At 44.3% G+C, this 115,343-nt stretch carries 108 protein-coding genes and 2 pseudogenes (1 of these 110 cut by a window edge); 16 read left to right on the top strand and 94 right to left on the bottom strand.

Going from position 1 to position 115,343, the window contains the following annotated elements:
• The 13 genes from ppdK to tsaD all read right to left on the bottom strand — a co-directional run.
• Positions 1–135, bottom strand: the beginning of a protein-coding gene (gene ppdK / locus SRRS_RS08435; RefSeq protein ID WP_371367955.1) for a pyruvate, phosphate dikinase. It extends 2,523 nt beyond the left edge of the window; the window shows 135 of its 2,658 coding nt (coding positions 1–135); its start codon is at positions 133–135; its stop codon lies beyond the left edge, outside the window.
• 295 nt (positions 136–430) lie between these two features.
• Entirely contained in the window at positions 431–1,972 is a 1,542-nt protein-coding gene (guaA, locus tag SRRS_RS08430; protein WP_371367953.1) for a glutamine-hydrolyzing GMP synthase, read from the bottom strand.
• 161 nt (positions 1,973–2,133) lie between these two features.
• Positions 2,134–2,961: an MTAP family purine nucleoside phosphorylase gene (locus SRRS_RS08425; protein ID WP_371367951.1), complete on the bottom strand. Its 828-nt coding sequence runs from the start codon at positions 2,959–2,961 to the stop codon at positions 2,134–2,136.
• Positions 2,942–3,997, bottom strand: coding sequence for a cyclic dehypoxanthinyl futalosine synthase (gene mqnC, locus SRRS_RS08420; RefSeq protein WP_371367949.1), 1,056 nt, complete (start codon positions 3,995–3,997; stop codon positions 2,942–2,944). Before mqnC ends, SRRS_RS08425 begins: the two co-directional genes overlap by 20 nt.
• The gene (locus SRRS_RS08415) at positions 3,997–4,839 is read right to left on the bottom strand and encodes a menaquinone biosynthetic enzyme MqnA/MqnD family protein (protein WP_371367947.1); all 843 of its coding nucleotides are present in this window, start codon (positions 4,837–4,839) and stop codon (positions 3,997–3,999) included. Before SRRS_RS08415 ends, mqnC begins: the two co-directional genes overlap by 1 nt.
• Positions 4,836–5,945 (bottom strand): aminofutalosine synthase MqnE, encoded by a 1,110-nt coding sequence (gene mqnE, locus SRRS_RS08410; protein ID WP_371367945.1) that lies wholly within the window; start codon positions 5,943–5,945, stop codon positions 4,836–4,838. Before mqnE ends, SRRS_RS08415 begins: the two co-directional genes overlap by 4 nt.
• A 268-nt stretch (positions 5,946–6,213) precedes the next feature.
• Positions 6,214–6,954, bottom strand: coding sequence for a polysaccharide deacetylase family sporulation protein PdaB (pdaB, locus tag SRRS_RS08405; protein WP_371367944.1), 741 nt, complete (start codon positions 6,952–6,954; stop codon positions 6,214–6,216).
• 146 nt (positions 6,955–7,100) lie between these two features.
• Positions 7,101–8,483 carry a group II intron reverse transcriptase/maturase gene (ltrA, locus tag SRRS_RS08400; protein WP_371367942.1) on the bottom strand — a complete coding sequence of 461 codons (1,383 nt, stop codon included), beginning with the start codon at positions 8,481–8,483 and terminating at the stop codon, positions 7,101–7,103.
• A gap of 563 nt (positions 8,484–9,046) precedes the next feature.
• The gene (gene groL / locus SRRS_RS08395) at positions 9,047–10,693 is read right to left on the bottom strand and encodes a chaperonin GroEL (protein ID WP_371367940.1); all 1,647 of its coding nucleotides are present in this window, start codon (positions 10,691–10,693) and stop codon (positions 9,047–9,049) included.
• A gap of 43 nt (positions 10,694–10,736) precedes the next feature.
• Positions 10,737–11,021 (bottom strand): co-chaperone GroES, encoded by a 285-nt coding sequence (groES, locus tag SRRS_RS08390; protein ID WP_371367938.1) that lies wholly within the window; start codon positions 11,019–11,021, stop codon positions 10,737–10,739.
• A gap of 209 nt (positions 11,022–11,230) precedes the next feature.
• Positions 11,231–11,812 (bottom strand): ANTAR domain-containing response regulator, encoded by a 582-nt coding sequence (locus SRRS_RS08385; protein ID WP_371367936.1) that lies wholly within the window; start codon positions 11,810–11,812, stop codon positions 11,231–11,233.
• 1 nt (position 11,813) lies between these two features.
• Complete coding sequence (locus tag SRRS_RS08380; protein ID WP_371367934.1) at positions 11,814–13,262, bottom strand: sensor histidine kinase; 1,449 nt, start codon at positions 13,260–13,262, stop codon at positions 11,814–11,816.
• A 272-nt stretch (positions 13,263–13,534) separates the two neighbouring features.
• A complete protein-coding gene (gene tsaD / locus SRRS_RS08375; RefSeq protein WP_371367932.1) occupies positions 13,535–14,563 on the bottom strand; it encodes a tRNA (adenosine(37)-N6)-threonylcarbamoyltransferase complex transferase subunit TsaD in 1,029 nt (342 codons plus the stop codon).
• 125 nt (positions 14,564–14,688) lie between these two features.
• Here tsaD and SRRS_RS08370 point away from each other — a divergent pair, with 125 nt between their 5' ends.
• Positions 14,689–14,889, top strand: a complete 201-nt coding sequence (locus tag SRRS_RS08370; RefSeq protein WP_371367930.1) for a small, acid-soluble spore protein, alpha/beta type — start codon at positions 14,689–14,691, stop codon at positions 14,887–14,889.
• A 312-nt stretch (positions 14,890–15,201) separates the two neighbouring features.
• Here the strand turns inward: SRRS_RS08370 and rimI are convergent, their stop codons facing one another.
• Genes rimI through thiL form a run of 4 tightly spaced genes read right to left on the bottom strand, consistent with a single transcriptional unit; the run spans position 15,202 to position 17,831 of the window.
• A complete protein-coding gene (gene rimI, locus SRRS_RS08365) occupies positions 15,202–15,651 on the bottom strand; it encodes a ribosomal protein S18-alanine N-acetyltransferase (protein ID WP_371367929.1) in 450 nt (149 codons plus the stop codon).
• Positions 15,651–16,343 carry a tRNA (adenosine(37)-N6)-threonylcarbamoyltransferase complex dimerization subunit type 1 TsaB gene (gene tsaB / locus SRRS_RS08360; protein WP_371367927.1) on the bottom strand — a complete coding sequence of 231 codons (693 nt, stop codon included), beginning with the start codon at positions 16,341–16,343 and terminating at the stop codon, positions 15,651–15,653. The genes rimI and tsaB overlap by 1 nt, the downstream gene beginning before the upstream one ends.
• A complete protein-coding gene (gene tsaE / locus SRRS_RS08355; RefSeq protein ID WP_371367925.1) occupies positions 16,303–16,818 on the bottom strand; it encodes a tRNA (adenosine(37)-N6)-threonylcarbamoyltransferase complex ATPase subunit type 1 TsaE in 516 nt (171 codons plus the stop codon). The genes tsaB and tsaE overlap by 41 nt, the downstream gene beginning before the upstream one ends.
• A 5-nt stretch (positions 16,819–16,823) precedes the next feature.
• Entirely contained in the window at positions 16,824–17,831 is a 1,008-nt protein-coding gene (gene thiL / locus SRRS_RS08350) for a thiamine-phosphate kinase (protein WP_371367923.1), read from the bottom strand.
• Between the two features lie 301 nt (positions 17,832–18,132).
• On the opposite strand from thiL, the gene SRRS_RS08345 reads away from it, so the two are divergent.
• A complete protein-coding gene (locus tag SRRS_RS08345; protein ID WP_371367921.1) occupies positions 18,133–19,725 on the top strand; it encodes a sigma 54-interacting transcriptional regulator in 1,593 nt (530 codons plus the stop codon).
• A gap of 69 nt (positions 19,726–19,794) precedes the next feature.
• Here the strand turns inward: SRRS_RS08345 and ltrA (SRRS_RS08340) are convergent, their stop codons facing one another.
• From ltrA (SRRS_RS08340) to SRRS_RS08235, 22 genes are all read right to left on the bottom strand, one after another.
• Complete coding sequence (gene ltrA, locus SRRS_RS08340; protein WP_371361643.1) at positions 19,795–21,177, bottom strand: group II intron reverse transcriptase/maturase; 1,383 nt, start codon at positions 21,175–21,177, stop codon at positions 19,795–19,797.
• 457 nt (positions 21,178–21,634) lie between these two features.
• The gene (locus SRRS_RS08335; RefSeq protein WP_371367919.1) at positions 21,635–22,213 is read right to left on the bottom strand and encodes a GerMN domain-containing protein; all 579 of its coding nucleotides are present in this window, start codon (positions 22,211–22,213) and stop codon (positions 21,635–21,637) included.
• A gap of 14 nt (positions 22,214–22,227) precedes the next feature.
• Positions 22,228–23,370 (bottom strand): N-acetylmuramoyl-L-alanine amidase, encoded by a 1,143-nt coding sequence (locus tag SRRS_RS08330; RefSeq protein WP_371369762.1) that lies wholly within the window; start codon positions 23,368–23,370, stop codon positions 22,228–22,230.
• A 109-nt stretch (positions 23,371–23,479) separates the two neighbouring features.
• A complete protein-coding gene (locus SRRS_RS08325; protein ID WP_371367917.1) occupies positions 23,480–23,722 on the bottom strand; it encodes a DUF3006 domain-containing protein in 243 nt (80 codons plus the stop codon).
• A 3-nt stretch (positions 23,723–23,725) separates the two neighbouring features.
• Entirely contained in the window at positions 23,726–24,631 is a 906-nt protein-coding gene (locus SRRS_RS08320) for a ComEC/Rec2 family competence protein (RefSeq protein ID WP_371367915.1), read from the bottom strand.
• Positions 24,632–24,746: 115 nt separating this feature from the next.
• Positions 24,747–25,097: a type II toxin-antitoxin system PemK/MazF family toxin gene (locus tag SRRS_RS08315; protein WP_371367914.1), complete on the bottom strand. Its 351-nt coding sequence runs from the start codon at positions 25,095–25,097 to the stop codon at positions 24,747–24,749.
• Positions 25,098–25,099: 2 nt separating this feature from the next.
• A complete protein-coding gene (locus tag SRRS_RS08310) occupies positions 25,100–25,375 on the bottom strand; it encodes a CopG family ribbon-helix-helix protein (RefSeq protein WP_371367912.1) in 276 nt (91 codons plus the stop codon).
• An 88-nt stretch (positions 25,376–25,463) separates the two neighbouring features.
• A complete protein-coding gene (locus SRRS_RS08305; protein ID WP_371367910.1) occupies positions 25,464–27,014 on the bottom strand; it encodes an NAD(P)H-hydrate dehydratase in 1,551 nt (516 codons plus the stop codon).
• The gene (gene acpS, locus SRRS_RS08300) at positions 27,014–27,394 is read right to left on the bottom strand and encodes a holo-ACP synthase (RefSeq protein WP_371369760.1); all 381 of its coding nucleotides are present in this window, start codon (positions 27,392–27,394) and stop codon (positions 27,014–27,016) included. Before acpS ends, SRRS_RS08305 begins: the two co-directional genes overlap by 1 nt.
• A 142-nt stretch (positions 27,395–27,536) precedes the next feature.
• Entirely contained in the window at positions 27,537–28,616 is a 1,080-nt protein-coding gene (locus SRRS_RS08295) for an LptF/LptG family permease (protein WP_371367908.1), read from the bottom strand.
• Positions 28,613–29,206, bottom strand: coding sequence for a phosphatase PAP2 family protein (locus SRRS_RS08290; protein ID WP_371367906.1), 594 nt, complete (start codon positions 29,204–29,206; stop codon positions 28,613–28,615). The genes SRRS_RS08295 and SRRS_RS08290 overlap by 4 nt, the downstream gene beginning before the upstream one ends.
• Positions 29,207–29,220: 14 nt before the next feature.
• Positions 29,221–30,777, bottom strand: a complete 1,557-nt coding sequence (locus tag SRRS_RS08285) for a glycosyltransferase family 39 protein (RefSeq protein WP_371367904.1) — start codon at positions 30,775–30,777, stop codon at positions 29,221–29,223.
• A 13-nt stretch (positions 30,778–30,790) separates the two neighbouring features.
• Entirely contained in the window at positions 30,791–31,531 is a 741-nt protein-coding gene (locus SRRS_RS08280) for a polyprenol monophosphomannose synthase (protein ID WP_371367902.1), read from the bottom strand.
• Positions 31,503–31,943, bottom strand: a complete 441-nt coding sequence (locus SRRS_RS08275) for a GtrA family protein (RefSeq protein ID WP_371367900.1) — start codon at positions 31,941–31,943, stop codon at positions 31,503–31,505. Before SRRS_RS08275 ends, SRRS_RS08280 begins: the two co-directional genes overlap by 29 nt.
• A 343-nt stretch (positions 31,944–32,286) precedes the next feature.
• Positions 32,287–33,057: a flagellar motor protein MotB gene (locus SRRS_RS08270; protein ID WP_371367898.1), complete on the bottom strand. Its 771-nt coding sequence runs from the start codon at positions 33,055–33,057 to the stop codon at positions 32,287–32,289.
• Positions 33,057–33,842: a flagellar motor stator protein MotA gene (motA, locus tag SRRS_RS08265; RefSeq protein ID WP_371367896.1), complete on the bottom strand. Its 786-nt coding sequence runs from the start codon at positions 33,840–33,842 to the stop codon at positions 33,057–33,059. Before motA ends, SRRS_RS08270 begins: the two co-directional genes overlap by 1 nt.
• Before the next feature lie 154 nt (positions 33,843–33,996).
• The gene (splB, locus tag SRRS_RS08260; RefSeq protein ID WP_371367894.1) at positions 33,997–35,022 is read right to left on the bottom strand and encodes a spore photoproduct lyase; all 1,026 of its coding nucleotides are present in this window, start codon (positions 35,020–35,022) and stop codon (positions 33,997–33,999) included.
• Between the two features lie 61 nt (positions 35,023–35,083).
• Positions 35,084–36,766, bottom strand: a complete 1,683-nt coding sequence (locus tag SRRS_RS08255) for an FAD-dependent oxidoreductase (RefSeq protein WP_371367892.1) — start codon at positions 36,764–36,766, stop codon at positions 35,084–35,086.
• Positions 36,767–36,844: 78 nt separating this feature from the next.
• Complete coding sequence (locus SRRS_RS08250; RefSeq protein WP_371367890.1) at positions 36,845–37,357, bottom strand: ferritin; 513 nt, start codon at positions 37,355–37,357, stop codon at positions 36,845–36,847.
• Between the two features lie 110 nt (positions 37,358–37,467).
• Positions 37,468–39,384: a thioredoxin domain-containing protein gene (locus SRRS_RS08245; RefSeq protein WP_371367888.1), complete on the bottom strand. Its 1,917-nt coding sequence runs from the start codon at positions 39,382–39,384 to the stop codon at positions 37,468–37,470.
• A 37-nt stretch (positions 39,385–39,421) separates the two neighbouring features.
• Positions 39,422–39,586 carry a DUF255 domain-containing protein gene (locus SRRS_RS08240; protein WP_371367886.1) on the bottom strand — a complete coding sequence of 55 codons (165 nt, stop codon included), beginning with the start codon at positions 39,584–39,586 and terminating at the stop codon, positions 39,422–39,424.
• A gap of 14 nt (positions 39,587–39,600) precedes the next feature.
• Positions 39,601–41,118: a recombinase family protein gene (locus SRRS_RS08235; protein ID WP_371367884.1), complete on the bottom strand. Its 1,518-nt coding sequence runs from the start codon at positions 41,116–41,118 to the stop codon at positions 39,601–39,603.
• A 154-nt stretch (positions 41,119–41,272) separates the two neighbouring features.
• Here SRRS_RS08235 and SRRS_RS08230 point away from each other — a divergent pair, with 154 nt between their 5' ends.
• Positions 41,273–41,458, top strand: coding sequence for a CopG family ribbon-helix-helix protein (locus SRRS_RS08230; RefSeq protein ID WP_371367882.1), 186 nt, complete (start codon positions 41,273–41,275; stop codon positions 41,456–41,458).
• A gap of 3 nt (positions 41,459–41,461) precedes the next feature.
• Here SRRS_RS08230 and SRRS_RS08225 read toward each other — a convergent pair whose 3' ends face one another.
• From SRRS_RS08225 to SRRS_RS08200, 6 genes are all read right to left on the bottom strand, one after another.
• Positions 41,462–41,599 (bottom strand): hypothetical protein, encoded by a 138-nt coding sequence (locus tag SRRS_RS08225; protein ID WP_371367880.1) that lies wholly within the window; start codon positions 41,597–41,599, stop codon positions 41,462–41,464.
• 209 nt (positions 41,600–41,808) lie between these two features.
• The gene (locus tag SRRS_RS08220; protein WP_371367878.1) at positions 41,809–42,072 is read right to left on the bottom strand and encodes a helix-turn-helix domain-containing protein; all 264 of its coding nucleotides are present in this window, start codon (positions 42,070–42,072) and stop codon (positions 41,809–41,811) included.
• Complete coding sequence (locus SRRS_RS08215; protein ID WP_371367876.1) at positions 42,050–42,472, bottom strand: RNA polymerase sigma factor; 423 nt, start codon at positions 42,470–42,472, stop codon at positions 42,050–42,052. The genes SRRS_RS08220 and SRRS_RS08215 overlap by 23 nt, the downstream gene beginning before the upstream one ends.
• A 201-nt stretch (positions 42,473–42,673) precedes the next feature.
• A complete protein-coding gene (locus SRRS_RS08210; protein ID WP_371367875.1) occupies positions 42,674–44,659 on the bottom strand; it encodes a DNA topoisomerase 3 in 1,986 nt (661 codons plus the stop codon).
• Positions 44,656–45,006, bottom strand: a complete 351-nt coding sequence (locus SRRS_RS08205) for a hypothetical protein (protein ID WP_371367873.1) — start codon at positions 45,004–45,006, stop codon at positions 44,656–44,658. Before SRRS_RS08205 ends, SRRS_RS08210 begins: the two co-directional genes overlap by 4 nt.
• Positions 45,006–45,293, bottom strand: coding sequence for a hypothetical protein (locus tag SRRS_RS08200; RefSeq protein ID WP_371367871.1), 288 nt, complete (start codon positions 45,291–45,293; stop codon positions 45,006–45,008). Before SRRS_RS08200 ends, SRRS_RS08205 begins: the two co-directional genes overlap by 1 nt.
• 257 nt (positions 45,294–45,550) lie before the next feature.
• Here SRRS_RS08200 and SRRS_RS08195 point away from each other — a divergent pair, with 257 nt between their 5' ends.
• Positions 45,551–48,457, top strand: coding sequence for a MobA/MobL family protein (locus SRRS_RS08195; protein ID WP_371367870.1), 2,907 nt, complete (start codon positions 45,551–45,553; stop codon positions 48,455–48,457).
• Positions 48,458–48,544: 87 nt separating this feature from the next.
• Here the strand turns inward: SRRS_RS08195 and SRRS_RS08190 are convergent.
• From SRRS_RS08190 to SRRS_RS08075, 24 genes and pseudogenes are all read right to left on the bottom strand, one after another.
• Positions 48,545–48,670 (bottom strand): annotated as a pseudogene (locus SRRS_RS08190) (IS3 family transposase); the annotation flags it as partial.
• 352 nt (positions 48,671–49,022) lie between these two features.
• A pseudogene (locus SRRS_RS08185) lies at positions 49,023–49,211 on the bottom strand (IS3 family transposase); the annotation flags it as partial.
• A 203-nt stretch (positions 49,212–49,414) separates the two neighbouring features.
• Complete coding sequence (locus tag SRRS_RS08180) at positions 49,415–49,873, bottom strand: RidA family protein (protein ID WP_371367868.1); 459 nt, start codon at positions 49,871–49,873, stop codon at positions 49,415–49,417.
• Positions 49,874–50,040: 167 nt separating this feature from the next.
• Positions 50,041–50,820, bottom strand: coding sequence for a PhzF family phenazine biosynthesis protein (locus SRRS_RS08175; RefSeq protein WP_371367866.1), 780 nt, complete (start codon positions 50,818–50,820; stop codon positions 50,041–50,043).
• A gap of 136 nt (positions 50,821–50,956) precedes the next feature.
• Entirely contained in the window at positions 50,957–51,736 is a 780-nt protein-coding gene (locus SRRS_RS08170; RefSeq protein ID WP_371367864.1) for a PhzF family phenazine biosynthesis protein, read from the bottom strand.
• Positions 51,737–51,969: 233 nt separating this feature from the next.
• Positions 51,970–52,158, bottom strand: coding sequence for a hypothetical protein (locus tag SRRS_RS08165; protein ID WP_371367862.1), 189 nt, complete (start codon positions 52,156–52,158; stop codon positions 51,970–51,972).
• A 225-nt stretch (positions 52,159–52,383) separates the two neighbouring features.
• Positions 52,384–53,250: a 3-methyl-2-oxobutanoate hydroxymethyltransferase gene (gene panB / locus SRRS_RS08160; RefSeq protein ID WP_371367860.1), complete on the bottom strand. Its 867-nt coding sequence runs from the start codon at positions 53,248–53,250 to the stop codon at positions 52,384–52,386.
• Positions 53,251–53,423: 173 nt separating this feature from the next.
• The gene (locus SRRS_RS08155; protein WP_371367858.1) at positions 53,424–54,209 is read right to left on the bottom strand and encodes a short-chain-enoyl-CoA hydratase; all 786 of its coding nucleotides are present in this window, start codon (positions 54,207–54,209) and stop codon (positions 53,424–53,426) included.
• Positions 54,210–54,241: 32 nt separating this feature from the next.
• On the bottom strand, positions 54,242–55,438 hold the full coding sequence (locus tag SRRS_RS08150) for an FAD-binding protein (RefSeq protein WP_371367856.1): 1,197 nt from the start codon (positions 55,436–55,438) through the stop codon (positions 54,242–54,244).
• 15 nt (positions 55,439–55,453) lie between these two features.
• Positions 55,454–56,242, bottom strand: a complete 789-nt coding sequence (locus SRRS_RS08145) for an electron transfer flavoprotein subunit beta (protein WP_371367854.1) — start codon at positions 56,240–56,242, stop codon at positions 55,454–55,456.
• A 52-nt stretch (positions 56,243–56,294) separates the two neighbouring features.
• Positions 56,295–57,434, bottom strand: coding sequence for an acyl-CoA dehydrogenase (locus SRRS_RS08140; protein ID WP_371367853.1), 1,140 nt, complete (start codon positions 57,432–57,434; stop codon positions 56,295–56,297).
• Between the two features lie 33 nt (positions 57,435–57,467).
• Positions 57,468–58,811 carry an acetyl-CoA hydrolase/transferase family protein gene (locus SRRS_RS08135; protein ID WP_371367852.1) on the bottom strand — a complete coding sequence of 448 codons (1,344 nt, stop codon included), beginning with the start codon at positions 58,809–58,811 and terminating at the stop codon, positions 57,468–57,470.
• Positions 58,812–59,031: 220 nt separating this feature from the next.
• On the bottom strand, positions 59,032–62,562 hold the full coding sequence (nifJ, locus tag SRRS_RS08130; RefSeq protein ID WP_371367850.1) for a pyruvate:ferredoxin (flavodoxin) oxidoreductase: 3,531 nt from the start codon (positions 62,560–62,562) through the stop codon (positions 59,032–59,034).
• Positions 62,563–63,176: 614 nt separating this feature from the next.
• Positions 63,177–64,583 (bottom strand): amino acid permease, encoded by a 1,407-nt coding sequence (locus SRRS_RS08125; RefSeq protein ID WP_371367848.1) that lies wholly within the window; start codon positions 64,581–64,583, stop codon positions 63,177–63,179.
• A 186-nt stretch (positions 64,584–64,769) separates the two neighbouring features.
• Positions 64,770–65,744, bottom strand: a complete 975-nt coding sequence (locus tag SRRS_RS08120; protein WP_371367846.1) for a bile acid:sodium symporter family protein — start codon at positions 65,742–65,744, stop codon at positions 64,770–64,772.
• 148 nt (positions 65,745–65,892) lie between these two features.
• Positions 65,893–67,305: an FAD-binding oxidoreductase gene (locus tag SRRS_RS08115; RefSeq protein ID WP_371367844.1), complete on the bottom strand. Its 1,413-nt coding sequence runs from the start codon at positions 67,303–67,305 to the stop codon at positions 65,893–65,895.
• 855 nt (positions 67,306–68,160) lie between these two features.
• Entirely contained in the window at positions 68,161–68,937 is a 777-nt protein-coding gene (locus SRRS_RS08110; protein ID WP_371367842.1) for an IclR family transcriptional regulator, read from the bottom strand.
• Between the two features lie 1,163 nt (positions 68,938–70,100).
• The gene (locus tag SRRS_RS08105; protein ID WP_371367840.1) at positions 70,101–72,182 is read right to left on the bottom strand and encodes a hypothetical protein; all 2,082 of its coding nucleotides are present in this window, start codon (positions 72,180–72,182) and stop codon (positions 70,101–70,103) included.
• 103 nt (positions 72,183–72,285) lie between these two features.
• Entirely contained in the window at positions 72,286–73,143 is an 858-nt protein-coding gene (locus tag SRRS_RS08100) for a hypothetical protein (protein WP_371367838.1), read from the bottom strand.
• 16 nt (positions 73,144–73,159) lie between these two features.
• Positions 73,160–74,956 carry a peptidoglycan DD-metalloendopeptidase family protein gene (locus SRRS_RS08095; RefSeq protein ID WP_371367836.1) on the bottom strand — a complete coding sequence of 599 codons (1,797 nt, stop codon included), beginning with the start codon at positions 74,954–74,956 and terminating at the stop codon, positions 73,160–73,162.
• Entirely contained in the window at positions 74,949–76,499 is a 1,551-nt protein-coding gene (locus SRRS_RS08090; RefSeq protein ID WP_371367835.1) for a type IV secretion system protein, read from the bottom strand. The genes SRRS_RS08095 and SRRS_RS08090 overlap by 8 nt, the downstream gene beginning before the upstream one ends.
• Positions 76,496–77,299: a hypothetical protein gene (locus SRRS_RS08085; protein WP_371367833.1), complete on the bottom strand. Its 804-nt coding sequence runs from the start codon at positions 77,297–77,299 to the stop codon at positions 76,496–76,498. The genes SRRS_RS08090 and SRRS_RS08085 overlap by 4 nt, the downstream gene beginning before the upstream one ends.
• Before the next feature lie 60 nt (positions 77,300–77,359).
• The gene (locus SRRS_RS08080; RefSeq protein ID WP_371367832.1) at positions 77,360–77,545 is read right to left on the bottom strand and encodes a hypothetical protein; all 186 of its coding nucleotides are present in this window, start codon (positions 77,543–77,545) and stop codon (positions 77,360–77,362) included.
• On the bottom strand, positions 77,545–78,426 hold the full coding sequence (locus SRRS_RS08075; RefSeq protein WP_371367830.1) for a hypothetical protein: 882 nt from the start codon (positions 78,424–78,426) through the stop codon (positions 77,545–77,547). Before SRRS_RS08075 ends, SRRS_RS08080 begins: the two co-directional genes overlap by 1 nt.
• A 249-nt stretch (positions 78,427–78,675) precedes the next feature.
• On the opposite strand from SRRS_RS08075, the gene SRRS_RS08070 reads away from it, so the two are divergent.
• From SRRS_RS08070 to SRRS_RS08040, 7 genes are all read left to right on the top strand, one after another.
• On the top strand, positions 78,676–79,023 hold the full coding sequence (locus SRRS_RS08070; RefSeq protein ID WP_371367828.1) for a single-stranded DNA-binding protein: 348 nt from the start codon (positions 78,676–78,678) through the stop codon (positions 79,021–79,023).
• A gap of 141 nt (positions 79,024–79,164) precedes the next feature.
• A complete protein-coding gene (locus SRRS_RS08065; protein ID WP_371367827.1) occupies positions 79,165–79,410 on the top strand; it encodes a hypothetical protein in 246 nt (81 codons plus the stop codon).
• 131 nt (positions 79,411–79,541) lie between these two features.
• Entirely contained in the window at positions 79,542–80,045 is a 504-nt protein-coding gene (locus tag SRRS_RS08060) for a hypothetical protein (protein WP_371367825.1), read from the top strand.
• On the top strand, positions 80,042–80,242 hold the full coding sequence (locus tag SRRS_RS08055) for a hypothetical protein (protein WP_371367823.1): 201 nt from the start codon (positions 80,042–80,044) through the stop codon (positions 80,240–80,242). The genes SRRS_RS08060 and SRRS_RS08055 overlap by 4 nt, the downstream gene beginning before the upstream one ends.
• A 186-nt stretch (positions 80,243–80,428) precedes the next feature.
• Positions 80,429–80,863: a hypothetical protein gene (locus SRRS_RS08050; RefSeq protein WP_371367821.1), complete on the top strand. Its 435-nt coding sequence runs from the start codon at positions 80,429–80,431 to the stop codon at positions 80,861–80,863.
• Between the two features lie 3 nt (positions 80,864–80,866).
• Positions 80,867–82,381 carry a PcfJ domain-containing protein gene (locus SRRS_RS08045; RefSeq protein ID WP_371367819.1) on the top strand — a complete coding sequence of 505 codons (1,515 nt, stop codon included), beginning with the start codon at positions 80,867–80,869 and terminating at the stop codon, positions 82,379–82,381.
• A gap of 14 nt (positions 82,382–82,395) precedes the next feature.
• Positions 82,396–82,638 carry a hypothetical protein gene (locus SRRS_RS08040; protein WP_371367818.1) on the top strand — a complete coding sequence of 81 codons (243 nt, stop codon included), beginning with the start codon at positions 82,396–82,398 and terminating at the stop codon, positions 82,636–82,638.
• A gap of 127 nt (positions 82,639–82,765) precedes the next feature.
• On the opposite strand, the gene SRRS_RS08035 is transcribed toward SRRS_RS08040, so the two are convergent.
• Both SRRS_RS08035 and SRRS_RS08030 read right to left on the bottom strand, forming a co-directional pair.
• Positions 82,766–83,134: a type II toxin-antitoxin system RelE/ParE family toxin gene (locus SRRS_RS08035; RefSeq protein ID WP_371367816.1), complete on the bottom strand. Its 369-nt coding sequence runs from the start codon at positions 83,132–83,134 to the stop codon at positions 82,766–82,768.
• Positions 83,097–83,426, bottom strand: coding sequence for a type II toxin-antitoxin system Phd/YefM family antitoxin (locus SRRS_RS08030; RefSeq protein WP_371367814.1), 330 nt, complete (start codon positions 83,424–83,426; stop codon positions 83,097–83,099). Before SRRS_RS08030 ends, SRRS_RS08035 begins: the two co-directional genes overlap by 38 nt.
• 144 nt (positions 83,427–83,570) lie before the next feature.
• Here SRRS_RS08030 and SRRS_RS08025 point away from each other — a divergent pair, with 144 nt between their 5' ends.
• Positions 83,571–89,639, top strand: coding sequence for an SNF2-related protein (locus SRRS_RS08025; RefSeq protein WP_371367813.1), 6,069 nt, complete (start codon positions 83,571–83,573; stop codon positions 89,637–89,639).
• A gap of 172 nt (positions 89,640–89,811) precedes the next feature.
• Entirely contained in the window at positions 89,812–90,258 is a 447-nt protein-coding gene (locus tag SRRS_RS08020) for a JAB domain-containing protein (RefSeq protein WP_371367811.1), read from the top strand.
• A 135-nt stretch (positions 90,259–90,393) separates the two neighbouring features.
• Here the strand turns inward: SRRS_RS08020 and SRRS_RS08015 are convergent, their stop codons facing one another.
• The 23 genes from SRRS_RS08015 to SRRS_RS07905 all read right to left on the bottom strand — a co-directional run bounded on the left by SRRS_RS08015 (position 90,394) and on the right by SRRS_RS07905 (position 113,451).
• Positions 90,394–90,702, bottom strand: coding sequence for a type II toxin-antitoxin system RelE/ParE family toxin (locus SRRS_RS08015; RefSeq protein ID WP_371367809.1), 309 nt, complete (start codon positions 90,700–90,702; stop codon positions 90,394–90,396).
• Positions 90,695–90,955, bottom strand: coding sequence for a type II toxin-antitoxin system Phd/YefM family antitoxin (locus SRRS_RS08010; RefSeq protein WP_371367807.1), 261 nt, complete (start codon positions 90,953–90,955; stop codon positions 90,695–90,697). The genes SRRS_RS08015 and SRRS_RS08010 overlap by 8 nt, the downstream gene beginning before the upstream one ends.
• An 80-nt stretch (positions 90,956–91,035) precedes the next feature.
• Positions 91,036–93,438, bottom strand: coding sequence for a conjugal transfer protein TrbE (locus SRRS_RS08005; RefSeq protein WP_371367805.1), 2,403 nt, complete (start codon positions 93,436–93,438; stop codon positions 91,036–91,038).
• Positions 93,435–94,379 (bottom strand): hypothetical protein, encoded by a 945-nt coding sequence (locus SRRS_RS08000; protein ID WP_371367803.1) that lies wholly within the window; start codon positions 94,377–94,379, stop codon positions 93,435–93,437. The genes SRRS_RS08005 and SRRS_RS08000 overlap by 4 nt, the downstream gene beginning before the upstream one ends.
• A 10-nt stretch (positions 94,380–94,389) precedes the next feature.
• Entirely contained in the window at positions 94,390–94,659 is a 270-nt protein-coding gene (locus tag SRRS_RS07995) for a VirB3 family type IV secretion system protein (protein ID WP_371367802.1), read from the bottom strand.
• Complete coding sequence (locus SRRS_RS07990) at positions 94,659–95,009, bottom strand: TrbC/VirB2 family protein (protein WP_371369758.1); 351 nt, start codon at positions 95,007–95,009, stop codon at positions 94,659–94,661. The genes SRRS_RS07995 and SRRS_RS07990 overlap by 1 nt, the downstream gene beginning before the upstream one ends.
• A 244-nt stretch (positions 95,010–95,253) precedes the next feature.
• On the bottom strand, positions 95,254–95,895 hold the full coding sequence (locus tag SRRS_RS07985; RefSeq protein WP_371367800.1) for a response regulator: 642 nt from the start codon (positions 95,893–95,895) through the stop codon (positions 95,254–95,256).
• A gap of 54 nt (positions 95,896–95,949) precedes the next feature.
• Positions 95,950–96,888, bottom strand: a complete 939-nt coding sequence (gene trbB, locus SRRS_RS07980; protein WP_371367799.1) for a P-type conjugative transfer ATPase TrbB — start codon at positions 96,886–96,888, stop codon at positions 95,950–95,952.
• Between the two features lie 21 nt (positions 96,889–96,909).
• Positions 96,910–99,099, bottom strand: coding sequence for a type IV secretory system conjugative DNA transfer family protein (locus tag SRRS_RS07975; protein ID WP_371367797.1), 2,190 nt, complete (start codon positions 99,097–99,099; stop codon positions 96,910–96,912).
• 3 nt (positions 99,100–99,102) lie between these two features.
• A complete protein-coding gene (locus tag SRRS_RS07970) occupies positions 99,103–100,290 on the bottom strand; it encodes a TrbI/VirB10 family protein (protein WP_371367796.1) in 1,188 nt (395 codons plus the stop codon).
• Between the two features lies 1 nt (position 100,291).
• Positions 100,292–101,104: a TrbG/VirB9 family P-type conjugative transfer protein gene (locus SRRS_RS07965; RefSeq protein ID WP_371367794.1), complete on the bottom strand. Its 813-nt coding sequence runs from the start codon at positions 101,102–101,104 to the stop codon at positions 100,292–100,294.
• A gap of 2 nt (positions 101,105–101,106) precedes the next feature.
• Entirely contained in the window at positions 101,107–101,823 is a 717-nt protein-coding gene (trbF, locus tag SRRS_RS07960) for a conjugal transfer protein TrbF (RefSeq protein WP_371367793.1), read from the bottom strand.
• Positions 101,824–101,868: 45 nt separating this feature from the next.
• Positions 101,869–102,405 carry a conjugative transfer signal peptidase TraF gene (gene traF, locus SRRS_RS07955; RefSeq protein WP_371367791.1) on the bottom strand — a complete coding sequence of 179 codons (537 nt, stop codon included), beginning with the start codon at positions 102,403–102,405 and terminating at the stop codon, positions 101,869–101,871.
• A 425-nt stretch (positions 102,406–102,830) separates the two neighbouring features.
• The gene (locus SRRS_RS07950) at positions 102,831–104,024 is read right to left on the bottom strand and encodes a hypothetical protein (RefSeq protein WP_371367789.1); all 1,194 of its coding nucleotides are present in this window, start codon (positions 104,022–104,024) and stop codon (positions 102,831–102,833) included.
• Between the two features lie 18 nt (positions 104,025–104,042).
• Positions 104,043–107,288: a hypothetical protein gene (locus SRRS_RS07945; protein WP_371367787.1), complete on the bottom strand. Its 3,246-nt coding sequence runs from the start codon at positions 107,286–107,288 to the stop codon at positions 104,043–104,045.
• A 298-nt stretch (positions 107,289–107,586) separates the two neighbouring features.
• Entirely contained in the window at positions 107,587–108,327 is a 741-nt protein-coding gene (locus SRRS_RS07940) for a hypothetical protein (RefSeq protein ID WP_371367785.1), read from the bottom strand.
• A complete protein-coding gene (locus SRRS_RS07935; protein ID WP_371367784.1) occupies positions 108,324–109,214 on the bottom strand; it encodes a helix-turn-helix domain-containing protein in 891 nt (296 codons plus the stop codon). Before SRRS_RS07935 ends, SRRS_RS07940 begins: the two co-directional genes overlap by 4 nt.
• Positions 109,211–109,486: a helix-turn-helix domain-containing protein gene (locus SRRS_RS07930; RefSeq protein WP_371367782.1), complete on the bottom strand. Its 276-nt coding sequence runs from the start codon at positions 109,484–109,486 to the stop codon at positions 109,211–109,213. Before SRRS_RS07930 ends, SRRS_RS07935 begins: the two co-directional genes overlap by 4 nt.
• A 12-nt stretch (positions 109,487–109,498) precedes the next feature.
• Positions 109,499–109,882 (bottom strand): hypothetical protein, encoded by a 384-nt coding sequence (locus SRRS_RS07925; protein WP_371367781.1) that lies wholly within the window; start codon positions 109,880–109,882, stop codon positions 109,499–109,501.
• 70 nt (positions 109,883–109,952) lie between these two features.
• Positions 109,953–111,113, bottom strand: coding sequence for a ParB/RepB/Spo0J family partition protein (locus SRRS_RS07920; protein WP_371367779.1), 1,161 nt, complete (start codon positions 111,111–111,113; stop codon positions 109,953–109,955).
• Complete coding sequence (locus SRRS_RS07915) at positions 111,110–111,940, bottom strand: ParA family protein (RefSeq protein WP_371367778.1); 831 nt, start codon at positions 111,938–111,940, stop codon at positions 111,110–111,112. The genes SRRS_RS07920 and SRRS_RS07915 overlap by 4 nt, the downstream gene beginning before the upstream one ends.
• 55 nt (positions 111,941–111,995) lie before the next feature.
• Complete coding sequence (locus SRRS_RS07910; protein WP_371367776.1) at positions 111,996–112,187, bottom strand: DUF255 domain-containing protein; 192 nt, start codon at positions 112,185–112,187, stop codon at positions 111,996–111,998.
• Positions 112,188–113,106: 919 nt separating this feature from the next.
• On the bottom strand, positions 113,107–113,451 hold the full coding sequence (locus SRRS_RS07905) for a winged helix-turn-helix transcriptional regulator (protein ID WP_371369757.1): 345 nt from the start codon (positions 113,449–113,451) through the stop codon (positions 113,107–113,109).
• A 162-nt stretch (positions 113,452–113,613) separates the two neighbouring features.
• Here SRRS_RS07905 and SRRS_RS07900 point away from each other — a divergent pair, with 162 nt between their 5' ends.
• From SRRS_RS07900 to SRRS_RS07890, 3 genes are all read left to right on the top strand, one after another.
• Positions 113,614–113,928 (top strand): cupin domain-containing protein, encoded by a 315-nt coding sequence (locus tag SRRS_RS07900; protein ID WP_371367774.1) that lies wholly within the window; start codon positions 113,614–113,616, stop codon positions 113,926–113,928.
• 38 nt (positions 113,929–113,966) lie between these two features.
• Entirely contained in the window at positions 113,967–114,428 is a 462-nt protein-coding gene (locus tag SRRS_RS07895) for a pyridoxamine 5'-phosphate oxidase family protein (protein ID WP_371367772.1), read from the top strand.
• Between the two features lie 393 nt (positions 114,429–114,821).
• Positions 114,822–115,064: a hypothetical protein gene (locus SRRS_RS07890; protein ID WP_371367770.1), complete on the top strand. Its 243-nt coding sequence runs from the start codon at positions 114,822–114,824 to the stop codon at positions 115,062–115,064.
• Positions 115,065–115,343: the final 279 nt, after the last annotated feature.

The following is a 115,343-nucleotide window of genomic DNA, read 5'->3' as shown; positions in this document are numbered from 1 at the left end:
CTTAGTAGTAATGGTCATGCCAGGAGGTACCGGCAAACCGATATTGGTCATCTCCGCCAAGTTAGCACCTTTGCCCCCTAACAGAGCCTTCATGTCAGCTTTACCCTCTCTAAACAAATAAACAAATTTGTCCATCTTCTATTACCCCTTTCAATAGTGGTTCAGCGAATTTGCTGTATATAAATTAGTCATTGTTTAACTATAATCATTCAAACTTACACAAACCCAAAGCTACATGGTTAGCTATGACAAACTAAAATAACAACAAATTGCCCTCCTTTATTATTAATATGATATTCTATATGTCGTTATTACGTCATATAGCGTAGCCTATTTATAACATTTATTCAACATAAATTATCATTTTCCTTCTGCAAAATAAAAAAAACTATGGAAAGCATATAGCGTTCCATAGTTTTTGAAATTTAACTTATTCCCATTCAATTGTGGAAGGCGGTTTAGAAGTAATGTCATAAACAATTCGGTTTACGCCTTTAACTTCGTTAACAATTCGCCTTGAAATTGAATCAAGTACTTCGTACGGCAAGCGTACCCAGTCGGCGGTCATACCATCTTCACTTTCAACAATGCGGAGACCGACAGTGTATGCATAGGTTCGTTCATCACCCATGACACCAACACTCTTCATTGCCGGCAACACGGCAAATGACTGCCATATTTTACGGTACAAACCAGCCTTTTTAATTTCCTGATACACGATGGAATCAGCTTCACGAAGAATCTCCAGGCGCTCTTCCGTAATCTCACCAATAATGCGAATGGCTAAGCCCGGGCCGGGGAATGGCTGACGGTAAACAATATCATCGCTTAAACCAAGTTCCTTTCCTAAAGCACGCACTTCATCTTTAAACAGGTCTCTAAGTGGTTCTACAAGTTCAAATTTCATATCTTCGGGCAAACCGCCTACATTGTGGTGGCTTTTGATAACAGCAGCAGTCTCAGTTCCGCTTTCAATAACATCCGGATAGAGAGTGCCCTGGACCAAGTAATCAATTTGCCCCAGTTTAGCCGACTCGGCTTCAAATACGCGAATAAACTCTTCACCAATAAGTTTACGTTTTTGTTCAGGCTCAGTTATGCCGTTTAGCCGGTTCATAAACCGGTCGACAGCATCAGCATAGACTAAATTCATTTTGAAACCGTCACGGAAGGTTTTAACTACTTGCTCGGCTTCCCCTTTACGCAAGAAACCATGATTAACAAAAACGCAGGTCAGTTGGTCGCCAACAGCGCGGTGCACCAGCACGGCAGCAACAGAGGAATCAACACCGCCGCTCAAAGCACACAACACACGCTTATCACCTACTTGAGCTTTGATTTTAGCTACTGCTTGATCGACAAAGGAACCCATATTCCATTCGCCTTTGCAACCGCAGATATCAAACAGGAAGTTTTTCAACATCTTCATACCTTCCGGGGTATGTACAACTTCCGGATGGAATTGAACACCGAAAATGCCCCGGGCAGTATTTTCCATAGCGGCAACCGGAGTACTGTTAGTATGAGCGGTTATCGTAAATCCAGCCGGAGCCTCAGCAATGTAATCGCCATGGCTCATCCACACCTGAGTTTCACCGGAAATTTCGGCAAAAACACCGGTCTTTTGGTCTACCACTAATTTGGTGTTGCCATATTCACGGGAGTCGGCATGGGTTACCTTGCCACCCAAAGTATGGGCTGTAAGCTGCATACCATAGCAAATCCCCAGGACAGGGAGGTTAATTTCAAATACTTGCGGATCGCACTTAGGTGCCTTTTCTCCGTACACACTGGACGGCCCGCCGGAAAATATTATACCTTTGGGAGCCATTTGGCGGATTTTTTCAATACTAATACTAAAAGGTACTATTTCGCAATAAACTCCGCATTCGCGGATTCTTCTGGCAATAAGCTGGCTGTATTGGCCACCAAAATCCATAACTAAAATCATTTCTTGTTTGCCTGACGACATATGTAGATATCCTCCCTTTTATTGTTGCTCTTTGGAATAAGGCTAATTGTATAACAAACTTAGCTTCCGGTAAAGCTTCAGGGCATCCAAAGATTAGTCTTCAAATTGCCCGCTAATCCTCCAAAAACTCTATTTCCCATACGGTTGAGTCTGAGCACGGATTAGTCCCCGGAATATACTTCCTTCAGCAGTGTTTCTTTGCGCAAACTCGCACATTCACAGCCGCTTTTGGCGTTAAGCTTACGGATAGTATTAATAATAATTTTGCTGATAAGCGGAGCGTCGTCAAAAAAAATTTCTTGCAATTGTTGATGTGACCAATCTTTTACTACGCCTTCGCCATAGTTTACCACAAAGTACAGGCCGGCATAGCAAGCGCCAATTTCTCTCGCTAAATATACTTCAGGACACATACTTTGCCCAACAATGTCAGCATGTCCCTTGAGCATAGCGATTTCGGCCGGACTTTCAAAATGGCGGCCATCAGTAACGGCATATACGCCTCTGGTAAATAAGCGTCCCTGATAATGTTCCTTAACAGTATTAATTAAAACTTGTCTAAGTTCAGGACAAACGGCATCCCGCATTACTAACAGATACTTGCCTTCAAGGCCGACATCTTTTCTTACCGACATGTCGATATAATCATGAGGAACAATAAAATCGCGGGGATCTAACAAATGATTTATCGTTCCTACACCGCCTTCGGCAATAATCCGTTTAACACCGGTTTCCCGCATTACCCAAAAAATCTGACGGGAAGCTTCAGCCCGGCTTACTCCGCTGCGCCAGCCATGCATCTTTACTGTTAACACCTGTCTATCATCAACGGTAAATAGACGAAACGGCGGACTCATACCATAGGGAGTTTCAAACTCCAAATCATCAAGTACGAGCTTAACACCGGGATCCTCCACTCCAAACGGAAAGTTGCTGGACAATGTTCCTGAACCGCCAATTACGGCAAAATCAACTTTTAGTAAATTCATTATCAGCACCAAACACTTTCAATATAGTATAGTTAGTATCGCGCTGTGCCGGTATTTTACCGGCGCCGCGGATTATTTCAACCATCTTGTTCACTGACATGTCATAGGCTGTTCCCGCCGCTCGCACCACGTTTTCCTCCAGCATAATGCTGCCCAAGTCATTCGCACCAAAAGCCAGTGTCAGTTGTCCGGTGTTTTGCCCCTGCGTAACCCAGGAGCCCTGCATATGCTCTATGTTGTCAAGATATAATCTTGCCACAGCCAATGTTTTTAAATAATCCCAAGTAGAGGTCTTCTCGCCGCCAAGTTCTGTATTGCCCGGCTGATATGACCATATGATAAAGGCCCGAAATCCACCGGTTTTCTCTTGCAGACGGCGAACTTTGTCCATATGTTCCAGCCGTTCGGCATAGGTCTCACCCATACCAATAACCATAGTCGCGGTAGTCTTAAGTCCAATTCTATGGGCTTCTTCCATCACGGTAAGCCAGTCCCCGGCACTAATCTTCTTAGGGCTAACATGCTGCCGCACACGGTCAACCAAAATTTCAGCGCCACCGCCGGGCAACGAATCAAGTCCGGCTGCCTGAAGGCGCCTTAGCGTTTCGGACACCGAAATCCCAGTCTGTTTGGCAATAAATAAAACTTCCGCCGGTGAAAAAGAATGAATGGTTATCGTAAAATTTTTCTTAATTGTCGTAAGTAAGCTTGTGTAATAATTGATATCTAAAGCAGGATTAAGACCGCCTTGCAGCATTATTTGCGTGCCGCCTGCCGCCACTGTTTCCTGTATTTTATTTAATATAACCGTTTCCGGGAGCACATAAGCATCTTTATGCCCGGCTTTCCGATAAAAAGCACAGAACCGGCACTCGCTCCGGCAAACATTAGTATAGTTAATATTGCGGTCAATAATAAACGTAACAACATTGCCAGGATGCAGCTTGCGCCGCATAGCGTCAGCCGCCTGTCCCAGTTCGATTACATCCCCGATCGTCAATAATTGTGTCCCCTGAGCTATGCTTAATGACCTCATTATCTCACCTCAGCAAACGCTAAATCCGGAATATCGGCAATTAACTTCAATTCGCTGGCAAGTTTGTAATACGTAAGCAAAGCCGCCTGAAAGTCAGGCTCCAGCTCATACTTTAGCAGTTTAAGATAGTCTGTGATCTGTTCTGACGTAAATGGTACTTTTGCTGTTACAGTATCCGCAGCCGCCTCAAGCCTTCCCAGTCCATACTTAAATCCACCGGTAATCTTTTTATACACCATGTGCAGTAAATCCGGGTATTTTAAAGCAAATTCCCGGTTAGCTACCCATACAGCATATACCATACCTTGTCCGGTAAGTTTCTGCCATTCCCGGCCAATATCATAATAGTAATAGCCCAAAAATCGATTATGATAGGCGTACAAGGCATCGTCACCAATAAATAAAGCGGCGTCAGACTGGGCCAAAGCTTCACTCTGTGTAGTAGCAGTACTTGTATAATATTCAGGTGTAACTTGATAGGCCTTATTCATGATAATTTTGAGCAGAACATGCGAGGTAGCCGATTTGGATGTAAGAGCTACGCGAGCATCGTCAAGCTTGGCAATTGGCCGCTTTGACACAAGCAAAATACTTTGTAAGTAACCGTTAGCGCTTATTGATACATCAGGTAAAACTAAAAACTTCTCACTGTGTTTGGCAAAAACAATCGATGATACCGGACTAATATCCAACTGTCCCTCTATTACCATCTTATTCAACATAGCAGGCGGACCTGTCACAATATCGAGACCCTCTCCAAATCCATGAGAAAGACCATACGCCAGCGGCAAACAATTTATGAATTCTATATGTCCTAATCGCACTTCTCCGATAGATGTCATTGACCTACTCCCTGATTTATTGTAATCGGCTGATAGAAGGTGTCCCGTTCTACCGGCCTCAAACCTGTTTCAGCAATAAGCGCAGCAAGTTCCTGCTTGGTGATTCCCTTCTTCGTGACGGCGCCAGCAGCATGAATAATTTTTTCTTCGACAACTGTACCGTCAAGGTCATCTACGCCAAAAGCTAAGGATAGTTGCGTTACGGGAAGAGTTAACATCATCCAAAACGCTTTTATATGGTCAATATTATCAAGAATCAGCCTGGCCATCGCAATCATCTTGAGACCTTCCCATGCAGAAACCCGGCGAATATTATACTTTTTCGCCAACTCTGTGTTTTCCGGATGAAAAGGAAATCCTACATAGGCCTGAAACCCTCCGGTTTCATCCTGAATCTCCCTGATAGTAAATAAATGTTTAAGCCGCTGCTCCAAGGTCTCAATATGACCGTAGAGCATAGTAGCGTTTGTTGGCAACCCTAAACGGTGTGCAGTCTTAATGACGGTTATCCATTCAGCAGTTGTCGCCTTATTAGGGCAAATTTCCCGCCGGATGCTATCATCGAGAATCTCAGCCCCGCCACCAGGCAATGAACCAAGACCCGCCGCTTTAAGCTCAGCCAGTACGGTTTCGATGGTAAGCCCCGCCGTTTTGGCAAAATGAATGATTTCCACCGGTGTAAAGGCCTTAATGCTTACAGCCGGTAATTGCGCCTTGACAGCTTGTATTATATCTAAAAAGTAGCTAAACGGCTTGTCCGGGTGAAGAGCACTCACAATGTGTATTTCAGTAATTTCCGGACAAGTCTCTGCGGCTTGCCGGACCATTTTTTCCACTTTGCTGCGGTCAAGAACAAAAGCGTGTTCCGCCGTGGCATCGCATCCAAATGCACATAATGGACAGCGCGCATGACAGATATTTGTCAGGTTGATATGGCGATTAACGTTGAAATATACATTTTGCCCCGACTTAGTATGTTTTACGCGATTTGCCAGCTCGGCCAACAATAACAGATCGTTTTGCTGGTAAAGCGCCAAAGCTTCAGTAAACTCAATTCGCTCACCGTTTCTGATTTTGTCTGATGCAGTATGAGCAATCGCATTCATGCTGTCTCACTCCAGATAAAATAGCTTTAGCTTAAGATAAACCTTCAGCTAAATTAATGTTCAACATAAGTTTGCCACTTTATGCAATCATATCAGTTTCGCCATGCTTTGAAAAATTCCTGCCATCTATAGAATTTTATTGTAAAGAATACACGGTTTCCACCAAGTCTTTGACGAAAGAGGAAACCGATGCAGCCCATATCTAAGGTATTGAAATAAAAAAGGACTGCTGCACCCCTTAGGATAACCGTGCAGCAATCCCATTTTGTTAGTGACGTTGTATTCCTTTGTCACTATACTTCTCCAATAGCTCGCTTACAGTAACGAAGGAATATCCTTCCGCTTTCATTTTTTCAATTAGAATAGGCAGAGCCTCTGCTGTCTGTACAGGGGTATCTGAAGCGTGCATCAAAATAATGGCTCCCGGCTTGAGACGCTTCATAACCCTATCAACAATTACGTCGCGTCCGGGGTTTTTCCAGTCCAGTGAATCAACATTCCAAATAATAGTTTTATAACCTAATTCGTCAGTAGCCTTTAATGATTTTTGGCTATAATGACCATTAGGCGGGCGCAGCAGACGAGGTTCAACCCCGGTTACCTCTTTAATTTGCGCATGGGCCTTAGTAATATCCTCTTTGACCCATTCAGGACTCATATCACCGTAGTTCTCATGCCGGTAGCCATGGCTGGCAATTTCGTGACCATCTTTCGCTATACGTTGCGCTACTTCCGGAAACTTTGTAGACCATGGCCCCATAATGAAAAAAGTACATTTAATATTGTTTTTTTGTAATGTATCTAAGATGGATGGCGTAAATTTATTGCCCCAGGAATGGTCAAAGGTAAGTGCTACTACCTTTTGGTCTGTACGGGTCCCGGCAATCGCCATCGGACCACCTGAAACGACATCCGCCACCTGTACATACATGGCCGTTATGGCAAACAGACCAATAATACTGAAAAAAACGTTCCGGTGAGATAACAGGCGGCGCAAGCTAATAACCATATATCCCCCTCCCTCCGCAGTTACAGTAGTATGTATGCATCAGGTAAAAGGTTTATGCTACCATCGAGTAGGAAGCTACCCATTAATTGAATAGCCGACCTCTCCCACCACCGTACGTACCGTTCGGTATACGGCGGTTCAATAACTTAACGTAAATGAAATACCTCGTATTTCTTCGCTATATCCATATAGCCTAGGGATTCGAGGTATTTGTCTGTTAGTGTCCTGTGTAGAATGGCACTCCCGGCAATGCGCCAATATCCCAATCTTGTATTGGCATACTCCCACGCTTTGCCTTTATCAAGCCCCAGGCGTTTCAAATTTTCGAATTTCGCTGAGATTGTCTTCCACTGTTTCCATAGGTACATCCTCAGCCTGCGGCGTATCCATTGATTTAGCTCCTGCATTTTACTGCGCATATCTCCTATGGCGTAATAGTTCAGCCATCCATTCGTATACTCTTTCAATTCTCGCAATATGTCCTTAATTGACCGACCGCGACTACGAACAGTTATTTTCTTTACTTTTTGCTTGAATCTTTCAATGACCTTTCCATGGGGACGTATCCCCACTTTGCCTACTACTTTATGCAGGGAGAAGCCTAGGAATTTCTCGCGCAGTGGACTGCCTGCCCGGCTTTTCTTACGGTTCACTGTTAGTTTCAGTTTCCCTTCCAGATACCGGATACTGCTTTCCATTACTCGCTTGGACGCTCTTGGCGTTTTCACATAGATGTTACAGTCATCCGCATATCTGACGAACTTATGCCCTTTGCTCTCTAGCAGTTTGTCAAATTTCGTCAGATAGATATTCGATAGCAGTGGCGACAGGTTGCCTCCCTGCGGTGTTCCCGACACAGTTGGACTTACTAAGCCGCCTTCCATGACTCCACTTTTTAAATATTTTCGAATGAGCTTAATTACTCGTTCATCTTTTATTTCTTCGCGTAACATATTTATGAGTATGTCGTGGTTCACCGTATCAAAATACTGCGCCAAATCGAGGTCTACTATTTTACTGTAGCCTGCTTCATAATAGCTTTTCGCCTTCTTTATGGCTTGGTGCGCATTTCTACCGGGGCGGAATCCATAGCTGTTTTCGGAGAATGTCTTTTCAAAGATTGGCTCTAATATCTGCGCTATCGCTTGCTGGACTAACCTGTCTAATATCGTGGGTATGCCAAGCTTTCTTTTGCCGCCATCTGGCTTGGGGATTTCTACCCGTCTTACCGGCTGGGGCTTATATGTTCCGTTTTTCAGCGTTTCGATGAATCTTTTCTTGTTTTCCTTTAGCCACTCCAGCATCTCGCCTACTTCCATGTCGTCTATTCCGGCAGCTCCTTTCTTGCTCTTTACGCGAAAATAGGCTGCATTGAGATTAGCGGGACTTAGGATTTGTTCTAACAGATTTACGCAATTCTTTGTTACAGGCTCCAATGCCGCCATGCTCCGCGCTCCCTTGTTACTCTCTGTTTCCAACATACCCTCGCAAGGGCAGCCCATTTTATTGGTTTTCTGCTCTCTTAACATGACTTCACCTTCCTCTGTTCAAGAACTTTGTTATTGTTCGGCCCTTCCTGAAAAAAAAAAGTCTTCCAGTACTATGGCCTCTGCTGATTTCTCACGATAAATCTTATTTCAACCATGCTTCAAAAAAAAGTTATCTCTGCATGTCCGTGAGACCTCCCCGGGTAAGGACGCAGTCTTTCTCTCCACCTATCTGCCACATTTACAGGATTGGCCTCGAATAGTTTTGGGCTTTAGTTTGTCACGCAACCTCACCCAGCCTCTTCCTGCCTTCTATGTGATTTCTGTTCGTCAGACCAGAGATTTGCCGCCAGCTTCCTTCAGATTCCACCTCACGATGGACACCCTTGCTCTTGGCTATGCGCTTGGCACTATTAACCCGCGCTCAGGACTTCCACCTATTAGACTGCGCCCATGCCGGGCGCACGTGAACAAAAAGAACCCCTCTTCCGTTTACGAAGAGGGGTTCTGAGTTGCAATTCATGATTTTCGGTAACAAATTGGTAGCATTAGCAGATTAAGCACACCTAAAACCCTGTCAAATCAGTGGGTTTCAGTATGTAGCCTTACATCATGCCCATACCGCCCATGCCACCCATACCGCCCATGCCGCCCATAGCAGCTGCAGCAGCGCCAGCGTCCTTTTCAGGCTTGTCAGCAACAAGGGTTTCAGTGGTAAGAACCATAGCTGCGATGCTAGCAGCGTTTTGTAGCGCTGAACGAGTAACTTTAGCCGGGTCAACAATACCAGCGGCAATCATGTCAACATATTCTTCGCTCAGAGCGTTGAAGCCTTTACCTTTGCCGGCTTTCTTAACGTTTTCAACAACAACGGAACCTTCGAGACCAGCGTTGTTAGCGATTTGACGAACTGGTTCTTCGATAGCACGTTTTACAATCTCAACGCCAGTTTGCTCGTCGCCGGTAAGTTTAATGCTGTCAAGGCTTGCTTGAATGTCAATGAAGGTGGTGCCGCCGCCAGCGACGATGCCTTCTTCAACAGCAGCGCGGGTTGCGTTAAGAGCATCTTCAATGCGCAGTTTCTTCTCTTTAAGTTCAACTTCGGTAGCAGCGCCTACTTGAATAACGGCTACGCCGCCAGCAAGTTTAGCCAGACGCTCTTGAAGCTTTTCTTTATCAAAATCAGAAGTGGTTTCTTCAATTTGTGCGCGGATTTGGTTAACACGCTTTTTGATTTCTTCCACTACACCACTGCCGTCAACAATAGTGGTTTCTTCTTTCGATACACGAACTTGACGGGCACGACCAAGATCTTCCATGGTTACACTGTCAAGCTTGCGACCGAGTTCCTCGGTGATAACAGCGCCGCCAGTAATGATAGCGATGTCTTCCAGCATAGCTTTTCTGCGATCGCCAAAACCAGGAGATTTAACAGCAACAGCGCGGAATGTGCCGCGAAGTTTGTTTACAACGAGAGTAGCAAGTGCTTCGCCTTCTACGTCTTCAGCAATGATTAAGAGTTCTTTGCCTTGTTGAACTACTTTTTCTAATACAGGCAGTAAGTCGGCAATGGCGCCAATCTTACGGTCGGTAATAAGAATGTAAGGATCGTTTAAAACAGCTTCCATTTTGTCGGCATCAGTAATCATGTAAGGGGAGATGTAGCCACGGTCAAATTGCATACCTTCTACAACATCCAAATCAGTACCCATGGTTTTGGACTCTTCCACAGTGATAACACCGTCTTTGCCCACTTTTTCCATAGCTTCAGCGATTAAAGAGCCAATTTCTTCATCAGCAGCCGAGATAGAAGCAACCTGAGCAATAGCGTCCTTGGTTTCAACTTTCTTGGAGCTTTTCTTAATTTCGTCAACAAGTACGTTTACAGCTTGTTGAATACCTTTTTTGATGATCATCGGGTTAGCGCCGGCAGCTACGTTTTTCATGCCTTCGCGAATCATAGCTTGAGCAAGTAAAGTAGCGGTGGTAGTACCGTCACCAGCAACATCGTTGGTTTTGGTAGCAACTTCTTTAACAAGCTGAGCACCCATATTTTCAAACGGATCTTCTAACTCAATATCACGAGCGATGGTTACACCGTCGTTAGTGATAGCTGGAGCGCCAAATTTCTTATCAAGAACAACGTTCCGGCCTTTAGGTCCTAAAGTAACTTTAACAGCGTTAGCAAGCGCATTTACGCCTTTTTCGAGCGCGCGGCGTGCATCTTCGTCAAACAAAATTTGTTTAGCCATTTATGTATTACCTACCTTTCGCTTTATAATATAATTAGGCTAATTATTCAATTATAGCCAGGATGTCTCTTTCATTAATGATGAGGTACTCTTTGCCTTCAACTTTAACTTCAGTGCCAGCGTACTTGGAGAAAATAATTTTGTCGCCAACCTTAACGTCTAAAGCAACCTTTTGGCCATTTTCCAGAGTTCTGCCTGTACCTACAGCCACAACCTTACCTTCTTGCGGCTTCTCCTTAACAGTGTCCGGAAGAACAATACCGCTTTTGGTAACTTCCTCCTTTGCCAAAGCTTCAATAACTACTCTGTCGCCTAATGGCTTAATCATGAAAAGAACCTCCCTTTATAGTGTGTTATATAGTTAACTTTTTTGTTAGCACTCACTAGAGTTGAGTGCTAATTCCATAATTTATAATATAAAATTTACTCAAAAAAATCAAGTGTATTTAAGCAAAAACCAGAAATTTTTTTTAAAAGCTGTTAGAAAAATCAAGGCAGAGACCTTACTGGCCTCTGCCCCGACAGAAAATACCTTTATTATCGTTTACGGGTGGCTGATTCAACAATTGCTGCAGCCACTTCCCGGATTGATTTCCGCTTACTCATACTATACTGCTGAATACGCCGGTATGCTTCATTCTCAGTCAAGCTATACGCATCCATCAAAATACCTTTAGCCCTGTCAAGAATCTTTCTGGTTTCAAGCGAATTTTTAACCTCTTCCAGTTCCCGTTCTAACTCGGCAAACTCCTGAAACCTGGATAAAGCAATCTCCATTGCTGGAAATAGATTAGCCTCTTTAACTGGTTTGACTAAATAAGCCAATACCCCTGAATCTTTGGCCTTTTCCACAATTTCTTTCTGGCTGAAAGCAGTCAATAACAATACTGGTGCCAACTTCTCATTAGAAATGATTTTCGCAGCCGTAATTCCATCCATTTCAGGCATCTTGATATCCATTATAACAAGGTCAGGATGAAATTTACGGGCTAATTCAACGGCTTTAACACCATCCGCAGCTTCTCCTACTACGGTATGACCGGCTTCTTCTAAAAGTTCCTTCAGATCCATTCTGATAATTGATTCATTATCGGCTATCACTATCCGCAAAGCGTCCATGCTATTCCTCCTTCGCCTCTTTAGAGCCTTCCAACTGCCGGGGAATTGTAACAAAAGCATGGGTTCCGGCACGGGAAAACAGGCGGAACTCCCCCCCAAGATCGTTCTCTATCAATGTCCGGACAATCTGCAAGCCCAGACTACTGGTATTTGGGAGACTAAAATCTTCAGGAAGGCCGATACCGTTATCATAGATATCTATCTGATAACTTTCCGGTGTTGTTGTGATGTCTACGCCAATAAGACCTTCTTTGCGTCCAACAAAACCGTGTTCAATAGAGTTTTGAATTAGCTCGTTGATAACCAAAGCCAAACTGCTGGCCTGCTCAGAGGGTAATATTACCGTCTGTCCATTAAGTACTGTTTCAATATTAAAATCAGGCTCAAGCATATTCTGGATAACTAAATCAAGAATATTTTTGGTAACTTCCGCCACATCGATAAATTCTCTGTCTTGCTGGGATAAAAATTCATGCACTACAGATATACTTAAAATCCGGTTTACACTTTCTCTAAGTGCCGCTTTTACATCTGGCGTTTTGGTACGTCTTGCTTGCAGCCGCAGCAGGCTGGCAATCGTCTGCAGATTATTTTTTACCCGGTGGTGAATTTCTTGAATAACTGCTGATTTTACCAACAACTCTTTTTCTTTTTTTCTAATCTCTGTAACATCGCCAATAATAAATATGGTGCGTATCACCGAACCATTGGAAAAAACCGGGATAGCCCTTTGCACCAGAATCAAATTGCCTGCTTCCATTTCTCTTTCCTGTGGCTGTCCGGTAGAATAAGCGTGCTGCGCAAGTTTCATATTGACTTGACGATCAGATACCCTCCTGCCAATAATCCGGTTAGCACCTAGCAATTTATAAATGCCAACGGCTGACGGATTGGCAAAGGCGATATGACCACGTTCGTCAATTACAACAATGCCATCACGAGTACCTAGCGGCCGGTAAACTGATCGGCTCATAGGCTCGCTGCTGGCAGCAGCCATTGTCAAGAGCATATAAGCCGTGGCAATCAACATGCTGTGACCATCAGCACTTGCTTCTTGGCTGTTTGTCTCAAAACTAGCTGCAGCGATGATAACACCAGATACATCTCTGATAGGAAAAACCTGCATTTCAAGCGCTTCCATGCCAAGCGCCCACTCACGTTGCCCGGCAATGGTTACACCTGAAACCAAGGTCCGCCACACCAGTGGTTCTTCGCTGGCCTGGACAGTAGTTCCCAAAATATTGGGTTTAACTTCAATGTAACTGGTATTAGGCTTAACTTGAGCCACAAGAACCAGGAAATTCTCGTTACGGGCAGGAGCATATAATGTCACCTGGGCATGAGCAAGATCAGCAGCCAATCCTAATACATTTGTTACATTATCAATTATCTGCGTTTGATTCGAGGTCAATGCTGTGATTTTCCGGCAAATATCTGCAGCCACACCCATTAAATAGTACCTCCTGTCCCAAAGAAACAAGCCAAGCTGCTAATCTTTATGTATTCAACTGTAACCCGAAAAATTCCTTGTTATCTGGTCTCAATTTAATAAAGTTACTGATATGTAACTTTACCCACATCCATATAACAAGTTATCCCCCACGTTATCCACAATATCCACAGAGTTATTCACAGTTACGCTGTCGATTTATTAGCGATTCTCGCAACATAATTGCAACTTACCCACATTATCCACAATTGTCGTTTTATTTTTGTCCACAACTATCTGATACCTAATTTGAGCGACGGTACTGCATTAAGGTTAAGGTCGGCAAAATCACCAATTAAATATTGATAATAAGCACGGCAGGCTATCATTGCTGCATTGTCAGTACATAGCACCGGCGGCGGATAGAAAAGGGCAAAATCCTGCTTTTCGGCCGCACTTGCCAATTCAGCCTGTAGTGACGAATTAGCTGCCACTCCGCCGGCCAGAACAATTTTATTAACGCCGACAAATTCAGCAGCAGCTATAGCTTTTTTAACCAATACATCAACAACAGCTGCCTGAAAACTAGCAGCAACATCTGCTATATTTACTATCTCGCCACGTTGAGAAGCACTGTTTAAATAATTTAACACTGCCGATTTAAGTCCGCTGAAGCTAAACGCAAACTTATTTTCCCCATTTGGGCTGGCAAAAGCCCGCGGAAATGCAATTGCCTCCGGATTACCTTGTTTGGCGGCATTATCAATATGCGGCCCGCCAGGGTAAGGAAAATTCATAACCCGGGCAATTTTATCAAAGGCTTCACCGGCGGCGTCATCCCGGGTTTGTCCTAATAATACAAGTTCGTTGTAATCTTTGACATGAATGAGCGATGTATGCCCCCCCGAAACTACCAAAGCTACAAAAGGTGGCTTAAGCTCACGATGCGCGAGGAAATTGGCAAAAATGTGGCCTTCCAAATGATTTACGCCAATCAGCGGTTTGTTAAGTGCAAAAGCCAGTGTTTTAGCTGTAGCAACACCCACAAGCAATGCTCCAACTAATCCCGGGCCATAGGTAACACCAATAGCATCAACATCGTTCAGCGTAGTGCCAGCCTCTCTTAAGGCTTGATCAATTACCGGAATAACATTTTCAATATGCTTCCGGGATGCAATTTCCGGTACAACACCACCAAATTTTTGGTGGGTTGGAACTTGCGAAGAAATAATATTGGCTAAGATTGTACGTCCGTTAGCAACAACGGCAGCCGAAGTTTCATCACAACTTGTTTCTAAAGCCAAGGTCAAACTTTGAGACATACCTATAGACCTCCATCAAATATCTGCTAATTATTACATGCTCGAAAAATGTATTTTAATCATGAAAGTAAGCCAAATTAAAATCAAGGACAGCAACACACAGTCCGGGAAAGGAGGTGCGAAATATGGCACGCTCGAATAAACCTGTTAATCCTGGATCTGAAAACGCACTTGACCGTATGAAAATGGAAGTAGCTAACGAATTAGGAATTTCCGAGCGCGTTCGTAGCCAAGGTTGGGCTACTATGACTTCTGCCGACTGCGGTCGTGTAGGTGGTCATATGGTTCGTAAAATGATCGAGCAGTATGAATCTACTCTCCAATAAATTGTAAAGCATGGGGCGGCTCTAAGCCGCCCCTCTGCTTTTGTCACCCTTTTGCGAACTGCCGCATATTGTATTTTAACACAATCACCCTTTGGAGCTGCGAATTTTTCACGCGGCTCCTTTTTTTCTCCGAAACTCGTTATAAACGCCCATCTACTTCTTTGCTCTTGCGGGCGTTCCCTCCGAAGTACTTCCCAGTACATCTACGGGATCGTCCTCATCGCGCATCGTAGCTGGACATTTCTAACGAGTTTCGGGCTGGGAGGCTTTTCCAGAGCTTTTTTTAAAGAGAGATTATAAAAAATTTATTTTTTATAAATTATCTAACCACATTATTATGGCGTCTTCACCTAGTTCGGCGTAGTAGTTGGGGCGGATGCCTCGCTCAACGAAGCCGCGTTTTGAATATAGCTTTCTTGCGGCGGTGTTTGAGGGGCGAACTTCCAGCGTCATACTGGCTGCCCCTAATAGTTTTGCATTAACAATCATGTGCTCCAATAAGAGCGTACCCAAACCCTTGCCATGGTACTCGGGATCAAGGGCAATGTTAGTGACATGAGCTTCATCAATTACGCGCCAAAAGCCGGCGTATCCTACAACCTTATCGCCATCGACAAGCACCAGGTAATGCGCTAGATCATTGTTGCCGACCTCTTCTTCAAAGGCAGCACGCGACCAAGGCGTAGAAAATGCTTTATTTTCCACTACCAGCACAGCATCAATGTCCGTAGATTGCATGCGCCTGATACTTATCGCATTCATTACCGGCACTCCCGGGATTGCCGCCGTTCCCACAACTCTTCGGCCTCTGAACGTCTAATATATAACGGTTCCAGAGTAGCTACGTCATGCCGCACCCCTTGTGCATACATCTGTTCTGCCAAAACAGCTACGCTGCCGGCACGCGGCATAACTGCGTGTGGCGGTGCCGGATACATAATAGTTTCTTTATACATAACTGCAGCTTCTCCCAGCATTAAAACAGGCCGTTGCTGCCGGCTAAGTTCGTTCTGAGCCTCATCAAACCCCACTACTCGCGGCGGTTCAATTTCTGTAACTGTACCGTCTTGCCATTCATATAAGCCCAGATAAACATTTCCCTTTTGGGCATCGAGCATAGGCGCCAGAAGCACGCCCGGCGCCGGGCAGGCAAAGGCCAAAGCTGCCAAAGTGGGTACACCAATTATTGGAATCTGAAGTGCATAAGATAAAGCTTTGGCAGTAGCCAAGCCAATTCTAAGACCGGTGAAAGAACCCGGACCAATACTTACGGCAACCGCCTTAAGGCTGCTCTGTGACATTTCAGCCATTGATAAAAGGCTGGCTATGTGCGGCATAAGCTTTTCAGAATGGGTTTTCCGGGTCTGAATAGTAAGTTCAGCCACCAGCGTATCGCTAGTGGCAATGGCCACGCTAGACACAAGGGTGGCTGTATCGATAGCAAGAATGGGCAATCTGTTTCAACTCCTCACAAAACTCTGTATACCGCGAACCATCAGCCTTAGCATGAATAACCCGTTCATTTGCAGTCTCGCCATATTTGATGGTAATCCATAGGCGATTCTCGGGCAAAAACTCGGCAAACTTCTCCGGCCACTCTATAATCGCTACTCCATTGGCTTCCACGTAATGGTCAAAACCAATATCCGCAAGTTCAGACGGGTGTTCCAGACGGTATAAATCAAAATGATATATAGAAAGTTCCTGACCCTTCTCGGTCATTCCCTCATAAACATTGAGTACAGTAAAAGTAGGACTGGTAGCCGCTTCAACTACCTTGAGTCCATTTGCTATTCCCTGGCTTAACAGAGTCTTACCTGTGCCAAGATTGCCGGACAAGCATAAAACATCCCCGGCTTTCAGTAACTTAGCTAGATTTTGTCCAAATGCATATGTTTCTTCTTCAGATGACGTTTTGAATACTAACATACCTGTTATTCCTCCTGGTGAAAATGGTTGTAACCCCGCGCTTCCAGTCTTTGAACATTTCCTTCTTCATCAACAAGCGTTACCCCTTGGTCTGCAGTAACTACTTCCCCCACCTTGAACCAAGAAAAATTCTCTTGTGAGGCTGTCAGAATCTCAAACTGGTGCGGCTCCATAGTGAATACCAGTTGAAAATCCTCTCCGCCATACAAAGCATAATCCAGCGCCGGCTTGTCCATCACCTTAGCCGCCTCTTTTAATTCATTTCTCATAGGAATCTCTTCAGCGTACAATCGTATACCCACATTACTGGCTTTGGCAATCTCATGTACCTCACTCGCCAGCCCGTCGCTAATATCATCCATACTGGTGGCACCATTACTACCCAATAGTTGGCCTGCGCTAACCTGCGGCCTGGGTGTTAAATGAGCCGTAACTAACGGCCACGCAAAATCATAGTCTTCCCATTCTCCTGCGCCAAGCAAAGCCAGACCAGCTGCTGAATCACCAAGAAAGCCAGTCACTGCAACAATATCTCCCGGCTTTGCGCCTGAACGGCGAACCAAATTAGCAGGCTCAACCTCACCAGCAACAGTCACATTGATAACAATGCCGTGTGGATTAGAAACAGTATCTCCGCCAACAATATTAACACCAAATTCGTGGCAAATTTCTTTCATACCCTGATATAAATTTACGACAAATTCCGCCGGCGTGGATTTGGGTAAAGCCAGAGACACTACCGCATGACGGGGAGCCCCACCCATAGCGGCTATATCACTTACATTAACGGCAATGGCTTTGTACCCAAGCTGCCAAGGAGTTGTCGTTGTCAAATCAAAATGTACTGATTCCACTAACATATCTGTCGTCAATAATTGCAATTGTCGGGGGGCGGGCAAAAGCACGGCAGCATCGTCACCAATACCAACAATCACATTGCCATGATTATTAATAGTATCTTGTTTAATTAAATCTATTAGACCGAACTCTCCCAACTCACTAAGCTCATTCATTAAAATACCACCCTCTAAGGCTGCATAATGTTTCTAATAAAGTAGACTTAGCTTCCGATGGGGTTTTAAGCCCATCGGAAGGTTAGTCGCCCTTATCCAGGGACTTAGCCACTCTTAACTCCCACTTGTAAAAGATGGGAGTCTTAGAGAGGGTTAGTCACAGGATAAATTCTCTTTTATGCAAACATTTCCTGCAAAGTTAGTATACCACAGCATGAAAAAAAGTTGTATGAAACAAAGGAATTTCGATAACGACATCAAATTTATTCCACATTAGGCTTTAAATGCCAGGAGGGGTAGGATGGAAAATCTGCGATTAAAAATCTCCAATATTGACAGAGTCGGGTTAGTGTTTGACATATCTCAGGTGCTCGCAGCCAGGCAAATAAATATTATCTCCATAGAAATGGAACTGAATAATGTTTACATGGAAATCAAAGCCCTTACGTCTGTAGATAAAGCCCGTCTTATTGATGAATTGCGAACCATCCCGCAAATAACTGCCGTAAATGAAATAAACCTCATGCCGCATCAAGAACGTGCTGAACAGCTAAATGCCGTGCTGACATCAGTAAGTGATGGAATCATTGGTATTGATCTCGAACACCGAATTACCCAATATAACCCAGCCGCCGAAAAAATCGTCGGCATATCTGCCAAAGATGTTATCGGCCAACCATTTGAAAATATCTTTCCCGCAGACGGCCCCCTATTAGACACGTTGCATTATGGAACACTATATAACAATCGAGAAATTGTTCTCGAAAAAACGAAAAGCCATTATCTATCAAGCGGCCGCCCTATTATTGATAAAACAGGCCGTATTATTGGTGCAGTAACTATCATCAAAGATATTAGTGCCGTCCGAGAACTGGTTTACACTGTGACCGGCCAATTGCAGATCACTTTTGACGAAATACTCTTCACCAGTCAGGCCATGCGCCGGGTTGTCAACCTGGCTAAATCAATTGCCAAAGGCGAGTCAACCGTCCTTATCAGAGGCGAAACAGGTACGGGTAAGGAACTCATCGCCAGGGCTTTACACGCAGCCTCTACCAGAAGCACTAAAATCTTTGTCCCTTTAAACTGCGCCGCCATTCCCGACACTTTGCTGGAAAGTGAACTATTTGGCTATGAAGATGGTGCGTTTACAGGTGCTGCAAAAGGCGGCAAACATAGCTTATTCGAATTTGCCAATAGCGGTACTATTTTTCTGGATGAAATCGGAGAGATCCCCTCTCACCTGCAAGCCAAGCTCTTACGTGTTTTGCAGGAAGGAAAAGTTCGCCGCATCGGCAGTACGCGGGAAATTCCTGTCAATGTGCGCATTCTGGCTGCCACCAACCGCAATCTGGAAAGTATGATTAGTAAAGGAGGCTTTCGCGAAGACCTCTATTACCGGCTTAACGTAATTCCGTTATTTCTCCCGCCGCTGCGCGAGCGCCGCGAAGATATTCCCCTCTTAGCCGAATTTTTCCTCAAACGCTGTGCAGCGCGCCTGCATAAAGAAACTACAGAAATTAGCCAAACCGCTCAAGAAAAACTTGCTGGCTATCCATGGCCCGGCAATATTCGCGAGCTGGAAAACGTTATTGAAAGAGCTGTAAATATTACTCTTGGCAATACAATTTTTGCTGAAAATATTATTTTTGACCAGGACTACACGCCTGCTTCCGCTGCCACTATCCCTGCCTATAATCGTACACTTGATGAAATAATGAGCGAAGTAGAACGTGACGTGCTTGTTAAAGCTCTGGCTAGGCATACAACCTCGCGCCAATTAGGCGCTTCCTTAGGACTATCGCATACTGCTATATTAAAAAAGCTGCGTAAACATGGCTTAGTCCTAAACCGTATCTACAAAGCGAATCCTAATAAATCGAGTAGGAGCTAAATAATTAATTTATTTAGCGACCTCTCACACCACCGTACGTACCGTTCGGTATACGGCGGTTCAATAATTTTAACGTAAATGAAATGCCTCGTATTTCTTCGCTATGTTCATATAGCCTAGAGATTCGAGGTATTTGTCTGTTAGTGTCCTTTGTAAAATAGCACTTCCCGCAACACGCCAATACCCTAACCGTGTATTGGCATACTGCCAAGCTCTATTCCTATCCAGTCCCAGCTTTTGTAGATTCACAAACTTAGTCTGAACTTTCTTCCATTGCTTCCATAGATACATTCGCAGCCTGCGCCGTATCCATTTGTTCATTTCTTTCATGTTATTGCTCATGTTTGCAATGGAAAAGTAGTTCAACCAGCCTGTTGTATATTTCCTCAGTTCTTGCAGTGTGTCTTGGATTGCCCACCCACGACTTCGGTTGGTTATTTCCTTGATCTTCTCTTTGAAACGTTTCAAGACTTTCCCATGCGGACGTATTCCGATTTGTCCCGCTACCTTATGCAATGCAAATCCCAGAAACTTCACCCTCAGCGGACTGCCGATTTGGCTTTTCCGCTGATTTACTTGTAACTTCAAAGTTCCCTCAAGGAATTTCACACAACTCGCCATGACCCGCTTGGCTGCACGTTCCGTCCTGACATAGATATTGCAGTCATCTGCATATCTTACGAACTTATGTCCGCGCTTCTCCAGCAGTTGATCAAATTTCGTCAGGTAGATATTGGATAGCAGTGGTGACAGGTTTCCTCCCTGCGGGGTTCCCGATGTACTGGGGCTGACTATACCGCCTTCCATGACTCCACTTTTCAGGTATTTCCGGATTAAGACGATGACTCGTTCATCCTTGATTTCTTCACGGAGCATGTTGATAAGCATGTCATGATTTACCGTATCGAAGTACTGCGCCAGGTCAATGTCTACTACTTTCGTGTATCCTGCCCTATAGTATGCTTCGGCTTGCTTTATCGCCTGATGCGCATTTCTGCCTACTCGAAAACCATAACTTCTTTCTGAAAATTTCTTTTCAAAGATGGGCGTTAACACTTGGGTTATGGCTTGTTGTATTAACCTGTCTAGTACGGTCGGTATTCCTAGCTTTCGGGTTCCTCCGTCCGGCTTAGGTATTTCTACCCTTCTCACGGGTTGAGGGGTGTATCTTCCGGTTCGCAGGGATTCAAGAAACTCTTCTTTATTGTCTTTCAGCCACTGCTTCATATCTCCAACCTGCATGCCATCCACTCCGCCTGCACCTTTCTTGCGCAGTACCTGGGCATATGCTGCATTGAGATTGTTTCGGTCTAGTATTTCTTCTAACAGATTTACGCGGTTCTCTTTTGCATCTTCCAGTGTCGTCATGCTCCGCGCTCCCTTGTTACTCTCTGCTTCCAGCATACCCTGGCAAGGGCAGCCCATTTTACTGGTTTTCTGCTCTCTTAACATGACTTCACCTTCCTTTGCTCAAGAACTCGATTATTGTTCAGTCCTTCTCGAAAAAAACTTCGGTACTATGACCTCTGCTGACTTCTCACAGTAAATCTTATTTCAACCATGCTTCGATTGAGTTATCTTCACATGTCTGTGAGATCTCCCCGGGTAAGAACGCAATCTTTCTCTCCATCTATCTGCCACATTTACAGCGCAAACTTTCGGATAGTTTCGGGCTTCGGTTTGTTATGCAACCTTACCCAGTTTACACTGCCTTATATGTGATTTCTGTTCGTCAGACCAGAGATTTGCCGCCGACTTCCTTCAGATTCCACCTCGCGGTGGACACCCTTGTCTTGAGCTATGCGCTTGGCACTATCTACCCGCGCTCGGGACTTTCACCCGTTAGATTGCGCCCATGCCGGGCGCACATAAAAAGCAGCAGTTCTTCAGCGAAGAACTGCTGCTTTTATTATTTCTTAATTATTTGTTCTGACCGGCTCAAAGGTTCACTGACATCAGTGTGACCGGCAATTGTTTCAATTTTTTTACCATTAACCAAAATCTGTACTTTGTGAATGTCGGGAAACTCTGTGAGCGTATTGACTATAGACCCCACCAGCAAGGTTTCACCCGTTGAACCGCCTACATTATTTTTGATCAATTTATCATCAAAATCAACATATGCCACATGGTCTTTTACTGTTACATTCTTGAGCTTAACTCCTGTCGGCATAACACTTACAAGTTGGGGATTCTGGGTCCCGGCAATCAACAATTCGACAGCAGTACGCGCCGGATGACTGTTAAGCGGCACTTTATGCAGTTCCCCAACAAGATGCATAGCATCTCTAGTAGCATGGTAAACAACAATCTGCATCGTTTGTTCCGGCTTTTGGGTCGCATTGCCTGGCTGAGTTTGCTCTACTGTTTTTGACGGTGTATCAGGTGTCGGCTGACCAACCGCCGGAGCTGCTTGATCACAACCGGAAATCACCACGGTTAAGGCTATGGTTAAAGCCAACAACAAAAATTTGACTTGATTTCGCATAATACCCACCTCTTCTAGTTTGGCTTGGCGGCTTGGCTAAAAAAGCGTTCAAGCCCCCGCACTATTCCTTGAGCCATTTTTTGCTGAAAATCAGGTGAGCTAAGCAGTTTCTCTTCATTCGGGTTAGAAATGAAAGCCAGTTCTACAAGTGCCGCTGGCATTCGAGTTCGCTTAATTACATAAAAGTTAGCGGGATTGGCCCGGCGGTCCTGAAGGTTACCGGCATCCATCAGATTTGCCTGTAAAGCTTTTGCCAACATGGCATCATACTTGGTTTTCTGATAATAGTACGTCGAAGTACCACCTACGCTGCGGTCGGTGAAGGAATCGGCATGAATACTTACAAATACGTCTGCATTACGTACATTAGCAATAGTTGACCTTGCCTTAAGTTCATCAACAGCAGAAGCATTCGGACCAAAAACATCCTGGTCATTTTGGCGAGTCATAACAACCCTAGCACCTGCTTTTTCCAGCAGAGATTTAACATTCTGTGCCACCGCCAAGGTTACCGTTTTTTCTTGTACCCGGCCGGGACCAATGGCTCCTGGATCACTACCGCCATGACCGGGATCAATCGCAATCACCTTATTTTGCAGCCCTGCAGTAAAAGAAAAATCAGGCAGCGGCAAAGGTTTGTTAATGTCGATAACTACCCGGAACGGCTTGTTATTTTTCGCATCACTAGGCAAAGTAAATATCCGATAATCGGAATCTTCGAGCGCCTGCGGCAAATCTAATACCACTCTGGTATCCTTGCCACTAACGTTAAAAGCAACTTTGTCTACAATCTTCCCATCGAAATCCAAATCATCTACTTCTTTTCCCGGCACCGTCCCCTTGACTGTCACTACAAGACGCGGCGTGGGTGCTGAAGTTACTACCCCACTGGCCTCTGCAGGCCCGGATACATCCATAACCAATCTCAGTGAAGCAGCCCCTGTGACAGCATCCGTATGGTTTGCCCATCTCACTTTGCTCAATTCTTGAGCACGGTTGACACCAGACACCCCTGTTTGCTGATAAGAAGTAAGTTTGGGTAAAGCAATAGCCGGCTTGGCTCCTGCCACACTCGGGGAAGCGGCAAATGCGCTTGTCCAGGATGTCATCAGGATAACCAATACAAGAAACAAAACTATTTTTCGCAATAAAGGCACCTCCAAACCGCGAAAGTGTCCTTTATAAATTCGTGCTTTGTGTCAAAATTCCTGCAAGACTTGAGTCATAAATGCTCAAAAAAGAAAATATATGCCTAAAATTTGCAAATTATTCCTTATTATTTTCGGTTTCTCCGTTATTTTGTCGGAGAATCTGTTCAAACAACTCATCGGCTTCGGCCCTGGCCTGCTGGGTTGCAACAGTGTCAACGTCAATGTGTATTGCCAAAATATCCCCTTCCGTTGCTTTTGGCAATAATTTCCTCGGCCATATTACTCTGGTTTCCGACTCGCCGACTAACAGTACGGCTTTGTCTTCTTCCCATCTATCAACTACAGCTTTAATCTCCATGTACTATCGCTCCTTAGTAATAGTATAGGTTTTTCCATCTGTCGTAACAGTCAGAGTACCATCAGTATCTGTGCGATATACTTTTATCTTATTTTCGTTATATTTCTTTAACGTTGACGGATGCGGGTGATGATAATCATTGTTGGCTCCCAATGAGATAAGTGCAGCTTCCGGTTTTACCGCTTGTAAAAACGCTACAGACGAAGATGATTTACTGCCATGGTGCCCGCTCTTTAACAAAGTACTTTTCAAACCAGCGGCATCATTATGCAGCATCCGTTCTTCCGATTCTTTTTCAGCGTCGCCGGTCAGCAGCATAGAAAATTCGCCGTAAACCAGCTTGGTAACAATCGAATTATTGTTTAAATCAGATTCCGTACCGGTAAAAAGCTGTTTATCAGGTGCCAGTACCTTTAGCACCGTCTCGTTGCCGAGGTCAATAGTCATACCTGCAGTAACCACAGTAAACGGAATATTTTTCTTTTTTATTTGGGTCAAATATTGTTTATATACATTTGATGTAGTTTTTTGGCCACTATCGTATATCTGTTTAACGGTAAAATTATCAAAAATAGCCTCGGCCCCACCAAGATGGTCGGCATGTGGGTGGGTAATAATAAGTTTATCAATGCTGTTTATCCCTTGGCTTTTTAGCATACTAACCAATTTTTCCTTTGTCGGAACATCCCCGGTGTCAACTAGTACTACCTGATCCTTAGTGCGGATAAGAATAGCATCACCTTGCCCGATATCAAGCACCTTAATGGTTAGCGGCGCTCCCCCGGCAGCAGACGGCGGTTTATTATCAGACTGCGCTGTTTTGTTAGTATTGCCGCAGCCAGTCGCGATGACAAGTGCAAATATTGTCACAGCAATAAACAGCCATGACCATTTATGTAATTTATTCATTCGTACCCTCTCCCTATGTATCCTATACCCCGCAAAGACTGGTTACGCCCAACCGTGTCCGGGCACTTAGCCAGCCCTAAACTAAAAATAGGCAGTTTCCCGCCTACACCTAGCCTTACAACTGAATCAAGCCAATACTTATCCGGATGGCTTCGTCTACCTTATTCATTATCTCTTCGCTCAAATGTGTTACTTTATCCCTTAGCCGTCGCTTATCAATCGTCCGCAGCTGTTCAAGCAGAATAACCGAATCCTTCTCCAGATTATACTGACTGGCGCTAACTTCAACGTGGGTGGGCAGTTTGGCCTTAGATATCTGTGAAGTGATAGCCGCAACAATAATTGTCGGACTATACTTGTTGCCGACATCATTTTGAATTACCAGCACCGGCCTGTGGCCACCTTGTTCTGAACCGACAACAGGACTAAGGTTGGCATAATATATATCCCCGCGTTTAACAATCATCTCTATTCACGCTCCGCCAACAAGCCCGGCATCAATTCAAATGTGTCTATATCAGCCATTAATCCTTCCTCAGCTAGAGTAAGGTTAATAACTGCCATTTCTTGATACCCTTTTTTCATCATGTCACGTACTGCCTTCCGCTTGCGTTCTTCAATATAAAGACGCATGGCTTCTCTAACAAATTGGCTCCGGCTTAACTTATCCATAGCTATTATGCCGTCAACCTCTTGTAACAATGCATTAGGAATACTAATCATTATTCGCCGTAACTCGGCCACACCATCACCCCCGCCAGTATGGAGCATATTCAAAGATACTATTATTATATAAGAAGTTATATATCAATGTCAACTTTTTTTATATACTTTAATAGCTGCTTATGCCGTACATTGCTGCTGGCACTGCCTTTAGCAAATCAGTGGCAACCATACCGATCCGACCGGCCTGAGCAGCAACATCACCGGCCAAACCATGAATATACACACCTGCTACCGCCGCATCATGGCTTGACAGGCCTTGAGCAATCAATCCGGCAATAATACCTGTGAGTACATCACCAGTGCCGCCGGTAGCCATACCAGCATTCCCTGTAGTATTAATATATACTTCACCATCAGGAAAAGCTACAACAGTGCTTGCCCCTTTTACTACCACAATGCTGCCCCATTCTGCAGCTGCCTGCCGAGCTATTGCAATACGATCAGCATTTACCGACTCAGTTGAGAGGCCTGTTAACCGCGCCATTTCACCCGGATGAGGGGTCAATACAGGCAAAGCTGCACACTCATTTAGAAGTTTTGTATTGCCTGCCAACGCATTTAAAGCATCGGCATCAATGACGATTGGGCACTCTGCCGTTGTTATTGTTTCCCGTACCGCCGCCGCCGTTTCCTCTTCCCGGCCAACACCCGGTCCAATAGCCAGCACGTCGTTTCCCGCTGAAAGCCTGATAATATCCGCAACGGCTTCTCTGTTTATGGAACCAGCTTCAATTTCTGCCAGCGGTTTCGTCATAACTTCGGTAAGTTTCATTGCTAAAACATCCTGCAAGCTGCCCGGGGCAGCCAGGGTAACCAGCCCGGCTCCGGCTCTGAGAGCGCCTTCGGCTGCCATGGCGGCCGCACCGCTAAGACCACGCGATCCGGCGACAACCAGCACCCGGCCACTCATGCCTTTATGGGCCGCAGGGCTGCGTCTCGGTATTACCGCACGTACTGCATCGGCCATTATAATATTTTGTTTGATATCCTGGCCAGCAATTACGGCCGTCGGTATGCCAATATCGGCTACCGTAAGTTCTCCAGTATATTCCGCACCAGGATATAAGAATAGCCCAGGTTTAGGCAATCCAAACGTAACTGTATAGGAAGCCTGCACCGCTTTGCTGCAAACCCTTCCGGTATCGGCCCCCACACCGGAAGGAATGTCCACCGCAACGACCGGTTTACCCGCCGCATTAATAATATCAATAAGCCGCGCCATATCCCCGCTAACTTCACCGCGAAAACCTGTCCCTAACAAAGCGTCAATTAAACAATCAGAAAATGTAACCGCCACCCTGACCTTGTCCCAGTCCCGTTCATTGCTAATTTCAATAGTATCTATTCCCATTTTATCAATTATATCAAGATTTATTTGGGCGTCCCCGCTTACAGCGGCCTTTTCCCCCAGCAAAAAAACCTTTACTTTTGCGCCCTGATTACTAAGGTGTCTGGCAATTACATACCCGTCGCCGCCGTTATTGCCTTTACCTGCCAAAATACAAAATTTCCGTTCAGCTAGCAGTTCCCATTTTGACTCTAACATGCGCACAACGGATACTCCGGCATTTTCCATTAAAACTACGCCTGGAATACCATAGTCGTTAATAGCAATACGGTCAATCTCCCGCATTTCTGCTGCTGTTGCTGCTCGCATTACTTATCGCCTCCCTCTAAAACCGCCTGTGCGGCTGCATATTCTTGGGCATGAGTCAGAGAAATATGTATGGCGGTAACACCAAGTCTGGCTGCTAAACAGGCAAACTTGTCATGCAGCACCACTATAGGCTTCCCGCCTTCTCCGGCAACAACTTCAATATCCCGGATATTCCCACCGGCAAATCCACTGCCAAGCGCTTTGGCCACCGCTTCTTTTGCAGCAAACCGCGCTGCAAATGACGCTGCCTGCTGAACACCCCGGCTGCGGCAATAGGCCGCTTCACCCGACGTAAATACTCGCTCTACGAATGCTTCACGGGCAATAGCCGCCTTAATTCGTTTTATCTCAATAATATCAATACCAACACCGATAACCACGTCATCACCTGCCACAATTTTACATCTATAAGTATATACTATTTTTCGAAAAAACCAAATAGAAAAAGGTGAGCCTGCTACACACATAGCGTAGCAGTCCACCTTCGGAACCAGCCTGTTGTAATTCAAGATAGAGATTGTGCTACCTTGCAGCACGTCGCAACAGATATACTCCCGGCACCAATGTTGCAAGATTAGGCAGCCACGCGGCCAGCATTGCCGGTATAACGCCGTTTTGTCCCATAGTTGTACCTACGGACATAACGATATAATACAGGAAAATGATAATAATACTATACCCCAAACCACTAGCCGAACTAGCTCGTGGCGAACTGATTGCCAATGGCGCACCAACTAAGGCAAATAACAAACAAGCAGCCGGAATAGAAACCCGTTTATGCAATTCTACCGAATAAGCATATTTTTGGCGATCGCCATCAGGCATTGCGGCAATAACCTGCTTTAATTCACGGATTGTCATCTCTTCACTGCGTTTTTGCTCCGGCACAGGTTTTTTCTCTTCCGTCGGCAGATACTGCTGGGTAAAATACATTGTCCGGGTGCTGTCAGGTGACACAATATCTTGGATAGCGCCGTTTTCCAGAGACATCCCGCCATTGCTGCGAACTGCTTTGTCAGCAGTCTCAATACGCACGGGACGATTTTTCTCGAATTCCTGCACAGTCACTTGCTGCATAACCGCACTTGTTCCATCATATCTTCGCGCATACGTCAAACGGCCAATACCATCATTAGACTTTTCCAGCAACACCAAATGATCTTGACTTTTCGGCTTAGTATTGCCTTTGATCTCAAAATCGACAGTTGCATTGTATGCCTCTCTAGACGCAGGCACGACCGCTTCGTTAAAGACAACAGCGATACCACTAATAAAAAATGCCGTAATCAGCACAGGTGCTGCCAGACGGTAAAAACTTATCCCTGCTGCCCGCATGGCAATTATCTCAGAGGAAGATGACAGTTTGCCATAACACAATAGTGTTGCCAGCAGCATAGACATAGGAAAAGTCATCACTATGACCTCAGGCAAGCTGTAGACAAACAGCTTGGCAACTACAGCAAATGATGCGCCGAATTTGCTAATGTATTGGGCAATTCGAAACATGGTGCCACCGCCAATAAACATGCTCGAAAACGCGCACACACCAAATATAAACGGCCACATTAGTTCTGTAATAATATATTTATCTAATATTCTCATGGCGCTTTCCTTTCTGGCAGCAAAAGTGAATCGTTCTGTTTAAGCCAATTGTTTACTGCAAACCAAGCCAAACTTATACCAAGAATAACTCCCGCGGTTACCTGGACGCCGGTATGTGCACTTGTTTCAATCCGGGACCAGGAAATAGCTACTGCACCGCCATACCATAACCACGACATACGTGGATAAAACACAGATAGCATAAATGCCATGGTGAAAGCATGTGTCGTATGTCCACTGGGAAAACCATCTGTCAAAATGCCATCAGGCCGTAAACTCAATGAACCAAGATCTACAAATTTGAGTGCATGAACAATTATCCAAACTGCAGCATCTACTTTTAGCACCAGATAAAAAAGACTTCTACAATTTTTTTTATAGGCCACCCAAAATAGAATACCATTACTAACAACTAAAAACACATCATTGCCAACACCGCTAAATAAGTTGCCAACAATTAATATTTCATTCATACCGCTTTGGCTGACTGTGAGAGCAATTATGATCATAACCATGCCAACAATGGCTGCAAACCGCATATTTTGAAACAAGAAGCTATTGCGGCCGGAAACCATGTCCTTCTCTCGCATGATAAGTACCTCCATTATTCGAACCTGCCGCTAAAGCCATATGGTAAAGGATAGTACCCTTTAAAGTTTTGTCCGTAATACACCGTTACTTCAAACTCAGGCTGTCCCCTGCGGTAAATTGGAATAATGCCTTTAAACTCGACGGTTTCAAAATAAGGAGCTAGTCCTTTTTGAACTTCATCCACACTCCTCCGCTCCATAATCAAAGCATTTTTGCCGCGAAAATCAGCAGGATTATGCATAAAAGCAAAGTGATGCGGCTCATTAGTCAAACATAGCAATGGCAGTCTGCCACCCATTATATAATCAATCTTACCCGCATCAATCCAATTCTGTGAAATCAAAAAATCTACCTTAAGCGAGCTGTCTAATAAACCATGTTCTGCCAGAGTCCCCGGCAAGCTGCTCCAGTTGAGCGCCTCCCAGGACGGATCTCCTTGCGTAAACCAAACAGGTTTGACATTCTTAATCCAGCCCGTAGCCGTATGACTGCCGAGCAGAGTAGCGATAGTCAGAAAAGCAGCAACGGAAAACGTAAGCCACACATGAACTGATCGCCGCCCAATACGCAGCCATTCTGTGACTGCATAACCCAAAAGTGGGAAAATCAGCAAATAACCCGGAGCCTGCCAATGAAACAAGCCCTGTGCGCCCCATAGTGTTGCAAGAGTAAACAATACAATCGGCCCTGCTCCCAAACAGCATAAAAACCAGCGTTTATCCTGTAACCTATCAAATCTAGAGCTGGCAGGACCACGGCTAATTCCCTTAGCAAACTGCCACGCCAGCGGCAGCCAGATCCAAGGCAAAACCCAGACAGCCTGTCCGGCAATATTGCCAAGCATTTTTCCGGGATAAAACCCACTAACTGCCCCACGACTGCCTTGAAACACAAAGGATACCCAGCCATGCTGCGCATTCCAGAGTAAGACAGGTGAAAACACGATAAACGCGACAAGCACTGCCAAATAGGGGCCTGCCGTTACTAATACTTTGCGCCTGTCTTTACTGGTAATCAAATAAATAAACAAGCCAAACGCCAGCAAAGCGGCGTGGTATTTGCTTAAAAGACCTAGTCCGAGAAATACACCGGCGGCCAGCCATAAAAACAGCGGCTGCCCCTTGTCACGAGAAAAGAACTGTTCGCTGAGCAGGTTTACAACTGCCATCATGCAAAACATTAACGGTCCGTCCGGCAGCAGCCATCCACCACCGGTAAGTCCAAATACAGCAGACACATTTAACAAAAGTGCCGCCCATACTCCTGCCCACTCACCAAACAATCTGGCAGTAAGCCGATACATTAGCCAAGTCGTACCCGCAAATAACAAGATAAACGGCAGGCGCAACACTACAGAATTTTCACTGCCTGTTACATGCGCTGTCAGCCAAATAAGCCACAAATGCAGTGGCGGATGATCAAAATAACTCAAACTAAATTGCCTGGCAACTGCCGTAACATAGGTCTCATCAACACCCAGGCCGATACTAGCTCCTAAAGCAAGCCTGAGGATTGAACCGCCTATAATAATCACCCAAGTTGCACTAACCGGCGAAAGGATAACTGGCATAGGGAAGCTCCTTTTATCGCTTATTAGTTTTCGCTTTAGCAATCTTGAGATTATCCTTAGCCGCTCTGAGTTTCCATACCATTAACACTGCCTCCCGGAAAATGGAGGAAGACATCTTGGATTGCCCCTCAGCTCGTTCTTCGAAAACAATAGGAACTTCTTTAATGGTAAAGGCTAATAAGAAAGCCCTATAAGTCATCTCTATCTGAAAAGAATACCCGTTTGACTTGACATCGTCAAGGTTAATCGTTTCCAATACCGCTCGGCGAAAACATTTGAAGCCGCCGGTCAAGTCATGAAACGGCATATTAAGAATAATCCGCGAGTACAGGCTGCCTCCCAAACTGATAAACCGGCGGATAAGACTCCAATTGGTTACACCGCCGCCAGCCACATAACGGCTGCCTAACACAACGTCACAATTTTGGATGGCATCCAAAAACTTCGGCAGGTATTTGGGATTATGCGAAAAATCGGCATCCATTTCGAAAATAAATTGGTACTCCCGGTCTAAAGCCCACTTAAAGCCTGCAATATAGGCTGTTCCTAATCCGAGTTTTCCTGCCCGTTTTAAAACAAATAGCCGCCCCTTATGCTCACCGGCCATCAAACTTTCAATCAGGTCCCCGGTCCCGTCTGGTGAACCGTCATCAACAACCAAAACATGAATATCGGGTACATAGCTATATACCAAACTCAATAGCTGCTCTATATTATCCTTTTCATTATATGTTGGAATAATTACAAGCTTCATGCGTAGTTGCCGCCTCCTCGCGCCTACTGCGTCTGTCACTAAAAGTAATTGCATAGTTAAGGGCAAAATTAAGAGCCCCAGTGGCGCCAATAGCAATGAGTTGTGCAAACGTCGCATTCATACCCAGCTGTTCGACCAAGAGCCTCAAAATCATAAGATTAGCCACCAAATTAACGGTACTGCACGCTACGAACGTAATATACTTGCGTTTGAGGCTCTTATCAAGAGCCCGCCCCTTAAATGTCCATAGCAAATTCCAGACAAAATTATTAGTAACAGCAGCTAAAAATGATATGACCGCTGCTGTCATATAGTTAACACCCATGGCCATCAACGGAACATAGACGGCCATATTAACGCCCACACCCGACAAGCCAATCATAGAAAATTTTACAAACATTTTTAAGAGCATTTTCTTGGTTCTCCTTTATCGGTTGTACAAATAAACTTTAGCTTCAGGTGCTTTTTTACACCATCTGTCGGTTATCGCCCTTGAAGCTTAACTACCTTATAAAGGCGAGTGTTGGTAAGAAAGTTACTTTCATCTAGTTCTATTATAATCAAAGGCAAATATAAGTCATTATAATGCTGATTTTTCATATAAGCAAGCAAATACAGCAAAATCCTTTTTTTACAAACAAAAAATGAGGCCAATTAATTGCCTCATTTTAGCATAAACCAATTGTATAGTAAATGCAATAGTTTCCTGTAATTCAGTCCGGCGATAAACCGGTTTTGGCATATTATCCGTCAGACTACAGACGATAATTACGCTGGATAAATACCTCAACCCGCCTGTTGGCAGCTCTGCCTTCGTTAGTATTATTACCGGCAACAGGACGATATTCGCCATAGCCGGTAGCACTAAACCGTTCCGGTGCCAGTTTTGTTTCCTGGGCCAACAAAAACTTCATAAAATTAACAGCCCGGCGGGAACTGAGTTCCCAGTTAGTCGGAAAATCTCTTGTATTAATTGGCATATTGTCAGTGTGTCCGGAAACGGTTACTTTTTGTGTAAGCGGGGTGATTAGCTTGGCTATCTCAACTGCAAAGCGACGCGATTCCGGTCTAAGTTCAGCGCTGCCTGAAGGAAACAAGGCTGTATCTTTAATCCGTATCATTAGACCGTCATCAGTCAGGGAGGTAGTTAAGTCCCCACCCAAACCATTATCCGCTATGTACTTATCCATAGTCTTCTTTAACTCAATAAGCTGAGCTGTTTCCTGCATGTAGGCTCTTTCATTAGGACTGCTCAAATTGTCCATAACTTCCGATAACTGCGGCACTGTACGAGACTGATTGCCACTATCCGGCTGAGTTGGTCTGGGAGTATCCAGTAATGCCGGACTGCCGCTGAACGCTACATTAAATGAGGCCTTCATTTGTTCAAACTTCTTTTGGTCTACCTGCGCCGAGGCGAATAGTACAATGAACAAAGCCAGCAGCAAAGTCAAAAGGTCTGAATAAGGTATCAGCCACGTTTCATCGGCGTGTTCTTCATGATGTTCTTTCCTTTTTTTTCTCATTATTTATCCTCCGGTTTTGGCTTCAATAACTCCCGGACTCTTTGTGGGATAAATACCAGCAGTTTAGACTCAATCGCCATAGGCGAATCACCGGCTTGCAGAGAAAGGATGCCTTCCACCATCATCCGTTTGATTTCAACTTCTTCTTTAGAAATCTGCTTTAACTTATTTGAAAATGGATGCCACATTACATAACCGGTGAAAATACCCAGCAAGGTAGCCACGAATGCAGCTGCAATGGAATGACCTAATACTTCAATATCAGCAAGGTTTCCTAATGCGGCAATCAGACCAACTACCGCACCCAAAACGCCCAATGTCGGCGCATACATACCGGCCTGGGAAAAGATAAGAGCGCCGGCACGATGGCGTTCTTCCATCGCTTCGATATCCGCATCCAATACATCCCGGACAAAATCAACGTCCATACCGTCAATAACCATACTCATACCGTTTCGCAAAAACGGATCTTTGATCTCTTCCAACCGGCTTTCTAACGCCAGTATACCTTCGCGGCGCGCAATTTGCGATAGCTCAACAAATAACTTAAGAAGCTCAGGTTTAGGAATAAGTTCCTGTTGCTTAAACAATTTTTTAATGAGTACCGGAAAATTTCTAAGCTGCTCCAAAGGAAACGCATTAAACAAGGCCGCTGCAGTACCAACGAAAATAATCATAAAGGCAGCAGGATTTATTAGCGCAGACGGACTAGCACCTTTTAGCGCCATTCCGACAATAACGGCCATTATCCCCATTATAATACCAATAACTGTCGACTTCTCCAATGAAAGCCCTCCCTATAACATCTAAACAAAGTGTCGCTATATTATATATCGCAGAATATTTCTTGTTATTAATAGATTCTCTGAACATAAAAAAAAGTCCTTCCCTAAAATGGAGGACTGTTCAACAAATTATTACAAAAAAGTTAACTTTACCTTATACAAAATATTCAATTTTAGCTTCGGGAAAAGTACGCGAAAGCTTGATTTCCAAGGTTTCTTTAATTTCTTTCATGACCTCGGGCTGATAGATATATTTACCATAACCAAATTGACCATATTTAAATTTTCGCTCACTTTCTTCCATTGGTAAAGTTGTTTCTGGAAACAAATCTAAAATATTATTTTTGGCTCTTTTGGTAAAACGATGAGAAATAAGCTCAAATGTCAAATTTTTCCTTGCTTCGACAGGCAACCTTTCCTGTAACGTTGCAAATAAATTCTCGTACTCATCTTGCCAGCCGGGAAAATAAAAAACCGGAGCAATAATAAATCCGAGTGGATAACCGGCGCTAGCCACCTTGCCGGCAGCAATTACCCTATCCTGCATCGATGGCGTAATATGTTCATATTTAGCAATTATCGCGGCGGCATTGAGACTGAAACGGAAGCGGGTATGTCCGTTATGCTTGGCACTCAACAATGTATCAACCTGATCATGTTTAGTAACAAAGCGAAACCGGCCGAACTCCTGTCTGCCAAAAAATTCGATTGTCTTATATAAAATTCCTGTCAGATACTCGGTAGGAATAGGGTCTGAGGTGGCAGCCCCCTCAAACCAAGTAATCTCCGGAGCACGTTCGTCTATATACCTTTGCGCCTGCGCAAAAATATTTTCCGTGTTGACATACACTCTCAGATACGGTTTTTTCCCCAGGGTAGTTGCCAAATAGCAGTATTCGCACATGCTTGGGCAGCTGGTGTTGAGCGGCAACTGATAATGAGCAGACGGCTTGCAAGTTGCAAATTCAGTGCTTTTCCTCACTCCGACTACCATTGTGCGTTTGGCTTCCCGAAACGCTTCCTGCGGTGTTGTTCCCGGGATACCTGTTACCCGGTTATGCGACCCGGTAAATTTTATCGGCACATTCATTGCCTGCAGCCTCTCGTATATTTCTTTTCCCAGCGGATATTCCAGCGCCTTGGGCTCAAAAAAGGCTCGTTTGGGTACAAACGTATTCATGACGGCAGTTCACCTCACAATTAGTGTTAACTGCCGTCATGACTTTTACGCTACACTTTTACTATTTTTCGCAGGCAAACGGCCAGGAAACAATCCCGCCTTCAATAACCTTGACATCTTTAAACCCAGCGCCTTCTAAAATACATGCCGCCTCATACCCGCGCAAACTAATTTTGCAGAAGGCAACGATTTCATCCTCTTTGTTAAATTCATCTAACCGGTTTCTGAGCTGTCCCAGCGGGATATTTTGCGTTCCCCGGCAATCAGCAATCCGAATCTGATTATATTCTTCCGGTGAACGTACATCAAGGAATACCGCTTGTCCCTGCTCCATTTTCTCTTTTGCCGACAAAGCAGAGATTCCTTTGAACTTGCCGGAAAGCTTATTCATAACCGCATTGGCAGCCACCGCAACATTATCTATGGGACTGCTGTATGGCGGCGCATAAGCCAAATCCATATCAAACAAATCATCAATAGTGGCTCCCATTGTCAGCGCTGCGGCCAGTACATCAATACGTTTGGCAACCTCGCCTTCGCCAAAAGCCTGCGCCCCCAGTAACTTGCGGCTTTCCGGATCAACAATCAGCTTAATGGTAATCGGTTTGGAGCCAGGCATATAATGTGGCTTATCCGGGCCGGCAACCATTGCTGTAACGTACGGAAGGCCGAGCACCTGCGCCTCCCGTTCAGTAATTCCGGTTTTACCAACATTAAGGTGCAGCACCTTAACTACTACAGTATTTAAAACACCGCGGAATTCAGTACGCTTGCCGACAATATTTTCACCAATAATCCGGCCATGCTTATTCGCTGTTGACCCCATTGGCGCAAATACCTTTTTCCCGGAAATAATATTTGTGTTTTCCACACAGTCCCCACCGGCATAAATATCAGGATCACTTGTCTGCATATATTCATTAACCGCAATAGCACCGGTCTTACCAATAGCCAAACCGGCCGCCTTAGCCAGCTCAACATTGGGACGCACACCAATAGACAAGATTACAATGTCGGCCGGAATAACGCGTTTGTCGGTAACTACTTCTTTAACACGATCGTCACCAGTAAACCGCTCCACTTTTTCCCCAAGTAAAACATTGATACTGTTTTCTGTAGTGAATTTGGTCACCGAAGCAGCTATTTCAGTATCCAAGAAAGCCGGGAACATTTGGTCTTGCATTTCAACGACAGTTACATTCACACCACGGGTCTTGAAAGCTTCAGCCATCTCCATACCTACAAGACCCGCTCCAATAACTACCGCGTTTTTAATTTGCCCCTTGTCAATTCCCGAACGCACAGCAACCGCATCATCCGGATGCCAGAACTGGTGAATACCTTTTAATTCAATGCCTGGCAACGGCGGCCGGACAGGACTGGCACCTGTGGCAATAACCAAATTATCATACGGCAGCTGCATTTCCTCGCCCGTTTCTAAATTTTTGGCCGCTACTGTTTTGGCCTCACGATTAATTTCTGTAACCAGTGTCTTTGTACGAACATCAATATCTTTTACATTCTTGAAAAAACCCGGATTACGTATCGATCCTGCCGGTGTTTTGACAAATTCGTCAACCTCTGCGATCAAGCCGCCTACATAATACGGCATACCGCAAGCGCCATACGAAATAAGCGATCCTCGTTCCAACACGGTAATCTGAGCAGTGGGATCTTCCCTGCGGACTTTAGCAGCAGACTTTAACCCTGCCGCCACGCCGCCAATAACTACTACCTTTTTCATTTCTTTTTCCTCCTTCCCCCGGGGAGGGGGTTAATGTTTTTAAATAAAAGACCCCATGAAAAAGGGGTCTTTATTAAATTACTGATTAGCTGTCGGAGGCTGAAATACTCTGGTTGCAAGCTCCTTATCAAGATAAAACAATTCGGAGTTTTGATCGCCAATCATCCGTAATTGCTCAAGAACTTCGCTAACAGAAGCTTCCTCTTCCACCTGTTCGGTTACAAACCACTGCAAAAAGATTTGGGCAGCTACATCTTTTTCTTCAACAGCCACATCATACAGCTTATTAATTAAACTGGTAACATGATTCTCGTGTGCTAATATCTTTTCAAACACCTCTACAGGTTTACCAAACTCCTGGGGAGGAGCTTCTATTTCCTTAATCTCAAGCTGACCGCCGCGCTCCAGCAAATAGTCAAGTAATTTCAGCGCATGCATCGTTTCTTCCTGATACTGAATCCGCAGCCAGTTGGCAAAGCCTTTTAACCCTTTTGACATGCAGTACCCTGACATAGCTAAATATAAATTGGCCGAAAACATTTCTGCCTGGATCTGCTCGTTAATTGCTTGTTGCATTTTTTCCTTAATCATCTACATAACCCCTTTTCAAACTTTCAGTTATTGTTAAGGCTATCTTAACTATATTTTACCAATATAAAAACATCTAAGCAAGAGTTTGAAGTAAATATTTGAAATAAATATTAATTAATCTTTGTTATCTGTTTGCGCTTGACACTATCGTCTAATTCTTCGATTGTATGAATCGGTCGCTGGCAGGTAAAATTCTCACAAACATAAGCAGTCGGCTGCCCATCGATACTTATTTGATTAGCCGCTACAGGAATTAATTCCCTATTATCGGTTTTAAATTCCGGATCATTATAAATGATGGTAGTTTCCGGCATAAAAGCTCGTCCCGCCAGCGCCAACATCGCCTGAACGCCGGAGTCCGCCCTATCCCCGACGATAACAATATGGCTGGGGGCTGACAAATAATAGTCAACTGCCAGTAAAAAGTAGGTATAGGCCCGCGGATGGTGGGAAATCTCCTGGCTAAAGAAACTAAACATGGTTTCCACCATGGCGATATATTCATTATCTTCGATTAACCGCGCCAACTTGAGGAAAGCCAACGCCGCTACCGAATTTCCCGAAGGCACGGCACCATCATATATTTCTTTGGGACGCATCAGCAGTTCTTCACTGTCATTGCCAGTAAAATAGAAACCGCCATTTATCTTGTCCCAGAACAACTCTTTCATATCCCGGCTTATCGCCAGAGCCTGCCGTAGATATTTGGGGTTAAAAGTAGTTTCATAAACTTCAAGCAGCCCCCATAGCATAAACGCATAATCATCGACATATCCCAAATAGGCAGCTTCGCCATCCCGGTAGCGTGCCAGTAGCCGCTTGCCATCTTCAGCAGTCAGCTTAGAAAAAACAAATTCAACTGCCCGTTCAGCCGCTTGCGCGTAATCCTTACGTTGCAAAACCCGGGCCGCTTTGGCAAGGGCCGCAACCATCAACCCGTTCCAGGCCGTCAAAATTTTATCGTCTTTAAATGGATGCACCCGTTGTTCACGGGCTTGATACAACCTTTCCCTCGCTGCTGCCATTTTGTCTTCAAGCTCGTTAATATCAAGGTTATTCCTGGCCGCATAATCATACATATCGTGCTGAATTAAATTCAGGATATTGGTACTGTCTTCAAAATTTCCATGTTGCGTCACATTATATACATCTACAAACAGTTCACCTAGCTCCGGTCCCAGCAGTGCCAATACTTCCTGCCGCGACCAAACATAGAACTTGCCCTCCACCCCTTCGGAATCTGCATCTTCTGCAGAGTAAAACGCACCGCCCGGACTTGCCATATCTCTCATCATATATGTAATTATTTCCTCGGCAATACGGGCAAAATCCGGATCTTCGGTACACTGATATGCTTCCACATAGGCATAACATAACAACGCATTGTCATACAGCATTTTTTCAAAATGCGGTGCCAGCCACTTATTATCTGTCGAATACCGGGCAAAACCATAGCCTAAATGATCGTAAATCCCGCCCCGGCTCATGGCATTCAACGTCTTAATCACCATCGCAATCGCCTTTTTGTCACCAGATCGGCGCCAATACCGCATCAGAAACAATAAGTTGTGTGGCGTCGGGAATTTGGGCGCAGCCCCAAACCCGCCATAAGTCGGATCAAAATCATTAAGCAATTGAGAAAATGCCTGTTCTAACGTGGCTTGAGACAGTTGCCCCTTCTCCCGGCTACCAGAAGGCCCCCTAAGTGACACAGCCAGTTTGTCGCCAATCTGCTCAATCTTGTCCCGGTTCTGATCCCACTGCTCCTTCAATAGCGACAGCACTTCCAGCAAACCCGGCCTGCCCCACATAGCATGTTTCGGCAAATACGTTCCGGCAAAAAACGGTTTTTTATCCGGTGTCATAACAATCGTCAGCGGCCACCCGCCCCGCCCGGTTACCGCCTGACAAACAGCCATATAAATATGGTCAACATCCGGACGTTCCTCCCGGTCAACCTTAACAGACACAAAATAACTATTCAACAACGCAGCTACTTCTTCATCCTCAAAAGATTCCCGCTCCATAACATGGCACCAATGGCAAGTTCATCAATGCAAGTCGTCAGCTATACCCAATAGAGAGGAATATCGGCTTATCTTCGGCCTTTGCTTTTGCAAAGGCGTCTGAGCCCCACGGGTACCAATCCACAGGATTATAAGCGTGTTGCAGCAGATAAGGCGATTTCTCGTTTACCAATCTATTGGGTATTTTCTTTTCTGATAACATGCGCGACCACCTCCTTACTTGAAATTAATTTTTACGTCGATAGTATTTCCCTCACGCAAGTAAACAATGCTTTCAATGACTGTTCTATACAAATCGTTACGCTGTACGTTATCGGTCATTGTTCTGATATTACCAAGAAAATTTATAAGGTTTTGCTTACGTTCCTCGTCGCTTATGTTTTGATTGGATTGGTAAATTTTCTTCATTTCGTATATTTCGTCTTCGGTTTGACCTACGAGTTTTTGCCATTTTCTTTTTCTTGTTTGCCATTCCTCACGGTTATAATCTCCAAGTTCATAAGCATCATTTACTGTTTCCAATGCTTTTTTATACTTTTGAAGCAAGTTTTCAAATTCACTGATTTCTGCTCTAATATTATCGGACTGTTGGCAGTCTACAGTTTCACTGCTATTTATAATTTCGCTCTGATACTTTGATATTTCTTTCAAAATAATTTCTTCCAAAGTATCTGACAAAATGCCTTTATTACGGCATTTATTGCCTAGAGGGTCTATGTACGCACATGGCCTAACAAATGCTTTACAGTCAACTAGATGAATAGTATGAGCATGTCCACATTTAGCGCACTTGACAAGTCCCGTCAGTACATGTGATTGCTTCCGGCTTTTTGTGGGAATCCTTTTCCTACTGCTTAGGATAGCAACAATACGATCATGTTCTTCTTTAGTCTTCACTGCTTCATGGCAATTCTCAACAACAGTCCATTCACTTTTAGGTATCGCTTCATAGTTTTTAGCATTAGGACGTTTATTTTTATGTCCACTACCTCTTGTCTTATTGCTAATAATCCGCCCTAGATGTGTTTCATCAAGCAAAAGCCTCTGTACAGTAATAGCACTCCAATAATTACCCTTTGGAGTAAAAACCCCCCTTTGATTCAGGCTTTGAGCTACTTTCTGTGATGGAATTCCTGATAATGCTTTTTCGATCATTTCACGATATATTGGCATTCTTTCATCATTAACAACAAGGCCTTTTTCATTATATTTATCACGATAACGCTGATATACATAAGGGAATGGAGGTATACCATTTGTCCATTGTCCACGCCTAGCGCCTATGATCTTCCCTTGTCGTAAACGCTTAGTAATCATCTTATATTCTTGCCTGGCAAAAAAACCTTTTAGGTCGGCATATGTATCATCTATATCGTTATTAAGGTCATAAATCTTATCCGGCGTAATAATAAGCGTTTCTGACTTTTGAAATGCCTTTTTAAGCCTGTCTTGTTCTCCGAGGTCGCCACGTCCCAGCCTATCGTATTCAACAACACAAACAGCGTCATATACCCCATCTTCAATCTCTTTTAAAAGCTTGGTAATCTCTGGGCGCATATCAATACTATCGGATGTCCCAACTTCCATATATTCAACAAACTTAAAACTGTTTTTGATACACAATTCGGTGAGTACCATCCGATGTTTTTCTAGGTCTTCCATGCTTTCAGCACGAGACTTTCTAAGATAGTTTGCAACATATCGAATATCATATGTTCTGTTTTCTAAGTCCATCGGATTTTCACCACCTTTAATCACCAATTGCGGTGTATCACTGAATCAGTGTATCTATGGTTAGTATAGAGCATCAGTGATACACCTGTCAAGAGTGTTTCTTTACATCAGTGTATCAATCTTGCTATAATATAGATAAGTTGAGGTGATATAAATGGCAACAACAAAACCACGATTCATGGTTTCCGTAGATGAAGATATGTTTCAGGAAATAGAAGATTTTCGTTTTGAAAAGCGCTATCCAACACGCTCGGAAGCAACTACCGAACTGATTCGTTTAGGCCTGGAAGTCGTCCAAAAACAAAAAATGCAAACTGATACCAAAGTGAGTAAGGATTGACGCTCATGTCTTCTTAACCCCAGGACAAGAACGCGTATTTTTCTTACTCTGCATTTCAAATAATTTTGTTCGAAAACTCCGTAGTGCTTGTTCAGACGGAGTATTGGCCATGACTTTTATTTTTAATGCCTTATTATCCATAAAACCCTCCCCCTCACTGGAATAAAAGAAAAACTTTGCGGACGGTATCTGTACCCACGGGAATTCCACCCCTGCACCTCATGCAGCCGTACCTTTGCCTGCGACAGTTTCTCTCTGCTCGGACTATAGCTATACGGGAGTTTCATTATCTTGTATCCGCAAAGTCTATACTGCGCTTTTGCACTTTCTTTTTCAAAGATCATCTTCCTTTACACGGCACGGAATTTCAAAATTCCAGCAATCAGCTTATTCTGTAGTTCCGTTTTCAACTCGTAATCCACATAAAGATATAAAATTCCATGCCGGTCATATAATTCTTTGGATGCCAGTCGCGTTATATAGCCTTCATAGTACGTTAACACCTGCCCTATCGCAGGTTCTTCTCCCCGTACAGCTGCTAGAATAACAGAATGCGAAAGTAATGAGCGTTTTCGTTTCGATTTTTTTAATTTAGCGTTCTCTTTTTTCTTCATCCGCCAAATCCTCCAAATACTTTTTTAGTTGCTTTAGTGTAGTGTCTCTGCGATATGATACGGTTCGACGGATAAGATGCAGGCATGCACCAATCTCGCTGTCCGTCATATCCAAAAAGTACGACAATAAAACAATTGCCCTTCGGTCCTCGGATAATGCTTGTAAAGCTGCGCCGAGAAATAGATCTTCCACGCTCACATCCATATCCAATACACGAAATACATAAGTATCTTGACAAGGAACAACAGAAAAGAAACGCTGAAATCTTGTGTCTTCGCAAATATCTTCCGAGAAACATTCTCTTTTTCTGCGACGACGTACCATTTGATCGTAGTTGCGAGCATGGTTTCGTAAGACGCTTTTACAAAAACTATCAAAACGCTCCTGGCATTCCAACATACCACCTCCCTTCCTAGCAAAGAGAGATCTATGCGAACGCGCATTTCTTATTTATTGGTGTCCACAGAGACACTCTCTGCATTTTCCTTTCATATAACTAAAACAATTGAAAAAAGTATTTGGGCAAAGTTCCCAGAAAAATTTGTCAAATAAAAAACTGCCTTAGTCTTCACTTTTCGGAAGATAAGGCAGTTTTTAGATTTACCCGATATCAGGTTTTCCCCGCTTATCAGAATATCTGGTCTGGCAATCAGGATAACACGAACATCCCCAGAAGAATGTTCCTTGTTTCTTGCCGCTGAGCCGCTTCAAAATTCCCTTTTTGCAAACCGGGCATAGGATTTGTCCCTCAATTACCGAAATGGTTTTTCCCTTAGCTTCTCCAAGGAGTGTTTTGACAAAATCCGTGGTCGAATCAAGAAAAGCTTCTGAAGAAAAGTTGTTTTTAGCGATGCGTGCAAGTTTGTCCTCCCAAATTGCCGTTATATCGGGATAAGCCAGTGATTCCGGCAATGCGTCAAACAGCTTTTCTGCAATATCCGTTGCATAAAGCATGTTTTTTTCGACACGCAGGAATTTTCCCTGTACGAGTTCATCTAAAATTCCTGCCCGCGTTGCCTCTGTTCCGATACCGGAACATTCTTTCATCTGCGCCTTTAATGTCTCTTCCCGAACAAAATGGTGGATATTTTTCATAGCTTCAATAATGCTGGATAAATTGAACCGTTTCGGCGGCTTTGTTATTTTCTCTTGTACATTCATTTCCCGTAAGCTTACTTCATCCCCATTTTGAATATCAGGTAAAAAGGCTTCCTCCTCTGGCTTTTCATTATCTGGTTCTGCCTTATATAATGTCCTCCAGCCTTCTTCCAGGACCACTTTTCCGGTTCCTTGAAAAGTATGGTTACCGATACGAATACGAAGAGCAGTCTTCGAAAAGCGATGCGGCGGATAAAATTGTGCAAGATACGCGCAGGCAATTAAGGTGTAAATATCCTGCTGCTCTTTACTAAGTCTTGCCTTATCGCATAGGAGCGTTGTCGGGATAATCGCATGATGCGCCGAAACCTTTTCATCAGCCCAGGCCCGGCTTTTTCTGTTCACATCCACGCCTGCCACTTCTTCCTGCCAGCCAGACCATGCCAAATTTTCCAAAATGACTTTGGCATCCTTGAACTGAGTTGTCGGCAAATACTCACAGTCGGAACGCGGATAGGTCGTCAGCTTCATTTCATATAATTTCTGCGCTATATCCAAAACCTGCTGCGGCGTATACCCGAGCTTGCCTGCTTGAATCTGCAATGCGGATAGGCTGAGCGGCAGAAGCGGCACCTCTGCGGATTCCTTTTTTGCCACATCTTCAGCCCGAAAGGCTTCGCCATTTTTTACGGACTGTAGAATTTCCTGAATCACGTTCTCTACGCGTTCTCGTTGTAAGATCCGCCCTTCGCTGTCGCAGCCGGGAAACTCTTCCGGTATCAGCCACACTGCCGAAAAGCATTTTCCTGTTTGTTCAAGATTCGCTTTAAGCCCGTAATGCTTGGTCGGCCGAAATGCCCGGATTTCCCGTTCGCGCCTGACGACAAGCGCCATGGTCGGCGTCTTGACCCGGCCAATCCGCATGACCTCATCATAACCCGCTTGCCTGGCCATTGCCGTATAGGCGCGTGTTAAATTCATGCCAATCAGCCAATCCGCACGTCCGCGGGCCAGCGCCGATTCCTTAAGAGGTTGAAAATCGGCATTATTTCTTAAATCCTTCAAAGCCCGTTTAATAGAGATTTCATCCAGAGCATTCAGTAAAAGCCGCTTCACCGGCTTTTTATTTTTCAAATACTCCAGCAGCTCGTCCACCAGCAACTGGCCTTCGCGATCCGGATCGCCGACATGCACGATTTCGTCCGCCTGCTTTAGTAGTTCCTTAATCGTTTGATACTGCTCTTTAGCCTCCGGTTTAACGAACAGCTCCCATTTTTGCGGAACAATCGGCAACAGTGCCGGCGACCACGAAGCATACTGTGGATCGTACATCTGCGGCGTCTTCTGCTGCAAAATATGTCCAAACAGCCAGGTCACCACATCGCCTGTCCCGGCAATTTCAATATAGCCATTCTTTTGTACCCCCTTCCCCAAATATTTTGCCAGTTCGCGTCCAACACTCGGTTTTTCGGCAATCCAAACTCTCATTCAGATTCCCTCCCGTCTGCGCTTGGCTGCTCTTCCTGGCTAAGCGGATTTTCCAGCGCTACGGAATCTGCCGATCGGGCATATTCTCCTCGATTTGTCGCAACCAGCTGAGCGACTTTTTCCACATCCACCTGTGAAACGGAAAGATTTTCCTTTGCCAAACGTAAACCAAATTCTTTGCACTCGCGGGTAAACTTTTCCTCTTCCATATCCCTGATTTTCCTTTGCAAGGTTTTCATTTCCGCAGTTGACTTCTTAAGCCGCTGCTCTGCTTTCTGCTTGCGCTGGTAAAGAATGTCAAGCCGTTCCTCCATCTCGACAATCGTTTTCGGTTTTGCCATTGTCATCAATCTTCCCCCTCTTTCTTTGCTACTTTGCCTGCTGCAAAGTGCAGATAAAGGCGGCGATCAGTTTCAGAAATAGCACGGCATTTCAAGGCGCACAGAAATCCAACTAATAAAGAAAACTCCTCCCCGCTCCATTCCTCTTTACTCTGCCAGCCGGCCTGTTGCAACGCATCACGGAAAATATGGACGTGATATTTATGCATCAACGACCGGCTGGCCTTATCCAACCGCTTTAAAGCAAGCTTCCTCTGCTCGATTTTTTTCTCGACTGCCGCTAACCTATCCATGTTTTCCCACCGCCTTTTTTTCATTATACGAAGCTCGTATAACTAGGAATAGACGGTGTGCGCAACTCCTACAACAGCGTGCAACATGATTTTTTCGCAGCCATGCTACAATGAAAATGAAACAGCAGACCGAAACAGAGACAGGCGCACTTAGGACTTGACGATTTCGTCAAGTCGTGCCAAACCCATCTGCCGCTTGCCTTCGGCGGCGCTGAACCTGCGGTTGGCCAATTTTCTCTCAGGGAGGTACACGGAGCATGGCGCTTTATCATTTTACGATCAAAGACAACAAAACACCGGGCGGACGCATCATCCTGGCCAGCGATCACGCCGAATACAATCACCGCGAGGGAAAGTATGCAAACCTTGATCAAAAGCGTGCCGGACATATCGCGGCTGCGGATCATCTTGACTATATTGCGCGGCAGGAAAAATACAGCCAAAAAGAAGGTTTTATTTGTAGCGGACACCATCTGCCGGCCTGGGCGGACAATTCACCAAAAACTTTCTTTCAGGCAGCAGACGCTTATGAAACCTCTGTTCATACCTATAAGGAAATTGAAATTGCCCTGCAAAGCGAACTGACGATGGAACAAAATCTTGCACTCGCAAAGGAATTTATCGACAAACATTTAGGGACAAACTACTATTACTCCTATGCCATTCACAACAAACTGGCAGCCATGGGCGATGGCGAGGAAAACTTGCACTGCCATCTCATGTTTTCACCGCGGAAACTGGATGCCTTGGAAAAAGAAAGCGAACGCCAGCCACGCTGTTTTTTTCAAAAAGCGCGCCGCCTCTATACGCGTAAAGACGGAAGTATCGTAGACCGGCGCCGCGAAGGCGGCTGTGCCGTTGCTCCCGTCTGGAATAAGCAAGTGGAAGGCCGAAACCACCTGTTATATCTGCGCGAGGATTTTTCCAAAATGACGAATGCCGCGTTAGAAAAATACGGGCATGTGGATCGTGTCGACCATCGCTCCAATCGTGCCCGCAGGCAGGAAGCCGCCCAGCAGGGGAATGTCTTGATGGAGAGGCTCTTTTCCCTGGAACCGGAAAAACATATTGGCCCAACGGTTGCGAACATCGCCGATCACCCATTGGTGATTGCCATAAAGGAACGCCGTGCTCTCCGGAAAGAGCTGTCGCAATTAATTGAATCTGCAGACCGCCTGCTGAAATTACAAAATTATAAAAATGAGCGAAAATCAAAAAGACGAACCGAGCAAGCGGATGGTCAACTACACAACACATCTGATGAAGCCCCGCTCTCTCCTCTCCTTGATCTCACCGCTGCGCGAAAAGCAACGGACTTTGCCTGCCAAAGCATCCGGCATTTTGGTGAATGCCTGGCTGGCGAACATTTTTCTGAAATGAGCCAACAGGAAAAAGCGATTTTTTCCACGATAAAAGAAGCACACCGCGACAGGCGGTCTTTATCCATTATCCTCGAAGCAGTACACGAAAAATGCAGTGAAGAAAAAAAACATCTAATCGACTTACAAAAGCAGGAGAATAAAACTCTGTCCCAACAAATTGCCTACTGCGAATCAGCACTTGCCATCTTGCAGTTTAATGAAGAAGAAACACTTCTCCACCAGGCCCTCGAAGACTGTACGGAAAAAGCACGCCAAACCGCCAAAGCGCTTCGTTTCATTTCCCCGCTCACGAATAAAAAAGATCGACTGCGCAGAGCTTGTCTTACCTATATGCAACAGGCATCACGGCTTGAAACATTTGAGCAGGCTGCCCTTATAGAGATTCCTTTGCAAAAAGAAGAACTTAAAAAGCTGGCCGCAGTTTTAACAGATATGGAAAAGGATCATCTTACCTATCCGCAGGCAATTCGCAAAGCCCAGAAAGACTACATCAAAACACTCAATAATTCGGATTTTTTGTCCGCATGGCAGAAAGACACTCAGCTCTCTGAAAATCTTTTTTTCCTAAAGCGCGCTCAGAAAGATATAGAAATCCGTCTCAAAACGGCTTCTTCGCCCAAAGAGACTGCCGCACTTCTCGCCGAGCAAAAACGTCTGGGAAACATAGCCCAATCCAATGCGGCGGAGCGCCAAAAGCAACGCAGCACACTGCGGGAACTCCGCCAAAACCTTAACACACTAAAAGCAAAATCCTATGTCACCCGCAAAGCAAATGCGCTTCTGCTTGCACAAAAACCGCAACAAGACGCCTACCGTATAATGCAAAATAAGCTAAGCGAAACGTCAGACCGTATCCGCCAGCTCTCGCTTCTTCGCTTAAAACTGATGAAGGAAACAGCCCTGGTCAAAAACCAATTCTCGCAGCTGCCAACCAAAGAAACGCCGCAAGAACAGCGCTATACCGCGCGGGAAGTTCAAGGCATTTTGCGTACCGCCTTATATTCCTTACGCGCTGAACAAAAGCGAACTCTCCAAGAGATAGAAACGCTGCGTCCACTCTGCATTTCCGAAAAGCGCGCCCAAACGATTGCGCTCTATCGCCTGAGCGAAGGAAAAATGCAAGCTCTGCAAAAGCTGAAAAAAGAGTTGTCCAGATCAGAACGTGAAAAACGCAGCGCAGAAGATTCTCTTCTTTCCCGTGAATACGCATTGACCATGCTAGAAAAACCGAAATGGTATAACAAAATGCTAAGTACCCAAGCACAACACCAATACCAGGACGCTCAAATCGCCATTGAAACACAAAAGATGCAAACCCTTGCCGCAGCCCAAACGCATACTGCCTTAAAGGAACGCATCTCCTGTCTGGAAAAAGAAATTGAACAACTGACTGCGACGCCACAAGCTAAAGAAAGGCTGTCCACCATCACAGCCGGTATTTTAAAGAAAAACCAATCCATAGGAGAAGAAATGCAGCGCCTGACAAATCGTCAGACTGAACTGAGCAATCAAGAGAAAGAGCTGGGTTATCTTCTCGCAGCAACAGAAAAGCAAGTACTTGCGGATCAGCGTCAAAACATCCGTTACTTTGCAAAAGGAACCCTGGCATCCACTGATGCAATTTCCCTAATCGCCCGCTCATTCACTACAAAATCCGTCTCCTGCGCGGCCGTCGCCAGAATAATCGAAGAGGATAATTGCCTGCTTGATTCTGCTGCAAAAACGGTAACCGAGCGTGAAGAAAAGCAACATAAGACTATCTGGGAACACGGTGAATTTTAAAGACCCTTTTTCCGCTCTAAATTGCTGCTTCCATGAATCACAACTCCCTTTATTCAGCATTCATGCGGATTATTTCGTTAGTTTTCACAAACTATAGCTGACAATATCTCGACTATACAAATCCAGGATGGGAGACAAATAGAGTTTCTGTCCGAACAGAGAAAACTCTGCGATATCCGTAACCTATTTTTGATTTGGCTTGTTGGTCTTAAATATTGCTACTCACATCTGATGTCGGTAGGAATGGTACTCTTTTCTCACTGGCGCTGACATTGAGGAAGTAGCATGAGTGGCAGTTGAATCATTGATTTTTACCGTCATTCTGTCTGATATGGCACAGCTTTGATTATGATCCATCACTACCCAATTGAACAATCAAGGACGGCTTTGCCGGCGTAGCGAATCCTTGATTGTTCAGTTGGGTAGTGATCTACTCGGCACAGGCAGGACCAACCCAACAAATGGTTTGCGGTACATTTCTCAAACTGTTGGCATGTTGTCGATTGAATTGTACCGTCAATGACACTGATATTAACGGCGTCAAGTTAGATGAGAGGCAACACTTAAAGTTGCGCTTTAATAGGTTCGGTGCAGTTTTCCCTACTTCTCCAAGGTATGATTTGTATTTCTTCATCCGTACCCGGCAGAATAGGCCAAGCTGTTTCATGAGTCGCCGTACGGTCTCGTGGTTGATGGTGATTCCTCTATTTTTTAGTTCAAGTGTGATACGGTGATAACCAATGCGCTGCTTATTCCTCAATCACTTGTTTGACAACTTGAACTTTAAATTCCCGGTTAAATCTCTTTCTGGACATAACCCCCCTGATAATCAGTTGTACGTTTTAATCATACTTCCAGTCTACCAAGAGGGGTTCATACCAGTTAGACATTATATCATCGTGTCTAACATAAGAGGTGCAGTTCACTAACGGGGGTTTTATTTATGCCATTTTCCCCTTAAATAATTTCGAGGATAGCCTCAACCTCAACAGTTGCATCCATAGGAAGCTGGTTGATGCCCACTGCAGTCCGCGCGTGCCGCCCCGCTTCGCCAAATATGTCATAAAATAGTTGGGAGGCTGCATTTACCACAATATGCTGCTGCATAAACCCTACTTCACTGCTGACAAATGCCTGTATTTTAACCACATTCGCAACTTTATCTAGGTCACCTATATAATCCTTAACTGCTGCAATAATATTGATGGCGCAGATTCTTGCAGCTTCTTCCGCCTCTTGCAACGTTCTTTCTTTGCCAACCTTTCCTGTACAAACCAACTGACCATTTACAAAGGGAATCTGCCCGGATACATACAGTGCTTTTCCCAATTGTTTCACCGGTATATACATAGCAGCTGGCTTAGCACTTTCCGGCAATTCAATTCCTAATTGTTTGATTTTTTCTTCGATTTTCAATTTGTTTTCCCCCTCTTTTATATACAATATTCTCTCGGAAACCCGAGACCATATATTGATCAAGCCTTCTGGCTTTGGTCAACTTTTGTTTTCCCCAGCAAATACTGGTATTATTAAAATATTGGGACAAAAATTTAATACATTCTGATTAAGCTACTAAAACTTTCTTAATCTATCCGAATATCAGCAATAGAATATGTTACCGCCGAACCACTAATCGTCACTCTATCCCCGCAGTATTTGCAGTGTAATATTCCTCCACGCTTGGAAACCTGCTTTGCCTTCATTTCATTTTTACCCAGACGTTGCGCCCAATAGGGAATAAAGTTACACTGCGCTGCGCCAGTCACGGGATCCTCGTTTATTTTAATTTTTGGGAAAAAGCATCTAGAGACAAAATCATACTTTTCGCCTTTGGCTGTAATTAATACACCCATACCATCCGGTAATTTTTCCAGCTTCGAAAAATCAGGGTCTGCGTTCTGAACATCTTCTTCCTTTTCCAAGACAAACATCAAATCTCTGCTCAAATAAGTTTCTACAGGCTTTACCCCAAGCGCCTCCACCATTTGTTGCGTCAACGGAAAAGCCTCTGGCATTCTACTGGGAAAATCCATTTCAAGAAGCTCTCCTTTTTTAACAACAATAAGCTCACCGCTCATAGTCTGAAACCTAATTCTGTCCGCATTAGGTTCATAATAATTAACAATTACATAGGCCGTAGCCAAGGTAGCATGCCCGCATAGGTCAACTTCATTTCCGGGAGAAAACCATCTAAGCCGATAACTATCCCCTTCTTTGACGGCAAAAGCCGTTTCAGAAAGATTATTTTCTCTGGCAATCTGCTGCATAATTTCATCCGATAACCATTTATCCATGATGCAGACACCAGCCGGATTTCCTTCGAATACCTTTTCGGCAAACGCATCAACAACATAATATTTCATAATATAATCCTCCTTAATAAATTCCCGTATTTTTCGTTTTTCTTATCTTTCACATCATCTCACTTACGATTCTAATCTAAAACAAAACTTCAAGCTACATTCCCGCTTCGGGTCAGGCTATTAACACGCATTCGAATTAGTCTATCCGAATATCAGCAATAGAATATGTTACCGCCGAACCACTAATCGTCACTCTATCCCCGCAGTATTTGCAGTGTAATATTCCTCCACGCTTGGAAACCTGCTTTGCCTTCATTTCATTTTTACCCAGGCGCTGCGCCCAATAGGGAATGAAATTACAATGCGCCGAACCGCACACAGGATCCTCATTTATTTTAATTTTTGGGAAAAAGCATCTGGAAACAAAATCATACTTTTCGCCTTTGGCTGTAAGTAATACCCCCATACCATCCGGTAATTTTTCCAGCTTCGAAAAATCAGGGTCTGCGTTCTGAACATCTTCTTCCTTTTCCAAAACAAACATCAAATCTCTGCTCAAATAAGTTTCTACAGGCTTTACCCCAAGCGCCTCCACCATTTGTTGCGTCAACGGAAAAGCCTCTGGCATTCTACTGGGAAAATCCATTTCAAGAAGCTCTCCTTTTTTAACAACAAGAAGTTCACCACTCATAGTCTGAAACCTAATTCTGTCCGCATTAGGTTCATAATAATTAGCAATTACATAGGCCGTAGCCAAGGTAGCATGCCCGCATAGGTCAACTTCATTTCCGGGAGAAAACCATCTAAGCCGATAACTATCCCCTTCTTTAACGGCAAAAGCCGTTTCAGAAAGATTATTTTCTCTGGCAATCTGCTGCATAATATCATCCGATAACCATTTATCCATGATGCAGACACCAGCCGGATTTCCTTCAAATACCTTTTCGGCAAACGCATCAACAACATAATATTTCATAATATAATCCTCCTTAATAATTTTGTATTCTCTGTTTTCCTTTATCGTTCACACCATTTCACTTTTACGATTTTAAGCGATATTTGAGTCATTGGAATTCTACACAGTTCCAGGCAGCAAACCTACCTCATCTTACAGCATAATTCGTGCCTAATTCCTTCGTTCTGCCCTTTCTCAAGACGAAACGTCAATCATGCTCCCACCTTGGGGCATGCCCTTAAGGGAAAATTTAACTATATATTGTATTTTTCCTTCCCTGCCCAAAGTGAGAGCATATTTATGAGCCTCCATTGAGGATACCAGTTCCCCAGAAACTGCGCTCTACGTTCGATAAATGCAGCCATACCTTCTTTTTGATCAACAGTAGTAAAAGCCGAATACTTCAGCTTCATACGAAATGCTGGTATAAAGATTGTATCCATCCCCTGTTAACTACCACCTTGCAAATCCAACTCGTAACCAATAGTTATTTGCAGTCTAATACCACAAAACCGATTTCATTCCATTGCGATCCGAAAAAAACAATTGTCCCTATGATACTGAATCATGATTTTACTCCCCATTCCCTTTTTTCCCTTCGCTATAGTGGGTTAATTCTAACTTAGTATGCACCCCTTTCTTAAAATCGTATTTATAAGGTTGATTTTTTACTTTCTTAAATTAGATTCCATTTCTATAAATAATTTCTCGAACTCGACAATATCTCCGGAAATGCTGTATTTATGTTCAGATGCGGGAAAGGATCCTTCTTTTACCTCTTTAATAAATTGAGCAAATCCTTGGGTTGCGACACCAGCAATATCCGCATATTTCTTAGCAAATTTTGGTTTAAATGCTTCAAACATCCCTAACGAATCGCCGACAACCAAAACCTGGCCGTCTGTATCAGAACCTGCACCAATGCCATAAACGGGAATGGGGAGAATCCTGTGAATAAAGGCACCGACTGCTTCAGGAATCCCTTCCAACAGAATGCAACGTGAACCTGCTTCATACACTGCGATAGCATCTTGAATCACGGCGCGAGCACTTTCAACGGTACGGCCTTGTGCTCGAAAACCACCCATAGCCGTAGAACTTTGCGGGGTTAAACCAACGTGACCAAAAACAACGATGCCTGCCCTAACAATTGCTTTAATAACTTCTGTAACAGCCACGCCACCTTCCAATTTGACCGCATCCACATCGCCTTCTTTTATAAACCGGACAGCATTGTGTACTGCGGAAGTTACGCTCTCATGGTAAGAGCCAAACGGCATGTCTCCAATCACGTATGTATTCGGCGCGCCTCTTCGTACCGCTTGGCAAGCATTGATGCACATATCCATGGTTACCGGAATAGTTCCTTGATACCCGTAGACGACCATCCCCATGGAATCACCTACCAGGATCATGTCCATACCGGCCTTTTCGGCATAAGCTGCGAAGCAACAATCGTATGCCGTCGTCCATGCCGCTTTTCCCCCATTTTCCTTCATCTTATAGAGATCTAAGATAGTTTTCTTTTGTGTCATGATAGTACCTCTTCCATTCATTCATATTGCTTTTCAATTGCCCGAGCTAAAACATTTAATATTCCCTTACCAAACAGTAAGGATTACTAATTCCGAACGTACTGACTCTGTGACTCTCACTGAGGGTTTGGCAATGCTAACAGTGTCATATTCGAAAACCTTGTGCCAGATTTCTATTTTCCCACAAACTGTGCTTTGCGTTTTTCGACAAACGCCGACATGCCTTCTTTTTGATCATTAGTAGCAAAGCACAAACCGAATACCTCGGCTTCATACGCGACGCCTGTATCAAGATCAGTATCCAATCCCTCGTTGACTGCTACCTTGCACAGCTGTACCGCTATCGGAGCGCAGGACTGGATTTTTTGCGCCATAGCCTTAGCCACCGATAACAGCTCCTCATGAGGTACAACCTTATTCACAAGACTAATCCGATAAGCTTCATGAGCATCTATTTGCTCGCCAGTAAAAAGAAGCTCTTTTGCTTTTCCCTTGCCAACCAGGCGCGGAAGTCGCTGAGTTCCTGCAAAGCCCGGAATCACCCCAAGTAGCACTTCTGGCTGTCCAAACTTTGCATTTTCAGAAGCAATTCTAATGTCGCAACTCATCGCAAGCTCACAGCCACCGCCTAATGCATAGCCATTTACTGCTGCGATTACCGGTTGAGACAAGTTTTCGATATCACTAAATACTTTCTGACTAAACTTCCCCCACTCCCGACCTTCGAGAGCTGTCATACCATGCATCTCGGAAATGTCAGCGCCCGCTGCAAATGCTTTGGTTCCGCTGCCTGTTACTATCACCACTTTAATGTCCTTATCAGTTCCGATTTCGTGAACTACATCCCTTAACTCTATCATTGTTTCTTTGTTAAGAGCATTAAGGACCTTGGGACGATTTATAGTTATATAGCCGATCCCTTCAGACTTTTCAAGCAAAATATTCTTATACATGTGCATCCCCCAAGAACGCTTTTTATAATAAATGATCCTTAACTTCCTTTAATTTCCCTGAATTTTTCTGTCAAGATCGGTAATACTTCCAAAGCATCACCGACAATCCCATAGTCGGAGATATTGAAGATCGGCGCATCAGGGTCCTTATTAATGGCAATGATGATGTCCGACGACGACATACCGGCCACATGCTGGATGGCACCGGAAATACCGCAGGCAATGTATATCTTTGGTCCTACGGTTTTACCAGTCTGGCCGACCTGATGCATGTGCGGCTTCCAGCCGGCATCAACGACCGCACGGGAAGCACCTACGCTGCCACCCAGCACGTTCGCCAAATCTTCGATAAAGCGGAAGTTTGCAGGGCTCCCCATACCACGCCCCCCAGATACGATAAACTCTGCCTCATCCAGGTTGCAGGAACCAGCACTTACCTTGATGGCATTGAGCAGCTTGGTTCGAATATCCTCGGCCTTGACCATACTGCTAACTCGAATAATTTCACCTATCCTGGTCGCATCCGGTATGGGTTTCTTAAATACCGACGGACGGACAGTACCCATCTGTGGCCGATGCTCCGGGCACAGAATAGTGGCCATGATGTTGCCGCCAAAAGCGGGACGAGTCCAGGCTACCAAGCCGGTTTCACTGTCGATCCCCAGGTCAGTGCAGTCAGCGGTAAGGCCGGTGCCAACACGGCAGGCTACTCGTGCCCCCAGGTCACGACCGTCGTTGGTAGCACCCAACAAAATAACAGACGGTTTAAACTCTTTAATCAGGTCGGTAACCACTGTGGTGTAGCCGTCGGTATTGTAGTGAGCTAACTCCGGCGCCTCCACCAGGTATACTTTGTCGGCTCCGTTGGCAAACAAGGTGGCTGCCACGCCTTCTACTCCCTGTCCAATGAGTATGGCCCCTAACCTCTCGCCGGTGGCGTCCGCCAGCTTCCGTCCTTCTCCCAAAAGCTCCAGACTGACATTCCGGGGAACTCCTTCGGCGATTTCTACATATACCCATACATCTTTATACTGACTCTTGTCCATTGCTGCTTCTTTAGCCACTTCTTCCCGAATGATGGCATTCTCCGGACAAACGTCGACACAAGCACCACATTGGCTACAAGCTTCATTGATGTCGACTTTTCCGTCCAAAAGTACAAGTGCACCAAAAGGGCAAGCATCTATACATGCGCCGCAACCAATACATTTTTCCAGTAGTACTTTTACAGCCATTTTTCTTTCCTCTCCTTATACGATTTTCGCTTCTCTCAATTTTTGCAGCAACTCGACTACGCTATCCTGGGCACTGTCTTTTTGGATAACCACGCCTTGAGTCCGGCGGGGTGGGCTGAAAATTTTGCTAACCTTGGTAGGTGAACCCTTGAGGCCGATTTTCTCCTCGTCAGCCTGCACATCTGCTGCCGTCCACACAGGAATCTCGGCACGGTTGGCCTTCATGGTGCCCCTTACTGACGGGAAACGTGGCTCGTATTCCGCTGACTTGATGACAGACACCAAGACAGGCAGTTTGACTTCGATGATCTCATAACCTTCTTCATGTTCCCGTTCTACTTTAGCGGTATCGCTGTCAACATCCATCTTGGACACGTAGGTAACCTGGGCGATACCGAGGTGTTCAGCGGTTTCCGAACCTACCTGGCCAGTATCGCCGTCGATGGCCTGTTTACCGCAGAAGATGATGTCCACTTTGCCCAGTTTGCGAATGGCGGCGGCCAGGGCGTAGCTAGTTGCCAGGGTATCGGCTCCCCCGAAAGCGCGGTCGCTTATGAGGACGGCAGCATCAGCCCCCATGGCCAGACACTCTTTCAGTGCGTCTTTAGCCTGAGGCGGCCCCATGGAGATGACAGTTACTTTGCCGCCGTGTTTTTCTTTGAGTTGCAAAGCCGCTTCAACGGCATTTTTATCGAAGGGGTTAACAATGCTGGGTACCCCTTGACGGATTAATGTATTGGTGACGGGGTCAATTTTAACTTCAGTAGTGTCTGGCACCTGCTTAATACATACAACAATTTCCATATTTTCAACCTCCAATTTGCAAAGTTGTGAGGAACATAGTGTGAGTTATTCTTTATTTCCGCAAAATATGTCCGGCAATGACAATTCGCTGTATCTCGTTAGTTCCTTCATAGATTTGGGTGATTTTTGAATCGCGCAGCATCCGTTCTACTGGATATTCTCGTGAGTAACCATAACCGCCCATAATCTGCACAGCTTCGAGAGCTACTTTCACCGCCATATCTGAGGCAAAGGTCTTAGCCATTGCTGCTTCTTTGCCATATGATTGCCCAGCATCTTTTAAACCGGCTGCATGATATACTAGTTGCCGAGCCGCTTCAATCTGGATGGCCATATCAGCCAACTTGAAGGCAATAGCCTGGTTAGCGGCAATTGGTTTTCCAAATTGCTCCCGGACCTTTGAATATCGCAATGCTTCCTGATATGCTCCTTGAGCAATGCCTACGGCCTGGGCGCCAATTCCAATCCGAGCGCCATCCAAGGTAATCATCGCAATCTTGAACCCTTCGCCTTCTTTACCGAGTAAATTTTCTTTTGGAATTCGGCAATTATTAAAAATCAGTTCTGCCGTTGCCGAAGCGCGAATCCCCATTTTCTCTTCCTTCTTGCCGATGCTAAAACCAGGAGTCCCTTTCTCCACAATGAAACCAGTGATACCTTTTAACCCTTTTGATTTGTCTACTGTGGCAAAAACCAGATAGGTATCCGCCGCACCGCCGTTGGAAATAAAGCATTTTGCCCCATTAAGAATGTACTCATTTCCGTCCAAAATAGCAGTAGTGGATACTTTAGCGGCATCGGAGCCTGCATTAGGTTCCGTAAGTGCGAAAGCACCGATCTTCCTGCCCGACGCCAAATCTGGCAAATACTTTTCTTTTTGTTCCTCTGTACCAAACAATTCTAAAGGCACCGACCCCGCCGATGTGTGTATGGCTACAATCGCACCTGTCGCAGCACAAGCCTTTGAAATCTCTTCAATGGTTATCATGTAGGACATTGCATCAAGGCCAGTACCTTCGTATTTTTCATCTATAGGTACTCCCATAAGACCCATATCCGCTAGTTGACGAATATTATCCCATGGAAACTCTTCTGTATGATCATAATGTGCTGCTTTCGGTGCGATTTCTTTCTCTGCAAATTCACGCACCAATTTTTGGATTGCTAATTGTTCCTCATTTAATATGGCCATCCATAACCACTCCTTGTTTTTATCATCGTCCCTTTACAATTTCTTATTGGTTTTTCGCCAAATTCCCAATCGTTCCGCTCCCTGAATAAGCTTATCTCGAAACTTAGGATGGGCAATATTAATAATCCGCTCCGCTCTTTCCCATGTTGACCGCCCTGCCAGATCAGCAATTCCCCATTCTGTTACCAGGTAATGAGCCTGTGTACGGGGATTGGTTACTACAGAGTATTCGGGCAAGCCTGTCAAGATTCTCGAGCGTAACTGTCCACTTCGTTTATCTGTAAACGTTGAACTAAAACAAATAAAACTTTTTCCGCCATGGGACAAGTACCCTCCCGTTAAAAAATCAAGTTGTCCTCCGGTGCCGCTAATTTGGCGGCTCCCTGATGTCTCTGATGTGACCTGTCCGAACAAGTCAACCTCTATACAATTATTAATTGTAACCAGATTATCATTTTGAGCCATTATATGCGGAGCATTGGAGTAGTCAATCGGAACCGAAGCCAAGGTGTCATTATCTCTTACCCAGTCGTACAAACTTTTACTTCCGGCACAAAAAGAAAATACACCATATCCTTTATCAATTTTCTTTGCTGTATTAGTTAATTTTCCCACGCGATCCATCACCATATATGCATCGACAAGCATCTCTGTGTGCATCCCCAGATTTTTCAGATCAGATTCTGCAATCATTGTACCTACAGCGTTAGGTAAAGCCCCGATTCCCAACTGAATTGTCGCACCATCGGAGATTTCCCCTAAGATTAGCCTGGCAATCGCGTTGTCTGTCTCTGAGCTTTGCGCTGGGTTGATAACCGGCAGTTCTGGATTATCTCCTTCAACGACATAATCTACATCGCTGATATGAATAGCATTTTCTTTACCGTGAGCTATAACAGGAAGGTTTTCATTAACTTCGAGAATAACAATTTTAGCTCGTTCTGTTATAGCTTTTGATGCCGAGTTGACAAGGGAAAAGTTAAAAAAACCATTTTCATCCATTGGCGCAACACTGAACATCGCAACGTCAACTTCTAAGCTCTTGCGATAAAATAACGGCATATTGCGATAAATCATCGGGATATAATTACATAGACCACGATCGCTCAATTGCCGTTCATAGCCACTGAGATGCCAGCTGCTATAACAAAAATGTTCTCTTGACGGATCTTCCTCAACAATGGTCAACGGACGAAACATTAATCCGCCTCGCACCTTCACATTATGCAGATCAACCTTGCGCGCCGCTAACGCTTTATCCAGCACCACCGGTTGAGCTTGCCCGAAATTGTAATCCACCCAGTTACCAGACTGCACAGCTTTAACTGCTTGTTCGGCAGAAACAAGCTTACTACGGTACTCTTGCACATGTTTCATAGCGCTTTACTTCCTTTCTGTAGATTTTCAATACCATCTTTAGCCGCACCCACCTTACAACTTCAAAGACTATCCAGCATTGAACTGACGTAAGATACCACATACTGAATACTGCATCGGGTGCGGCTAAAGGTTCTAAATAAGACATAGCCAGTGACCAGCAAAATGGTGACATTGGGGATCGGGATACGTGATGTCCCCTCTTACTTATTGAATTGGATTAGTTTTGCCTCGCCAATCGTTTGTAGATTTCCAATCTCTCTTTAGCGTCCCTCTCTGTCTTGTCATACAAATCGTCTGCCAATTCGGGGTACTCTTTTTTCATCGAGGAGTAACGAACCTCTCCCATCAGGAATTCCCTAAAGTTCTTCGTAGGTTCTTTCGAATCGAGAATAAAGGGATTTTTTCCTGCGTCTTTTAATGTTGGATTGTAACGATACAAAGACCAGTATCCGCAGTCCACTGCTTTTTTTGCTTCTTCCTGACTGCTGCTCATACCAGCTTTTAATCCATGATTAATGCACGGACAATATGCGATGATAAGTGATGGACCAGGATAAGCTTCAGCCTCAGCGATAGCTTTGATGGTCTGATTTCGATCAGCCCCCATGGCAATCTGAGCCACATAGATGTAGCCGTAAGTCATCGCAATCTGCCCTAAATCTTTTTTCTTGGTCTTCTTACCGCTTGCGGCAAACTTAGCTATGGCAGCAGCTGGAGTGGCTTTGGAGGACTGTCCGCCGGTATTTGAGTACACTTCAGTATCGAAAACGAAAACATTCACGTCTTCCCCAGAGGCCAGAACATGATCCAGGCCACCAAAGCCAATATCATAGGCCCAGCCATCACCACCGAACAGCCACTGGGACCGCTTCACTAGGAAGTCTCTATTTTCGTATATATAATTAAGTAGGGCATCGTCTTTTTTAACCTGTTCCAATGCGGCGATCAAGCGATCAGCCCGTTCTCTTGTTCCATCGCTAACCTCTTTTTGGACTAACCACTCGCTGCAGGCAGCATTAAATTCTTCTCCCAGATTCCGTTGGTTCGCTTCTGAAATAAGCATGGCAAGCTGGTTGCGAATCTGCTTTACTCCGAGCTTCATCCCCAGGCCAAATTCGGCATTATCTTCGAACAGTGAGCTGTTCCAGGCCGGGCCATGCCCGCGGTGATTTTTGGTATAAGGGATAGACGGTGTACTATTTGCCCAGACAGTGGAACATCCATGAGCGTTGGCAATCATCATCCTATCGCCAAAAAGTTGGGTCACGAGTTTGGCATAAGCTGTCTGCAAGCAACCAGCGCAGGCGCCGTTGAATTCGAGAAGAGGCTGTTCGAACTGGCTTCCTTTTACGGTTAATGGGCTCATAGGATTCTTCTTCGGTGAGAGACTGATCGCGTAATTCCATAAAGCGTCTTGTTCGATTTGACTACTCAAAGGCTGCATTACCAAGGCTTTCTCTTTCGCTGGACACACATTAACACAATTGCCGCAACCAGTGCAGTCCTTGGGAGAAATAGCCATACGAAATTCTAATCCATTTGCTCCGATCGCAGGTTTTGTTGTATAGCCGACAGGAGCCACAGCTACTTCCTCGGCAGTGGCCAAGATGGGCCTAATCGTAGCATGAGGACAAACATAGGAACACTGGTTACATTGTATACAATTGTCCGGTAGCCACTGTGGTACATTGATGGCAATGCCACGTTTTTCATAAGCCGATGTACCAAGAGGATGAGTACCATCTTCCATGCCTAAAAAAGCACTCACAGGCAACTTATCACCTTCTTGGCGATTCATGGGTACAAGGAGTTTGCTGATGAACTCAGGTACTGATTTTTGTTTTTCAGCACTGCAAACACAGACAGACTCTGCCTCCGTAGCCTGCTTCCATGAATCTGGCACATGAACTTTAACCAGTGCCGTAACGCCTTGGTCGATGGCGGCATTGTTCATGCTGATAATCTTTTCACCTTTGTTGCCATAAGACTTGACAACCGAGTCTTTGAGGTATTGAATGGCTTTATCTTCAGGAATAATGTTTGCCAGTTTGAAGAAGGCGGACTGCATAATCATATTGTAACGCCCGCCGAGGCCAAGGTCTCCAGCGATCTTCACGGCATTTATGGTATAGAATTGAATGTTGTTCTTGGCAATGTACTCTTTCATTGTTGCCGGAAGGTTTTTGTCTAACTCTTCCGCCGCCCAACTTGTGTTAAGGAGGAATATTCCGCCAGGTTTCAAACCATAGAGGATGTCGTACTTATCTACATAGGACTGCTGGGAACAACTGATGAAATCGGCTTTGTTGATGAGGTAAGGAGACTTGATAGCTTGGTCGCCGAATCGAAGGTGCGATATGGTAATTCCGCCAGATTTTTTAGAGTCATAGGCAAAGTATGCTTGAGCATACATGTCAGTATTGTCGCCGATGATCTTGATGGCATTCTTGTTAGCCCCTACTGTGCCGTCGGCTCCAAGACCCCAGAACTTACAGGCTGTCGTGCCGGCGACGGTAGTGTCGATATCCTCGCCAAAAGGTAAAGAAATATAGGTTACGTCATCGACAATGCCGACAGTGAAGTGGTCTTTGGGCTGATCTGCCTTGAGATTTTCGAACACTCCGTGAATGTGGCTCGGAATAACGTCTTTACCGCCCACTCCACAGCGACCACCTACGATGACTGGCTGCCATTCTTTGCCGTAAAAGGCGGTCTTAACGTCGAGATAAAGAGGCTCAGCTAAAGCGCCCATTTCTTTGGTTCGGTCAAGAACAGCAATTTTTTGTACTGTTTTGGGAATATACTTGAAGAAATGTTCGATGGAAAAGGGACGATAGAGATGCACGTTAAGGAGCCCGACTTTTTCACCCCGGGCATTCATGTAATCTACCACTTCTTCGATAGTTTGGCACATGGAACCCATGGCGATAATTAGGCGAGCAGCGTCGGGGACACCGTAGTAATTAAATAGATGGTAGTCTTGGCCGGTGAGTTTATTTATTTCGGCCATATAACCTTCCACAATATCTGGCAGTTGTTGCCAGTAACGATTGGCTACTTCCCGTTGTTGGAAGTGAATATCAGAATTTTGTACAGTCCCCCGGAAAACTGGGTGATCAGGATTGAGCGCATTTCGGCGAAAGCTGTTAACGGCATCTTGGTCAAGTAGCTTGGCCAGTTCGTCATATTCAAGAACTTCGATTTTCTGAATTTCATGAGACGTACGAAACCCATCAAAGAAATTCACGAAGGGCACACTCCCCTTAATCGCTGAGAGGTGAGCCACCGCTCCTAGATCCATGACCTGTTGAACACTGCTTTCGGCAAGCATGGCAAATCCGGTCTGACGTGTAGCCATAACATCAGTATGATCACCAAAAATACTGATGGCATTGGTCCCAACAACCCGTGTCGCGACATGAAATACGCCAGGCAACAATTCCCCTGCAATTTTATACATATTGGGGATCATGAGCATCAAACCCTGAGAGGCGGTATAGGTAGTGGTAAGGGCACCAGATTGGAGGGATCCGTGTACGGCGCCAGCCGCTCCGCCTTCAGATTGCATTTCCACAACTTCTACTGTCTGTCCAAAGATATTCTTCTTCCCCTTAGCAGCCCAATCATCCACATGTTCAGCCATATCTGAGGCCGGAGTTATAGGGAAAATAGCCGCCACATCGGTAAAAGCATAAGATACATAGGCTGCCGCAGTATTCCCGTCCATGGTTTTCATTCTTCTTGTCATAGATTATTTATCCCCTTTCATTCTCTATAATTTTTCTCTAACATGTAATTCAACTCGTAAACAATAGTTATTTGCAGTCTCCTTCAAATAGCCGGTTAATTCTAACTTGTTTTCATGGTTTGTTTCACAATTTATTTCCTCCTTCGCAAGGGTAATCTCTCAAAACCTAGGAATTTATAGATTAAGGCGTTTGGCCTTAGTCCTTTGAAGTTAGGCTACAAAAAACACATAGTCCGTTCCGTTATAAAGAACAGTCGTTTCAGTTGTTTGGTAAAAAATTTGACAATCATCCCCCGTTATAAAAGCTGAAGATAAATGTATAGCTCGTTTGTTCCAATATAAAGAACGATCGTTCCAATTTTGTTCTTTAAAAAATGCCTCTTACATTATTGAGTTACATTTGACATCTTTCAGAAAAATCCTGCTAGATTTTAATTTTTTCACTGTATTTTACGTACGCTAAGTCATTCGGCTTTTATTCACTGTCGAGGTTAACAATGTATTAATTTCAGTTGGAGTATAGTAAAGGCTGCCGCCTGGAACATATTTCCACCACCAGTGCGACAGCCCCTCCCTCCTTAACATAAACTATATTATTGAAATTGCAAGTAGCTTTACTTATTCTCGACTGTTCCCGTTCGTTTTGGGTCATCTATTTTGTTATACCCAGCGGCATAATAAGCAACTGTTGCAATTATTAACCATATTGGTCCAACAATAAGGGATATCCTATCGTTAGGATCCAGAGCCATTGCACCTATAACGAATACAAGGAACGCCATAGTTAACCAATTGCAATAAGGGAACCCTCTCATGGGGAATTTCAATTTTGCAACTTGTTCAGGTGTAAGTCTCTTTCTGAAATTCAGTTGAGCCCACATTATCATAAACCAAGCAAAAACTCCTACGAACGTTATAATGTTTACTAAGTAATTAAACACTTCGGCAGGTATTAAGTAATTTAAGACAACACTAATAAGCATCATGACTACCGATGCTAATATGCCTTTACGAGGAACACCTGATTTACTTAATTCCGATAAACATTTGGGTGCTTTTCCTTGTAAAGAAAGATTATAAAGCATACGCCCAGCTACGTATATACCACTATTACATGCTGATGCTGATGCAGTTATAACAACGAAATTAATTATACCTGCAGCGGCAGGAATACCAAGCTTAGCAAAAATTATAACAAAAGGACTTCCTATTGTGCCCATTTGTTCCCATGGATAGATAGATAAGATAACAAACAATGCGCCAACATAGAATATTAAAACTCGCCAAAAAACCTTATTGATGGCTGACGGGATTGTCTTTTCAGGGTTTGCAGCTTCGCCAGCTGTAACACCGATTAGTTCCATTCCGAAGAAGGCAAATGCAACCATAACCAATGCAATGATAGTTCCCTCCATTCCGTGAGGGAAGAACCCACCATGAGTCCAAAGATTAGAAATGCCAACTGGAACACCGCCGTTACCAAGACCGAAAATTATCATAGCTAATCCAAAGATTATCATAGCAACGATTGTAATAACCTTTATTAAGGCAAACCAGAATTCAAATTCTCCAAATGCTTTAACAGCAGTTAAATTAACGCCTGTTAATAAAACTACGGTCACTAATGCGGACACCCACTGTGGTATCTCTGGCCACCAGTAGTTGATATAGACACCAATTGCTGTCGGGTCAATCATACAGACAAGACCCCAAAAAAGCCAGTATGACCAACCCGTTAAGTAGCCCGCCAAAGGTCCAATATATTCATGTGCATAAGCACTAAAAGAACCTGACACAGGATTTTCAACCGTCATTTCCCCGAGTGCACGCATTATGAAATATACAAATACACCACCAAGTGCATAAGCAAGTATTATTGACGGTCCAGCAGCCTTTATAGCGGATGCTGACCCTAAGAACAAGCCAACACCAATGGCACCGCCAATTGCGATAAGTTGTATATGTCTTTCCTTTAAGTCACGGTTTAGGTTTTCATGCATAGAATCGTGTCTTTCAGCCATTTTCTTTATTGCCCCTTTCTCATACTCATGATTTGGAACTTTCTTATGCCTTTTTTACACCAATGAATGACATAGATACTTTATGACGTGTTTAGTAGATTAAACATTCTTTCTGTCCCCCCAATTCCGTCGAATTTTAGATCGGGCGCTATTTATTATAGTAGGCACGATATTCTTGTACTTGTTTCATAGCGCTTTATCTCCTGTTTGTATATCTTCAGTACCATCTTTAACCGTACCCACCTTACGACTCCACATATTAGCCAGCGTTGAACCTGACGTAAGATGCCACATACTGAATACTGCAGCGGGTATAGCGGCTAAAGGTTCTAAATGAGCCATAGCCAGTGCAACCGCTAAACCGGCATTTTCCATTCCTATCTCAAAGGAGATGGCTCTTGCCTTTTTTGGGGGCATACCTAACAATCTAGGCATCCAATAACCAAGGGTAAACCCTGTCAAATTATGCATCGCCACAGCTGCAAAAATGATAAGTGCAACCGTCGCTAATTTACTTGCACTGAGAGCAACAACTGCGGTATTAATTATAAGGATGGCAATGACCGATATCATTGGCAAAATTTTTTGAATATTGACAACATAGTTAGGCATGAATGTATTTAATGAAATACCTATCGCAACAGGAATGATTACTACCACTAGGATGTCAAGGAGCATAGCTTGGGCGTTTATCGGTACAAGTGCACCAGCCAGAGCCATGAATAAAAAGGGTGTTGCAATGGGTGCAATTACCGTATTAATACTAGATACTGTCACCGAAAGCGCCGTATCTCCTTTAGCAATAAAAGTCATGACATTGGAAGATGTGCCACTCGGGCAGCATCCAACAAGTATCAACCCAGCAGCAAGTGCTGGCGGTAATCCAAAAAGTTTTGCAACACTAAAACCCACGAACGGCATAATCATATATCGTAAAGCCACACCATACAACACATCTTTGGGGCGGGAAAGGACTAATTTAAAATCATTCAGTTTCATGGTCAGTCCCATGCTAAGCATGATGATTCCTAATAAATAAGTGACATATTTTCCAGCAGGCTTAAATGGTTCAGGATTCAAAAAGGCTATAATTGCAAGAAGTACTAACCACAGGGTGAAAAACTTCGTAATAAAATCCCCAATTCTTACAATTGTTTTCATTTTTTTCTTCCTCCCTTTGATCCCCTAATATTATTACGTCTTCAACACCATATGCCATTGCAACGAAAAGTTTAGTAGGACAGTAGACATAATGATACCATTATGTGTTCAATCCCCCTCTTAGCATCATATCCCGCATATAAGATTCTTACTGTTTCACTAGATCGAACATTTTTCCAGGATTTAAAATACCTTTAGGATCTAATGCTTTTTTTATGCTGATCATGATCTGAAGTTCCACGGGATCTGCATATTTTTTCATATCTTTGACTCTTTTTGAACCAATGCCATGTTCTCCAGATAATCTACCTCCCAATCCATAAATGACTGGGAATAAATCATTATGGAAGGCCTTCACCTTTTCATCCCATTCTTCGTCTGGTATGTTAAATTTCATCAAATCAGTGTGAATATTTCCATCACCAATGTGGGCAACAGTCATGGTTGCAATGCCATATTTCTTTTCTAATTCAGGCAAACAATTCACTGCTTCATAGATTTTGTCCAGTGGAACTACAAAGTCTTCCGCATAATAGACTAAACTAGCATCTCTGGCAGCTTCTCCGTAATTTCTTCTGGCTTTCCAGATACGCTCCTCATCTGCGATCAACATTTCCACGGCACCTACGTTTGCACACAACTCATCAAGAATTTCTGATTTTTTATCAATGTCGTCTTCATCGAAAGCTTCTATCGTAATAATGACATAAATACCGTCTTTATCTGCCCAAGGCAAATCAACTTTAATATATTTTCCACAGCAGTTAATAGCCTGATTGTCCATATATTCAATACTTGTTGGATCCACACCAGCTTTAAGAATTCTATTCGGTAAGCTCAGCGCTTTTTCGTTGTCCGTAAAAATTGCAAGTATGTCGATATGGTACGGAGCTAAAGGTCTGAGCTTCAGGGTAGCTTGAGTAACGATACCAAGTGTCCCTTCAGATCCGACAATCAATTTTTCTAAGGCATATCCTGTGCTTCTTTTTTGGAGCCTCGCACCAACATTCACAATTTCTCCTGTAGGAGTAACCATTTCAAGAGCATAGACTTGATCCCGTGTTGTTCCATACTTAACAGCTTTGTTACCTCCAGCATTGGTTGCCATATTGCCGCCGATTTGACAGCTATCACTGCTGCATGGATCTCCCGCATACAACAATCCGTGACGTTTTGCCTTTGCTTGTACTTCAGCTGTACGGACTCCAGCTTGGACAACTGCATACATTCCTTCCTCATTGAACTCTACTATTTTGTTCATGCGTTCCAACACCAATACAATCCCACCATGCACCGGAATTGCACCTCCTGCAAGACTTGTACCCGCGCACCGCGGCGTAATTGGCACAGTGTATTTGTTGGCCAATTTTACAACTGCTGCGACCTGTTCGGTGTTTTCCGGAAAAACAACTACTTCTGGCAAATGATGATATTTGGGATTGGATTCCTCATCCGTTTTATAAACTTCTAGCTTTTCCGGATCAGTGGTGACAAAGCGGTCTCCTAAAACTAAAATTAACTCTTGTATCAATTCTCCTGTTACTTTGTTGTACTGATACATAATGTCCACTCCTTTTACTTATTGAATTAATAATTAATTTTGCTTCGCCAATTGTTTATAGATTTCCAATCTCTCTTTAGCATCCCGGCCTATCTTGCCATAGCAGGCTAATTCTAACTTGTTTCCAGAGATTGTTTCATAACGTATACCTCCTTCGTAAGAGTACCTCTCAAAATCCAAGAAATTATAGATTAAGGCGTTTGCCCTTAAACCCATAAAGATAGGCTGCAAAAATCATAATAATGGAAAATTCGCAAAATTAAGCCACCCCAGCAATAGCAATGGGGCAATCCTAACTTAACTGGCCAGAATAATAAACGCCAGAGAGATGTAATCTTAAAAAAATAACCATCCATCTATTTGCCCTAGAAAGAAGCTGAAGTATAATCGACTAGGATATCTCCTTGTCACAAAATCCAGAAATTAAGTAAAATATATACCGTTCTATTATAAGGAACGATCGTTTCGATTATTTTGCAAAAAAATTGAATCCGCCCTGGCAAATTAACTAAGTTAACTTTGGTCTATCTTCCCGACTTAGTAACAGTCTGGTTGTAAGTCGCCGCAGATAGTATATTGACTTAATTGGTTAGAACCTCTCCTTGTCATAAAAGCTAAAAATCGGATATATATCAGTTGTTCCACAATAGAGAACGACCGTTTCAATTTCATTTTAAAAAACACATTAATTTTATTAAGCAGTGTTCGACCCCTCTTAGAAAAAATCCTGCTAGATTTTATTTTTTTAAATATTTTTTATAATATAAACAAATCCTCTTGAAAAAGCTGTCCTCAATCTCTCCACACAAAGAAATCATTTGGAGATTGAAAAAATCTGTATTATGTTTATATAACTTACTTATTATAACCAAGTCGGCTAGAGATATCTTTAGTTACTTCTTTTAGTAATGTAACGAATTCAGGAAGCGCCTTATCAGTCAATCGAACCTTAGGACTGGCAATACTCACTGCAGCCACTACTTTACCAGTAAAGTTGAATACAGGAGCTGCTACACATCGCAGCCCAATCACAATTTCTTCATCCTCAAAAGAGTATCCTTGTTCCTTAAATACCTGAAGCCGTTTCTTTAAAATTTCCGGATCAGTCACTGTATTTTCCGTACACTGAGTCATTCGCCCTTTATTCACTATCGAGGTTAGTAAGTTATTAATTTCAGCCGGAGTATAATTGGAAATAATAGCCAGACCCAACCCAGAGCAATAAATCGGTACACGAGTTCCTACCTCTAGCCCCATGCGCAATGGTTCGGGACTTTCTATACGATCTAAATACATTACCTCTTCGCAGTCCACTATACCTAGATTAATCGTTTCTTTAGTAGCCATAGCTAACTGCTCCATATAAGGCTTTGCAACCTCACGAATGCCTAGCCTGTTAACGACTTTGCTGCCCATCTCAAAGAGCTTTAAACTCATTCTATATTTTTCTGTTTCCGTCTGTTCAACATATCCATTGACCCGCAATGTAGTGATTAACCGGTGAATCGTTCCTTTTCCAAAACCAAGCTCTCTATGTAAATCAGAAATTCCAATTTCACCGAAACGACCCAAAGCTTCCAAAACAGCTAATGCTTTATCTACAGAATTCACCGTATTATTTTTTGAATTCATTGTTATTTCTCCTTAAGTAGTTTATAATGCATGGGAAATAAAATAATTATATCATTAAAAAACAAGAAAGATAGTTTAAGTCAAAAAAATTCTTTAAATTATCGAATTTTGCACCAGACTCGCGTTCTGCTTTTTCAATCTCTTGATTTTATTATTGGTCATACCACTTTGACGTTTTTCCATAAATGCACCTCGCAGGCTTTATTAATTTAGGCTCCCCTAAATGACACTCTACAATCTAATGCCTTCTGCTCCCATTGGAGCAGAAGGCAAAATTGCGGTACCACCTCTGACTCCGTAAATTCCTCACAGAAATCCCCACAACGAGTGCAAGCGCACTCATACGCTATATCGGGCATAACCCGTCGAACCCTACTCCATTCAGGAAGCGGCTCCAGGATGTATTCGCATCAGTACCTCTGCGGCCTTGCACCAACCGGCTGCTCTCTAAATGAGGTAAATCTGGCCTATTTCTTCCTTTCATAGCTTTTACATAATTCAATTATTTTTATTAAATTTTAGTTGATTAAACAGTAAAAGTAAAGTCAAAATTACACATGGTGTGACATCTTGTGACTTTCAATCAATATATTTAAGAATATCGTTTGCAGAGTCTGTTTAAGCAACCATGCCAATTTACTCTTTTCCATTTTCATTCTGCTAAGGAGCCATTCAATAACCATATCTGTACCACCACGAGAGGCTATATCAATGCAAAATGCATTGCCTCCGAATAACGTCAGCACCCTTAATCGCTAGATATTTCTCATATGTTTTTCTCGTAATCGCAATGTCATAACTCCGAAGACCGTTATTATCACGGAGGGGCTCACTTGGGAGGCATCATTGATGCGTTATCTTGACATTTATCAAGAAAAATATGGTGTATTACATCTAAGGAAACATATACCACATTTCCCCACATCCCTTGAAACCAGTCAGCGCCTGGCTTGAAGGGATGTGTTTTCTTTTCAGCAGAACTGTGCACTCAACGTGCTTAGATCATCCGAAGAAAGTTGTATGATTTTCTATTGGAAAATTTGAAGATTGCAGAAAAGGCGGAAGTATAATAGCTTCGGCAAACTAGATGCCTCCGGTACGTTTTACAGGCCGGGAGCAATATTCTCTTTCTTTGCTCCATTTCGTCTATCCCAAGGCTCACCTTATCTTGCCAAACTATGCGGTTCTTTTGTTCTTTCACGTACCTGTACGGCTTCTTGAATGGCCTTCGCCTTTTCAATCACACTTTTCCCCTTAAATTCCGGAAAATCCAACACAGCTAGGTTTTTCTCCAGCATCGCGCCCGCAATTCCCTTTGCCTGCAGGCTTTCTGCCGCCTGCAGAAGGGATGTGTATTCCTGTTCTTTAGGTTTTATAAGGCTTGTAGGATCTTTCTTATACGCCCGATACTGCGCCTGCGAAATTTCTTGAACCTTACCGTCTAAGACCAAGGCATACCGGCTCTGTGTTTTCGTTCCATCGGTACGGGCCTGCCCATAAGCAACTACGGTTCCGTCTTTTGCATCATGCAAAATAATCTGCCCGCCTTCCTTTGCCGAACCTTTGAATTCGGCAATCTTTTTATCTTGAACAAAGCTCATGCGGTCCTTTTCATTTTGCAGCATGATATAGGGAAGTTTAAATTCTTTTGTGTCATACGCCGCGATGGAGGCAATAACGAACGTTTTACCTTTTCCCCTTGCGCCGGCCAGGCTCCTGTCGATTTCTTTTTCCTCCTTTTTCATTTCCGCCTGAATCTCTTTAAGGCGTTCTTTAATCTGTGCCTTTTCGTCCGAGGCAATCTGGCCATTTTTTATCTTTTCCACGATTTCTTCCAGTTCCTTTTCCGGCTGCTTCACAGTGCTTTCCACTTGCGGCTGCGCGGTTGCAAGCTCTTTCGCTGTTTCGCGGTCAACTTCAATGAAATTGCCTTTTTGATACTGATAATAAGAAACCTGGGTTTTAAGCGTCTGATAGTTCTCCTGCACAACTGCGAATACCATATCCTCCTTCGGTTCATAAACAAACAAAGAACCCGGTTCTCCTAAACCGTTGCGTCCGGTATAACCGCCCACCCGTTGCAGGTGTCCATAGGCATTCGTGCCGTTCATAAAAGAAAAACTACCATCCTGGCGCACAAGAGCTACCGACGGATTGGCCAGCCGCTCTTCATCAAACCCCGGCATCTCCTTTAATACGACTTTCTCCCTGGCAAGCTGCAAAATAGGCTGTTCGTGCATTTGGCCGTTTGTGTATTTCATGCGCGCTGCCATTTCCGTTTGATTTTCCGCTATATCCTTTTTCCATATCACATAAATTCCGTTTTCTTCCGGCTGGTTGATATAAAACTGCCCCGGCTTCCCCTCACGGCCACCAGAATAACTGCCGTAAAAATGGCCCTCCTGTTCACCGCTTTTGCAGGTACGTTTGCCATTTTCCACAATCTCTTTTGCAACCCACATTTGATACCGTTCGGGATCATAGCCCTTTGGCATATCCAAAACGACTTTCCCTTTATCCTCCACTTCAAAGGGACGGAATTTACGCTCATAGCCAACGCTATTTTCAGCCTCCTGCCTACTCATCTCAACGGCTTTACCATTTTCCACGCGGTAAAAATGCAAATGATGTTTATTCATCTGCAAATCCTTTTGCCCAACGACAAACACCTGCTCAGGGCCGGGATTCACAACAAAAGCCTGCTGAAACTCTCCTGCCTGGCCAACCACACGTCCAACGACTTTTGCTTCCGGGTTGCCAGCCGCATTCAGTTCAATGCCATCCTTCGTAAATTCACAAACCCATGGTTTTCCCAACTTTTCCGTTGAATAGGCGCCAAATTCCTTTACCACAACGATTTCATTATATTTTTTATACCGTTCCATCTGCTGCTCTATATTGTCCTGCACCTTACTTGCCCGTTCCGTGGGCAAAGCCGCATAATAGCGGTCCTTCATTTCCACAATCATGTCTTTTTCCACCGCGTCAAAATTTTGCCCGTTATAATTCATATATTCGATATTACTTTCCCGCGTCTGATAGTTTTTCTGCCCGGTTGCATAGATTCTGCCCGGTTCCGCTTCTTTAATATACAGTACGCCTGCATCGCCATTTTCCGTATTTCCGCTATAAGTAAAAGGAATATTAAAATCCAGTTTTCCGCTGTCAAGCACCTTGGCCGCCCAGGGTTTTCCCTTTTCCCTCGTATCATACGCTTCAAACGCACGAATTTCCATATCTGCCATTTTACCCGCTCCTTTCGGTGATTATCATCCGTTTAGTTTTACGCTACCATGAATCACTCCGCCTGGCACACCCTTTTCCTGCAAAAAAGGGTACCCTAAGGCGTTATTCTGAAAAATCCGGCATACCCGGCGCTTTCGGTTTCGTAAATACCGCTTTATCGCTTGCACTTTGCCCATACGGTGAGGCAAACTGCATGTGAAGATTACGGCGGTTTTGGGCTTGAACCCGCATTGTTTCATCAATTTTGGACTGTTCCCGGACAGCAAGTAATGCATTTTGCAAGCCAATCAAACGATTGCGTTGCAAATTTTCCGTCGCCTGCCTCCCTTCCAAGCCTGCCTGCGCCTGGAGTGCTGCCAATTGACCTTCGGCGGAGGCCGAAATAGCCAAACTCTTTGCTAACATGTCTGTGCGCGCCGTATAGCTCTGGCTGCTCTCTTGGTTGTAGGCAAGGATGCTGCGATACATCGAATCGAGATAACGCAGTTTATTCTCTTCCGACTTATTTAGGTCGCTGCCGTTACTATCGGTAATGAAAAGCAGGGCAGTTTCATCCTCCGCCCGGGCAAAAACGGCTTGGTCTTTTTGGGATACCTGCGTCTCGGCTAGGAACTGCCAAAAGCCGTCCCACACCGCGGGCGTCAGGTTTTTTATTTCTTTCCAAAGCTCGTCAAGTCGTCTTAACTGCTCAATCGTCGTTTTGAGTTCCTTATGAGTATCCTGTTTCTCTTCTGTATAGTCATGCACCATGCCCCCCTGCCGTGCCAGGTCCAGCATGGTAAAGATGGAAGGTTTGGAATCCCGCCAGGAAATATCGGTTGGGCTATAATAGGCCGGTGGATCATACGGACGGGTTACACCCGGTATGCTCCAGGCCAAAGCGTTAGTAGAGAGCAGGGCTAAACTACCGGCAAGTATGCCCAGTACCCCGATTTGTCGAATCCGTACATGTACTTTCATTCTATTCCTCCTCTGTTTACGTACTGCGCCAGCGAAATCCCTCGCCGGAAAAGGTACGCAGAATGACTCCGCTTACACGGCTGCCAATGATGGCCGTAAGCAATACGAAGAAGAAGCGTTCAACCGCCAGCACAATGTCAAAAGTCGCACTGCTTCCGCCGCCCTTTTCTTCCAGTTTTTCCAGGTAATTGACCGTTTCTTCGGGCAGTACCGAACTTCCAACCCAGGCTGCACCTGCGTTCCAGGCGATGGCGACTTCCCGCCAGTCTCCATAGCTCTCATAATACGCAAGCATCTTATAGCGGGCAACACGGTCCTGATTGGCTGGCGTCCAGTCAGAACCTGCCGGCAGTCCGGCCTCTTCACACCACGCATCCCAGTTCGACTCTAAAATTTGATATTTCCCTCTCGCGCCGTAGGCATTCGCCGGCTCTGCGTAATCGCCGCCAGATTCAATATCACCAATGACTTCCATAAACCGGTCAAGCGTCATATCCTGTGTCCCGGTATGATTGGTTATTAGCCCGTCCTGTGGAATAATCTGCACCATGAGCGACAGGAACATCGCAAAGAAGGTCATCCACATGAGCTTGATGGCTGACGCAAAAAGCCCGTTAATACCGAAATTGGCAAGCGGCAGGTCTGACGTATACCGGAAACCGGCGAGTGTGACACTAACTACGCTGCATACGCCCATGAGATAAAATTCCATATAGGCCAGCATAATTTGGATGCCCATAAACAGAAAGATCGCCACCGTCAGAATGCCTAATAGAAACACGATCGCAATGAGGCCCTTATTGAAAAAAATCGCAATCGGACTGTGAAAGCTTTCAATGTAATTAAAGTAAGGCGCCGTCAATTGCATCCCCTGTTGAATCACCGCCGTTGGATCGGAAACAGCCTCCAGCGCCGTTTCCATATCTTTTTGGAACATCAGCGCTGCAGAGCTGACAAAATATTGCTTTACCAAATCGACAAGGGTGCCCCAGTTCTGCAAAAAGAAGAGCAACATCCCATAGAATACCGATTTATGCAGCAAGAACTCGAACATGCCCTGCGCGCTTTCCTGCCGGAACATACTCCAGAGAAAGGCCAACGCTAAATCCATCGTAATAAGGCAAATAAACAGCGTCAGCATTTCTTGCTGCAACAGTTTCAGTCCCTGTATGCAGGCAGCCGCCATTTTTTCGACCATATCCCTTAGCGGCAGCGCGAAATCATAAAAAATGGAGAAGTCAACCGGAACAAACAGTTCTTCCGCATCGCCCTCGGAACCGCCGGACGCTGGCAAACCGCCCAAATAATCCTCCGGGTTGACAACCTCACCGGTCAGTCCGCCGTAGCCGGTACTATTTCCTACCCGCACCTCAAAATGCAGGCAATCCCCCGATACCGTTCCCGTAGAGCCAGAATAGGCAATCAATTCACCTTGTTCCACTTGTTTTCCGGCAAAGCTCCCGGCAAGGCTGCTCAAATGGGCATAGCCGGTACGGAGAGTTCTGCCGCTGTCGTCCTGGCCGTGATTGATCAAGATATAGTAGCCGTAGCCGGAGATCCAACCGCTATATTCGACGGTGCCGGCGGCAGCCGCATGAACTGCCGAGCCTTCCGTCGTTCCCAAATCGACACCGGCATGCAGGCGCGGTGTCCCGTAAACCGGATGCAGACGCCAGCCGAAATCACTCGTTTTCGGTGCCGCCACTGGGTACTGCATCGATAGATTGGCATAAGCAAAGCACGGGACTGCAAAAAGGAATGCCAGCAAAAGGAAACTGCGTAAAAGCTTCCTGGCAAAGGCACCTTTAATCATGGGTATCCACAGCAAGCGGCGGACGTTCATAATCATAAGGCTGTGCATAGCGTCCGCTGCCCCAGGTCAGCCCGGAGCGATGCATACGATCCGCTTTGTCGTTTTTTACGGCCCGGTACTGCCGCCTTGCCGCGGCAAACGGTCCCGTCGTCTTCCAGGCATTCTGCGCTCTCTGCCTGAGTATCTGACCCCAGGACGCGCCGCTGCCGCCTGCCATTTGTCGGGCGATCTCCATTTTCGCCACCTGCGACATGCCCATCGTTTTTGCGGCTACGGCTGCTGCGACCGCCGTTTTCACCGGTTCGAAAATATCCCCAGAACCAAGGGATGGCTGTCCGTTCATCAGCCCGGCAATTACCTTGGGCAGCTGCATCACCATACAAGCAAGCACAATGCCGCCGAACATCACTTCTGCTGCCGCTGCCAAATCACCCAAGCCCCCGGTCGTATTGCCATCCTTTAACGGTTCGGCCAGCGACAGTAATGTCGGTTGAATGACCGTCGCCACAAAGGAAATGGCGGCCATTTTGATCCCTAAATTAAAGACCGCGCCAGTTGCTTTCTCAAAAAGAAATTTGGACTTATCCCAGACACCGAACGGAATTAATACCGTAGCAAGCGTTACAATCGTCCAAAATTCCACCCGGCACATAAACAGGGCAATGGCGGTAAAAATGACCGCAGCCAGTGTGACGATCAAAATAACAAGACTGGCTAAAACACCGCCGATATTTGACCAACTTAGCGTTTTGATTCCCTGCCAGGAAGCGTCCAGGATTTCCAGGCCATTACTCCAGATCGAATCCGGCTGGAGCGGCAGGGAACTGCCTGATACCAGCTGTCCTGCCCGCTCAAAGGAGGTAAATATTTTTGTCGCCAGAGCCATGCCCTCGGTCCAATTGCTTAATATCCACATGAAAATTCCGTACTTTATCGCTTTGGACAGCAGATATTTCGGTCCGACTTCATTTAAGCGAAACATGGGCGTCCAGGAAAAATCGAGCACAGCCAGGAAAATCAACAATTTAAAAGCTGCCGGAAACAAAGCTGCGGCTCCGCTGTGGCAAACAGAAATGTAATAGCGCATCATTGAGCTTAGAAAATCGGTTCCCTCTCCTGCCGTGCGGTGTGTTTCAATAACCGGAGGGCTAACCCCGCCGGAGACAATTGCCGGATCAGTGACTTGAAAAAAAGCACTGTTTAGCCAACTGCCAACCAACAGGACCATACTCGTTCCCAGTATCGTGTTTAAGGTGGTCCGCGCCATGCCGCCGACTTCCCCGAACATCAGCAACAGCCCGGTTGTGGCAATGGCCACGGTACAAATGATACGGGCCACACTGCCGGTCAATTCGGCGTTGCTGGTGTCAATAGAAAAAGTCCCTCCGGACACGCTGACTTCGCCGATAAGGTGCGTCAACACAGTATCCCATGGAAGCGAAGACGCTGCCGCAGAAACGGTACTCATACTGGGAAGCAGCAAGAAGAGCAAGGCTGCGAGAATAACAAAGGGCTTTGCCAAAAAAATCGCCCTCGTCCTCATTCGTACTCCTGTGCCAGCCAGTCCGGATAAATTTTATTGAAAACCTCCTGCGGATTTTTTGGTTGTTTGACAATGGCATTTTGTACCGTCCGGTGCGTATTCGCAGCCGACAATTCCAAGATAGCCTTGGCTGCCGCTTTTTCCTGGTTTTCCTTTAGATAGTTTTCGGCTATCATCCCGGTCTGTTGGGCAATCAGCTGCGTTTCCTGCATCTGCGAGGCGGCATTCACGGCTGCTACCTCCGTTCCCGCCTGCTGCGCCTGTTTCTGCCCTTCGGCTTCGGCTGAATTTTTCAGGGCTTTCTGCAGTACAGTCGTATCGCTGTTGATTTTTTGCGCGGTTTTCGCTAACTGAAGCGTATCGCGAAATGTATTTTCTAGCGCCTTATACGAGGAGCCGGATACGTTCAGATAGGTGGCGACATCAAAGGATTGTCCTAAAATATCCTCGATGCGCCCACCTTTTTCATCCCAAATTCCCTCTAACTCCTGCCCCATAATTCCCTGAAAAACCTTCATTTTTTCTTCCAGACTCTTTTGCCGGCTGGCAATTTCATCGCTGTATTGACCTAAAGCACCGCTGTCAAGCCCTTTGATATTAAGCAAATCAAGCGCCAGTTGCTTAATCAAGTTCAGCGACGTCAACTCGGTATTCACTGCGGTTTTCGTATTGATGGCAATATTTTTTAAGTCGACGACCGCGACCGCGGCATTGGCCGGAAGACTTGCCACCAGTGCGGCCGCACCGGTTCCCACCAAAACCGCGCCAATAACCAGTACGTGCTGTATGGACCTTTTCATCGAACATCCCTCCCTCTCATTTATAAAAATGGTGGTCAATTTGACCACCACTCCGGCGTTTCAGCGGCATTTTCCGGTATAAAGGAAAACGAATCCCCATTTTTTTCTACACAATAGGCCGGTTCGGTAGCCCCTTGCCTTCACCAGTACCACTGCCAGGAACTCCTCTTGATTTAAACTCAGATGCGGTGGATAAATAAAATAAATCCCCTGTACCTTGGCGACCCGCAATGCTCCTTTTTCCATTACGCAACCCGCTCCTTTTCCTTTGCATATCTACCGATGGCAGCAAAGTAGGCTTCCGAAGGTTTTTCGTACTTTTTAGCCAGCGTGGTCAAAACACGCTCTTCATCCTGCAGTTCCTGCTGCATGAGATCAATATAGATGTCCCGGTGCAGCGGCAACGTCAGATCAACTGCCGCGTTCTTGTCTTCTTCCTGTTCTTCCTGACTTAACTTGCCATGCAAGGTTTCGAATACTTTTAAATAGTAAGCATCGCTTTTTATAGTCGCCTGTTCTGCCGCACTGTTTAATACCCCCTCCCGGTAAACCAGATACCCTTTACCGTAAGAAGCCTCTGCCGCCTGTGTGCCAATAACAAAATCCCGCTCCGCCTCTTGTTGCATAACCAGTGCAGCCAGAGGTATTTTCTTTTCCTGCGCATCCGACAATTGCTGTTTTTCCGCAGCGGTAAAATCCTTTGTTTTGCCAAAAGCAGTCCATAGTTCTGTAAAATTCTCCAAAGAGCAACCAACTGCACCGGCTTGTTCTTCCAGGCGTTCGGCTTCGGCCAATTCAAAAAGGCCGCGCAGGTATTCTTCCGGCACTAAGATTCCATATTCTTTGGCGGCAAAGGCTAGTTCGATATCGTTGCAGGCGTTGGCATAGAGTTCATATGCATACCGCGCCCGCTCCTCTTTTCTCCAGGCTGCTGCCTTTTCTTTCATCCTCCTGATTTTTGCCTCACCTTCATACGCACGTAACTCCTCAAAGTCAATAAGCGCTCTTGTTTCCTCAGAATTAAGGATGTATGGCTCCATTTCCGAATCGAAATCAATATGAAAACAAGCCGCATACATCTGAAAGAAAATATCCCTTGCAATTTGGTTCAACTCCACTACATGCATGATCATCCCTCCTGTCGATTGATTTACAAATTAACTGTAACAAAGATATGGCAGAGGAATCATACCCGTTTCCGGCAACCTGCCGTGTGCTTTTTCGCTACTCATATTGCCCACCGGCACTGCGCCTGACAAGGGTGAAGTGCACGCTGCCGCGCCCTTGTCAGTCACAGCACCGGTGGGCCTTTTATTCGCGCAAAAAGCACACGACAGTGTTTTGGGGAAAATTATAATGTGAAGGGGAAATGAAAAATGAATCAAGTAAGTTTAGTGGGAAGACTCGCACAGGAGCCGGAAATATTCTACAGCAAGGAAGGAAAGGCAGTTGCCAAATATCGTCTTGCCGTTCCCAAAATGAACAAAAAAGAAGCGGATTTCATTCAATGCGTATCGTTCGGAAAAACTGCCGAAACCATTGGAAACTATGTAACGAAAGGCCAGCAAATTGGCGTTACCGGTCGCATTGACACCGGCAAGTACACAACACGGGAAGGTCAAACGCGTTATTATACGCAGGTTATCGTACCGACCTTTACCTTTGGCGCGAAGCCACAGACTTCCAGCCACTCTACCCCCATTTCGGAAGAAATTCCATTTTGAAAATACTTCGCCTAGCATCGCTTGACGCAAAAACTGACGTCAAGCGATGCTTTTTATTAAAAACGTAAAAATACCGGCTATCTTGCCGGTAGTGATTCTATTAAAATATCTATTCTGGCGTAAATAAAGGAGGTTATTACGATGGCAATTGCATTCAAAGTCATTGGCGAGGTGCAAAAAGTGATCGACAACAAAGGCAGAACGCAAGGCTTCGGCGTGTTGTTGGAACTGTATTTCCCGGACGGTCAAACACGGCAATACCGGTATAAGGGCCGCAGAAAAAAAGATATCATGGCGGACATGCATAACGGCAGGATGGCAAGGTGGGTCAATTGCGCCCGTCTGGATGACCGGGGCCATCTGGTATTTGAAATTCAGCTTTGCTAGGTAAAATCCCTGACCAGTGCAAATCAGCCAGAACCGGCCGATATTCATGCAACTGGAAGGTTGAAAGCTGTTGTCCGAGAGAATGACCGAAGTTCGTACTTTTTCAAGCTAAAGAAAGCGAGTGATAAACAATGACACTCATAGAAGCGTTAGAAACTTTAAAGAGCAAGGGAATTACTAAATTGTCCGGTATGGTGGGAGAAAATGACATTGAGAAATACATTGACCATGCTGTACAAAGCCACGAAATCAGTGCAAGCCTGGCTCACATCCCCTGTCACCAATACCACCTAGACCATGAAGATGACCATTATATCGTTGAAACCAATGGGCATTTCATTATTGCCACACATTATGGCAGTTTTGATATGGCCACTTATGGCAATTATGACACGGAAGAAGAAATGCATGCCGACTTTGACGAGTATAGAATCATTAAACAAGCTCAAGCCATTGCGGACCAAAAAGTTAAAGATGGAAGCAAAATTCCACGCGCCGTATGGTTGGCTGTAGCTATCAACGAACTCAGGCAGGCTCATATCGCAGCCCATGCCGCATTTGAACGTGAATATGGATGCCGAACCGCTAATGCAAGCGGGACAACACCCGGTTTACCTAAGGGAGAATTGGAATGATTGGCTTTAAAATAAGGCAAGAAGAAACGAATATAACTACCACGGTATCCACCAGCAGTATGGTGTTTGATTTGATATATAAAATCATGAATGATGAAAGAGTAGCAATCGAAGTGTCTAGCTGGTCAGAAGTTGCAAGCGTTGGAGACAGTTACGAAACAGACAATTTTACCGTGAAAGTGATTTGGTTAATGTAGAAGGAAATCAGGCATTCACCCGGAACACTCCGCTGGCTACGAAAGAAATCCCAATTTGAGCGCTATACGCACAACAGCACTTGACGCAAAAATGACGTCAAGTGCTGTTTTTTCTTGTGAAACGTAAAACTACCGGTTTGTCCTATCGGTAGTTATTCTATTGAAAAAATATCGGGAGGTAAGGATATGGACATAATGGAACAGGCCATTCATAAATTGGACACGGAGCTGGATAAGGCAACTGAGGACCGCGGCTACCTTGGCGCGATTAATCAGATTGTCCGCATGTTATTTAACGAAGATGAAAGCTATGCGGAAAAGGTATTGGAAGAGAAACATACGCTGGAGCACGCATATAAAACCATGCGGCATATTGCACAAAAAAATCGCGGAAGTGCTTCGTGCGTATGCATCGCGCCTGATGAAGCCCAGGATATTATCGGCAGATTTTACGGCTTTTGGGGAGATCCCTTTGATTTTGATCCGGATGAAAAAATCAAACAAACAATTCCTGCGGCAGCCAAACAACGGTTAATTCCCGCTACTAAGAAAGACAAGCTGATGCCTCTGCCAGCGGCAAGCAAGCCTACTGACCAAATCAGCCTGTTTGGGGAGGTATAAGCCATGCTGCCGCAGACTACCGACCAAATACTAGCTCATTTTCGCAAAGACCCTGTTACGAAAAACTTGCAGGAATTCGTAAGAAAAAATTCATTTGAGCACCAATATCTATTTATCCGCGAGAAAAGCGATGCAACAGGGTATTGTTCGTTCTGCCAAAAAGACATCCCCCTCAATGACCGTTCGTCAATGTCCCACAATACGGAAACGACCTGCCCGCGCTGCCGGCATGAAGTCACGGTAAAACATGTCTGGCGCGGCATAAAAGGTATTGCTGACGTTGCCTATGTGTACCATTTCGCACGGTCTGTCAAAAACAAACAGATGGTTACTTGCCAGACGTTCTATGTCTATCGTTTCTTAGACGGCAAACCGGAAACAATGGAATATTCCCCCTCCTGCTATTATGTTTTCTCCGGTGAAGGCGGCAAAATGATGTATGTTTACCCCTACACCGGAAGTCACAACTTAACCAAGAGCATATATATTAAAAATCCTGCCGGTGATTTTTATCAGCACTGGCGTGGCAAAATTTCCGCCAACTTGGACAGCCTCGCGCGTGCAATACGCCAGACGCCGTTTCAGTACAGCGCCTGGGAAAAATACACCGAGATGGATGAAAAAATTTTGCTTTATATTAAGCAGTTTGCTAAATACCCGCAGGTGGAATATCTCAGCAAATGCGGCCTCAGCGCATTTATACAGTCCTATCTGGAAAGATACCCGGTTACCAAAGGACTGCTAAATTGGCGGGGAAAATCCTTACGAAAAGTGCTAGGCTTTCAGCCATCGAAACAAGAGTTTCAGTATATCGATAAAAAGAATTTATCTGGAGTAACACTGGCCAACTGGATTGCACTTAGAAAAAGCGGCTGCCCGATTCTTTTGCCGGACCTGCATGGCTATGGCTGGCTCACAGAAGTCGATGCCCTCAATAAGTTACGTGAAACGGTTTCCTTTGATAAACTTCTTACTTACCAAAAACGTCTGGAAAAACGCGGTGAATTAACCGCGTATTTTTTTCGCGATTATCCCGACTATCTACGGGAATGCAAGCAGCTTGGCTATGATTTGTCCCGCAAAGACATCTTATATCCAAACAAGCTGGCGGAAAACCATCTGCAAAATCAACTGCGAATCAAGCAAAAAGCGAACCGGCAGCTTGATAAAAAACTCACCGAACGGTATCCCAAACTGGTGGAGAAATATCAATATGCCTCTGCTGACTTTTGTATCGTTATTCCCAGAACATCGAGTGATCTTATTGGCGAAGGTTACCACCTGCGTCACTGCGTCGGTGGTTATATCGACCGTTATGCCAACGGGTTAACAGATATTGTCTTTTTACGGAAAACGGCAGAACCGTCTGTTGCTTACTACACGATGGAAATCCAAAACGGCAGAATCCTGCAATGCCGGGGATTTAAAAATTGTGTTCCCACAGATGAAATCTATGCTTTTTTAGATGAGTTTAAGCATTTCTGCTTCACGAAAAAGCGGCAAAAACGCGCTGTCTAAAGGAGGGTTTTACCTTGAAAAAAGAAACGTCGGAAATCGACTTTGCTTTTCATACGCTCTTATATCGCGCTTCCATTTATGCACGAAATCGGTATTTAACACAAAAACACCGTCAATTAATTCGCTACTATGGCTCACTGCTTGAATATTCCCGGGAAGAAATCGACCAACACATTCTGGAAAACCATAAATACGCGATGGCTGTCCGCAGGCGCAAGGAAAAAACAGGGATGAAATATGCCAGTAAACCGGCATAACAAGCAAAAAAAATTGACATTCATTGTTTAACCCCATGTCAAATTGAGCCCTGCTCTCCATCAGTATAGTAGCATGGATAAAAAACTGGTGAAGCAGAAATTCTAGAAGAAGCAGACCCTTCCGAATTCACTCGGAGGGGTCTGCTTCTTCTATACCTTCAGAGCCACCCATAATAAGCGTCCAATTTCTCTTGTTGTGTAAAATACGATGTATCTCGATCACTGACCCATTCCAGACCCATAGAGCTGAATAGTTGGTGTGTACGGAAAATCGGAAGTATCCTTGTTCAGCTAAAAAAGGATACGCTCTAGGCGGTAAACATATATTGGGACTGTTCACTAAAACATCAGTTATTCTAGTCCTTACGTCTGCGACAAATTTTCTGGCATTAGCAGGACTATCTTGAGCTATATACATAGCTGCATCCCGAAGGTCTTTCTTAGCCGTAGGTACGATTTTAACCTGATACTTTTCGTTCTGTTTGCCTGTCGTCATTTTCCCTCTCCCTTAATTCAGCGTCTAATTCGTCCAGGACATCATTAACATCCTGACTTTCACCTCTACGGCTCTCGCTTGCCGCTTGAATAAGAGATTTATACAATTGATTTTCTTCTTTAAACTTTTCAATTTCGGACATTAGGGTTTCATAGTGTTCGTGACCAAGGACAACCAGCCTGCCAGTGCCTTTTTTCGTGATATATACAGGCAAGCTTTCTGTAATACAAAAATGTTCAATTTCGTCCATTTTTTTTGCCAAATCTGTCATTGGACGAATTATAGCTTTCATATTCTTTGCACCTCTTTACATGAGATTTCTCTCTATATTATACCCAGATAATCAATATAAAATCAATATAAAATCATTTTATAATCAAATATATCTTGATTATAAACTATGTGTTAGCGTTAGTACCAAATTATATATCGTGTAATGAGCGTCGGTTTAGAAGGCATAGACAGAATTGTCACCATCATTCGCGGTGTTGGTTTAGCGCTCACTTTACCATTCGTCATAGCCCAAAGCAAGGGTACGCTTACGCCTCACGCCCTTGCTTTGGGCTATGACGAATGGTTTTTTTCACGCATAAACCACCACACGAATATAGAAAGGATGGATAAAGAAATGGCTCAATTGGCGAAAACGCATCAAGAATTGGAAACTTTGGTATTAAAACAAATTACATCAGATATAGCAGCTTGGAAAGCCTTTTTGGCGACAGTCGGAAGAATGTATAAATACCCATATACTGACCAACTCATGATCCATGCACAGCGCCCAGAGGCCCAGGCTTGCGCTGAATTGGAACTCTGGAACCGCTGCTTTCAACGACGAATTAAACGCGGTGCAAAAGGAATTGCTTTATTCTGCCAAAACGGACGCTGGCAAAAAATCAAGTATGTTTTTGAACTTAACGATACCTACCAGAAAGATGCCGCAGCTCCGCCGGTCCTGCTCTGGACCCTGGAGGAAACTGGAGAACATTTGGTTTGTCAGGCGCTGAAAAACTTATATAAAAGTGCTGAAACGGACTTTTTGCCGCTGATTTCAGATATCATCACACGACTGGTTGCTAACGCAGCTGACAAAAATAATATACTCGCCAGCCTGCCGACCAGTTTTATTACACCAGGCAATAAAAACAAACTGGAAAGCACTCTGCGGAGATTTATCGTTGATAGTACCTGCTATGCCATACTCTCCCGCTGCCACAAAGAACTAGCCGTATCACTGGACGAATATGAAACACTGCTGCCCGTTTTTTCAACTATGGAAAGCATCTTTTGTATCGCAGAGTATGTCAGTCGTTGTACAGCGAATCTGTTACGCTCTATCGAGAATGCCATTAAAACACCGCAACCGTTGCAGCCGGTTTTATCACAACCTGCAAAACTTCATGTTGTGACAAAAAAAGAAACGCTGCCTGCTGAAACGAAAACAACTTCGCAAGCGCCAAACGATCAAATTGATCCCCCTCAGCCATTGCCGCTGGAAGAAGAGGCATTGGTAACACCACTTCTCCCGCCATCCGATGCCGGAAGAAATTATCATTTAACAGTAAAAAGCTATCCCGCGGGCGCAAAAGCCCGATATCAGCGCACATTCAATGCCTTAACGCTTTTAAAGCAGCTGGAAGCAGCGAATGGTCAGGCAACAGCGCCGGAACAAGAAATTCTAGCCGGGTATGCCGGCTGGGGCGGACTTTCTCAGGTTTTCGCGCCAAACAATCTGACCTGGCAAAAAGAATATCAGGAAGTGCATGAGCTATTGACCGAAAAAGAATACCGTTCAGCACGCGCCTCAACCTTAACCGCGTTTTACACGCCATTGCCGATTATCCAGGCGATGTACGAAGGGGTTGGCCGTTTGGGCTTTCAAGGCGGTAACATTCTGGAGCCGTCGTGCGGAATTGGCAATTTTATCGGTGCGCTGCCGGAAGCCTTAGCAAAAAGTTGTTCCTTTTACGGTATGGAAATTGATGATCTCACGGCACGTATTGCAAAGCAATTATATCCCCACGCAACACTTCAAAGCATTGGCTTTGAAAAAACAAAATTCCCGAGTGACACTTTCGACTTGGTGATCGGAAATGTCCCCTTCGGGAATTTTACTGTTTATGACCAGAATTACAAGAAAAAGCTGTCCATTCATGAATACTTTTTTGCAAAATCCCTGGATGTACTAAAAGAGGGTGCGCTACTGGCACTCATCACCAGTAAATTCTTACTGGATAAACAAGACTCTGCATTCCGTGAATATTTAGCGAAGCGTGCACATTTGATAGCCGCTCTCCGGCTACCGGATACTGCTTTTCTGCAAGCTGGCACAAATGTGGCAATGGATATTTTATTTTTTAGAAAAACAGCGATCCCTCCTGTGCCGAATTGGCTGGAACTTGGTGAAACTGCGGACAGTATTGTGATAAACCGCTATTTTCTTGAACATCCTGACCATATTCTAGGCACACTCACCAAGAGCGGCAACCGTTTTTCAGGCGGCAGCACCTGCGTGCCAAATAAAGAAAAACTGACTTCGCTTTTGTCCGGTATCATGGAAAGCTGGCCAACCGATTCTCCCCGAAGTGAAAGCAACCAAAATTTGAATCAACCTTCCTCCATACTACATGACAAACCATCTGGCGTTACTCTTGAGCCTCAGATCCCTTCCTTATTTGAATTTAACTTTGCAGCAGCCCCCAGTGAGCCGGAAACGCCGGACGAAACAGATGCAGCTGCACCAGATATCAATATGCCTTCCCCCAAAAAAGAAATGGCTGTATCTCCAGCGCTGCACAAAGCAGCCACTCCTGCCGACTTATTTAATTATGAAGAAGAAACTGACCTTAAAACGCTGAAAGCACCGGATGAAATTCGGAATTTCTCCTATGTGCTAAAGGATAAACACCTGTATTACTGTGAAAATCAGGAGCTTATTCTACTGGAAGTCTCTGACGGAACCTATCGACGGATTGCTGCGCTCATTACCTTGCGGGATGTTGTGTACGATCTTTTATTTGCGCAAATGCATTCACTGGATACGGCTTTGATTCAATCCAAACAAGCGATATTAACCCAGCGCTATGACGCGTTTGTCCACACCTACGGCTTAATTAACAGCCGCGCCAATAAACATGCCTTTGCAGAAGATTCTTCGTATTATTTGCTCTGCTCTCTTGAAATTCTGGATGAAGACGGCAACTTGGAACGAAAGGCAGATATTTTTACCAAACGGACAATCGCTCCGCATCAACCTGTGACACAAGTTGAAACTGCCGGTGAAGCCCTCACTGTATCCATGAATGAAAAAGGCAGAGCCGATCTTCCTTTCATGGCAGCCCTGCTTGGCAAAGAGCCAAATGAAGAAAGTTATAAAGCAATTACCGATACCTTAAAGGAAACACTTTTTTTCGACCCTGAGCGGGAAACCTGGCAGACGGCAGATGAGTACCTTTCCGGAAATGTCCGTACAAAGCTTTTCTTTGCCGAACAACTGGCAAAAAAGGACCCGTCCTATGAAATCCACGTGGAAGCCTTAAAACACGTACAGCCAAAACTGCTCACGGCCGCAGAAATCGACGTCCGCCTGGGCGCAGTATGGATTGATACAAAGTATATTCAAGAATTTATGTTTGAAGTTTTTCAAACCCCAAACAATCTCCGGCAACACATGCAAGTAGAATATTCCGCCTATACTTCCGTGTGGAATATCTCCGCCAAGCTGCAAGTATCTAGCGATGACGTCGCCGCCTATACCACTTATGGCACGAAACGCATAAATGCCTATCAGCTCTTGGAAGAGTCCTTAAATTTAAGAGACATCCGGATCTACGACACGGTTATCGAGCATCGCCAGGAGCAACGGGTTTTTAATCAGCAGGAAACCACACTGGCAACACAAAAACAGGAAGCCATCAAACGCGCTTTCCGGGACTGGATTTTTGCCGATGTCGAACGGCGCCAGACACTGGTTTCCTTGTATAATGAACGGTTTAATTCAACACGACCGCGCGTTTATGACGGCAGCCACCTGAATTTTCCGGGAATGAATCCATCCATTTCGCTCCGCAAGCATCAAAAAGATGCAATAGCCCATATCTTATATGGCAATAATGTCCTGCTGGCACACAAAGTCGGTGCCGGTAAAACCTTTACGATGGCGGCAGCGGCGATGGAATCCAAACGGTTAGGGCTTTGCACAAAATCGATTATCGTTGTCCCTAACCATTTGGTAGAACAATGGGCCATCGAATTTTTACGGCTGTATCCAGCTGCTAACTTACTGGTTACACGTAAAAAAGACTTTGAAAAATCCCATCGAAAACGGTTTTGTTCTAAAATTGCTACCGGCACCTATGATGCGATTATCATCGGACACTCGCAATTTGAAAAAATTCCAATTTCCCAGGAACGCCGGGAAGCGATGATTGAAAAACAAATCGACGATATTACCGAGAGTTTGGAAGACTTAAAAAGAGAATATGGCGAATCCTTTACCATTAAACAGATGGAAAAAACTCGAAAGCAACTGGAATTCCGTTTGGAAACATTACTCAAAACCGAACGCAAGGATGATATCGTAACCTTTGAACAGTTGGGCGTAGACCGGTTATTTGTCGATGAGGCGCATTCGTACAAGAATCTTTTCATCTATACAAAAATGCGCAATGTAGCCGGCCTTTCCACGACTGACGCGCAAAAATCTTCGGACATGTTCGCTAAATGCCAGTATATTGATGAAATCACCCATAACAAAGGCATTGTATTTGCAACAGGCACACCGGTATCCAACTCCATGACCGAGCTGTATACCATGAAGCGCTATCTTTTATATAAACGCCTGGAAGAACTGGGCTTAAGCCATTTTGATTCCTGGGCGGCAACCTTTGGCGAAACAGTTACAGCTATTGAATTGGCTCCGGAAGGAAAAGGCTATCGCGCCCGGACCCGGTTTGCCCGCTTCTTTAATTTGCCGGAATTAATGAATGTATTTCGGGAGGCAGCCGATATCCAGACCGCTGATATGCTGAAATTGCCTGTGCCGGAAAGCGTTTATGAAACCATTGTCGCCAAACCGACAGACTATCAAAAAGACATGGTAGAATCTTTATCCAAACGCGCCGAACGGGTTCATAAAAAAATGGTCAAACCCAATGAAGACAATATGCTTAAAATCACTGGTGACGGCAGAAAACTGGGGCTTGACCAGAGGCTTATTAATCCTGTTCTGCCTGATGATGCCGATAGCAAAGTCAATCAATGCGTACAGAACATCCTGAAATTCTGGAATGACGGCAAACCGCAAAGATTAACGCAGTTAGTGTTCTGCGACCTATCGACTCCGAAAGCAGACGGCAGTTTTAATATCTACGGCGATATGCGAGAAAAACTCATTTGCCTGGGTATTCCCCGCGAACAAATTGCCTTTATCCACGAAGCGGAAACAGACCAAAAGAAAAAAGACCTTTTCGCGAAAGTCCGGGCAGGCAAAGTACGCATTCTGTTTGGCAGCACGCAGAAGATGGGCGCCGGCACGAACGTGCAGGACCGGTTAATTGCCATACATGATCTGGATTGCCCGTGGAGGCCCGGGGATTTGGAGCAGCGCGCCGGACGCATTGTACGGCAGGGAAATAACAATAAGACGGTCTATATTTTCCGCTATGTGACAGAAGCTACCTTTGACAGTTATTTATATCAGACGATTGAAAACAAGCAAAAATTCATTTCACAAATCATGACCAGCAAAGCGCCTGTCCGGTCTTGTGAGGATGTGGATGATGAAGTGCTTTCCTATGCGGAAATCAAGGCGCTATGCGCAGGCAATCCGTTGATTAAAGAAAAGATGAATCTGGATATTGAAGTGGCTCGTCTGCGGCTTTTAGCGGCAGATGACCGGTCTAAACGCTATCGGCTGGAAGATAAACTTATAAAAAGCTATCCGGCGCAGCTTAAAAACACGGAGGATACTATTGCTGCCTTACAAGAAGATCTACAGACGGAAAAGCAGCACCCGATTGTAAAAGATACGTTTATCGGCATAGAAATATTGGACAAATTCTATACGGACAAAAATACGGCCGGTGAAAAGCTGATTGATATTTGCCGGGAAAAAACCGATTGCGAACCAACCATTATTGGAAAATATAGGGGTTTTCTTTTTGCCGTGCGTTATGACACTTTTGACAGTGCTTTTATCATTCAATTAAAAGGAAACCGTACGCACGAATGCACGATGGGCTCCAGCGCAACCGGCAATTTTACCCGCATGGATAATTTATTAATGGACATCTCTAAAAAACTATCTGAAACCCAGGATAAATTACAAAGCATCCATACACAAATTGCCGCTGCGCAGAAAGAACTCGAAAAACCGTTTGCGGAAGAACAGGAACTAAGAGAAAAAGAGGCCCGGCTGATAGAACTCAATGCATTATTAAGTACAGAATCGCAGGACAATTCATCCCCTGAAGCAGCAGACCAACTCGAAAAACACATTGCATAGCTAAATAAAGTTTCTATTCATGCATGACAACCGCAACAAGAAGGACTGGTAAAGGATTATTTTCCTTTCCAGTCCCTTTTCATTTTCTTGAGCGTCAAAACTTATAAATTTCCAACCCATTTATTGACAATCCCCCCCTATCAGGGATACATACTAAAGGAGGCCATTCGTTATGCTCATAACTTTTCAAAAACTTGCTATTGTAAAAGAAGAAAGAAAACGGTATTCCCTGGCACCCTTCATTCAATCGCCAAACGATGCGGCCCAGGCCTTTCAAACCATATTTGAACTCGAAAAAGCTGCAGAAGAAATTTTCTGCGCTTTATTCTTAAATACAAAGCACAAAATCATCGGTGCCGCCGAAGTATCGCATGGTACTCTCAATGCCTCGTTGGTCCATCCCCGTGAACTCTTTAAAAAAGCATTGTTTCACAATGCGGCGGCTGTCATTATAGGTCACAATCACCCAAGCGGCAATTCGCAGCCAAGCCATGAAGATATTCTTATCTTAAAAAAGTTGAAAGCGGCCGGTGAAATGCTGGATATCCAGATTCTTGACCAAATTATTATTGGTGAGAATGGAGATTTTTACAGTTTTTCACAGCACAGTCCAATATAACTTAATGCCTCTTTTTCAAAACAATAGATTTTTTCTAATGCTATTTTGGCGGTCTCGATAAACTATCTTTGATCTACCTGAAAAAGGAACAAAAAAGCATCTGCCATGAACAGATGCTTGAAAGCCTCTACCGGCTTATATTAATTTCGAATAATCCTGCGCACTATAGAAAAAACGCATAATACTAACGGTTCGGGAATTTTCATTGACTTTGTACACAAGCACGTAATTTTTAATTACCGCTTTGCGGTAGCCCTCTTTTCCTAACCGCCTATCTTGACACTGTTCATACATCATCGGATTATTTTTTAAAAAGCTATAGCAGGTAGTCACTTCATCCAGAAAGTCTCCGGCTGCCTTTGGATTAGATAACTGTATGGCAATATAGGAAACAATATTATCTAAATCCTGGTGCGCCAATTCGGTAACAAGTAGTTTATACATTATACTTTTCTCTTATGCTTTTTAACGAAGTGTCGCCGTCAAGTACTTTTCCCTCCGCCAATTGCTCTTCGGCAGCGATCAGTTTACTGTAAACGTCAAGCATAAACAGTTTCTCTTCATACATCTTCATACTCATAATCACCATGTCACCATATCCATTTTTTGTAACAAAAATAGGCTCTTTGGATGCATGACACATTTGAGAAATCTCGCTCGTGTTTTTCAAATCCCGAATTGGAATGATCTGGGGCATACTACCAACTCCCTTCGTGGCTTTATTATACCACAATTATGCCCCACTCTCAACATTTCTAGCATGAAGATATGATTACTTCATGCCAATTCTTTATATTCCCGCCACTTTTGGACAAACTTAGCTTTGCCATATTCAGTTAGAATTCGTTTGCAGGCAATTAGATCCTGCTTATTAACTGCGCAATACGCCAAAGCTTCTTGTCCCAAATCCAGATCGTAAAGCCGGCAGCCAAGCTCTGATACATAATAGTATTCTTTTTTCGGCGTTGCCTGCGTAAGAATTTGCAGTTGCCGGTCGTTTAACCCAAAAGCACGGTACATTTTTTTAGAACGTTCCTCAAATGCATTTTTATTCGGCAGGAAGATCCGCGACGGACAAGATTCAAGAATGGTAGGAAAGATTGGTGAATCCGCTATGTCCGCTAAGGACTGCGTTGCAAAAATAACGGCTGCGTTGCTTTTGCGAAGAACCTTAAGCCATTCCCGGATTTTAGCTGCGAAGGTTGGGTTGTCAAAGAATATCCAGCATTCATCCAAATCAATCAAGGTTGGTTTTCCATCCAGGGTCTGCTCAATACGATGGAAAATATACATCAGCGCCGGCGATAAAATTGCCGGTGTATTCATTAGGGTTTCCATTTCAAAGCTCTGCCAGCTTGAGAAGGAAAGCCGTTCTTCCGCCGAATCGAACATTTTTCCGTAGGCACCTTCAATCGTTAATGGCACCAAGGCGTCTTTCAGCCTTTTATCCTGCACTGTCGTTTTTAACGTAGAAATGGTGCGGTAGCACTCCGGGAGTACGGCCATGGACGATAAGGCTGTCCAGATATACTTCTTAATTTCCGGCGTAATTGTCACGTTTTCTTGCCGCAAAAAATCGTAAATCCACTCCGCCGCCCACATTCGTTCTTTCTCGTCATCAATCCACCGCAAGGGCTGAAAAGACAGCTCTGTTTCATTGCCAAGATCAAAATAGTTGCCACCGACAGCCTCAGTTAGAATACGGCTTGAACCGCCTTTATCAAAAATAAACACCCTGGCGTCCTTATACTTTCGGAACTGCGCGGCAATGAGATTCAGGTGTACGGATTTCCCTGCGCCAGTCGGCCCGACAAGCATGGTGTGCCCGACATCGCCAACGTGAAGATTTAAGCGAAAGGACGTATTTTCACCGGTTTTTGTGTACAACAGCACTGGCGCTTTTAAATGGTCATTGCGTTTTTTCCCTGCCCAAATGTCCGTAATCGGCAGCAGATGAATTAAATTTCCCGTTGATAACATGGGACGGCGGATACCGTAATACACATTGCCGGGAATACTGCCGAAATAGGCTTCCAGGGTATGCATTCCCTCTACCTTTGCGTTGATAGAACCTTGCTCCATATTCGTAAACAGTTGCACAATTTCTTCCGCATGCTTTTGCAAACGGATTTTATCCTGATCCATAAGCAGTAACGTTGAAGAGTAATAGCCACAGCCTACCGCATCGGACTCAACGAGCTGTTCCATGGCCCGGATTTCCTCGACTTTTTCCACTGCATTTTCGTTCACTTCATTACCAGCGAATCCCGTAAGCAGCTCTTTCAGCGTTGCCGTAAACGGCTTTACCTTCGACCGCCAGCCACGCGCAAAAGTTTTTATTTCAGAAAGGGCATCCTGCTTATCCAAGAAATAATAGCGCGTGATAAACCGGTAGGAAAACGGCAGCGTATTTAAAACATTCATCATGCCAAACATACTGTGATCCGGATACTTTACAGGCGATACGGCCGCTAAATAATTATCACCAAGGCGGGGTTCCATCCCGCCGTAAAGCGGAGTGTCATAGAACAATCCATCCAGAAGTATAGGGTTTTTCGGCAACTTCAATGAAACCTGCGTTAAAGAGATCGTCGAATAGAGATAGGAAAGAAGGTCATCCGGCCCCAGCCACTCGGTCTCCGGCATACCAATAGTGGAGCAGGATGCAAATAACAGCGCCAGTTGCTTTGTGTAATCCTCAATATATTCTGAGGCGTTGGTGGGCGTTTCCGATTGTTCCGCACCCTCGACGAAGAAGTTTTTGAGCTGACTAATGGTATCAGCCGGCGGCATCCAGTACAGCGAGAGATAATAACTGTTTTCAAAATGCTGTCCGCTCTGAAAATTCTTTCGCCGTTCCTCGTCTATGGCCCGTGTCACTACATCCGGAAAACACACATCCGCATCATAGCTAACCGAAGGAGCGCGCTGTGCCTCTGCATACAGCACCCAGCCGGTTCCCAATGTTAAAAGCAGGCTGTTCATCTGCCCAGTCATCCAAGCAAGCGTTTCTTCAATGGCGCTGTCTAAATCTGGACCGCGATAACGTAGAGTTGAAAGAAAGGCACCATCTTTCAAGACGCAAAGCCCTGCGCCATTCTCTAGATACAGGATGCGCCCAAAGGGCATGACATTTTGTAAAAGCACACGCTTTTCCCGGTACTTCTTCAGATGAATCATACCGGAGCCCCTTCTTCCCCCAGAAACAGCATGCCTATATCGTCAAGTTGAAACATGGGCGCAAGCAGGTAAGCGCGAAAATTTCCCGGAACAGCAGCAAACCATAGTTCTGGCTGCGCGTGTTCGGCATGGGCAAGCTGGCCTTCAGAAATAAGGAACGCCTTTATCTGCTGGCTTTGCCGGGCAAGGGCTTCTGTTTCCCTATTCCAGTGCACTAAAAGATGGGCGTAAAACCCGCACATCTTCTGGGGATTGTCTTCATAGGCAAGTAGCGGTGCAATCGTCCGGTGATTGTGGCACCACCCTGCCATATAACGATTTGCTTCTTCCATTGCCTCGTCTGCGGTAAGGAACAGAAAGCGCCGCACAGAACGAAACGGAATGCCATTGCTTCTCAAAAAGGCATATAGCCGACCAACTCCCTCTTCCATAAAACCATTCAAAACTAGTACCGCTATTTGAAATTCATCTACATAGATTTCTTTCGGATTTAACTTATATGTCTGATCAATAGAAAGCAACGCATCTAAATACATCGGTATATCAGGAAATGTAATTTGTTTTTGAATGGCAATGCTCTCAAAAAGATACTGTAACAGTTCTCCTGTGTATAAACGCTGCAAGGGCAGGGTTTCTGTTAACGCATTCAACGTTTGGTCAAATTGTCCGGCAGGATCTTCATGAATAGCTTTCGGCAACCAGGAAAACGCTACGTAGCATCTGTCTTGACGGTTCTCGCACCATATCGCCCACCCGGAACCCCACTCCCTGATTTGTTGAGCCAAGTAACCACCATCAAACTTCACTTCGCGGGAATAAAAAAATGCCCCAAGAAAAGAATGGTCCTTATTTTCCACGACTCCCGCCATAGGCATGGAAGCCCAGGGCAGCCATTCGGCTACTTTCGTTAGGTCCTTTTGGTATTCTTGAAATATATTCATTCGTTCCTCCTCATACATCGTAATACGTTTTTTTGTGTAAATAACGCCTTAAAATATCAAAGAATTGTTCATCTTTCTTGGTCAGATACACCGCTGATAAGTGAATCAGCAGATTGACCGGCACAATCCAGGGAATGTGCAGCGCCATAAGAAAGATGGACGCAAGACAAATATTGAGGACAATCATACCGCGCGGTGCACCGGCAACCAACAATTGCCCGGTGAGAGCGCGGAACAGCGGCTGAACGGCAAGCGTTTCTCCTTCCGTTTTCTGTACCATCAAAATAACACTCCCGCCGATACATCAGGCGCAAATACCTGGATTACCTGCGGAGCTAACAGGGCAATACCCGTACCGATACAAATCCGCATAGCTGTGCGCGTCATTTGCCCTTCCCCCAGCATGTACATGGCCCCGCCGACTGCGATGGCAATTGTCCCGCCGATCAGCGGAACCGTGCCCGTCAGTTCCGTATACATCGTTGACAGGGCCGTCTTGTAGGGCAGTTTCATACTGCTTGCATCGGTTGCCATGCCCGTACCGTGCAAAAGAAAAATACCGGTCAGTAGTACCACTGCAAAGAATACATACCGGATGTCTTGCCCTGTTCTTGTCTTTCGCTTTTCCATTACATTCACTAAATTCGCCTCCTCGAAATCCATTAATGGCTCCGATTTGAGAATAATAAAAAAAGGGCAGCTGCGTGCCACCCTTTTTCCGCATTTTGTTTATACACAAAAAACGAAGCTGATGAATCAGCTTCGAGTATGTTTATGTCCTGTACTAATATGTTACGAACCTTATTCTATGTTTTCATTTAAGTACAAATATCTAACCTAAAATCCTGTAACAACGCTTATCCATAAATCAGTTTTACTTAACAGTTTCATTCTCCAAGGCTTCTAAACGTTTTGCCTCCCCATAGGCGCGATCCAGTTCGCTTTGGTTCACCAGCACTATTGACCAGGGGCCAAGCTTCATACAATTTTGCGGGCAGTAAAAACTAACCATATCCATAGCATTGACTTCCACCATTTTCTGACCGCAGACATGACATTTTGCGTGCCATATCATCGCATCGTCCTGGGCGCTACCTGCCTCATCGCCGCTTAATAAAATACGATACAAAACTTTTTGAAAAATTTCCGATGTGTGAGGCTTTACGATAAAGGCGTCAATGCCTATACAAACACTTTCCTGAACGGTGTCTTCTGCATTTCGGCTGCTGCACATGATAATTTTGGCCGCAGGCTGCGTTCGCTTCACTTCTTTCAGCACCGCGATACCGTCCACATCGTCCATAATGATATCTATGATGAAAAGATCAAAGGTCTTTTCTTTTATTTTTTCCAGCGCTGCTCTCCCGCTGCCGGCCTGCTGTACTTGTTCTTCGTTAAATCCGATAGTAAGCAATTCTCGTGTAATCAAGGTCCGTGAAAATATAGAATCGTCAATAACTAGGATTTGCGCTTGATCATATGATTCTTTGATTCTATCACTGATTTTTTGTTCCATATGAAAACCTCCATTCTAAATTTTAGTGAAAGGTGGTCAAATTGACCACCTCCTTTAAGCACACAAATCTCTGACCAAATATTCTTCTTTAGCTGCATCCCAGCCGTCAACGGCGAGAATCTGCTCCACTCTCCGTTGCAGTCCGCTGTAGCGCAGATACACGATAATGTCAATGGCTTCCCCAATCATGTACTGGTGTGCCCTTGCCTCGGCCCTCGCTGCCAATTCTTCCAGGCGGCGCAGTGTCTGCCGCGCGCTGTTAGCATGGACAGTTGACGCCCCGCCTTTATGGCCGGTGCTCCATGCATCCAGCAAAATAAGCGCTTCCGCGCCACGCACCTCCCCAACGATAATCCGCTCCGGCGTGAGGCGCAGTGTATCGCGCAGCAAATCTTCCAGCGTTTTATTTTCCGTCGTAAGCAGCCTGTCCATGTCTTTTGCTACACATTGCAGTTCTTTAGTATCTTCCAGAAGAACAACGCGGTCCCCGGTTTTGGCGATCTCTGCTAAAATGGCATTCAGGAACGTGGTTTTCCCTGACTTGGTGCCACCGGCAGCCAGGATGTTTTTATGCGAATAAATAGCCTCCAGCAAAAACTCCCGCTGCCTTTTTGTCATAATCCCGCTTTTCACATAATCGTCTAAAGTCAGCAATCCGGCACAATGTTTTCGCATATTAAAGGCGGGTTTTTCTACAACGCGCGGCAAAAGTCCCTGAAAACGAATACCCTGAAATTCGGCGGCCAGCGTTTCGTTGGTATCATTACAGACTTTTCCGGTCAGATCGGCAATCGTGTAAATGACGTTTGCCGCCGTTTGCGCATCCATCGTTTTTCCTGTCGCCACTCGGCCCTTGTCTTTGGTATCAATCCAGATTACATCCGAGTTGGAATTGAGATAAATTTCTGTGATGTTATCGTCAATTAAGTAGGCGCGAATATCTTCGCCCAGCAAATAATACAGCGTTTCTTCCGTACGGCTTTGTTTTCCCAATAGGCTTTCCTCCCCCCTTATTTATTCAATAAACCGAAATGCTTCCCGTTCAACTATCGGCTCCGCTTTTTCTATGGTGACGCTTGGTGTATCGTCCAGCTCATCCGTCATTTTCATGGCTTCGTAGGAGAAATCGATCCATTCGGCAAGCTGATGCTGTTTGCCCTCCAGTTCGGCTATCTCCTCTTGCCTTGCCAGGGCATAATCGGCAGTTGGCACACCCATTCCCGGCGGCAACAGGTCTTCATAAGAACGAACCACGCTTGCCGTGTCCGAATGCAGGTTCAGCGCCTGTGCCTGCCCGCAGCTTTCAATTTTTTTCATAAAGAACTTCTCTTTGAAGTAAAAGAGCTTATCGGCTAAAATCGGCCGGGTTTGCGCGACAAAGACCAGTTCCTGCTCTTTAGGCAGGCGCTTCACTTCATCAGGGGTCATCAAATCACGCCCGGTCTCTGAGGTTGTATACGATGCCGTGCCAATTCCCTGTCCGCTATTTTTACTATCCACGCGAATTGTCTTTTTCCCCAGGGACTTACTGAGCATTTCCGCCGTTCCATCTTCATTGGGAGTATAAAAAATCCGTACATGGCAATTCGCGATAATGGAATTATCTTTCGTATAGGTTTTATCCAGTTGGTGGATATCCTGGGCAATGAGCAGTGCTTTCAAGCCGTACCCGGCCATAACCGCCAGCCCAAGCTCCACCGAATCCATGCGCCCGAACTGAGGAAATTCGTCAAATAGGAGCAGGCAACGCTGTTTCTGCTTGCTGCCAAAATCCATTTTTTCTACATTGCGTTTAATGACAAAGTTCATAAATAAGCGGAACAGCGGTTTGATCGTATCTAGATCGCCCGGCGCCGTGACAAGATAAACCGATACCGGATAATCCGGCCGGATCAAATCGGCAATTTTAAAATCACTGGCGCCGGTATTTTTGGCGATAACGGGATTCCGGTACAGCAGAAAGGCTTTGACCGCCGAAGATAACACGCTGGATTCTTCCTTTTCCTCACGGTTCCCCATTTCCCGCGCGCCCTCCAGCACCTTCGGATGGACTAACAGCTCTGCGTAAGGCAGTTGCGTGAAAATCTCCGGATTTTCGCGATAGCGTTCTTTCATGTAAACCTGCACATCCGGCAGTGTTTTCAACGCCTCGACGACGCGTTTTTCCTCAGGTTCCTTTAAGCTGTCCACCACGTCTTTTTTCCAGTTGCCAAGGTCAACATACGGTGTATCCGGAAGGCTGTAAATTTGATCAAGGATATTCGTTTCGCCAAGAAATTCTTCCGGCGTAATATGCGGATAGACTTTCATTTCCGCAATGATGGCTTTGTGCGGCAAGGAAAGAAACGTAGCAACTTCCATCATCGTTGGCGGTAGTTTCCCTTCCTGGTGCTTTTTGTACATAAGGTGCATAATGACGGTGCGCATGAGGGAAGAGGCCGTAATGACCCAGTGCGCTCCGTCGCCGCTGATATCCTTGCCGTCGGGATTGGCCAACATATCGGCGATGATCTGCACATCGCCAAATTCCCGTACCGTCCGGTAGCGGATCTCCACGAGCGGGTTCCATCTGGCGCCCGTACCGTCGATGCAGCCAGGCTCAAATTTAATCACCCTGTTTTTTAGCACTTGCCGGCGATAGGGCGCAGAAAAATTCCAGTTTTCCGCCTTAACGTCCGTTACCAGCATCGAACGCTTCCAAACAAGGCACGTCGGGATAATAACCCCGACGCCCTTGCCGCTGCGTGTCGGCGCGAGCAGCAGAATATGCTCCGGTCCGTCGTGAAACAAGAATTTTTTTGTAAAGGGGTTGCGGCCTAACACAACGCCTTCTTTTACACACAGGCCGCTTTTTTTGATAGCGCCGCGGCCTGCCCAGTCCGCACTGCCATGTGAATCGATCGGCCTGAGCTTTGTTTCGATATAAAAACTAAGGGCGATTCCGCCTAACAGGCCAAGCAGCAGATATTTACCGGCCAGTGCCGATAAATGCGGCACCACGGCTGAAAACTTCCAGCGCCAGATAAAAATATCCCAAGGGAAATAAAGCTTTGTCCCATCGGTAAGGAGAATTCCCCAGCCTAACAGCGGATCATAGTCGCAGCGCCTGGCAAGCCACTGTGTGGTCAGCCAGCAAACAATCAGCATAACGAATCCGACCGTACCCAGCAGAACCAGGATACGCCGTTTCTTTTGCTCTTCCATGCTTTAGCCTTCGTACGGACGAAGCGGCAAGATATCGGCGGCGCGCAAGAAAAAAGTAGTTCCCGGTTCAACAGTAATCGTTGGCATACGGCTCATTTTTTGATCCATCAGTTTACCTGCCGTATTGAGCAAATTGGTGGCAGCTCCTTGCGCAGCCATATTCGAAGCACTGTAACTATCCCCGCTCGATGTATTACCGGCGGCAATCGAACCAAGAGCACCAAGTGCTGTTGTGACCAACCCGGCTGAAACAACCTGATCTCCATGCGTATCCACTTTCCCTAAAATTCCAGGATAGCCGTCCATCCCAGTAGTTACGAGGGTTTCACCCATTTGGTACGAATCACCGTTCGGAAACAGGATACGACTCCACTTGATATTCACGCGGGACTCGCCGAGCTTCGCTCCCCCTTCATAGGTGCCGACAAGCCGTGTTCCCATAGGAATGAGTAACGTATCGCCATAAAGGGAATCATAGACATCGGCGGTGAGCTGCGCCGTGACCTGTCCGCCATTTTCGGAATTAATGCCGCTAATCAGCATAGCCGGCAGCATCGTTCCCGGTGAAAGCGTATTCTCCCGTGCAGCTTGATAGGAATTCGTACTCTGTGCTCCTGCACTGCTATCCTGGCCATCTTTCTTGATAATAAAGGCAATCGCCGAACTCCATATTTTTTCCTGTAGAGCCTGTGCTCTTTCCGCTGCATTCCGATTTTCCGTTTCACGTGCCGAATGCACCTCCTCCGGTAAAGTCGGCTTAATTCCCGGATTATAAGTCTGATATACCGTCCGCGCCGGCGCTTCCCTTTCTATGCCCGGTGACAGCTGCTGCCGATTGGAAACGATAGCCTCTTTGCCGGTGATTGCTTTTGGTTTTGTATCTTTTTGCGCCAAGCGCGAAAGATCACCGTAATCATCGGACAATTGCGTTACGGCAAGCTTTGCGTCCGCGGTTTCAATCGTCTTCTTCTTGGGTTTTGCAGAATCTTTGGAGAAAATAAAGAAAGAGCCTATAAACGAAACCAGCAGCAAAATGCAGAGAAGGTACACTTTCTTTTTATTAACGGTACGGCTTTGAGCGGTTTCCGCTTTTATAGTTACCTCCACCTCTTTTGCAGCTGCCCCAGGCGTTGTTTTCCGTTTTAGTCGCGCCTGCAATTGCTTTATTCCTTCCTGTAGTTGTTCCAGCATATCAGGATGCACCGCCTTCCTGGTTTTTCTGCCGTACAATCTCCACTTTTTCGCCTTGGGCGCTTTGAAGGCGCGCATGATCTAAAATACCGCTCACAATAAAATAATCATCTTCGTGCTTATACTGCACCGGAGCGGTCCGGCCTTTTTCTTTGACTGCAAACAGAATGGGAAGCCCTTTGCGGGTATCGCCGAGACGAATGTACGTGTTTTTGCCATCATCCCATACTTCACGCGGCAGCCATGCGGGCGTCGCTTTATCTTCTGCTCGCACCGTATAGTGCGATTTAAAATTTCGAATGACCGGTTGTCTCTTTTGCGCACGGTTATCGGCTTCATAACGGGCAATTTCTTCTTCTGTGCGGTACTCCCAGGTGATGATGGGGTTATACCAGTCGGCCGCCACCAGCAGCAGATGATACCGGTGCCGATCCGTATTGACAATCAAATTGGTCCTGGCCTCCGCTGCGAGCGGCTTAACATAGATATGCGGCGAGTCTTGAGCCGCATTAGAATCCACCATCCACTGCGCCGTATCCCCTGCGGCAATGTATATCAACTTGTCACCGATGTGAATATCAATATCCGTCAGATAACCGGGACGACAATAGACGGTGTAGACGCTTTCCGGATTATAGGAAAATATCTTCTTGGTTTTATCCTTTGTATCGGCGGCATCGTAAAACTCTCCATACGAAAACATGGGAGGCGCCGGGGGAATTTCTATTGCCGCCGCTTGAACATACGATATTGCACTTTGCAAGGACAATACCAAGCTAAAAACCAAGACAAGTCGGCTGATTTTATGCTTCATCCTTATTCTCCTTTCACGCTTTCTTTGGTCCAGTTAAAGTCGGCAATAAAAATGCCCAGAGGATTAATTTCCAGCTCCTTTTGCTGTTTCGGCGGCTGCAAACGAATGGTGAAAATACCGCTCATCGGGATGCTTGTCTTTTTCCCGGAAGCAATATCATAATGGTCTTCCGTCCAGCGGATCTGATAGGATGAGCTGCCATCGGTCATTTCCAGCATACTTCCGATTTTGATTTGCACGGTTTCCTTCCCGAAATGCTCCAGTGGATTTTCGTTTTGCAGCTGCACGTTCATTTTGTTTGCCGCCTGCTTAGTCAAAAAGCCGTATGCCGATTCAATGTTTTTCTTATAAACGACCGGATCAAGCGGGAGCGACCGGACATTTCGAATAAACTGCGAAAGAAAGTACTTCATTTCCGCTGCCTGCGGCGAATACTCCTTCGCTTCGGCAAGTCCGGCATTCTTCACTACACCTGTTGTACTGTCCACTTCAACAACATACGGAACCACGCTGGATTTTAACGACTGAACAACCAAACCGGCTGAAATGACCAAAAGGACCAGCCACGATAAAAACAAGAGACGGCGCAGGTTATAGTTTTGGACAATAATGTGTCCTTCCCGCCTGTCCCATTCCTCTTTGGCCTGATCAAACGGGGTTTTGGGCGTTGAGCTGTTAGAATACTGTTTCGGTTCGAAAAAAAACTCCTTAATTTTCATGAACTGCCCCCTCCTGCACCCGGCATGCTCTTTCCCTCTTGTTCATCAATAAAACACCTCCAAAAGTTTCATTGTGAAAAGAGGATACACACGCTTATGGACTGCGGTAAGCGGCAATTCTCCGAAGTAGCGGCCGTCAAAGGAACTGGGCCGGTACGTTGCCAACGGAAGGAAATAGCCTGGTTTTACCTGGAAAGTCCCACGCAGTTGCGGTAAAGGCTTCCCTTGTCTATCTGTGTCGGCAATAGTTCCAACATAGTGGTCATTAACGTAAATACCGGTATCGGTGATGGTGTAGGTGTCGCCTTCGACCGCTGCCACTTCCTTGAGCCAATAACGTTCTCCCTTTGTCCAGCCGCGCTCCTTTGCCATTTGCCAAAGTTCCTGCGGCGGCGTAAAGGCAACGATGTCTCCGTTTTTCGCGGGACGATCCGGTAAAATAACGTAAAAACCTAATGGCATAGACTCCGTATCATTGCGAATAAACAGCCCCGGCATTTGCTGTCGAAATAAAAACGGTGACGCCAACACCAGCCAGAAGAGAACTGTCGAAATACATTTTCGGCAGGATATTCTTTTCATGCGCACCCTCCTTTCCGCTTCAGCTTAATAGAAAGCAAAGGAGGTCAACGCACCCTTTTCCCGCATTTCTTTACTCACTGCTTCCCCCAAAAGTAACCCTCGCGCTTTTAAAACACAGCACCTTTCTTCCCGTCGTCAATTCTGACACATAAACTGTCCATAATGGTACAACATGTAAAGATCCCTTTGCCAACAACGCTTAAAGGCAGGAAATCCACAAAATTCGGATTCCTGCCTTTAAACCGTTAAGGTGGAAGTTGTTAAATTTTTTTCGCGGGAAAACCCATTATCCAGCTGCTTAGCCGTTTTATCCCCAAACCTTTTATAAACGCAACAAAGTCCTCCGACGCTTATTCTCGCAAGCATCAGAGGACTCTCTTAGTCATGTAACAAAACTCGTTCTGTACTCTAGAACCGTAGAAAAATCAGTTTTTAGATACATAAGGGAGTGGACAAGCTTGGCTGATCTCGGCAAAAGCCTGTAAAATCACATCTGGTTTTGCCGGTAAGATCGTAGTACCAAACTTTTTACCGAATTCTAATGGTTTTGTGTTAAGTCTCTGGGCCAATGGATTGTCGGTAATAAAATACTGGCAATAAGGTAACGCACTTGAAGCATGATGAAAATCATATAAGTCATTCTGAGAAAACTTCTTAGCTTTATCATGTCTCACAGATGCATGAAGGCCGGAGAAAACTTGAAGCGAAGGGAAATATCGCTTTATTTTTTTGAATCTAAACATATTAGGAAATGCGTTAATGATTTCCTTCTCTTCGACCTTGGCTAACTCAACTGAATTCATATTATATTTCCAGCCAATGAACTGAGTAATTGCTTGATTTATTATCTTAGAACTCGCTTCAATAGACCCCTGAAACTCTTCAGTAAATAATTCTTCTAAGTTTTTCCCTCGAACTCCTGGCTTGTGAGTTAAATCAAAATTCAGTTTATTAGATAAAATCTGCATTGTGTCTTCAGATTCATCATTTTGCCCAAACAGGCCAAAATCTCTAAAGGGAATCCGGTAAACAGCATCAATTAACACTTTACTTAGAGCTGCTAATCCCTCATTATTTTGATCAATCTGAGGTAGCGGCACTCCCAAAATTGCCGCCGCCTTGTCCCATGCATAGTTTTCGCGATTAAAAAAAGGTAGGTCCGTTTTCAATAAATCACTTAAACAAAATACTGTTTCATCAAAAACAAGTTGTATAGGATTTTCAATGGTCAATTCCTTGCTAAGTTTTCCAATTATGTCCAAAAGCACTTTATACTCGTCAATTTTTTTCTGTTTTTGTAATTCTAAAAATATATGAGGACTAGCCACAAAATATACGTTATAGAATTCATTTAGTGTAATTGCTTTTTGATATACGTCGCTCCATGTTTTGGCAATCGTGTTTTTTCCCATGTGTACGTCTCTAAAATTTATCCAAACATTCAGATCAATATATATTTTTATTGCATTTTTAGGTATTGAAGTAAGGAAATCATACTTTTTCAATAACAAATATTCTTCTGGCGTTGTGCCAGAATTAGCAATATGGTAATTAAACCGTTCTTCCCATTCAAATCCTATATTTTTCAAATATTCTTTGGGGGCAAAATTGGTATCCATAGCGTCTCTCCAAAATTTCTATCTATTTTTTAGATTAATAACTTCAGTAATTGGAGCCTTTGTAACATTGGGTGGAATGAATGGATCATCATCAGGAGTAATGGCAAGCGACAGCCAACTCTCGATATCGACCTCCCACGCGTTTCTTATTTCAATATCATTTTTTAATATTGCATAATCAAATGCCAACTCTGGCCGGTTAGATTTTGTATTCATATAAGACGGCATAAGATAATATTGCTTACCTCTTCTTAGAATTATGTCCTCGAAGTTTTTAAAATTGATATCATTATTAGGAGTCATTTTATGAAATCTATTAGCAGTAGTTATATATTTACTGCTCGCAGGCATCAGAACATCAAGATTCGCCCCGAAAGCTACTGTGTAATGAGAAAGATTATTTTTATTTATACCCTTTATTAGCCCGACTGTTATGATGTTTTTTTCATCAACTTTACCAAACATAGAAATCCATTCTTTAAAAATCGAAATTCCTGCATCTTTATCTGTAAACAATGGAGATAAAATAGGTGGCTCTTCATAATGCCTCGGACTCATGGCAAAAATAATACCCTTCCATTTTGCTTTATCCCACAGAGAAAGATTAATTATCGAAACCACTTCCATATTTTTGTGTCTAATATTTTCAGGATCAAAAACACCTGGTGGAGGCGCTTGCCGGGTCATTTTATGAAATTTTACTTTATCAACGTCGTTTGAATGCGTATTATCTTCAAGTTGTAATGGAGTATTTCTTTTAAGTGTATAATCGGTGTCATCCACGGACGCAAAATCCATTAGAGTCATAGAATCTTTACCAAATAAATCTTCAGTCAAAAAAACACTGCCTGTAAAATCTAATGATCTATCAAATATATTATCATTCTCGACCATTTCTTCCAGCTGCGTTTTAACATCTTTAAATATTAAAATGTGGGCTATCAAGTTCGCGATAAAACCTAATATAAATTTTTTAGTAATATTTTGTGCATGATAAAATTCCTCTTTATTAAAATCAGAGCAAATTATGTCATACTTTTGGCCATCGACTTTGTTATAAGATATTTTAAATTTTTCGGAAGCAGCATATTTAACAACTATATTCACTTTTGGAGTAACACTAATAATTTTATCAATAGGTGCTGTTGCAAAAAAGCTTTCGAGTGCGGCCAAAATACTTTCTGATAGTTCGATACATGGAAATTTCCGATCAGCTTCAATAATAATATTGCATCCTAAAATCTTTGACTGTAACAATTCAATATTGTTCAATCCAATTATTGGCACGTTGGCTATTTGATCTTTTGCAGGTTGATTATACCAATCTTTCATAAACTGATTAATTTCATCGTTATCATGCTCTGCAAAAATATCTTTATCAATATAGCCTAACGCATATTTTAAAGCACTAGATGCCATGTATAATTGATATTTATCCAGTGAATCAGGGAGCAATGATAATCTCGGCAACTGATCAAATGGTACTCGCAAAAATAACATTCCTAGAATTGTATCAAATAAATCCAAATTATTTTCGGTTTTATTTATTTTGTTTGTATCGTAACCAACTGCAGAGAGTAACTGGCAAGAAATGTCATCCATCTTATGCCATGCAAGCAATTGAGGAATCCGTCCAAGCATTAATTCCACCATTTTCATACTAGTAGAAGAAGCAACCAATACTGGACTTAAGTGACCATACTTCATATAATCTATAAAACTAATATAAAATGCATTGAAGTAAAATCCTCTGGAGGCCCATAATAGATCTAATTTTTCACAAGCATGACCCATTAAGAAAAGAGCTAACAAAAAGTCTTCTTTGCTTTCTTCTTTATACAAACTAAACAATGCTTTACCAATATAACGGACCGTACTAAAAGGTTTTTTATTAACTAGTTGCTTCCCACGAGTTAATAAAAGCTTAGCAGATACAATTTCCTGTTTTCTATTATTTGTCATCGCTACGATAGTTTCGAACAGCTTATCAAAACCAGGTGATTCTTCCATTCTTGGGGCGATTTCCATAATGATTCTTGAGATTGTGTCAAGACTAAAATCAAGAACACCGTGACTTTCGGTGATAATAGAAGCGAGTTCCTCTAACAGCTTATTAGAGTCCTGGCCAAGTAATAATTTTACAAAAATATAGTTTGCCCTTGCTTCTAAAGCTGAATTAGGGCGATTTTTATCATTAATTAGCCTTTCGTATTCGGAAATTAGTTTCTCTGTATGTATTCCTAAATTTCTTTCATTTGGATCTCCTTTTGAAATTATAAATAAATTCATCCAAAGATTAGTCAAACGTTCTATATCATAAACATTGATTCCACCAACAACGAGTTTTTCATAGTCACAATATTTATTATAGAATTCGTCAAATTCTTCATACCAATAATAAAGAGTCCATGCTAATACATAGAAGCATTCTTTTTGTTGAATAATTGTACCATATTTACTAGCTAGAGCTATAGCTCTATTAAATCTTCCCATCGTTTCTGTAAGTGACAGCTCTAATTCCCTGCTTAGTTCTGCGGCGTCAATGGCCATTTGGACTATAGATCCATTTTGAACCCCATCAGCAGTTAAATTTTTTATCTCAACTTCTAAAGCATCTAATTTTTGCTTACGTTCGTAATCTAAAGGTCCAATATTTATTGCCGTCTTAAAAGATTCGGACAATCCAAATATTTCTGCAGCAACTTGTTCATTATGATTATTAAATATTTTGTCCAGCAGCCATGATCTATCCAGAATTTTAACTTGTACAATATATTTTTGTGTTAACTCATCTTCTGTAGCAGCTCTTTTCTTATCGGGGATATATTGATTGCTCATAAAAAAAATCGTTGTGTAATTTCTATTAGTAGATAAAATATTTTTGACATCAGCCACAATTTTTGATTTCCAATCTTTCTTAGCACTAAATGCGAATCCCCATCTTTCAGAAGCAGCTTGTCTCCCAATTCCAGTATACCAAGTTAATGCCGTATCATCTGACACAGGATAAGTCTCAGAATCTACTTTGCTGTCACCACCACCGGTTGGACCTGTCTGAGAGATTAAATTAGGACATATTTCTAACTCAGCTAAACGTTTGCAAAACAACTCAAACTTTTTCTCTTCATTCCGGCTCGTTAAACTTTCAAGGTAATAGTCAAAAAAAGCCCTATCTAATTGCGCTTTCTGTATTTTAACAGAATCCGAAAATTGACTTGGTCTTCTTGATTTTAAAAAGTCATATGGAGATACTGACTTATCCATTTTTCATAACCCCCTTGCTAAGCATGACACCCCTTATGGGAAATCATACCACAAATTAAGACAAAAAACTCTTATAAGATGTTTTTTCCCTATCTAAGAATCGCTTCTCATGGGGCTTGGCTTTAGTTCCAGCATTGATCCCCCACAACAAAAATCTCTCATCCAAAGTCTGACGAGAACCCCTATCAAAGTATGTCGGATTATTAGAAATTGCACCCGGTCGAGGAGCTTTGAACATGTTTTCTTCTCGCACTTTTACGGACAGACCCATGTACATGGAGGAGTATTCACTTTCAGCTTAGTAAAATTCAGCAAAATCCATCTCGCTCTTTCCCTTCATTTTTTTACCCAATGCTTCCCAAAAAATAAACATCGCTCCCTTAAAACGCAGTACATATCTTCCCGCTGTCGATTCCGACACATAAAACCGCCCGGCAAGTTCTACATAGGTGAGACATGGATCATTGCACCAGCTAAGCAAAAGCTGGCGTTCTTGCGCATTCACTTTTTCCAAATACTGCTCCATATATAGCCGCAACTGAAAAAGAGAATCCTTTCTGGTTTCCAGTTTTCTGATATAGGCGGGATCTGCATATTTCATTCCCTCCGCCAGAAAAAAATCTAAAATTGTATTGAGATAGCTTTCAACTGCGCAGAGTGCCTGCGGGGACAGGATAAAATCCCCTACTATCCCTTCCCTTAGAGCATAAAGACGTTCCAGAATTTCCGCATTCCATACGCCGGCGACTTTAGGCGAAATATAGAGTTTAGGCGCAACAAAAACAAGCGGCATCTTTTTTTGATAGCGCAGGCGGAAAAATTCTTGTTTTTCTTTAGGCAGCAGAGTAATCATGACAGCAACTAAAGCAGCATCGGCTTTACGTTGAACAATTTCCTGGCGCAGCTTAAAAACCAGGCGCGGCTGATTAAGCTTGCCTTGCATATACTGCAAAGTTCTCTCCAAGGCATGTATTTTTTCCAATGCGTAATAATCAGCAATCATTCGTACTAATCGTTCCTTGACCAGAAATAAGTTCATCCGTCTTCCTCCTTTTTCTCTTTATCCGCCATTTGCTTATGTATTCTATCCAGTATGGCCTGAAATTCTGGTGAAAGAGGTTGTCCCTCGCTCTCCTCTGGCGGCGGAGGTAGTGGCGGCGGCTGAACGATTGCGGGCTTCGGCTTCGGAAGCGGAGTATCATAATCCTGTTTTAATGCCTGAAACAGCCAGGCAACAGGGTTATGTACCTTGCTTTTTTGGGATTCCAGATAAAGAAGCTGAACGCGGATCTTATCTTCCGGATAGCGCTTGAGAAGTTTTTCAATGCTTTCTCCTGGAACGCGGCACCGGTTCGCGATTTTCACAAGCTGCTCTAGCGGAACAGCTGTACTCGCATCTTTTCCCTCTTGGCCATTGTTTCCTTCACCAGAAAACACACCGGCATCGCTTTGTTGTGTGTTTATTTTCTTTTTTTCTTGTTTAGTAGAATACGTATTTTGTAGTGGCTGATTTTCCGTCGACGGTTTTTCCGTTGGCGGGTTTACCGTTGACGGGAAATCGGTAAATGGTTCCTTTTCCTCGTAAACAGCCATTGACCGATTTTCGGCAAATGGTTGTTCTGCCTGTATTTGCGGCTCCTCGTATAGGACATATTCCGTACCGGTAAATTTGCCGTTATTATCGTGCAAACGCCTGCGCACAAGATAACCGCAAGCTTCTAATTCGTGCAGCGCCGACTGAATCGAGCTTTTTCCTTCGCTGCCAATCACTTTCACTAGCCCGCTGACGCTGTACGTCCAGTTATCCGGCAGGCTCAAACAGTAGGTAATGAGACCGCGCGCCTTTAGGGACAGGCGGACATCCTGCAAGGGAACATTGCTTACACAGGTATATTTGCGTTGCTTTTCTACCCGGATGATGCTCATAGCCCCTCCCCTTTCCGCTCAAGTTTTTCTACACGTGCTTCGAGATTTTTAACCAGCAGACGCAAATCAATAAGCTCATCATCTTCTAAAAGACTTCGCACGTCGATCCCATAAAATTGCGCAAGCAACGTAAGGCTGGCCAGGGTTGGCGTCGTTATTCCTTCCTCCCACCGATAAATGCTTGTCCGATCGACGCCGACGTGCCGGGAAAGCTTGGAAATGCTGTAGCCGTTTTTTTCTCGCAAACTGCGAATTTTCTCTGCCAATGTCATGCCAAGCACCTCCTACTTGAGCAACTCATCAAGTTGGCGAGCGCCGCTGTGCAGGCTATGAATTATTTTTTTCAATATATTCCGTTCTTCCAAACCCACTGGAAAGTTCTCAAATTCCACAGCGATTTGTTTTAGCCGCGTCTGTAAAATCGCAAGGAAATCTGCGGCTAGCATGTCCAGCGACTGAACACCGGAAAAGGACAAGATATATCGCAGAGCCTCAACCTCTTGCTCCAGCTTCCCGGCATGGGCTTTTATTCCCTGATAATCCTTCGGCTCAATAATTTGCTCGACAGTCAATACGCCGCGCTCGGTTAACTCCGTTTCCAAGACCATAATCTTCTCTTGCAGCGCGGCAATTACAATTTCTAATTCTTCCTGGCTTGTTTTCCCCATAGAAATCCCTCCTTCAGCAGCATAAAAAAAGCGGCAGAATCTCTGCCGCCAGTAAATAGCACTTTATCCCTTATCCCACTATGTTCTTTTCCAGATTATCCAGGTGTGAAAGTAACTCCTTCCATACAGCGATTCTGCCCACGGTCCGTTTTGAGGTATCTTTTTCTTCTACCAAACGCTCGGCTGTCTGCCGCATCTGATTGCGGCAAAAATCCGCCACCCAAAGGATGCTCTTTTTTTGAATCTGTACGGACAGGCTGTAAAAATCCACTGTTTCTATTTGTTCCTTTGCTATACCATCTACTTCATCTTCTTCGGAAACGGCCGCTGCAAATTGTTCATGAAGATCGTTCGGTAGGGGTTGATTCGCATGTATAGGCGATACGCCACCAGGTTCCTCTTGGAAAGAATCTGCCTTTGGTGAAGGTTTTTTTCTGCTTTTCTTGCTGTCAGGAATACCTGCCGTTTCCCCTTCTCCATCAAGCGCCTCCTCACCAGCAGCTTCTTCCGGGGGTGCCGTCGAAGCCTTCTGCGCCCGGATTTCCTCTTTCACCTCAATTGCCGCCTGCACACTCCCACCTTCCGGCAGGGCATGTTCCGCCTCTTCCTGCTCTTCCGGCGATAAGCCGGTTAATTCATACGCTGCCGACAACGGCAGTTTTCCTTCTTTTAGACGGTTCAAGAGTGCCGGTGAAAGCTTCAATAGCTCCAGCTTTCTTTTCAGCGTTGACTCGGACAATCCCAGTTGGCGGGCAAAATATGCGCGGAACTTCCCGCCTGGCTTCTCTTCCTCAAACCGTCTACGGAAAATCGGCTGCAAATATTTCAGCTCATTAAGCTCATCCTCTATGGTTTTATCGCGTTGGCAGTTGGCCGAAATGATTGCTTCTATTTCGTCTTCCTCTGATTCATAACGGCGTATGATGCATGGGACTTTCTCCGGAACGAATTCTCCCTGGGCTTTTAGATACTTTAAAGCGGCAAGGCGCCGGTGTCCTGAAATCAGACGATAGGTGACTCCATCCTGCTGCATCACAGCTTCAAGCGGCTGACGAATCCCGTTGCGTGAAATGTCCGCCGCCAAAACCTCTATATCTGCGATACTGTAAAAGTTTTGTTTGTTCTCAACAAGTGCGGACATATCAAGCAGGTGTGTCAATTCCGGCAGCATCTTCGGGCTTTGTGAAGCCCGATTGAAATATGCGTTCATATCTAGTTTTTTTGCCATCATCGTTCCCCACTTTCTTGCGTGTAGAACAACTCTTCCATAAAATGCTTAAAATCTCTTGAGAATCCGCAGCTTGGCGAAAGTGTTTGAATGGAAATTCCACGCTCGGCTGATTCACTCAACCGTTTCGCTCCTGTTTTGGTTAAACGAATGGTAATTGAAAAAGTGGGCATTTTCTTCTGGATACTTTCTAATATTGGGGCAGAATCTGGCGTATATTTGTTTAGCACACACCCCCGGAAACGAAGGCGCCGGTCCGGCAAAAATTCACTATATCCCTGGTCCATCGCGATGCGATCATTCTTTGCCGCTTGCAGTTGCTCGTACATTAAGTCCATGCCATCGCAGGCATAGCAATCCGGTGTCGTTACGAAAATAACTTCATTGGCGACCATCAATGCATTGTAGACGCTGGTATTGATGTCTGGCGGATTATCTATAATGCAAAACTGATACTGTGTACGAACTGGCTCTAATGCCTCTTTTAGTAAAAACTTTTGATTACGATTTTTATATTTATCAGAAAGCATAATGTCAAAATTCACTGCGGCTAGTCCCATATCCGCCGAAATAATATCAATGTTTTCATATGCGGTTTTTTGAATTGCCTGTGCTGCCGATATACTGCCGTCTAAAACTTCGGATAAAGTATTTTCTGTCTGCGCTTGAAAAAAGCGACTGGCATTTCCTTGTTTGTCATTGTCAATGAAAAGTACTTTGACTCCTAGCTTTGCCAAGGCGCAAGCAACGTGCGTAGAAAGTGTCGTTTTTCCCACGCCTCCCTTGAGGTTCATGAAGCAAATTATAATCATACCCGTGCTTTGTTCCACAATTATTTCCCCCTTTTCTGGAAAAAAAATAGACGTCCTTTTTACTAGCAGACGTCTACTTGCATTTGTGAAATTGACACCAGTGGCACGTACTATAGCCACAACTAAAAAATATCGGCTTATCCTCTTCCTTAGCCTTGGCAAACGCTTCTTCGCCCCAGGGGTACCAGTCTATGGGATTGTGTGCGTGTTGCAGTAAGTATGGACTCTTTTCATTCGCCAGGTGGTTAACGTGCTTCTCAGACATTCGCTTCACCTCGTTTTCATAGCTACTGTTTAGGATTTGCCTGTGGATGATTTTACATACATCTTATAATAGATATTAATTATCTATTAATATTATTTATATTTTAATTAAAATCCTGTGGCAAGTCAAGGTGTTTAAAGTAAAAAAAGCCGCTATTTACCCTCGACTTGAATCAACCCAGAAAGAAACTAATTCGCTAACCATGCTCTGTCACAAAAAATAAAAATAGATAGGAAGGTTAAACCTCCTACCTATTTCGCACCATCCCTATAGTATTCGATACACGACAATCTCAAACAACTTATTCCAATCTTAATGAATTTGACTCGCCTGAACAGACGCCAGATGGATCACTGAAAAACTTGTTTCAAACAGTCCCTAATTCCACGACATCAATACTATTGGTGAGAGGGCTAAAACCGATTAATGGTAAACAAAAAACACTATCCTGATCCAGAATACTAACCACTCGAACACTTCAGAAAACTTCGACTCTGAAATACTTTGGTTGATCTCTAGGTCACTATAAGGATGGTGCTTAATTAGATAATAACATATGCAGAGTAGATTGGCAAGACCATTAGTCTAAACTTTAAATTTTCTTTGCTAATTAAGATCATTCCATAATTATTATTGTTTAACTAAAGAGTGTTACTTTAACGAACATGGCACCACTGTGATGTTTGTATATAACCTTTTATATTCAGTACCGCAATATCCCTCATAGACTAGATGTTTCGCAGTAAATTTGCAAAATGTCTTTTGTGAATATCACTGTTTAGTGGTGCTTCAAACCTAATTTATTATGATGCAATAAAAGTATAATTTTGCGGTGAAGTGACAAGCTATACAGACCCTGCATCCTTTCTCTTGGACAGTGTTAAAAAACAACAAACCGGGAACCATCTCTTGCCTTTTCTTAATCATTAATGAAATCTTCTTGTTGCTTACCTTGATGCTCTAAATAACCTTTACCCCAAGTGCTTATTGATTCAAGAATGGGTTGAAGACTCAAGCCAAGTTCTGTTAGAGAGTATTCAACCTTGGGTGGAACCTCTGCATAAACCTTGCGCGAAATAAGACCATTCTGCTCCATTTGCCGAAGTTGTTGGGTTAACATTTTTTGACTTATTCCGTTTATACCTTTTAGCAACTCACTAAAACGCTGGTTATTTCTGTTCAATAAGTTTCGTAAAATAAGAACCTTCCATTTATGCCCTATTAAATTCAGTGCCGCTTCAATGGGGCAAATCTTAGTATTCACCATTCAAAACCTCCAATAAAATCAGCAATAGTTACTATTTGGTTTGTATCAAACAAAATAGTGCCTTCTTGCGAAAAGTAACTTGTTTTCTTATTATATTAATGAAAGTGGCTACAGGCAATATGTAATAGTTTATTTAAACAATTAAGGGGGAACCAAAATATGAAAAAAATCAATACTAATTCTCTATTGGATTTTTCACTGGAAAAATCGGTGCGTAAAGCACTTAGTCATGAAGGCAGTAAGCTTGATGTTGGATTACTGCTATATGCACCAGGTCAGAGTACGCCGGAACATACTCATAAAGATATGGACGAAGTGTTTTATGTTGCTGAGGGTGAAGGAAAATTAACTATCGACGGAAAAGAATTTCCCCTTAAAGAAAAAGATATAATCTTATCTCCAAGGGGAGAAGGGCATGGCTTTTTCAATACCAGTTCAGGTAATCTAGTAGTTCTGCAGGTTAAAATTTTCTAAGTGTTCCTTAGGCAAAACTTCTTCAAAAGGAGATATTTATGAGACGTGTCCGTGATACAGAAAAACAAGTAACGCGCGATGAAGCTATGAGTATTCTAAAAGCTGCCGAATACGGGGTGTTATCTACGGTGGACAAAGATGGGCAGCCTTATGGCGTCCCTCTAAACTATATAGTTTTAGATGAGGCGATCTACCTGCATTGTGCCCTCGCAGGTCATAAGTTAGATAATATTTCCCAGAATAGCCAGGTATGCTTTACTGTGGTTGGATATTCAGAAATAGTACCCAGCTCATTTACCGCCAACTATGAAAGTGTTGTTGTTTTTGGTAAAGCTATATTGGCCAGTGAGCCTGAAAAAATCAAAATGCTAACAGAATTGGTGAAAAAATATAGCCCGGAGTTTCAGGACAAGGGGATGAAAGTACTTGATGCTTTTAAAGATAAATGTGCCGTAATTAGAATTAAAATTGAAGATATTACAGGTGTGAAGAAAAGATAAGAGGGGATGCAGGGACAGGTCAGTTTTTTTATAACGTGACAAGGAACCTGTCCCCCTGCCCCATAAATTATTGACGCATTCTAAGAACAGTGAATTAGTTAAGAAATTTATAAATGAACCCCAAGCCTAGATAATTACTGGGTTTGGGGTTAGCGTTTTTTATCAGATTGCCATCAGTGGCAATTGGATTATCGCGTGTTGAAAAAAGCCGCTATTTACCAGCGACTTGAATCAACCCAGAAAGAATTCTACATTAATTGCCAATAACCAGACTTTTGAAGAAGTCGCCGAAAGACCAAATGAAAGTAGAACCCGCGGGGATTAAACCTTATTACGCTTAATTATATCTAGGAGTGCACTAGCGGGGGAAACACGGTCTTGGGAAGCAGACAAATGGAACACATTGCTGTGGAACACATGGCCGTGGAGCACATTGCTGTGGAACACATGGCCGTGGAGCACATTGCTGTGGAGCACATTGCTGCGGAGCACATTGCTGCGGAGCACATTGCTGTGGAGCGCATTGCTGTGGAGCGCATTGCTGTGGAGCGCATTGCGGCGGAGCACATTGCTGTGGGCTACATGGGCGAGGGACACATGTGCGAGGGTTGCATAGGCGAGGGATACATGGGCTAGGGTTACATGTGAAAGGGCTACATAAGTGAGGGAAACATAGGCGAGGGACACATAAGCGAGGGATACAACTAAAGGTGGCGGTCTGCCTCATTTCTTCTTCATATAGGTCATCCGTATCAAATTCATACGATTCTATTTCGGGATATTCATGGTCCCAGGAACGCTTCGGCATATCGAACCTCCTTTCAAAGGTTGTGTAACCTATTACATATTATGTTTAACGCCCCCTTATGGTGTATAAAACCGGGAAATATAGAAGCAGGTAAAGTAGAGTTATCA

The organism is Sporomusa rhizae (genome assembly GCF_041428845.1).
GTDB classification, from domain to species: domain Bacteria; phylum Bacillota; class Negativicutes; order Sporomusales; family Sporomusaceae; genus Sporomusa; species Sporomusa rhizae.
The sequence above is the reverse complement of the archived record's forward strand: the minus strand, read 5'-3'. Positions and strand labels throughout refer to the sequence as shown.

Bases quoted from the DNA above. Each gene is read 5' to 3' on its own strand.
- guaA (WP_371367953.1), bottom strand. From the start codon at position 1,972: ATGTCGTCAGGCAAACAAGAAATGATTTTAGTTATGGATTTTGGTGGC.
- SRRS_RS08425 (WP_371367951.1), bottom strand. From the start codon at position 2,961: ATGAATTTACTAAAAGTTGATTTTGCCGTAATTGGCGGTTCAGGAACA.
- mqnC (WP_371367949.1), bottom strand. From the start codon at position 3,997: ATGAGGTCATTAAGCATAGCTCAGGGGACACAATTATTGACGATCGGG.
- SRRS_RS08415 (WP_371367947.1), bottom strand. From the start codon at position 4,839: ATGACATCTATCGGAGAAGTGCGATTAGGACATATAGAATTCATAAAT.
- mqnE (WP_371367945.1), bottom strand. From the start codon at position 5,945: ATGAATGCGATTGCTCATACTGCATCAGACAAAATCAGAAACGGTGAG.
- pdaB (WP_371367944.1), bottom strand. From the start codon at position 6,954: ATGGTTATTAGCTTGCGCCGCCTGTTATCTCACCGGAACGTTTTTTTC.
- ltrA (WP_371367942.1), bottom strand. From the start codon at position 8,483: ATGTTAAGAGAGCAGAAAACCAATAAAATGGGCTGCCCTTGCGAGGGT.
- groL (WP_371367940.1), bottom strand. From the start codon at position 10,693: ATGGCTAAACAAATTTTGTTTGACGAAGATGCACGCCGCGCGCTCGAA.
- groES (WP_371367938.1), bottom strand. From the start codon at position 11,021: ATGATTAAGCCATTAGGCGACAGAGTAGTTATTGAAGCTTTGGCAAAG.
- SRRS_RS08385 (WP_371367936.1), bottom strand. From the start codon at position 11,812: ATGGACGCTTTGCGGATAGTGATAGCCGATAATGAATCAATTATCAGA.
- SRRS_RS08380 (WP_371367934.1), bottom strand. From the start codon at position 13,262: ATGGGTGTGGCTGCAGATATTTGCCGGAAAATCACAGCATTGACCTCG.
- tsaD (WP_371367932.1), bottom strand. From the start codon at position 14,563: ATGTCTCAAAGTTTGACCTTGGCTTTAGAAACAAGTTGTGATGAAACT.
- SRRS_RS08370 (WP_371367930.1), top strand. From the start codon at position 14,689: ATGGCACGCTCGAATAAACCTGTTAATCCTGGATCTGAAAACGCACTT.
- rimI (WP_371367929.1), bottom strand. From the start codon at position 15,651: ATGAATGCGATAAGTATCAGGCGCATGCAATCTACGGACATTGATGCT.
- tsaE (WP_371367925.1), bottom strand. From the start codon at position 16,818: ATGTTAGTATTCAAAACGTCATCTGAAGAAGAAACATATGCATTTGGA.
- thiL (WP_371367923.1), bottom strand. From the start codon at position 17,831: ATGAATGAGCTTAGTGAGTTGGGAGAGTTCGGTCTAATAGATTTAATT.
- SRRS_RS08345 (WP_371367921.1), top strand. From the start codon at position 18,133: ATGGAAAATCTGCGATTAAAAATCTCCAATATTGACAGAGTCGGGTTA.
- ltrA (WP_371361643.1), bottom strand. From the start codon at position 21,177: ATGTTAAGAGAGCAGAAAACCAGTAAAATGGGCTGCCCTTGCCAGGGT.
- SRRS_RS08335 (WP_371367919.1), bottom strand. From the start codon at position 22,213: ATGCGAAATCAAGTCAAATTTTTGTTGTTGGCTTTAACCATAGCCTTA.
- SRRS_RS08325 (WP_371367917.1), bottom strand. From the start codon at position 23,722: ATGGAGATTAAAGCTGTAGTTGATAGATGGGAAGAAGACAAAGCCGTA.
- SRRS_RS08320 (WP_371367915.1), bottom strand. From the start codon at position 24,631: ATGAATAAATTACATAAATGGTCATGGCTGTTTATTGCTGTGACAATA.
- SRRS_RS08315 (WP_371367914.1), bottom strand. From the start codon at position 25,097: ATGATTGTTAAACGCGGGGATATATATTATGCCAACCTTAGTCCTGTT.
- SRRS_RS08305 (WP_371367910.1), bottom strand. From the start codon at position 27,014: ATGCGAGCAGCAACAGCAGCAGAAATGCGGGAGATTGACCGTATTGCT.
- SRRS_RS08295 (WP_371367908.1), bottom strand. From the start codon at position 28,616: ATGAGAATATTAGATAAATATATTATTACAGAACTAATGTGGCCGTTT.
- SRRS_RS08290 (WP_371367906.1), bottom strand. From the start codon at position 29,206: ATGCGAGAGAAGGACATGGTTTCCGGCCGCAATAGCTTCTTGTTTCAA.
- SRRS_RS08285 (WP_371367904.1), bottom strand. From the start codon at position 30,777: ATGCCAGTTATCCTTTCGCCGGTTAGTGCAACTTGGGTGATTATTATA.
- SRRS_RS08280 (WP_371367902.1), bottom strand. From the start codon at position 31,531: ATGAAGCTTGTAATTATTCCAACATATAATGAAAAGGATAATATAGAG.
- SRRS_RS08275 (WP_371367900.1), bottom strand. From the start codon at position 31,943: ATGCTCTTAAAAATGTTTGTAAAATTTTCTATGATTGGCTTGTCGGGT.
- SRRS_RS08270 (WP_371367898.1), bottom strand. From the start codon at position 33,057: ATGAGAAAAAAAAGGAAAGAACATCATGAAGAACACGCCGATGAAACG.
- splB (WP_371367894.1), bottom strand. From the start codon at position 35,022: ATGAATACGTTTGTACCCAAACGAGCCTTTTTTGAGCCCAAGGCGCTG.
- SRRS_RS08255 (WP_371367892.1), bottom strand. From the start codon at position 36,766: ATGAAAAAGGTAGTAGTTATTGGCGGCGTGGCGGCAGGGTTAAAGTCT.
- SRRS_RS08250 (WP_371367890.1), bottom strand. From the start codon at position 37,357: ATGATTAAGGAAAAAATGCAACAAGCAATTAACGAGCAGATCCAGGCA.
- SRRS_RS08245 (WP_371367888.1), bottom strand. From the start codon at position 39,384: ATGGAGCGGGAATCTTTTGAGGATGAAGAAGTAGCTGCGTTGTTGAAT.
- SRRS_RS08240 (WP_371367886.1), bottom strand. From the start codon at position 39,586: ATGTTATCAGAAAAGAAAATACCCAATAGATTGGTAAACGAGAAATCG.
- SRRS_RS08235 (WP_371367884.1), bottom strand. From the start codon at position 41,118: ATGGACTTAGAAAACAGAACATATGATATTCGATATGTTGCAAACTAT.
- SRRS_RS08230 (WP_371367882.1), top strand. From the start codon at position 41,273: ATGGCAACAACAAAACCACGATTCATGGTTTCCGTAGATGAAGATATG.
- SRRS_RS08225 (WP_371367880.1), bottom strand. From the start codon at position 41,599: ATGGATAATAAGGCATTAAAAATAAAAGTCATGGCCAATACTCCGTCT.
- SRRS_RS08220 (WP_371367878.1), bottom strand. From the start codon at position 42,072: ATGAAGAAAAAAGAGAACGCTAAATTAAAAAAATCGAAACGAAAACGC.
- SRRS_RS08215 (WP_371367876.1), bottom strand. From the start codon at position 42,472: ATGTTGGAATGCCAGGAGCGTTTTGATAGTTTTTGTAAAAGCGTCTTA.
- SRRS_RS08210 (WP_371367875.1), bottom strand. From the start codon at position 44,659: ATGAGAGTTTGGATTGCCGAAAAACCGAGTGTTGGACGCGAACTGGCA.
- SRRS_RS08205 (WP_371367873.1), bottom strand. From the start codon at position 45,006: ATGACAATGGCAAAACCGAAAACGATTGTCGAGATGGAGGAACGGCTT.
- SRRS_RS08200 (WP_371367871.1), bottom strand. From the start codon at position 45,293: ATGGATAGGTTAGCGGCAGTCGAGAAAAAAATCGAGCAGAGGAAGCTT.
- SRRS_RS08195 (WP_371367870.1), top strand. From the start codon at position 45,551: ATGGCGCTTTATCATTTTACGATCAAAGACAACAAAACACCGGGCGGA.
- SRRS_RS08175 (WP_371367866.1), bottom strand. From the start codon at position 50,820: ATGAAATATTATGTTGTTGATGCGTTTGCCGAAAAGGTATTCGAAGGA.
- SRRS_RS08170 (WP_371367864.1), bottom strand. From the start codon at position 51,736: ATGAAATATTATGTTGTTGATGCGTTTGCCGAAAAGGTATTTGAAGGA.
- SRRS_RS08165 (WP_371367862.1), bottom strand. From the start codon at position 52,158: ATGGATACAATCTTTATACCAGCATTTCGTATGAAGCTGAAGTATTCG.
- panB (WP_371367860.1), bottom strand. From the start codon at position 53,250: ATGACACAAAAGAAAACTATCTTAGATCTCTATAAGATGAAGGAAAAT.
- SRRS_RS08155 (WP_371367858.1), bottom strand. From the start codon at position 54,209: ATGCACATGTATAAGAATATTTTGCTTGAAAAGTCTGAAGGGATCGGC.
- SRRS_RS08150 (WP_371367856.1), bottom strand. From the start codon at position 55,438: ATGGCTGTAAAAGTACTACTGGAAAAATGTATTGGTTGCGGCGCATGT.
- SRRS_RS08145 (WP_371367854.1), bottom strand. From the start codon at position 56,242: ATGGAAATTGTTGTATGTATTAAGCAGGTGCCAGACACTACTGAAGTT.
- SRRS_RS08140 (WP_371367853.1), bottom strand. From the start codon at position 57,434: ATGGCCATATTAAATGAGGAACAATTAGCAATCCAAAAATTGGTGCGT.
- SRRS_RS08135 (WP_371367852.1), bottom strand. From the start codon at position 58,811: ATGAAACATGTGCAAGAGTACCGTAGTAAGCTTGTTTCTGCCGAACAA.
- nifJ (WP_371367850.1), bottom strand. From the start codon at position 62,562: ATGACAAGAAGAATGAAAACCATGGACGGGAATACTGCGGCAGCCTAT.
- SRRS_RS08125 (WP_371367848.1), bottom strand. From the start codon at position 64,583: ATGGCTGAAAGACACGATTCTATGCATGAAAACCTAAACCGTGACTTA.
- SRRS_RS08120 (WP_371367846.1), bottom strand. From the start codon at position 65,744: ATGAAAACAATTGTAAGAATTGGGGATTTTATTACGAAGTTTTTCACC.
- SRRS_RS08115 (WP_371367844.1), bottom strand. From the start codon at position 67,305: ATGTATCAGTACAACAAAGTAACAGGAGAATTGATACAAGAGTTAATT.
- SRRS_RS08110 (WP_371367842.1), bottom strand. From the start codon at position 68,937: ATGAATTCAAAAAATAATACGGTGAATTCTGTAGATAAAGCATTAGCT.
- SRRS_RS08105 (WP_371367840.1), bottom strand. From the start codon at position 72,182: ATGGCAGATATGGAAATTCGTGCGTTTGAAGCGTATGATACGAGGGAA.
- SRRS_RS08100 (WP_371367838.1), bottom strand. From the start codon at position 73,143: ATGAAAGTACATGTACGGATTCGACAAATCGGGGTACTGGGCATACTT.
- SRRS_RS08095 (WP_371367836.1), bottom strand. From the start codon at position 74,956: ATGATTAAAGGTGCCTTTGCCAGGAAGCTTTTACGCAGTTTCCTTTTG.
- SRRS_RS08090 (WP_371367835.1), bottom strand. From the start codon at position 76,499: ATGAGGACGAGGGCGATTTTTTTGGCAAAGCCCTTTGTTATTCTCGCA.
- SRRS_RS08085 (WP_371367833.1), bottom strand. From the start codon at position 77,299: ATGAAAAGGTCCATACAGCACGTACTGGTTATTGGCGCGGTTTTGGTG.
- SRRS_RS08080 (WP_371367832.1), bottom strand. From the start codon at position 77,545: ATGGAAAAAGGAGCATTGCGGGTCGCCAAGGTACAGGGGATTTATTTT.
- SRRS_RS08075 (WP_371367830.1), bottom strand. From the start codon at position 78,426: ATGCATGTAGTGGAGTTGAACCAAATTGCAAGGGATATTTTCTTTCAG.
- SRRS_RS08070 (WP_371367828.1), top strand. From the start codon at position 78,676: ATGAATCAAGTAAGTTTAGTGGGAAGACTCGCACAGGAGCCGGAAATA.
- SRRS_RS08065 (WP_371367827.1), top strand. From the start codon at position 79,165: ATGGCAATTGCATTCAAAGTCATTGGCGAGGTGCAAAAAGTGATCGAC.
- SRRS_RS08060 (WP_371367825.1), top strand. From the start codon at position 79,542: ATGACACTCATAGAAGCGTTAGAAACTTTAAAGAGCAAGGGAATTACT.
- SRRS_RS08055 (WP_371367823.1), top strand. From the start codon at position 80,042: ATGATTGGCTTTAAAATAAGGCAAGAAGAAACGAATATAACTACCACG.
- SRRS_RS08050 (WP_371367821.1), top strand. From the start codon at position 80,429: ATGGACATAATGGAACAGGCCATTCATAAATTGGACACGGAGCTGGAT.
- SRRS_RS08045 (WP_371367819.1), top strand. From the start codon at position 80,867: ATGCTGCCGCAGACTACCGACCAAATACTAGCTCATTTTCGCAAAGAC.
- SRRS_RS08035 (WP_371367816.1), bottom strand. From the start codon at position 83,134: ATGACGACAGGCAAACAGAACGAAAAGTATCAGGTTAAAATCGTACCT.
- SRRS_RS08030 (WP_371367814.1), bottom strand. From the start codon at position 83,426: ATGAAAGCTATAATTCGTCCAATGACAGATTTGGCAAAAAAAATGGAC.
- SRRS_RS08025 (WP_371367813.1), top strand. From the start codon at position 83,571: ATGAGCGTCGGTTTAGAAGGCATAGACAGAATTGTCACCATCATTCGC.
- SRRS_RS08020 (WP_371367811.1), top strand. From the start codon at position 89,812: ATGCTCATAACTTTTCAAAAACTTGCTATTGTAAAAGAAGAAAGAAAA.
- SRRS_RS08015 (WP_371367809.1), bottom strand. From the start codon at position 90,702: ATGTATAAACTACTTGTTACCGAATTGGCGCACCAGGATTTAGATAAT.
- SRRS_RS08010 (WP_371367807.1), bottom strand. From the start codon at position 90,955: ATGCCCCAGATCATTCCAATTCGGGATTTGAAAAACACGAGCGAGATT.
- SRRS_RS08005 (WP_371367805.1), bottom strand. From the start codon at position 93,438: ATGATTCATCTGAAGAAGTACCGGGAAAAGCGTGTGCTTTTACAAAAT.
- SRRS_RS08000 (WP_371367803.1), bottom strand. From the start codon at position 94,379: ATGAATATATTTCAAGAATACCAAAAGGACCTAACGAAAGTAGCCGAA.
- SRRS_RS07995 (WP_371367802.1), bottom strand. From the start codon at position 94,659: ATGGTACAGAAAACGGAAGGAGAAACGCTTGCCGTTCAGCCGCTGTTC.
- SRRS_RS07990 (WP_371369758.1), bottom strand. From the start codon at position 95,009: ATGGAAAAGCGAAAGACAAGAACAGGGCAAGACATCCGGTATGTATTC.
- SRRS_RS07985 (WP_371367800.1), bottom strand. From the start codon at position 95,895: ATGGAACAAAAAATCAGTGATAGAATCAAAGAATCATATGATCAAGCG.
- SRRS_RS07975 (WP_371367797.1), bottom strand. From the start codon at position 99,099: ATGGAAGAGCAAAAGAAACGGCGTATCCTGGTTCTGCTGGGTACGGTC.
- SRRS_RS07970 (WP_371367796.1), bottom strand. From the start codon at position 100,290: ATGCTGGAACAACTACAGGAAGGAATAAAGCAATTGCAGGCGCGACTA.
- SRRS_RS07965 (WP_371367794.1), bottom strand. From the start codon at position 101,104: ATGAAGCATAAAATCAGCCGACTTGTCTTGGTTTTTAGCTTGGTATTG.
- trbF (WP_371367793.1), bottom strand. From the start codon at position 101,823: ATGAAAATTAAGGAGTTTTTTTTCGAACCGAAACAGTATTCTAACAGC.
- traF (WP_371367791.1), bottom strand. From the start codon at position 102,405: ATGAAAAGAATATCCTGCCGAAAATGTATTTCGACAGTTCTCTTCTGG.
- SRRS_RS07950 (WP_371367789.1), bottom strand. From the start codon at position 104,024: ATGGATACCAATTTTGCCCCCAAAGAATATTTGAAAAATATAGGATTT.
- SRRS_RS07945 (WP_371367787.1), bottom strand. From the start codon at position 107,288: ATGGATAAGTCAGTATCTCCATATGACTTTTTAAAATCAAGAAGACCA.
- SRRS_RS07940 (WP_371367785.1), bottom strand. From the start codon at position 108,327: ATGAACTTATTTCTGGTCAAGGAACGATTAGTACGAATGATTGCTGAT.
- SRRS_RS07935 (WP_371367784.1), bottom strand. From the start codon at position 109,214: ATGAGCATCATCCGGGTAGAAAAGCAACGCAAATATACCTGTGTAAGC.
- SRRS_RS07930 (WP_371367782.1), bottom strand. From the start codon at position 109,486: ATGACATTGGCAGAGAAAATTCGCAGTTTGCGAGAAAAAAACGGCTAC.
- SRRS_RS07925 (WP_371367781.1), bottom strand. From the start codon at position 109,882: ATGGGGAAAACAAGCCAGGAAGAATTAGAAATTGTAATTGCCGCGCTG.
- SRRS_RS07920 (WP_371367779.1), bottom strand. From the start codon at position 111,113: ATGATGGCAAAAAAACTAGATATGAACGCATATTTCAATCGGGCTTCA.
- SRRS_RS07910 (WP_371367776.1), bottom strand. From the start codon at position 112,187: ATGTCTGAGAAGCACGTTAACCACCTGGCGAATGAAAAGAGTCCATAC.
- SRRS_RS07900 (WP_371367774.1), top strand. From the start codon at position 113,614: ATGAAAAAAATCAATACTAATTCTCTATTGGATTTTTCACTGGAAAAA.
- SRRS_RS07895 (WP_371367772.1), top strand. From the start codon at position 113,967: ATGAGACGTGTCCGTGATACAGAAAAACAAGTAACGCGCGATGAAGCT.
- SRRS_RS07890 (WP_371367770.1), top strand. From the start codon at position 114,822: ATGGAACACATTGCTGTGGAACACATGGCCGTGGAGCACATTGCTGTG.